General features: G+C 40.3%; 110 protein-coding genes, 1 riboswitch and 2 other annotated features (1 of these 113 running past the window's edge). Of the genes, 18 read left to right on the top strand and 92 right to left on the bottom strand.

Annotated features, from left to right (window positions below):
* The 8 genes from DVB69_RS09950 to DVB69_RS09915 form a co-directional block, all read right to left on the bottom strand.
* Positions 1-409, bottom strand: the beginning of a protein-coding gene (locus DVB69_RS09950; protein ID WP_116018961.1) for a G5 domain-containing protein. It extends 1,016 nt beyond the left edge of the window; 409 of the gene's 1,425 nt are visible here — the first part of the coding sequence; the start codon lies at positions 407-409; the stop codon falls past the left edge of the window.
* Between the two features lie 45 nt (positions 410-454).
* Positions 455-694 carry a hypothetical protein gene (locus DVB69_RS09945; protein WP_116018960.1) on the bottom strand — a complete coding sequence of 80 codons (240 nt, stop codon included), beginning with the start codon at positions 692-694 and terminating at the stop codon, positions 455-457.
* A 17-nt stretch (positions 695-711) separates the two neighbouring features.
* Positions 712-2,151, bottom strand: coding sequence for a hypothetical protein (locus DVB69_RS09940; RefSeq protein WP_116018959.1), 1,440 nt, complete (start codon positions 2,149-2,151; stop codon positions 712-714).
* Positions 2,144-2,569: a prepilin-type N-terminal cleavage/methylation domain-containing protein gene (locus DVB69_RS09935; RefSeq protein ID WP_116018958.1), complete on the bottom strand. Its 426-nt coding sequence runs from the start codon at positions 2,567-2,569 to the stop codon at positions 2,144-2,146. Before DVB69_RS09935 ends, DVB69_RS09940 begins: the two co-directional genes overlap by 8 nt.
* 19 nt (positions 2,570-2,588) lie before the next feature.
* Complete coding sequence (locus DVB69_RS09930) at positions 2,589-3,020, bottom strand: PulJ/GspJ family protein (RefSeq protein ID WP_116018957.1); 432 nt, start codon at positions 3,018-3,020, stop codon at positions 2,589-2,591.
* 136 nt (positions 3,021-3,156) lie between these two features.
* Entirely contained in the window at positions 3,157-4,881 is a 1,725-nt protein-coding gene (locus DVB69_RS09925) for a sensor domain-containing diguanylate cyclase (protein ID WP_116018956.1), read from the bottom strand.
* 25 nt (positions 4,882-4,906) lie between these two features.
* Complete coding sequence (locus tag DVB69_RS09920; RefSeq protein WP_158541074.1) at positions 4,907-6,610, bottom strand: sensor domain-containing diguanylate cyclase; 1,704 nt, start codon at positions 6,608-6,610, stop codon at positions 4,907-4,909.
* Between the two features lie 56 nt (positions 6,611-6,666).
* Positions 6,667-7,890 (bottom strand): bifunctional folylpolyglutamate synthase/dihydrofolate synthase, encoded by a 1,224-nt coding sequence (locus DVB69_RS09915; RefSeq protein WP_116018954.1) that lies wholly within the window; start codon positions 7,888-7,890, stop codon positions 6,667-6,669.
* Positions 7,891-7,979: 89 nt separating this feature from the next.
* Between DVB69_RS09915 and DVB69_RS09910 the strand changes: the two genes are divergently transcribed.
* Both DVB69_RS09910 and DVB69_RS09905 read left to right on the top strand, forming a co-directional pair.
* Complete coding sequence (locus tag DVB69_RS09910) at positions 7,980-8,846, top strand: ATP-grasp domain-containing protein (RefSeq protein WP_116018953.1); 867 nt, start codon at positions 7,980-7,982, stop codon at positions 8,844-8,846.
* Positions 8,843-9,643, top strand: a complete 801-nt coding sequence (locus tag DVB69_RS09905; protein ID WP_116018952.1) for an ATP-grasp domain-containing protein — start codon at positions 8,843-8,845, stop codon at positions 9,641-9,643. The genes DVB69_RS09910 and DVB69_RS09905 overlap by 4 nt, the downstream gene beginning before the upstream one ends.
* Positions 9,644-10,269: 626 nt before the next feature.
* On the opposite strand, the gene DVB69_RS09900 is transcribed toward DVB69_RS09905, so the two are convergent.
* The 31 genes from DVB69_RS09900 to DVB69_RS09745 form a co-directional block, all read right to left on the bottom strand.
* Complete coding sequence (locus DVB69_RS09900) at positions 10,270-12,918, bottom strand: valine--tRNA ligase (RefSeq protein WP_116018951.1); 2,649 nt, start codon at positions 12,916-12,918, stop codon at positions 10,270-10,272.
* A gap of 190 nt (positions 12,919-13,108) precedes the next feature.
* Positions 13,109-13,337: a binding site (T-box leader), on the bottom strand.
* 235 nt (positions 13,338-13,572) lie between these two features.
* Positions 13,573-14,184 carry a hypothetical protein gene (locus DVB69_RS09890; protein ID WP_116018949.1) on the bottom strand — a complete coding sequence of 204 codons (612 nt, stop codon included), beginning with the start codon at positions 14,182-14,184 and terminating at the stop codon, positions 13,573-13,575.
* Positions 14,185-14,302: 118 nt separating this feature from the next.
* A complete protein-coding gene (hemL, locus tag DVB69_RS09885) occupies positions 14,303-15,592 on the bottom strand; it encodes a glutamate-1-semialdehyde 2,1-aminomutase (protein WP_116018948.1) in 1,290 nt (429 codons plus the stop codon).
* Entirely contained in the window at positions 15,589-16,572 is a 984-nt protein-coding gene (hemB, locus tag DVB69_RS09880; protein ID WP_116018947.1) for a porphobilinogen synthase, read from the bottom strand. Before hemB ends, hemL begins: the two co-directional genes overlap by 4 nt.
* A gap of 3 nt (positions 16,573-16,575) precedes the next feature.
* A complete protein-coding gene (locus tag DVB69_RS09875) occupies positions 16,576-17,334 on the bottom strand; it encodes a uroporphyrinogen-III synthase (protein WP_116018946.1) in 759 nt (252 codons plus the stop codon).
* Positions 17,324-18,256 (bottom strand): hydroxymethylbilane synthase, encoded by a 933-nt coding sequence (gene hemC, locus DVB69_RS09870; RefSeq protein ID WP_116018945.1) that lies wholly within the window; start codon positions 18,254-18,256, stop codon positions 17,324-17,326. Before hemC ends, DVB69_RS09875 begins: the two co-directional genes overlap by 11 nt.
* A 59-nt stretch (positions 18,257-18,315) precedes the next feature.
* On the bottom strand, positions 18,316-19,146 hold the full coding sequence (locus DVB69_RS09865; RefSeq protein WP_116018944.1) for a cytochrome C assembly family protein: 831 nt from the start codon (positions 19,144-19,146) through the stop codon (positions 18,316-18,318).
* Positions 19,147-19,235: 89 nt separating this feature from the next.
* The gene (hemA, locus tag DVB69_RS09860; protein ID WP_116018943.1) at positions 19,236-20,600 is read right to left on the bottom strand and encodes a glutamyl-tRNA reductase; all 1,365 of its coding nucleotides are present in this window, start codon (positions 20,598-20,600) and stop codon (positions 19,236-19,238) included.
* Positions 20,601-20,861: 261 nt separating this feature from the next.
* On the bottom strand, positions 20,862-21,443 hold the full coding sequence (gene yihA / locus DVB69_RS09855) for a ribosome biogenesis GTP-binding protein YihA/YsxC (RefSeq protein ID WP_116018942.1): 582 nt from the start codon (positions 21,441-21,443) through the stop codon (positions 20,862-20,864).
* Positions 21,440-23,758: an endopeptidase La gene (gene lon, locus DVB69_RS09850; protein ID WP_116019262.1), complete on the bottom strand. Its 2,319-nt coding sequence runs from the start codon at positions 23,756-23,758 to the stop codon at positions 21,440-21,442. Before lon ends, yihA begins: the two co-directional genes overlap by 4 nt.
* 125 nt (positions 23,759-23,883) lie before the next feature.
* Entirely contained in the window at positions 23,884-25,149 is a 1,266-nt protein-coding gene (gene clpX, locus DVB69_RS09845; RefSeq protein WP_116018941.1) for an ATP-dependent protease ATP-binding subunit ClpX, read from the bottom strand.
* A 404-nt stretch (positions 25,150-25,553) separates the two neighbouring features.
* Positions 25,554-26,852: a trigger factor gene (gene tig, locus DVB69_RS09840; protein ID WP_116018940.1), complete on the bottom strand. Its 1,299-nt coding sequence runs from the start codon at positions 26,850-26,852 to the stop codon at positions 25,554-25,556.
* 103 nt (positions 26,853-26,955) lie between these two features.
* Positions 26,956-27,933, bottom strand: a complete 978-nt coding sequence (locus DVB69_RS09835; RefSeq protein WP_116018939.1) for a tetratricopeptide repeat protein — start codon at positions 27,931-27,933, stop codon at positions 26,956-26,958.
* A 75-nt stretch (positions 27,934-28,008) separates the two neighbouring features.
* Positions 28,009-28,545, bottom strand: coding sequence for a hypothetical protein (locus DVB69_RS09830; RefSeq protein ID WP_116018938.1), 537 nt, complete (start codon positions 28,543-28,545; stop codon positions 28,009-28,011).
* Between the two features lie 206 nt (positions 28,546-28,751).
* The gene (locus tag DVB69_RS09825; protein WP_116018937.1) at positions 28,752-29,207 is read right to left on the bottom strand and encodes a GNAT family N-acetyltransferase; all 456 of its coding nucleotides are present in this window, start codon (positions 29,205-29,207) and stop codon (positions 28,752-28,754) included.
* 134 nt (positions 29,208-29,341) lie between these two features.
* Positions 29,342-30,643 carry a globin-coupled sensor protein gene (locus DVB69_RS09820; RefSeq protein WP_233505365.1) on the bottom strand — a complete coding sequence of 434 codons (1,302 nt, stop codon included), beginning with the start codon at positions 30,641-30,643 and terminating at the stop codon, positions 29,342-29,344.
* A gap of 299 nt (positions 30,644-30,942) precedes the next feature.
* On the bottom strand, positions 30,943-31,659 hold the full coding sequence (locus DVB69_RS09815; protein ID WP_199562844.1) for a DUF421 domain-containing protein: 717 nt from the start codon (positions 31,657-31,659) through the stop codon (positions 30,943-30,945).
* A 67-nt stretch (positions 31,660-31,726) separates the two neighbouring features.
* A complete protein-coding gene (locus DVB69_RS09810; RefSeq protein ID WP_116018936.1) occupies positions 31,727-33,460 on the bottom strand; it encodes a sensor histidine kinase in 1,734 nt (577 codons plus the stop codon).
* Positions 33,457-34,227, bottom strand: a complete 771-nt coding sequence (locus tag DVB69_RS09805) for a response regulator transcription factor (RefSeq protein ID WP_116018935.1) — start codon at positions 34,225-34,227, stop codon at positions 33,457-33,459. The genes DVB69_RS09810 and DVB69_RS09805 overlap by 4 nt, the downstream gene beginning before the upstream one ends.
* Before the next feature lie 79 nt (positions 34,228-34,306).
* Complete coding sequence (gene msrAB / locus DVB69_RS09800; protein ID WP_199562843.1) at positions 34,307-35,437, bottom strand: bifunctional peptide-methionine (S)-S-oxide reductase MsrA/peptide-methionine (R)-S-oxide reductase MsrB; 1,131 nt, start codon at positions 35,435-35,437, stop codon at positions 34,307-34,309.
* Positions 35,438-35,453: 16 nt separating this feature from the next.
* Positions 35,454-35,951 carry a redoxin family protein gene (locus DVB69_RS09795; protein ID WP_116018933.1) on the bottom strand — a complete coding sequence of 166 codons (498 nt, stop codon included), beginning with the start codon at positions 35,949-35,951 and terminating at the stop codon, positions 35,454-35,456.
* Between the two features lie 13 nt (positions 35,952-35,964).
* Entirely contained in the window at positions 35,965-36,687 is a 723-nt protein-coding gene (locus tag DVB69_RS09790; protein ID WP_116018932.1) for a cytochrome c biogenesis CcdA family protein, read from the bottom strand.
* Between the two features lie 190 nt (positions 36,688-36,877).
* A complete protein-coding gene (locus DVB69_RS09785; RefSeq protein ID WP_116018931.1) occupies positions 36,878-37,564 on the bottom strand; it encodes a copper homeostasis protein CutC in 687 nt (228 codons plus the stop codon).
* A gap of 287 nt (positions 37,565-37,851) precedes the next feature.
* A complete protein-coding gene (locus DVB69_RS17570; RefSeq protein WP_116018930.1) occupies positions 37,852-38,037 on the bottom strand; it encodes a hypothetical protein in 186 nt (61 codons plus the stop codon).
* A gap of 67 nt (positions 38,038-38,104) precedes the next feature.
* Positions 38,105-38,311, bottom strand: coding sequence for a hypothetical protein (locus DVB69_RS09775; protein WP_116018929.1), 207 nt, complete (start codon positions 38,309-38,311; stop codon positions 38,105-38,107).
* Between the two features lie 338 nt (positions 38,312-38,649).
* The gene (locus tag DVB69_RS09770) at positions 38,650-39,135 is read right to left on the bottom strand and encodes a GNAT family N-acetyltransferase (protein ID WP_116018928.1); all 486 of its coding nucleotides are present in this window, start codon (positions 39,133-39,135) and stop codon (positions 38,650-38,652) included.
* Positions 39,136-39,197: 62 nt separating this feature from the next.
* A complete protein-coding gene (locus DVB69_RS09765; RefSeq protein WP_116018927.1) occupies positions 39,198-39,434 on the bottom strand; it encodes a hypothetical protein in 237 nt (78 codons plus the stop codon).
* 58 nt (positions 39,435-39,492) lie between these two features.
* The gene (locus DVB69_RS09760; RefSeq protein ID WP_147300773.1) at positions 39,493-39,705 is read right to left on the bottom strand and encodes a hypothetical protein; all 213 of its coding nucleotides are present in this window, start codon (positions 39,703-39,705) and stop codon (positions 39,493-39,495) included.
* 253 nt (positions 39,706-39,958) lie between these two features.
* A complete protein-coding gene (locus DVB69_RS09755) occupies positions 39,959-40,522 on the bottom strand; it encodes a hypothetical protein (protein ID WP_116018925.1) in 564 nt (187 codons plus the stop codon).
* Between the two features lie 61 nt (positions 40,523-40,583).
* Positions 40,584-40,886 (bottom strand): hypothetical protein, encoded by a 303-nt coding sequence (locus tag DVB69_RS09750; protein WP_116018924.1) that lies wholly within the window; start codon positions 40,884-40,886, stop codon positions 40,584-40,586.
* Positions 40,887-40,962: 76 nt separating this feature from the next.
* Positions 40,963-42,141 carry a MalY/PatB family protein gene (locus DVB69_RS09745; protein ID WP_116018923.1) on the bottom strand — a complete coding sequence of 393 codons (1,179 nt, stop codon included), beginning with the start codon at positions 42,139-42,141 and terminating at the stop codon, positions 40,963-40,965.
* Positions 42,142-42,354: 213 nt separating this feature from the next.
* On the opposite strand from DVB69_RS09745, the gene DVB69_RS09740 reads away from it, so the two are divergent.
* Positions 42,355-44,376 (top strand): penicillin-binding transpeptidase domain-containing protein, encoded by a 2,022-nt coding sequence (locus DVB69_RS09740; RefSeq protein ID WP_116018922.1) that lies wholly within the window; start codon positions 42,355-42,357, stop codon positions 44,374-44,376.
* 68 nt (positions 44,377-44,444) lie between these two features.
* On the opposite strand, the gene DVB69_RS09735 is transcribed toward DVB69_RS09740, so the two are convergent.
* The 3 genes from DVB69_RS09735 to DVB69_RS09725 form a co-directional block, all read right to left on the bottom strand.
* The gene (locus tag DVB69_RS09735; protein ID WP_116018921.1) at positions 44,445-45,740 is read right to left on the bottom strand and encodes an arsenic transporter; all 1,296 of its coding nucleotides are present in this window, start codon (positions 45,738-45,740) and stop codon (positions 44,445-44,447) included.
* Between the two features lie 15 nt (positions 45,741-45,755).
* Positions 45,756-46,103, bottom strand: coding sequence for an ArsR/SmtB family transcription factor (locus tag DVB69_RS09730; RefSeq protein WP_116018920.1), 348 nt, complete (start codon positions 46,101-46,103; stop codon positions 45,756-45,758).
* A gap of 242 nt (positions 46,104-46,345) precedes the next feature.
* A complete protein-coding gene (locus DVB69_RS09725) occupies positions 46,346-46,543 on the bottom strand; it encodes a PspC domain-containing protein (RefSeq protein WP_116018919.1) in 198 nt (65 codons plus the stop codon).
* Between the two features lie 439 nt (positions 46,544-46,982).
* On the opposite strand from DVB69_RS09725, the gene DVB69_RS09720 reads away from it, so the two are divergent.
* Entirely contained in the window at positions 46,983-47,207 is a 225-nt protein-coding gene (locus DVB69_RS09720; RefSeq protein WP_116018918.1) for a hypothetical protein, read from the top strand.
* A gap of 95 nt (positions 47,208-47,302) precedes the next feature.
* Positions 47,303-48,502 carry an iron-containing alcohol dehydrogenase gene (locus DVB69_RS09715; RefSeq protein WP_116018917.1) on the top strand — a complete coding sequence of 400 codons (1,200 nt, stop codon included), beginning with the start codon at positions 47,303-47,305 and terminating at the stop codon, positions 48,500-48,502.
* Positions 48,503-48,756: 254 nt separating this feature from the next.
* Here DVB69_RS09715 and DVB69_RS09710 read toward each other — a convergent pair whose 3' ends face one another.
* The 3 genes from DVB69_RS09710 to DVB69_RS09700 form a co-directional block, all read right to left on the bottom strand.
* On the bottom strand, positions 48,757-49,227 hold the full coding sequence (locus tag DVB69_RS09710) for a peptide-methionine (S)-S-oxide reductase (protein ID WP_116018916.1): 471 nt from the start codon (positions 49,225-49,227) through the stop codon (positions 48,757-48,759).
* Positions 49,228-49,767: 540 nt separating this feature from the next.
* Positions 49,768-51,414, bottom strand: coding sequence for a catalase (locus DVB69_RS09705; protein WP_116018915.1), 1,647 nt, complete (start codon positions 51,412-51,414; stop codon positions 49,768-49,770).
* 300 nt (positions 51,415-51,714) lie between these two features.
* Positions 51,715-54,864 carry an efflux RND transporter permease subunit gene (locus tag DVB69_RS09700; RefSeq protein ID WP_116018914.1) on the bottom strand — a complete coding sequence of 1,050 codons (3,150 nt, stop codon included), beginning with the start codon at positions 54,862-54,864 and terminating at the stop codon, positions 51,715-51,717.
* Between the two features lie 271 nt (positions 54,865-55,135).
* Between DVB69_RS09700 and DVB69_RS09695 the strand changes: the two genes are divergently transcribed.
* From DVB69_RS09695 to DVB69_RS09685, 3 genes are all read left to right on the top strand, one after another.
* Entirely contained in the window at positions 55,136-56,020 is an 885-nt protein-coding gene (locus tag DVB69_RS09695; protein WP_158541073.1) for a TetR/AcrR family transcriptional regulator, read from the top strand.
* Positions 56,021-56,402: 382 nt separating this feature from the next.
* Positions 56,403-58,064: a sodium:solute symporter family protein gene (locus DVB69_RS09690; RefSeq protein WP_116018912.1), complete on the top strand. Its 1,662-nt coding sequence runs from the start codon at positions 56,403-56,405 to the stop codon at positions 58,062-58,064.
* Between the two features lie 22 nt (positions 58,065-58,086).
* Entirely contained in the window at positions 58,087-58,965 is an 879-nt protein-coding gene (locus tag DVB69_RS09685; protein WP_116018911.1) for an alpha/beta fold hydrolase, read from the top strand.
* A 57-nt stretch (positions 58,966-59,022) separates the two neighbouring features.
* On the opposite strand, the gene DVB69_RS09680 is transcribed toward DVB69_RS09685, so the two are convergent.
* On the bottom strand, positions 59,023-60,018 hold the full coding sequence (locus tag DVB69_RS09680) for an LLM class flavin-dependent oxidoreductase (protein ID WP_116019259.1): 996 nt from the start codon (positions 60,016-60,018) through the stop codon (positions 59,023-59,025).
* A 343-nt stretch (positions 60,019-60,361) separates the two neighbouring features.
* Between DVB69_RS09680 and rpmJ the strand changes: the two genes are divergently transcribed.
* Together rpmJ and DVB69_RS09670 are read left to right on the top strand one after the other, a co-directional pair.
* Positions 60,362-60,475, top strand: a complete 114-nt coding sequence (gene rpmJ / locus DVB69_RS09675) for a 50S ribosomal protein L36 (RefSeq protein WP_116018910.1) — start codon at positions 60,362-60,364, stop codon at positions 60,473-60,475.
* Positions 60,476-60,627: 152 nt separating this feature from the next.
* Positions 60,628-61,071 (top strand): carboxymuconolactone decarboxylase family protein, encoded by a 444-nt coding sequence (locus DVB69_RS09670; protein ID WP_116018909.1) that lies wholly within the window; start codon positions 60,628-60,630, stop codon positions 61,069-61,071.
* A gap of 51 nt (positions 61,072-61,122) precedes the next feature.
* Here DVB69_RS09670 and DVB69_RS09665 read toward each other — a convergent pair whose 3' ends face one another.
* The 9 genes from DVB69_RS09665 to DVB69_RS09625 form a co-directional block, all read right to left on the bottom strand.
* Complete coding sequence (locus DVB69_RS09665; RefSeq protein ID WP_116018908.1) at positions 61,123-62,709, bottom strand: FAD-dependent oxidoreductase; 1,587 nt, start codon at positions 62,707-62,709, stop codon at positions 61,123-61,125.
* A gap of 191 nt (positions 62,710-62,900) precedes the next feature.
* A complete protein-coding gene (locus tag DVB69_RS09660; RefSeq protein ID WP_116018907.1) occupies positions 62,901-63,698 on the bottom strand; it encodes a hypothetical protein in 798 nt (265 codons plus the stop codon).
* Positions 63,699-63,848: 150 nt separating this feature from the next.
* Positions 63,849-64,532 (bottom strand): DUF3169 family protein, encoded by a 684-nt coding sequence (locus DVB69_RS09655; protein ID WP_116018906.1) that lies wholly within the window; start codon positions 64,530-64,532, stop codon positions 63,849-63,851.
* Positions 64,529-64,735, bottom strand: coding sequence for a helix-turn-helix transcriptional regulator (locus tag DVB69_RS09650; protein WP_116018905.1), 207 nt, complete (start codon positions 64,733-64,735; stop codon positions 64,529-64,531). The genes DVB69_RS09655 and DVB69_RS09650 overlap by 4 nt, the downstream gene beginning before the upstream one ends.
* Positions 64,736-64,943: 208 nt before the next feature.
* A complete protein-coding gene (locus DVB69_RS09645; RefSeq protein WP_147300772.1) occupies positions 64,944-65,594 on the bottom strand; it encodes a hypothetical protein in 651 nt (216 codons plus the stop codon).
* A gap of 8 nt (positions 65,595-65,602) precedes the next feature.
* Complete coding sequence (locus DVB69_RS09640; RefSeq protein WP_116018903.1) at positions 65,603-66,025, bottom strand: DUF1284 domain-containing protein; 423 nt, start codon at positions 66,023-66,025, stop codon at positions 65,603-65,605.
* Positions 66,026-66,055: 30 nt separating this feature from the next.
* A complete protein-coding gene (locus DVB69_RS09635; RefSeq protein WP_116018902.1) occupies positions 66,056-66,313 on the bottom strand; it encodes a GrpB family protein in 258 nt (85 codons plus the stop codon).
* A gap of 181 nt (positions 66,314-66,494) precedes the next feature.
* Positions 66,495-66,905 carry a DUF3021 domain-containing protein gene (locus DVB69_RS09630; RefSeq protein ID WP_116018901.1) on the bottom strand — a complete coding sequence of 137 codons (411 nt, stop codon included), beginning with the start codon at positions 66,903-66,905 and terminating at the stop codon, positions 66,495-66,497.
* On the bottom strand, positions 66,902-67,360 hold the full coding sequence (locus DVB69_RS09625) for a LytTR family DNA-binding domain-containing protein (protein ID WP_116018900.1): 459 nt from the start codon (positions 67,358-67,360) through the stop codon (positions 66,902-66,904). The genes DVB69_RS09630 and DVB69_RS09625 overlap by 4 nt, the downstream gene beginning before the upstream one ends.
* 315 nt (positions 67,361-67,675) lie before the next feature.
* Positions 67,676-67,853: riboswitch (Lysine riboswitch) on the top strand.
* 119 nt (positions 67,854-67,972) lie between these two features.
* Between DVB69_RS09625 and dapA the strand changes: the two genes are divergently transcribed.
* Positions 67,973-68,857: a 4-hydroxy-tetrahydrodipicolinate synthase gene (gene dapA, locus DVB69_RS09620; RefSeq protein ID WP_116019258.1), complete on the top strand. Its 885-nt coding sequence runs from the start codon at positions 67,973-67,975 to the stop codon at positions 68,855-68,857.
* Positions 68,858-68,921: 64 nt separating this feature from the next.
* Here the strand turns inward: dapA and DVB69_RS09615 are convergent, their stop codons facing one another.
* The 11 genes from DVB69_RS09615 to DVB69_RS09565 all read right to left on the bottom strand — a co-directional run bounded on the left by DVB69_RS09615 (position 68,922) and on the right by DVB69_RS09565 (position 80,447).
* Positions 68,922-70,016 carry a tartrate dehydrogenase gene (locus tag DVB69_RS09615; protein WP_116018899.1) on the bottom strand — a complete coding sequence of 365 codons (1,095 nt, stop codon included), beginning with the start codon at positions 70,014-70,016 and terminating at the stop codon, positions 68,922-68,924.
* Between the two features lie 39 nt (positions 70,017-70,055).
* On the bottom strand, positions 70,056-71,042 hold the full coding sequence (locus DVB69_RS09610; RefSeq protein WP_116018898.1) for an NAD(P)-dependent oxidoreductase: 987 nt from the start codon (positions 71,040-71,042) through the stop codon (positions 70,056-70,058).
* Positions 71,043-71,063: 21 nt separating this feature from the next.
* The gene (locus DVB69_RS09605; RefSeq protein WP_116018897.1) at positions 71,064-72,251 is read right to left on the bottom strand and encodes a thiolase family protein; all 1,188 of its coding nucleotides are present in this window, start codon (positions 72,249-72,251) and stop codon (positions 71,064-71,066) included.
* Positions 72,252-72,254: 3 nt separating this feature from the next.
* Complete coding sequence (locus tag DVB69_RS09600) at positions 72,255-73,415, bottom strand: acyl-CoA dehydrogenase family protein (RefSeq protein ID WP_116018896.1); 1,161 nt, start codon at positions 73,413-73,415, stop codon at positions 72,255-72,257.
* A 14-nt stretch (positions 73,416-73,429) separates the two neighbouring features.
* Entirely contained in the window at positions 73,430-74,230 is an 801-nt protein-coding gene (locus DVB69_RS09595) for an enoyl-CoA hydratase/isomerase family protein (protein ID WP_199562842.1), read from the bottom strand.
* On the bottom strand, positions 74,223-75,068 hold the full coding sequence (locus DVB69_RS09590) for a 3-hydroxyacyl-CoA dehydrogenase NAD-binding domain-containing protein (RefSeq protein WP_116018895.1): 846 nt from the start codon (positions 75,066-75,068) through the stop codon (positions 74,223-74,225). The genes DVB69_RS09595 and DVB69_RS09590 overlap by 8 nt, the downstream gene beginning before the upstream one ends.
* A 135-nt stretch (positions 75,069-75,203) precedes the next feature.
* Positions 75,204-75,854 (bottom strand): 3-oxoacid CoA-transferase subunit B, encoded by a 651-nt coding sequence (locus tag DVB69_RS09585; RefSeq protein ID WP_116018894.1) that lies wholly within the window; start codon positions 75,852-75,854, stop codon positions 75,204-75,206.
* The gene (locus tag DVB69_RS09580; RefSeq protein WP_116018893.1) at positions 75,841-76,527 is read right to left on the bottom strand and encodes a CoA transferase subunit A; all 687 of its coding nucleotides are present in this window, start codon (positions 76,525-76,527) and stop codon (positions 75,841-75,843) included. Before DVB69_RS09580 ends, DVB69_RS09585 begins: the two co-directional genes overlap by 14 nt.
* Before the next feature lie 213 nt (positions 76,528-76,740).
* Positions 76,741-78,219: a sodium/proline symporter gene (locus DVB69_RS09575; protein ID WP_116018892.1), complete on the bottom strand. Its 1,479-nt coding sequence runs from the start codon at positions 78,217-78,219 to the stop codon at positions 76,741-76,743.
* A 47-nt stretch (positions 78,220-78,266) separates the two neighbouring features.
* Positions 78,267-79,427 (bottom strand): NAD(P)/FAD-dependent oxidoreductase, encoded by a 1,161-nt coding sequence (locus tag DVB69_RS09570; protein WP_116018891.1) that lies wholly within the window; start codon positions 79,425-79,427, stop codon positions 78,267-78,269.
* A 42-nt stretch (positions 79,428-79,469) separates the two neighbouring features.
* Entirely contained in the window at positions 79,470-80,447 is a 978-nt protein-coding gene (locus DVB69_RS09565; protein WP_116018890.1) for an ornithine cyclodeaminase family protein, read from the bottom strand.
* A 165-nt stretch (positions 80,448-80,612) separates the two neighbouring features.
* On the opposite strand from DVB69_RS09565, the gene DVB69_RS09560 reads away from it, so the two are divergent.
* Positions 80,613-81,806 (top strand): sugar diacid recognition domain-containing protein, encoded by a 1,194-nt coding sequence (locus DVB69_RS09560; RefSeq protein WP_158541072.1) that lies wholly within the window; start codon positions 80,613-80,615, stop codon positions 81,804-81,806.
* A gap of 101 nt (positions 81,807-81,907) precedes the next feature.
* A complete protein-coding gene (locus DVB69_RS09555; RefSeq protein WP_116018888.1) occupies positions 81,908-83,731 on the top strand; it encodes a M3 family oligoendopeptidase in 1,824 nt (607 codons plus the stop codon).
* Between the two features lie 185 nt (positions 83,732-83,916).
* Here DVB69_RS09555 and DVB69_RS09550 read toward each other — a convergent pair whose 3' ends face one another.
* The 12 genes from DVB69_RS09550 to DVB69_RS09495 form a co-directional block, all read right to left on the bottom strand.
* A complete protein-coding gene (locus tag DVB69_RS09550) occupies positions 83,917-84,666 on the bottom strand; it encodes an amino acid ABC transporter ATP-binding protein (protein WP_116018887.1) in 750 nt (249 codons plus the stop codon).
* A gap of 36 nt (positions 84,667-84,702) precedes the next feature.
* Positions 84,703-85,359 carry an amino acid ABC transporter permease gene (locus DVB69_RS09545; RefSeq protein ID WP_116018886.1) on the bottom strand — a complete coding sequence of 219 codons (657 nt, stop codon included), beginning with the start codon at positions 85,357-85,359 and terminating at the stop codon, positions 84,703-84,705.
* 46 nt (positions 85,360-85,405) lie between these two features.
* Positions 85,406-86,554: a saccharopine dehydrogenase family protein gene (locus DVB69_RS09540; RefSeq protein WP_116018885.1), complete on the bottom strand. Its 1,149-nt coding sequence runs from the start codon at positions 86,552-86,554 to the stop codon at positions 85,406-85,408.
* Between the two features lie 87 nt (positions 86,555-86,641).
* Positions 86,642-87,451: a transporter substrate-binding domain-containing protein gene (locus tag DVB69_RS09535; RefSeq protein ID WP_116018884.1), complete on the bottom strand. Its 810-nt coding sequence runs from the start codon at positions 87,449-87,451 to the stop codon at positions 86,642-86,644.
* 242 nt (positions 87,452-87,693) lie between these two features.
* Positions 87,694-89,247 (bottom strand): aldehyde dehydrogenase family protein, encoded by a 1,554-nt coding sequence (locus DVB69_RS09530; protein ID WP_116018883.1) that lies wholly within the window; start codon positions 89,245-89,247, stop codon positions 87,694-87,696.
* A 32-nt stretch (positions 89,248-89,279) separates the two neighbouring features.
* The gene (locus DVB69_RS09525) at positions 89,280-90,440 is read right to left on the bottom strand and encodes an LL-diaminopimelate aminotransferase (RefSeq protein ID WP_116019256.1); all 1,161 of its coding nucleotides are present in this window, start codon (positions 90,438-90,440) and stop codon (positions 89,280-89,282) included.
* Between the two features lie 484 nt (positions 90,441-90,924).
* Positions 90,925-91,542 (bottom strand): NUDIX hydrolase, encoded by a 618-nt coding sequence (locus tag DVB69_RS09520; protein WP_116018882.1) that lies wholly within the window; start codon positions 91,540-91,542, stop codon positions 90,925-90,927.
* A 249-nt stretch (positions 91,543-91,791) separates the two neighbouring features.
* The gene (locus tag DVB69_RS09515; protein WP_116018881.1) at positions 91,792-92,250 is read right to left on the bottom strand and encodes a GNAT family N-acetyltransferase; all 459 of its coding nucleotides are present in this window, start codon (positions 92,248-92,250) and stop codon (positions 91,792-91,794) included.
* 175 nt (positions 92,251-92,425) lie between these two features.
* The gene (locus tag DVB69_RS09510) at positions 92,426-93,193 is read right to left on the bottom strand and encodes a class I SAM-dependent methyltransferase (protein ID WP_116018880.1); all 768 of its coding nucleotides are present in this window, start codon (positions 93,191-93,193) and stop codon (positions 92,426-92,428) included.
* 154 nt (positions 93,194-93,347) lie between these two features.
* Positions 93,348-94,610: an MFS transporter gene (locus tag DVB69_RS09505; protein WP_199562841.1), complete on the bottom strand. Its 1,263-nt coding sequence runs from the start codon at positions 94,608-94,610 to the stop codon at positions 93,348-93,350.
* 59 nt (positions 94,611-94,669) lie between these two features.
* Positions 94,670-94,925 (bottom strand) — a binding site (T-box leader).
* 461 nt (positions 94,926-95,386) lie between these two features.
* Entirely contained in the window at positions 95,387-95,875 is a 489-nt protein-coding gene (locus DVB69_RS09500; RefSeq protein ID WP_116018879.1) for a GNAT family N-acetyltransferase, read from the bottom strand.
* A 47-nt stretch (positions 95,876-95,922) separates the two neighbouring features.
* Positions 95,923-96,198: a hypothetical protein gene (locus DVB69_RS09495; protein ID WP_116018878.1), complete on the bottom strand. Its 276-nt coding sequence runs from the start codon at positions 96,196-96,198 to the stop codon at positions 95,923-95,925.
* A 255-nt stretch (positions 96,199-96,453) separates the two neighbouring features.
* Between DVB69_RS09495 and DVB69_RS09490 the strand changes: the two genes are divergently transcribed.
* A complete protein-coding gene (locus DVB69_RS09490) occupies positions 96,454-98,529 on the top strand; it encodes a S9 family peptidase (RefSeq protein WP_116018877.1) in 2,076 nt (691 codons plus the stop codon).
* 80 nt (positions 98,530-98,609) lie between these two features.
* Here DVB69_RS09490 and thrS read toward each other — a convergent pair whose 3' ends face one another.
* The 10 genes from thrS to DVB69_RS09435 form a co-directional block, all read right to left on the bottom strand.
* Positions 98,610-99,806: a threonine--tRNA ligase gene (gene thrS / locus DVB69_RS09485; RefSeq protein ID WP_116018876.1), complete on the bottom strand. Its 1,197-nt coding sequence runs from the start codon at positions 99,804-99,806 to the stop codon at positions 98,610-98,612.
* A 707-nt stretch (positions 99,807-100,513) separates the two neighbouring features.
* The gene (locus DVB69_RS09480) at positions 100,514-100,903 is read right to left on the bottom strand and encodes a YhfM domain-containing protein (protein ID WP_116018875.1); all 390 of its coding nucleotides are present in this window, start codon (positions 100,901-100,903) and stop codon (positions 100,514-100,516) included.
* Positions 100,904-101,008: 105 nt separating this feature from the next.
* Positions 101,009-101,824 carry an alpha/beta fold hydrolase gene (locus DVB69_RS09475; protein WP_116018874.1) on the bottom strand — a complete coding sequence of 272 codons (816 nt, stop codon included), beginning with the start codon at positions 101,822-101,824 and terminating at the stop codon, positions 101,009-101,011.
* A 657-nt stretch (positions 101,825-102,481) separates the two neighbouring features.
* Complete coding sequence (locus DVB69_RS09470) at positions 102,482-103,297, bottom strand: lipid II flippase Amj family protein (RefSeq protein WP_116018873.1); 816 nt, start codon at positions 103,295-103,297, stop codon at positions 102,482-102,484.
* Between the two features lie 109 nt (positions 103,298-103,406).
* Positions 103,407-103,640 carry a hypothetical protein gene (locus tag DVB69_RS09465; RefSeq protein WP_116018872.1) on the bottom strand — a complete coding sequence of 78 codons (234 nt, stop codon included), beginning with the start codon at positions 103,638-103,640 and terminating at the stop codon, positions 103,407-103,409.
* A gap of 103 nt (positions 103,641-103,743) precedes the next feature.
* A complete protein-coding gene (locus DVB69_RS17940) occupies positions 103,744-103,923 on the bottom strand; it encodes a DUF4083 domain-containing protein (protein ID WP_370452969.1) in 180 nt (59 codons plus the stop codon).
* 114 nt (positions 103,924-104,037) lie between these two features.
* A complete protein-coding gene (locus DVB69_RS09455; protein ID WP_116018870.1) occupies positions 104,038-104,262 on the bottom strand; it encodes a DUF3953 domain-containing protein in 225 nt (74 codons plus the stop codon).
* A gap of 124 nt (positions 104,263-104,386) precedes the next feature.
* Complete coding sequence (locus DVB69_RS09450; RefSeq protein WP_116018869.1) at positions 104,387-104,647, bottom strand: hypothetical protein; 261 nt, start codon at positions 104,645-104,647, stop codon at positions 104,387-104,389.
* A 228-nt stretch (positions 104,648-104,875) separates the two neighbouring features.
* Complete coding sequence (locus DVB69_RS09445) at positions 104,876-105,280, bottom strand: hypothetical protein (RefSeq protein ID WP_116018868.1); 405 nt, start codon at positions 105,278-105,280, stop codon at positions 104,876-104,878.
* Between the two features lie 767 nt (positions 105,281-106,047).
* Positions 106,048-107,589: a bifunctional metallophosphatase/5'-nucleotidase gene (locus tag DVB69_RS09435; protein ID WP_116018866.1), complete on the bottom strand. Its 1,542-nt coding sequence runs from the start codon at positions 107,587-107,589 to the stop codon at positions 106,048-106,050.
* Between the two features lie 130 nt (positions 107,590-107,719).
* On the opposite strand from DVB69_RS09435, the gene DVB69_RS09430 reads away from it, so the two are divergent.
* From DVB69_RS09430 to phnE (DVB69_RS09415), 4 genes are all read left to right on the top strand, one after another.
* Positions 107,720-108,775, top strand: a complete 1,056-nt coding sequence (locus DVB69_RS09430) for a phosphate/phosphite/phosphonate ABC transporter substrate-binding protein (RefSeq protein WP_116018865.1) — start codon at positions 107,720-107,722, stop codon at positions 108,773-108,775.
* A 63-nt stretch (positions 108,776-108,838) separates the two neighbouring features.
* Positions 108,839-109,600 (top strand): phosphonate ABC transporter ATP-binding protein, encoded by a 762-nt coding sequence (gene phnC / locus DVB69_RS09425; RefSeq protein ID WP_116018864.1) that lies wholly within the window; start codon positions 108,839-108,841, stop codon positions 109,598-109,600.
* A 2-nt stretch (positions 109,601-109,602) separates the two neighbouring features.
* Positions 109,603-110,406 (top strand): phosphonate ABC transporter, permease protein PhnE, encoded by an 804-nt coding sequence (gene phnE, locus DVB69_RS09420; RefSeq protein WP_116019254.1) that lies wholly within the window; start codon positions 109,603-109,605, stop codon positions 110,404-110,406.
* Positions 110,407-110,417: 11 nt separating this feature from the next.
* Positions 110,418-111,224 carry a phosphonate ABC transporter, permease protein PhnE gene (gene phnE / locus DVB69_RS09415; protein WP_116018863.1) on the top strand — a complete coding sequence of 269 codons (807 nt, stop codon included), beginning with the start codon at positions 110,418-110,420 and terminating at the stop codon, positions 111,222-111,224.
* 241 nt (positions 111,225-111,465) lie between these two features.
* On the opposite strand, the gene DVB69_RS09410 is transcribed toward phnE (DVB69_RS09415), so the two are convergent.
* The 4 genes from DVB69_RS09410 to DVB69_RS09395 all read right to left on the bottom strand — a co-directional run bounded on the left by DVB69_RS09410 (position 111,466) and on the right by DVB69_RS09395 (position 115,245).
* Positions 111,466-112,260 carry an SDR family NAD(P)-dependent oxidoreductase gene (locus tag DVB69_RS09410; RefSeq protein WP_116018862.1) on the bottom strand — a complete coding sequence of 265 codons (795 nt, stop codon included), beginning with the start codon at positions 112,258-112,260 and terminating at the stop codon, positions 111,466-111,468.
* 51 nt (positions 112,261-112,311) lie between these two features.
* The gene (locus DVB69_RS09405) at positions 112,312-113,325 is read right to left on the bottom strand and encodes an AraC family transcriptional regulator (RefSeq protein ID WP_116018861.1); all 1,014 of its coding nucleotides are present in this window, start codon (positions 113,323-113,325) and stop codon (positions 112,312-112,314) included.
* 666 nt (positions 113,326-113,991) lie between these two features.
* Positions 113,992-114,351, bottom strand: coding sequence for a class I SAM-dependent methyltransferase (locus DVB69_RS09400; protein ID WP_199562840.1), 360 nt, complete (start codon positions 114,349-114,351; stop codon positions 113,992-113,994).
* A gap of 105 nt (positions 114,352-114,456) precedes the next feature.
* Positions 114,457-115,245, bottom strand: a complete 789-nt coding sequence (locus DVB69_RS09395; RefSeq protein ID WP_483315847.1) for a DUF3885 domain-containing protein — start codon at positions 115,243-115,245, stop codon at positions 114,457-114,459.
* Between the last annotated feature and the right edge of the window lie 98 nt (positions 115,246-115,343).

Raw genomic sequence — 115,343 nt, 5'->3', positions numbered from 1 at the left:
CGGAATTACTGAAAGACAGCATCGGTAATTGTTGCTTCAGCACCGTCTGAAGTCCATCCTCTGAAACCGTTGCGATTAGGGAATTCTCCGCTTCAGATGTAGCTTGTTCGATGGTAGCGGAAGGATTGTAATGGACTAATTCAGGAGGTAATGGGATTGTCGCATCTTGATAGAGTAATTCTGCTTGCAACTTATCCTGCATTCCTAATAGATCGGATCTCAATTTAATGACTGCTTCTTTGTCTGTCTGTTTAGACAAGTTAAAAGGACCTGCATATGTATGTTCTCCAAATCGTTTACCAAAGAGTAGGTTATCCGCAGCAAACGTTCCTGCAGACGCGAGTCCAAAAAACAATAAAGAAGCGCCCAAGATGCTAATAAAATACGTTATAACCGTTCGATTCCCCATGTTCTGGACGCCTCCCTTTTAAATTTGTTGATAAGTAAAATCATATTATTTCGCTTCATAGCGCTTCGCAAGTAAAACTGCCATTGCAAAGGACATCGCTAGAATAACGAGCATCGCGTACCATAATGACATCGTCTTGGAAACTAGCATTGCTAGGAAAGCTGTAGATGTTCCGAGGAGGACAATCCAGTGAGCAATAGATGGCAAGCGACCTGATCCGGTAAGCCAAAATACGACCGCATAAGTTATCAATGCAATTATGAGTAGTAGTATATATGGTGTCATGTGGTACCCCCGTTAATTTATTGATACGAAACGTCGATAGATGGGGACGGCCATTTAATACCCGTCTCCGGAGTTGGTGCAGAGATAACTGAACATCTTTTATTAAATTCATCAAGTGAAAGTTGCTTGATTTGCAAACTTGGCGTCCCTCCTCCAAAGTATGCAAAAGCTCCGACATGATATATGTAGCTAGAAGAAGAAACACTCACTTTTTTATCTATTTGTAAAGAACCTGCTACACACACTTTAGAATTATCCTTGATTTTCATTTGATTCCCGCTCATGTGCAATGCACCACCTACAAAAAGCATAGAATCTTCTATTTCAACTTCCCCTCTAAGTGCCGCGCTACCTTTAACAATCATCTTTGAGTCTTCCAGCTCAAACTCTTTTGCAACATTAAGGGATCCACCTATTTCCACATAGGAATCTTCCACTTCCAAATCGTCTTTAGCGTTCAAAGATCCGCCAATTTTTAAAGTAGAATCTTCAATATCAATTTCATCGATTGCTTCCACATCATTTTTAATAAAAACTTGTGAATCTTCGATTTCAATTTTTTCTCCAACATATACGGATCCTTCAACAGCTAGAAAGGAATCTTCTACTTCAAGATCACCTTTTTCAATTCTCAAATTGCCTTTTACATATACTTTGGAGTCTTCGATTTCGAAGTCTTGGTCTTTTGTATACGTATAGCCATTAGGGAAATAGATAGTGGAGTCTTCGATTTCTTTTACTTTTTCATTTTGAATAAAACAATTTCCATCTTCTATTTTAGACTTATCAGGACAGGTGGTTGAAGAAGGATTACTTGGATAACTCCAATCCCCTATTCCTGTATTAGTATTACCACCATTATCAGCAGGATCAAATGAAGGAATCATAAAAGTTTGTTTAAATGCAAGAGTGTTTATTTGTGTAGTGGATAGATCTCTTCCGATTACATTGCCAATTACTAACACTGAAATTCCATTTCCCTGTATTCGAATGTCTATAGGTTTTTTTTCATTCAGTTCAAATATAAAAACACTTTTTTCAGCTGGCAAGCTTTTTGATGTTTCCGAAAACCTCTTATCAACTAGATATCCTTTTAACAATTCAGCAGAGTACTTCCTTGTTTTAAGATAATCTTCCGGCGTTGCGTTTCTAATTTTGCCTTTATTATCAATTAATAGTGATTGTAAATAAGTTTTTGCCTGTTCTTCAATAATTTTCACTTTGTTAAAGTATTCATTGCTATAAAGCGTTTTATAATAATCTACTCCGGCTTCAGCAGCTACCACCGTTAAGTGACTATTATCGACTACTTTCTCTTGTTTTGCATTACTAATGCTACCTCTTAGGAATACCGCTGCAAAAGTGGTGATGAACACTATCAGAAGCAAAACGATTAATAATGCATATCCACGTTCGTTTTTCGTATGCTGCATATGCTTCCAGCCTTTCTCACTCACTTTTATACCTTGTTATTTCTGTAGGCACTGTAACGGTTAACTTAGGATTCGTTAAGTCTGTCACTTCAAGATTGAACCGTGTATTGCCCTTTTTGGGTTGAATTTTTCTATTCATAAAAGGTCCGTACTTAAATTCATTTCCTAAAATCTCTTTAAAAGCTGGTTGATCCTCACAGTTAGTAATAGTGATTTCATGTTCTTCAATATTGAGGTTATAACATTCCCTAACGCGATGTTCTCGTTGAAGCTTAGTTATAACCGCATTCGCTTCTTGCTGTAATTGTAATTTTGTAGTTTCTACTGAATTATGTTTCATACTAATGCTCATTGTCGTCCAAATAATTCCTGTTACGAGAGAGATTAATACTAAAACAGCAAGTAATTCAACAAGAGTCATACCTGACTGATTGTCTTTCATAATTGAATGCCCCTTAAAGTTACTTCACTTGGATATATCCAAACGATTCGCTGATGATCCTATCATCTTTCATCAGCTTTACGTGCAACTTATGTAATCTGACAACGCCTGGTTTTAGTTCCGAGGTTATAGGTGGTCCTTCATCAGGAGTTTTTTTAATCTTTATTATCGCATTCGGTGCATTATCCGGTGTCTCTGTCCACCAATCTCCGTCACTCTTAAATCGTGCTTCAGATAAAACAGTTTCCTTCCATTTCATATCCTTATATTCCTCCAGCACAATCCGTGCCTCATTCATAGTCTCCAACTTCGTTTCAGTTCTATTATTAAAAAGAGTCATTTGAGGAAATATCGTCATAAATGCAACAAAAACAATGCCTAATATCACAAGTGATGCGAGAATTTCAACTAAAGTCAGTCCAGACTCATCAGTGGTTTTCCTTTTACTCACTAATTCTCACACCCCTTTTCGTTCCTTTTTCCTAACTCTAGCATAACGGAGTGAACCTTTGAGTTCAATAGGGTTGTAAACATAAATGTTACAAAAAAAGACTGCCATGGCAGCCTTTACGTCAAGTTATTTCCTTTTAGATTTTCAGCGGTTCCGACAGTTCTCCTTCATATACACCGACTCGATTTCTTCCTGCCTGCTTCCCTCCGATATAAAGAGCACGATCTGCATTTCTAAGCAAGCTACTATCTGATTGTGTATCTTCTGGTATTGAAGAAACCCCTAGGCTTACAGTCAACTTGATACCGATTGTCAAGTTTTCATCGGATAAGTCCGGCTTGATCATAAACGTGTACGCTTCGACCTCTTTACGAATTCGTTCAGCAAGAGAAACGGCTTCCTCTTTTGTGAAATCAGGAAGGAGTAAGACAAATTCTTCTCCACCGTAACGAGCCAGTGTCCGTCCATCTGTCTCGTACATTTTTAGAATTTGCGCGAATGTACATAAGATGTCATTCCCGCTCTGATGTCCATATGTATCATTAATAGATTTGAAATGATCGATGTCTAAAATGATGGCAGAAAGACTTGAAATCTCTTGTTCATGGAAGAGACTAAGTTCATCACTAAGTTTCTTTGTTAAATAACGGAAATTGTAAAGATTAGTGAGACCGCACTTTTCACTCTTTTCTATCGTCCGTTCATAGTGAAATGCTTTCAATATCGAGGTTTCAAAATACCCGGTCAGCAAATCAATCATTTTTTTATCTAATTCTTCAAAGAAATTTTTCCTGAAAGAAGTCATAAGCAAATAGCCTTCTAAGTTTCCTGCCCGAATAATAGGAGCGACCATAACACTTTGGACAGCTGTACTAAATTGAAGGTGTTCGAGCTTCTTAACTTCCTTGCTCGACCCATATATCTTAATTATATTTGGTGATAATGTGGGAATCGCTTCATTATTATAATTGAAAAACTGAGGTTCCTTTGAGACGATACCAGCTTCTGAACACGCTAACATTTCAAACTGAATACCCTTACGAATATCAAGTATATACGCTTGGTCATAATTTACAACACCACGAATCTTTTCCGTGAAAATTCTAATAACTTCGCCTGTACTAAGACTTTCAGTTAGTTCATGGCCAATTTCAACAGCTGAAGAAAGTTTCTTGTTAAATTCACCAGAAAATGCATACCTGCGAACAATTAAGAGGATGAGTAAAAAAGGTACACCCAGCAATAATACGGAGAGTTCACCTAGTTGGTATGTGAGCAAACTGTATGCGACAGCTAAAGGCAATACGACCATTGTCGTCGCAAAATCCCACAGCGCTACTTGTCGAAATTTCTCAGTTGATGATCTTTCCATTTTCATAATGCTATATAAAACCAAGCTGTTAATGACGGAATATGAGATGGCATACACGGTTGCCGCTAATAAGAAGCTCCATGGTCCCATTTCACCGATTCTTCCTCCCGCAAAATGAAAAGAAAACGCACTTAATACGGATACGATTGCAAACATAAGTGAATTCGTTGTGAACCTGTAAAACGCCGGCAAACTGGACTTTTGGATCACAAGTAAGATAAGGATAGCAAGCTGCATGAATATCATTTCGGCAAAAAGACCGTATTGAAAAAACACTACGAAAATTATCCATCTTTCCAATGAAATACTTATAGAAAATAGTTGGAAAGAAACGCTCGTCGCTATAATTAACATGATAAAATTGAACAAAATAAACCAAATGTCAATTTCTTTAAATGGAAACAAATTATATACTACAAACAGCGTAGTAGGCACCACTAATAGCCAGAGTAAAAAAGCTATCCACTGCTTACGTGGATTTATCAGCATTCTGCAACCTCCTTCCACCACAATCTTACTTCACATAGCCGCCAACTCGATTACGCCCAGCCTGCTTTGCTCCAATATAGAGGGCTCGATCTGCATTGCGCAATAGTGTCATGGCTTCATCTGTATCTTGCGGGGCAGCCGATACCCCTACACTCGAAGTTAATTCAACTTGTTTTTCATTAATTATACAAGCTAAATCATTCTCCACGCGCATCTTTGTTTGTTGAATTTCAATCCGTAATGCTTCCGCAAATTCAAGTGCTGCTTCCTTTGTATAATCCGGTAAAATGTAAACAAACTCTTCCCCACCGTATCTGGCAACGATCGAGCCCTCAGGACACTTGTTTTGTAATAGGTTAGCGAACTGTTGCAAGATTAGATTTCCACTTTCGTGTCCATATGTATCATTTACATCTTTAAAATGATCAATATCCAACATAACAACTGCAACATGTTTATGAATTCCGCGACTCAGGAAAGCCATCTCGCTTTCTAATCGCTGTTCTAGAAAGCGATAATTATAGAGCCCCGTCAATGCACATCGGTTACTTTCCTGTTCCGCATGTTCGATATAAACTGCTTTCTCAACCGCCACAATAAAATACGAACTCAGCAGATCCAGTACATTCAAATGGAAGTCTTTAAAAGCATCTTTCTTCTTACTTCCCAATAAAAGCACTCCGACAATTCCCTGATGTCGGATTAGCGGGATGCATAATAGACTTTCGATTTCTTCTGGAACAGGTGTAATCGTTTGTTGAATCCACTGCTCACGTCTTGAGTATAGAAAACTATGCTTGTCCGATAAAATTCTACCTGCGATTCCTTCACCTTTCGCTAAACGAACTTGAGGCACATTTACTTTTTTACCTTTCTCAAAAAAATGTGTAGGTTCCAACCACCCATCATAGTGATCGAACAAATATACATAGTCAGCTTCAAATAATGCTGCCGTTTTTGTCATGAATTCTTCAATTACCGATTCTTCAGTTGTCATCTTAGCGAGCTGCTGACCAATCTTCCCAGCAGATTGAATATAAGCATTTAAATCATCGGTTTGCCGATTCATCCTTAGTAAAAGTGTCATGAAGAAAAATGGAATTCCAACTAGCAGATAGCCGATGACTCCATAATGGAAAAGTATAAAATATAATGCCAGAGCGAGCGGTACAGCTATAATCATTCGGAAGTAATGTAACAACGTTTCTTTTACAGTATCGAGTCTCATCCTATTCGTGATGATCCCATATAGCTTAAAAATCCAATCATATCCTACTGAATAGACCAATTGATAGACCAATACACCAAAAACTAATGATCCGAAAGCCATTTCGCCGATTTCTGCTCCAGTCATGAAAAAAGCAATCGCAGAACATACAGATAGAACAAAATAGGCTAACGAATTATACAGTAAGCGGAAAAGAATATCCCCGGTTTTTAAACGTGCTAACACTCCTATTGCAATAATCATTTGTGTAATTATTAACTCAGTCGTTAAGCCGTATAGTAAAAACATCGGTAAGGTAAACCAAACAAAAAGTATGACCGGCTTTCTTTTGTATATGATTGGATAATAAATGCTTAGAAAACCTAGTAAAACTGAAAGTCCAACCCATAGCCAATTAACCTCAGGAATTGGCTGGGTAGAAAGAAGATAAACGATGCCGGTCGGCACAACAAGTATCCACAACAACGACAAGAGTAATAACGGCCGGCCATTCAACTTCATGCTCTTCATCCTTCCAATCAGCAGCTAAGCGTGCGGAATTTTCTATCTATTGTTACTTACAGTATATGAGACCTTAGACTATTTAGCAAGTATAAAGAACCTGAGACTATTTTCTTTCCGTCTAGGTCTTTAGATAGTATTATAGACACATTTTCTCGGTCTGTCACCTGTTTTTTTCCAAAATCACATTGATCGTAAACGAATTGGGCAGTCGCTGCGCCCGGCACATCAAAATCGATGAAGGTAAATGAATGCGCTACCGGTATTAATTCATTAAGGGTTTCTTTAATTTCTTTATTGGCCATCATTCCAATAACAAAATCTATTTTCTCTCCAGGGAATTGCTCTTGAACTGTACGTCTCAGCATGGCAGCTGCAGCTGGGTTATGTGCACCATCGAAAAACACACCAGGTGCGACTTCTTCGAACCGATAAGAGAGTTTTGCACAAGCAATTCCTGACTGGATCGCTTCTATTGGTAATTTTAGTTCTGCCATTATAAGTGCTTCTATAGCAACAGCAGCATTGATTGCTTGGTGGGGACCTTTCATCTTTCTAGGTGGTAATGTTATTTGCAAACTTCCACGGAACTGCTCAGGGTTTCCTTCTATCATCTGAAAGTCTTGTCCATAGATCAGTAGTGGACTGTCGACTTCTTTAGCCACTTTTTCTGTTACTTTTTTAGCTTCATATGGGATTTGACCACAAACAGCGGGAACTCCTTTTTTAAATATTCCCGTTTTATGCCACGCGATCTCTTCTATTGAGTCACCAAGGAATCCGACATGGTCTTTAGCAATCGAAGGAATTACGGAAACCGTTGGTGTTATCACATTCGTGCTGTCGAATCTTCCACCCATTCCACATTCAATGAGAACAACATCAGGTTTCAACCGATCAAACGTAACAAATGCCGCCGCCGTTAAAAGTTCGAAGTCCGTTAACATCCCGTCAATCCCGGAATCTTTTAGTGTTTGGAACGATGCTGTTAGTTCTTCTTCAGTTATGTTTTCTCCATTAATTCTGATTTGATCATGGATGTCGATCATCGCTGGAGAAGCAAAAACTCCTGTACTGATCCCAGCTTCGCGCAGGATAGATTCCATGAAACAAATCGTTGAACCCTTTCCGTTCGTGCCTGCGACATGGATTGCCTTCAAGTTTTGTTGTGGTGATCCAAGGAGTTCCATCGCTTTTTCAATCGCTGCCAGTCCTGGTTTAATTTCATCGTCACTCGTAATCTTTACCCGTTTCTTATACTCGTCCAATTTCGGTATCATACCTTTTCCCCACCTTATGCTAAACTTATTGTTAATAGCCTTTGAAAAGGCTTTTCTAAAGAGTATAGCACGAGAAAGAAGGGTTTGAATTGAAGAACTGCTGGATTATTTATAATGGAAGTTTAGTAAATGATAAATTCCGGGATCAGGCGGAACTCATCGAAGAAGCCGCAGTCCGGGCGGGAGTTTCTGCAACAATTTATAAAAATTACGAAGTATTGATGGATGTGACTGCAAAGATTGAATCACCCCTTGATTTCGTCGTATTTTTAGATAAAGATATTGTACTCGCTACCTATTTGAAATCCCTCGGTATCCCTGTATTTAATGATCCAGAAGTGATTGAGCGCTGTGACAATAAAACGAAACAAGCAATTGCACTCGCACATGATGGTGTGCCAATGCCTAGGACGATTGTTGCTCCGAAAGTGTATCCAAACTTTACAATTCGTGATAGTGGCTATTATGAACGTGTTTTACAGGAGCTTGGACTTCCAATGATCATCAAGGAAGCTCGTGGATCGTTTGGGATGAATGTCTATTTAATAGAGACAGAAGAACAATTTTATGAAAAAACGGAGTCTTTGCGTGGTATTGATTATTTATTCCAGGAGTTTATCTCTTCGAGTCGTGGCCGGGATATTCGTGTGAATGTTGTTGGTGGACAGGTTGTTGCTGCGATGTATCGACATTCTGAGACGGATTTCCGTGCAAATATTACGAATGGTGGAAAAGCTGAAACCATTGAGTTAACAACTGCGCAAATCGATATCGCATTACGTGCCGCGAAATCGGTAGGAGCTGATTTTGCTGGAGTGGACCTGTTGTTCGGGGAAAATGAAGAACCATTAGTTTGTGAAGTGAATGCAGCAGCACACATTCGGAATATTTATAATGTCACAGGGATTAATGTTGCCGATGCGATGATTGCGTACATTTTAGAGGTGATTGCATGAAAGGATATATCTATTATGAAGAGGAAGATGCGGTGCGTAATCAGTGGTTTATCGATGAGCTCATCAAAGAAGGTGCTAGTGGTCAACTGGATGTTGAACTGCTTACAAGTGATGCAGCACTTCCGGATGATGCAAAGTTCGTCTTTTATCGAGCCCGCGACTTTGAAAAAAGTCAACAATGGGAACAAGAAGGTATTGTTGTCGTCAATCGGAGTGAAGTAAATCGAGTCGCAAATGATAAGCTTCAAACGTTCCAGCTTGCTGCACTTTTAGGCATTCCTTCGATTCCCACTAGACATCTGGATTGTTCTAAGGATGTTCGTGAGTACCCTATTGTTATGAAAACTACAGATGGACATGGCGGAGCTGAAGTTCATTTATGTGCGACTGAAGCTGAAGTAAATCAATTGATTTCTCGTTATCCAAATCGCCAACTCGTGATGCAGCCATACATTGAGCATAATTCTTCTGATGTCCGACTCTATGTAATTGGGGAAGAAGTTGTGGGAGCAGTTAAGCGGACTGGCGTGGATTCATTTAAGGCGAATGTTGGTTTAGGCGGAACAGCTGAGCAGTTTGACGCCCCCTCTCCTTTACGGGAATTCGCAGTGAAAATTGCCAAGGCGCTAAAAGGTGACTATATCGGTGTGGATTTCATTCAGAATCCTGAAGGCGTCTGGTTGTTGAATGAAATTGAAGACCCTGTAGGTGCACGGTCTCTTTATGAGACAAGTGAATTGAATGTCGCGCGAGAAGTCATGGGACATCTCCATAAAAAACTTTTAAAATCCTTATAAGGTGCTGAGTTAGCACTTTGTAAGTTTTTTTGTTGTTTGGAAGCTTGTTCTCAGATAGTTTGTTGTCTTTGTCCATCACTCCAGGTTGTTTCTCTATCACAATGCTGTTTTTCTCCGACACTTAGCTAAATTTCAGGATATCGAGACACATTTTAAGTTCTTTAAGGGATTAATTGGTAGCGCTTCGCTTGTTTTTTAGAGATTTCGTTGTTGGGTGGATGATCTTCGGTATGAGTTATGATCATTTTCTCTGTTTTATGAGCACATTTCGAGATTTATGATCACTTTTCCAGATTTATGATCACTTTCCTGGCTTTATGATCACTTTTCCAGGTTTATGATCACTTTCCTGGATTTATGATCACTTTTCTAGATTTATGATCACTTTCCTCTGTTTATGATCACTTTCCTCTGTTTATGATCACTTTCCCAGGTTTATGATCACTTTCCTCTGTTTATGATCACTTTTCCAGGTTTATGATCATTCCCATATGTTTATGAGCACTTTCCCAAGCTTATGATCATTCTCCAAAGTTCACGAGCACATCTCCAGCTAGGATCAGTCCCAATGATTAAAACACCTTAACCAAATAAAAAAGGGCTTTCGTTAGAAAGCCCTTCCTCACTTAAATCTCTTTCAGTTCCTCGATACGACGCTGAACGGCAGCTTGTTTTTCGAGATAATCTTGTTCTTTTGCACGTTCTTCGTCAACGACTGACTGTGGTGCTTTGGAAACGAATCGTTCGTTGGACAATTTGCCTTGAACGCGTTTCACTTCGCCTGCCCACTTGTCGAGCTCTTTACCAAGACGTGCGATTTCTTCGTCAATGTTGAGCAAGCCTTCGAGTGGCATGAAGAGCTCTGCACCTGTAACGACTGCAGACATTGACTTGCCTGGCGCTTGAACATCTATGCCAATTTCAAGAGTCTCTGGGTTACAGAACTTCTCGATGTACTGGCTATTCGCTTTCAAGACAGCTGCTGTCGCTTCGTCTTTCGCAGCGATGAACAGTGGTACTTGGCGACTCATAGGTGTGTTCACTTCGGCACGTATTGTACGTACTGCTTTGATGACATCGGTCAATAACTTCATGTGTGTAGAACGTTCTACATTCGTTAAGCCCGCATCAGCGACAGGCCATGCAGCAACTGTAATGGACTCCCCTTCATGAGGCAAGTTCTGCCAAATCTCTTCCGTGATGAACGGCATGAGTGGGTGAAGCAATCGCATCGTATTGTCTAGCACATACGCAAGAACCGAACGTGTCATATGCTTCGCTTTCTCATCTTCCCCATACAATGGCAATTTCGCCATCTCGATGTACCAGTCACAGAAATCATCCCAGATGAAGTTATAAAGCGCTCGACCGACTTCACCGAACTCATAGCGATCTGACAACTTTGTCACGGAGTCAATTGTTTCGTTGAGACGCGTCAAAATCCAGTCATCTGCAACAGAACGTTCTCCTGACAAATCGATTTCTTCATATTTCAAGCCTTCCATGTTCATCAATGCGAATCGGGAAGCGTTCCAGATTTTATTGGCAAAGTTCCAGATTGCTTCAACTTTTTCAGTTGAGTAACGAAGATCTTGACCTGGTGATGAACCCGTTGCTAGGAAGTAGCGCAGTGCATCGGCACCATACTGGTCGATGACATCCATCGGATCCACCCCGTTACCGAGTGATTTCGACATTTTGCGGCCGTCTTCTGCACGAACCAATCCGTGAATCAATACATCTTTGAATGGACGCTGATCTGTAAACTCGATGCCTTGGAAAATCATGCGAGACACCCAGAAGAAGATAATGTCATACCCTGTAACAAGCGCATCTGTTGGATAGTAACGTTGGAACTCAGAGTCTTCCGTATCCGGCCACCCCATCGTCGAGAACGGCCATAGTGCAGATGAGAACCACGTATCGAGTACATCGTCTTCCTGATGCCAGTTTTCGATGTCTGTAGGTGCTTCTTCACCAACAAAAACTTCACCAGTTTCGTTATGATACCAAGCTGGAATACGATGTCCCCACCATAGTTGACGGGAAATACACCAGTCGTGAACGTTTTCCATCCATGTTAAATACGTTTTCTCGAAACGGTCCGGAACGAATGTCACTTTACCTTCGGCTTTTTGCAGTTCAATCGCCTTTTCAGCAAGAGGCTGCATTTTCACGAACCACTGTGTAGACAAATACGGTTCTACAACAGCACCGCTACGCTCAGAATGACCGACCGAGTGATTATGTTCCTCAATTTTGAAGAGCACGTCCATATCTTGTAGGTCTTTAACGATTGCTTGGCGGCATTCAAAACGGTCCATCCCTTCGTATTTACCGGCTAATTTGTTCATTGAACCGTCCTCATTCATTACAAGAACGCGTGGTAAGTCATGACGATTTCCGATTTCAAAGTCGTTCGGGTCATGTGCAGGTGTAATTTTAACCGCGCCACTTCCGAAGTCCATTTCTACGTAGTCATCTGCAACAATCGGAATTTCACGGCCAACAATTGGCAATTTCACAGTTTTGCCGATTAAGTGCTGATAGCGCGTGTCTTCAGGATGCACAGCAACAGCAGTATCCCCGAGCATCGTTTCTGGGCGAGTTGTCGCAATTTCGATACTTCCAGTTCCATCTGCAAGGGGGTATCGCATATGATAGAAAGCACCCGCTACATCTTTATGGATTACTTCGATATCGGACAATGCTGTTTTCGTGGCAGGGTCCCAGTTGATAATATATTCGCCGCGGTAAATTAAGTCTTTTTCATATAACTTGACGAACACTTCACGCACGGCACGTGAAAGTCCTTCATCTAACGTGAAACGCTCGCGTGAGTAATCCAGTCCTAGACCAAGCTTAGACCATTGCTCACGAATATGACCGGCATATTCATCTTTCCATTTCCATGTCTCTTCCAGGAATTTTTCGCGTCCTAGATCATAGCGTGTTTGCCCGTTAGCGCGTAGTTTCTCTTCCACTTTCGCTTGTGTCGCAATACCCGCGTGGTCCATTCCTGGTAACCACAATGCATCATACCCTTGCATTCGTTTCATACGAGTCAAGATATCTTGTAGCGTCGTATCCCAAGCATGGCCCAAGTGCAATCTACCTGTCACGTTCGGTGGTGGAATTACAATCGTATACGGCTCTTTCCCACTCTCAGGCTGAGCTTTAAAATACTCACCCTTCAACCACCATTCATAACGATCTCTCTCAATCGCTTGCGGATCATACTTAGTCGGCATCTCCAACTGCTCTTTTTCTGTCATAACAATTCCTCCTCACAATAATAAACACGCAACCAGATAACTTTTGTTTTACCATTCTCGTTGATTAGAGCAGGCGACGGATACTAAGGAAGGTTCAATCCTAGTTACAACCTAAATCCTATAATCCCGTATCCGCCTGCAGCGCAAATCAACTTGCATGTTTGATGAAACACAAAAAACCCCTTCGTCGTTAAAGGACGAAGGAGTTAGTTCGCGGTACCACCTTTATTCGCAACTGTGCAAAAAGCGCACGTTGCCTCAATGGAAATAACGGCTTCTAACCGGCTTTCGCTACTTGCCAAAAACGTTCACGAAAACTGCTGACGGGTGACTTTCAAACTGTCGACAATAGGTCCTTGCACCATCCGGACCCTCTCTACAATAGTCGACCGATCTACTCTCCCGCTAAACGCATCACTATCCTGTTTCCAATAGTTTACCGGATGTATAGCGTACCCGTCAAGCCCGCTGTGAAAGGATGGTGTTATGAGAAGAGGCTACAACCCTTATTTACTTCCGCCATGGCTTAGAAGATGCCGATTTTACGGTAAAGTAATCATTATTCCAATTTCCTGTTTTCAGCTCATCCGACTTTTAATCATTCCGACAACAGGAGACTTTTTACTTTTTTGCTTTCTTTGTGGAGGATGCTTCCTATTCCACAAAAACATCATTTAGTCGGAAGGACGTCACCGTGACATCATCTTCTAAATCGCTGATGAACGCGAGCATTTCATGATCTTCCGAATAGGCTAGGGTAGTTTCAACCTGGTTCACACTAGAACTATCCAAACCTGCAGTAACAGCTGCAGTCGTTGTTTGTGGCTCTGCCTGTTCACCGCCTACTGTAGTATTCTTAGCTACGGCTTCTACTTCAGCCAATTTAGCTTCAACCGTCCACATGACGGTAAGAGCCCCATCATCCGTTGCAGTTGCACTAGCATCGATCACAGTCGCTTTAAGTTGTCCGTCCTCATTCGTCGGTAGATCCACTAGCAGCGGTACGGCATACTCAAAATAACCGGATTTTTCTTGAACGTCCACATCATCGATTAAAATTGCATCTGAATCTAGAGCTGCTTCTTGACCTTCACCGTCAAATCCAACATTCGCAGCTACATGATAAATCCCGGAAAGTCGAACAGCATCTTCAGTCTGATGCTCTGTATATCCTGCGGTCACTTTCACTTCTTGTGCAGAAACTGCTTTCCCGTATTCTGCAGGAAACTGAAACGTCTCCGTTAATGTCCACTGTGTTGGCTCCATTGTTCTGCCGCCTCCTTTTATACGTTAGAGTATATGACGGACATACACGTAACAGAACAAACGTCCAAAGAAAAACAGCCTTTCCAAAGAGAGTACTCTTCGAAAGGCTGTTTGTGTTTTATTTTTTCAACTGACTAAATACCTTATGGAATGCATCTACTGTTTTCGAAATATGCTCTTCGGTATGGGCAGCAGAAAGGAACATTCCTTCAAACTGGGAAGGCGGTAGGAAGATGCCTTCTTCAGCCATCAACCGGTAGTATTCAGCAAATAACGCTAAATCGGAAGTCTTCGCAGTTTCGTAATCGATAACCTCTTCATTCGTGAAGAAGAAACCAATCATCGATCCGGCACGGTTCACTGTATGTGGAATTCCGTTCGCACTTGCTGCTTCGCGGAATCCTTTTTCAAGCTGATCTCCGAGTTTCATGAAGTGCTCATAAGAAGCCGAATTCAATCGTTTTAATGTCTCGATTCCAGCAGTCATGGCAAGCGGATTCCCTGACAAGGTTCCAGCCTGATAAACCGTTCCAGCAGGGGCAATATGCTCCATAATTTCACGTTTACCACCGTAAGCACCTACAGGAAGTCCACCACCGATTACTTTACCAAGGCACGTCAAGTCTGGTGTTATACCGAAATGACCTTGAGCACAATTGTAACCAACGCGGAAACCAGTCATGACTTCATCAAAGATGAGCATTGTACCGTTTTCTTCCGTCAACTTACGCAGTTCTTCTAGGAAACCTGGAAGCGGTGGCACAACGCCCATGTTTCCTGCAACTGGCTCCACAATTACCCCAGCGAGATCGTGGCCATACTCGTTAAATGCGACGCGTAAGCTTTCCAAGTCGTTATAAGGAACAGTGATCGTATTTTTCGCAACTCCTTCAGGAACTCCAGGGCTGTCTGGAAGACCAAGTGTCGCAACACCAGATCCTGCTTTAATAAGCAATGAATCCCCGTGTCCATGGTAACACCCTTCGAATTTCAAAATGAGATTACGCTTCGTATATCCACGCGCAAGACGTAGTACACTCATCGTCGCTTCCGTACCTGAAGACACCATGCGCACCATTTCAATTGACGGCACGCGGTCGATGACGATTTCAGCAAGTTCGTTTTCTAGCAATGTCGGTGCTCCAAAACTGGAACCTTTCACTGCTACTTCCTGAATCGCAGATACAACCCCCTCTTCAGCGTGACCTAAGATTAGCGGACCCCACGACAATACGTAATCGATGTACTCATTGCCATCGATATCTGTAATAATCGCTCCTTTACCACTTTCCATGAAAATCGGATCCATATTGACCGATTTGAACGCGCGGACAGGTGAGTTCACACCACCAGGCATAAGATCTACAGCTTTACGGAATGCTTGCTTGGATTTTGTATAGTCCCTCATTTTGCCCCCTCCAACCAACGAGCGGCATCTTTCGCGTGATACGTCATGATCAGATCGGCACCCGCACGTTTCATACTAGTCAACGTTTCGAGCACAATACGCTGTTCATCCACCCAGCCATTGAGTGCAGCAGCTTTGACCATCGCGTATTCTCCACTAACATTATAGGCAACCATAGGAAGCAATGTATTGTTTTTGACATCTCTTAAAATATCCAAGTATGACAACGCAGGTTTAACGATCAAGAAATCAGCACCTTCAGCGATATCCGACTCCGCTTCACGCAACGCTTCCATGCGGTTAGCAGGATCCATTTGATAGGCTTTCCGATCACCGAACTGAGGTGTAGAATCCGCAGCATCACGGAATGGACCATAATATGCAGATGCGTACTTCACAGCATAGGACATAATTGGAATCTCTTCGAAACCAGCTTCGTCCAAACCTTCGCGAATCGCAACGACGAAACCATCCATCATATTGGACGGTGCAATGATATCAGCACCAGCATTCGCTTGAGATACAGCGGTCTTCACAAGCAAGTCAAGAGAAGGATCATTCAGTACGCGTTCACCCTCGATTACACCACAATGTCCGTGATCCGTATATTCGCATAGACACGTATCCGCAACAACAATTAACTGTGGATGACGTTTTTTTGCCAATCGGATTGCTTCCTGAATAATTCCGTGGTCGTGATAAGCACCACTACCCACAGCATCTTTTTCAGTTACCACGCCAAAAAAGATGACAGAAGGAATTCCTAAGGCAACTACCTCATCGAGCTCTTCACTTAGTAAATCCATGGAATGCTGGTAGATACCAGGCATTGAAGGAATTTCGTTTTTTACATTCTCGCCTTCAATTACGAAAATCGGATAAATAAAGTCCGTTGCTTGCAGTTGTGTTTCACGAACCATTGCACGCATTCCAGCAGTGCTACGAAGCCGACGGTGCCGGCGGAAATTCAAGTTATTCATCAGTTAGTTCCTTCCTTTCGACTCGGCAAGTGTTCGCACGAGTTCAGGTAATGTATACGTTTCAGGCATCGCATGGACAGGTGCTCCTATTTCACGAAGCGCCCGCTCTGTAATATGCCCGATTGCACCAATTGTAAAGCCTGTCCACCCAATTTCAGGCGCAACACGTTCTGTAAAAACGGTGACCGCTGAAGGGCTTGCAAACAATATCGAAACTGAAGCTTTGTCTTTCACTAATTTTACAATTCGATCGGCTGAAGATATCTCAGGAAGTGTCTCGTAAACGGTCCACTCATCGACAGTTAACGAAAGCTCAGTTGAAATGAGCGTCCCTGCTAAATTGCCTTTGATGAATAATGCATGAAGTGAGTCCCCTTCAGGGTTAAACTGCTTAACGAAAACATCCGCACTGAATACTTCAGGAATAAAATCCACCTGGAAGCCGATTCGCTCAAGAGCTTGTGCAGTTCTATCTCCGACAGCTGCAACATTCAACGTAAAGTCTTCTGCATTCATTCCGTAACGCATCAGCTTTTGCTGAAACGCAGTCACCGCACTTTGGCTCGTGAAAATCAGCCAATCGTAGGCTTGCGCATTTACCAAACATTTATGTTCCTCAGCTGATACCCGCTCATCCGTCCGAATAAGTGGGTATGATACCGGAGTACCTCCAAGTTGCTTCACGAGCTCATAAGGTTCATCAGATTTTTTTGTGCTCGTAAAAATTACGGTTTCACCTTCTAATGGTAGCTTATTGACCATCCATCTCAGCCTTCACTCGTTGAATGACTTCTGCTGCTCCTTCTTTACGCATAACGTCTGAAACAATTTTGCCCACTTCAACAGGTGATTCAGCTTTTGCCGTATGACGATATACCTCTGAACCATCTGGCGCAGCGATGAAGCCTGTCAATTCAATCCCGTCAGCCTTCTGTTGAGCAAAGCCGCCAATAGGAACTTGACATGAGCCATCCATCTCACGTAGGAATGTACGCTCAGCCTCTACTTCTTTAAACGTTTGTTCATCATTCATTTTAGCGAGTTCTGCAAGGAGTTCTGCGTCGTCAGAACGACATTCAATAGACAATGCTCCTTGACCAACCGCAGGGATACAATCTTCCAAACTCATGTATTCCGTAACGATATCTTCACTCCAGCCCATTCGTTTAAGGCCGGAAGCAGCTAGGATTATCGCATCGTATTCACCATCTTGCATTTTCTTCAAACGTGTATCGATATTGCCGCGAATCCATTTAACTTCAAGATCTGGTCGAAGCAATAATAACTGTGAACTTCTACGCAAACTAGATGTACCCACTACTGCTCCTGCAGGGAGTTCAGTGAAAGAGATGTTGTTAGTTGAGATGAATGCATCCCGTGGATCGACGCGTTTTGGAATACAGCCAACGATGAGTCCTTCTGGTAAAACGGAAGGCATATCTTTCATGCTATGTACGGCAAAGTCGATTTCTTTGTCGAACAATGCTTGCTGAATTTCTTTTACAAATAGTCCTTTACCGCCGACTTTTGAGAGCTGGACATCTACAATGCGATCTCCTTTTGTTACGATTTCTTTCACTTCAAAGTCAAACGGAACACCCAGTGCTTTCATTTGATCGATAAACCAATTCGTTTGTGTTAACGCAAGCTTGCTTCTCCGTGAACCGACAATTATTTTTCTCAATATAATCTTCCTTCCCTAGTTGAATGAACTGTAATAAATAGATACATGACTTTACTACCTTATAGCCAAAAATGGAATTGCGATAGTTTACTGCCCAAAAAGAAATTAATAATGATCAAAACAAAAGCAAAAATAGTTGCCCATGCAAAATCGGTGGCTTTAATCTTCCCACTTCTGTTGAAGAACAGTAATGCGCTGTAAACGATAATTAACAAGAAAGAACCGATGATCTTAAAGTCAACTAACGTCCAATCGGATAGCGCCGTATACGCCCATTGGATGCCTAAAATCAAACTGACGAGAAGCACAGGTATTCCAATATAGATAGCCACTTTCATGCCCGTCATAGCATGTTGTAACGAGGGCAACCGATTGAATTGCGAAGTAAACTTCTTCTTCTTCAATAAGTTATAAACGAGTAAATACAGAATCGCGAATACAAATGCCATTGTAAAGGCTGCGTAAGAAAAAATCGCAAAGGTAATATGGATGAACAACAGTTCCGAGACGAGAGAATCCCCCACTCCTGAAGTATCCATTTGAACAGGCGCAAAAATATGAATGGTCATAAAACTAAACGCTATGATATTCAATATGAACCCTGCATAGCTAGATCGATATTTGAGTTGAATACCAAGGGACAACCCAATGAGAATCCAGGCAAAGAAATAGACCCCCTCATAAAGAGACAAGACGGGTATATGTTTCGTCATAATGATTGCTTGCACCAAGAAACAAGTTTGCAAAACAAAAACAATAACAGTCAGCCAAAATGCACTTCTTTGTGCACGTGTATCTCTGTTTAAAAAGTCTACAAAATAAAAAACAAGGCTAACGGCATAAAGAATAAGCATTCCTTCTTGTAGCCGCGCCATCGTCAAGTCAACCATAGGCTACCCTCTGCCTTTCTGTCAAAAAAGCCACTTCCGCATCGACCGTCTAGAGAAGCGGGATGGGAAATGACTTTGTTGGAGCACACTCAATATGTCAAATCAGGTTGTAACCCGGAATTTTTGGAAGCTCCGGCTCCCTGTTCCGCTTTTTGCTGCTGCATCTGAAGATTCTTTTCTTGTTCAACTTCTTCTTCAATACCAAAAATGGATTGGAATAACTCCAGTTTTTCTGATGATTTTGTGTCAGTAGCAAATTCCTTCGCTTGCAAAATAGGATCTTTTAACAACTGGTTAATAATCGATTTCGTATGCTTGCTTAACACTTTTTTCTCACGATCTGTAAGATCAGGCATTTTGTTCTCAATACTCGCCATAGTTTCCGCTTGAATACTGAGCGCTTTCTTCCGTAAAGCGGTAATCACTGGCACAACGCCAAGCGTTGCAATCCAATCTTTGAACATGATCACTTCGCTATGGATAATTGTGCGAATTTCTTCAGCAGCCTCTTTCCGTTGTGATAGGTTCGCTTCCACAATACCTTGCATATCGTCTATATCGTATAAGAACATATTCGGTAAATCACCGATACGCGGATCCATATCACGAGGTACAGCAATATCAACTAAGAACAGTGGACGACCTTTTCGTAAACGCTCCACAAATTGCATGAGTTCGTAGTCAATAACATACTCTTTTGAGCCCGTACTGCTAATTAAAATATCCACATCGAGTAATGTACATTGTAATTCCTTAAGCGATTTGGCGTAACCGTCAAACTTCATTGCCAATTCTTCCGCCTTAGAGAACGTACGATTGAGAACTGTGATTTTGCCAACACCACTGCCTTGCAGGTTTTTAATTGTCAGTTCACCCATTTCACCCGCACCTAAAATCGCAATGTGCTTGTGCTTTAACGAACCGAAAATCTTTTTCCCAAGCTCAACAGCTGCATACGAAACAGAGACTGCATTTTCGCCAATTGCCGTTTCAGAATGAGCTCGCTTAGCGACAGTGATGGCTTGTTTGAACAACTCATTAAAAATCGTACCTGTCGTACCAATTTCCTGAGCTTTTAAGAAGCTTGTTCTCACTTGCCCGAGGATTTGCGTTTCACCGAGAACCATCGAGTCGATTCCTGAAGCGACTGACATTAGGTGTTCAATCGCATCGTCCTCTTCTTTAATGATTAAGTGATTCGTAAACGATTCCAACGGAAGGTCGAACCATTCCGCTAAAAAGTTTTTCACATAATAACGTCCAGTATGGAGCTGATCCACGACAGCGTATATCTCTGTCCGATTACACGTTGAGACGATAATATTTTCTAAAATACTTTTAGTTGATTGAAGAGTTTCCATAGCGTGCGGCAGATCAGATTCGTTAAACGAAAGTTTTTCTCTGATCTCTACCGGCGCTGTCCTGTGATTGACCCCAATAGCGAGTATTTTCACTAGGTGCTCACACCTTTCGCGTCTATTTCCTGCTCATAAGTATAGCACAACCTGTAATGAGTGAATCCTTTATTTATGAACATCATATGAACGACACGGCTTTTGTGCCCCTCTTTATAATTATTATAATGTAAATCCATTCAAGATACCACTAGTATGTTTGAAGGCCAAACTTATTCCTTTACCCAATTCTAAAACAGCATAACAAGAAGCAGAGAGCAACACATCCTCTGCTTCTTGTTTCATGTATATGCGTGTTCTTTACATTCTACTTTCAATCTCAGCCCAGACGGCTTCCACACCAAGGCCCTTTTCAGACGAAAACACGAAGAGCGGGTCATCACCAAGCATATTCAATGTTTCACGTACAATTTTCTTATGTTTGTCCCATTTTCCTTTTGGAATCTTATCTGCTTTCGTTGCGATAACGATTGCCGGGATATTGTAATGGACAAAGAAATTGTACATGTTGATGTCATCCGCTGACGGCGCATGCCGAATATCAACAATTTGAATTACGGCACGAAGATGTTCGCGACCCGTCAAATACTGTTCGATCATCCCGCCCCATTTTTCTTTCTCCGTCTTCGATACACGTGCGTATCCATATCCAGGAACGTCAACAAAAAATAGTTGTTCTTCAATCTTATAGAAGTTCAAAGTCTGTGTTTTTCCTGGCCTTGAAGATGTTCTTGCAATATTTCTGCGTGCTAGCATTTTATTGATGAACGATGATTTTCCAACGTTCGAACGCCCAGCAAGCGCAAATTCAGGGAAGCCGTTGTCAGGATATTGTTCCGGTCTGACAGCACTCATCACCATTTCTACGTTATGCACTTTCATATTTCTCGTTCCTCCAATGCGATCGCCAATACTTCCTCAGCGTCGTCAACCAATTTAAATGATAACTCCTCACGAATCTCTATAGGGACGTCATCAATATCTCGTTCGTTTTCCTTAGGTAAAATAATAACACGTAATCCTGCACGATGGGCACTAAGAGTCTTTTCTTTCAATCCACCAATCGGCAACACACGTCCACGTAATGTAATTTCGCCTGTCATCCCGACTTCTCGACGGATCGGACGATTCGTCAATGCCGAAACGAGCGCAGTCGCAATTGTCACACCTGCTGAAGGTCCATCTTTTGGAACAGCCCCTTGAGGTACGTGAATGTGGATATCTTTCGATTCATAAAACGATGAATCGATCCCAAAACTTTCCGCTCTAGAACGGACGTAAGAAAGCGCTGTCTGAGCAGATTCCTTCATCACATCTCCAAGCTTTCCAGTCAATATCAGCTTGCCCTTCCCTGGAGAAAGAGATACCTCAATTTGAAGCGTATCACCACCGACTGCTGTGTACGCTAATCCAGTTGCTACGCCGATTTGGTTCGTTGTTTCAGCTTGTCCGTGACTAAACTTCTTCTTGCCCAGGAAGTTTTCAAGCGTCTTCGAACTGATTGTTACACTTTTCTTTTTACCGCCTGCAATTAACCGGGCAGATTTCCGACAAACTCGGGCAATCTCTCGCTCCAGTGAACGTACTCCCGCTTCCCTTGTATAATAACGAACGATATCCAGGATAGCAGGCTGCTGGAACTTGACCTGTGACTTCGTCAATCCATGCTCCTTTAATTGCTTTGGTATCAAGTGATTCGTAGCAATCGCCTTTTTTTCGAGCTCTGTATAGCCGGCAATTGATATGATTTCCATCCGATCCCTAAGAGGTCCAGGAATCGCACTTAAATCATTCGCCGTCGCAATGAACAACACATTGGATAAGTCATAAGGCTCTTCTATGTAATGATCACTAAATGTACTATTTTGCTCAGGATCTAAAACTTCCAGCATTGCTGAAGATGGGTCACCTCTGAAATCATTGGACATCTTGTCGATTTCATCGAGTAAAAATACAGGATTCACAGTTCCAGCTTTTTTCATCGCTTGAATGATACGACCAGGCATCGCCCCAACATAAGTTCTACGATGACCACGGATTTCTGATTCATCTCGAACACCACCAAGAGAAATACGTACAAATTTACGATCCAATGACTCTGCAATCGATTTAGCAAGTGATGTTTTCCCTACTCCAGGTGGGCCTTCTATACAAAGGATCGGACCTCGCAAAGACTTGGTCAGCTGACGTACAGACAAGAATTCAAGTATCCGCTCTTTAACAGAATCCAAGCCTTCGTGATCCCTATCTAAAATCTGTTCAGAACGATCTAGATCTAATTGGTCTTTCGAAGCATCTGACCAAGGTAATGAAACGAGCCAATCAATATAGGAACGAATAATTCCACTTTCTGCAGCAGCAGACGGGATTTTCTCATAACGGTCTAATTCTCGCTCTGCCGTTTGCATGACATCTGCAGGCATGCCTGATTCAGCAATCCTCTCACGTAACGCTTCAACTTCCAGTCCTTTTCCATCTTTGTCGCCAAGCTCTGTTTGAATGGCTTTCATCTGTTCGCGCAAGTAAAATTCTTTTTGAGTACGTTCCATCGCTTCACGAACGCGTTCATTAATCTTTTGTTCAAGCCCCATAACTTCCTGCTCGTTGTATAGTCTGCTAATCAACCACTCTAAACGATCATTAATATTGCGTATTTCTAGAATTTCTTGTTTCGCGCGAATCTTTAAAGGTAAATGAGAAGCGACTGTGTCTGCAAGTCTACCCGGTTCAGTAATCGCAGATACCGAATTATAAGCATCTTCAGTAACCCGCTTCGAGATTTTCGTATATTTTTTAAAGAGTGTGAGAAGTGTGCGCATGAGTGCTTCTGATTCTGGATCCACTTCTGTTGAATCTGGGAAGCCGCTTACTGTGACAACAGGATATAGATCGGCTTCTTCATAATCCGTCCATTCTGCCCGTTCAATTCCTTCTATTAGTACTCGATAGGTACCATTAGGCAATTGAGTCATCGATTTAACGAGAGCCAGCGTACCAAGATGATAAAGATCTTCCGGTTGAGGGTCTTCATCATTCAAATCCAGTTGAGTCGCTAAGAAAATTAAGTTGTTGTTTGCAATCGCATGTTCGATTGCGAAAACGGAACGTTCTCTGCCTACATCAATATGTAAAGTCATCGTCGGGTAAATTAAAATGCCTCTAAGCGGAAGAAGCGGTATATTATGTCGTAACACCATCGAACAAACACCTCCATCACTAATTTTAACCCAGTTACTATGTAATGAATACAATAAGAAAAATAAGGAAAAAAGCTGACCCATTCAGCACAAATGCGCCTCCTATAAGTCAGCTTCCTCCTATTTTATGCAGAATGTTTTTCTGAATCGAGTTTCATTTCAGTACCATCTTCAAGATAAAGAAGTGGAGAACCTTCACCTAATACAGAATCCTTGGTAATGATGCACTTTTTGACTTCTTCCAAAGAAGGAAGTTCGTACATCACATCAAGCATGATATTCTCGATTATGGAACGTAATCCACGAGCACCTGTCTTCCGCTCAATAGACTCCCGAGCGATTTCAAGAAGTGCTTCATCTTCAAATTCCAATTCAACATCATCCAAACCAAGCATTTTCTGATATTGTTTAACGATTGCATTTTTAGGAAGTGTCAAGATTTGGTAAAGCGTATCCTCGCTAAGTTGTTCGAGTGTCGCGATGACAGGCAAACGTCCGATAAATTCAGGAATCAAACCAAATTGCTGAAGATCTTCTGGAATCATTCGTGAAAGTAAAGACCGTTCTTCTTCTGCAGCATTTGGATCCGAACCGAATCCAATCACTTTTTGACCGACACGACGTTTAATGATTTCGTCAATACCGTCGAATGCTCCTCCGACGATGAACAAAACATTTGTTGTATCGATTTGGATGAATTCTTGATGAGGATGTTTACGTCCGCCTTGTGGAGGGACGCTCGCAACAGTACCTTCCAAGATTTTAAGCAGCGCTTGTTGCACACCTTCACCTGAAACGTCACGTGTAATGGATGCGTTCTCTGATTTACGTGCAACTTTATCGATCTCATCGATATAAATAATTCCTTTTTCAGCGCGTTCTACATCAAAATCTGCAGACTGGATTAGCTTAAGAAGAATATTCTCAACGTCTTCGCCTACGTACCCAGCTTCAGTTAATGAAGTCGCATCAGCAATTGCAAAAGGAACATCCAAAATACGTGCAAGCGTTTGCGCAAGAAGTGTTTTACCACTACCTGTTGGTCCAATGAGGACGATGTTGGATTTAGCGAGTTCTACATCATCGACTTTGCTGCCCGTGTTTACACGTTTGTAATGGTTATAGACCGCTACTGAAAGTGATTTCTTTGCGCGATCCTGTCCAATTATATACTCGTCAAGAATGGATTGGATTTCTTTAGGTTTTGGAACTTCTTTGAATTCGAAACCTTCTTCGAGTCCGACTTCTTCTTCTACGATTTCGGCACAAAGTTCAACACATTCGTCACATATATAAACCCCTTGCCCTGCAACAAGTTTGCGGACTTGGTCCTGCGTCTTGCCACAGAACGAACAGCTCAAATTGTCTTTTTCATCGTTAAATTTGAACAAATTGCTCACCCCTATTCAGTGAAATCTTACAAGATTCCAACTGGTTTATCAACTATTTCGTTCTTTTGATGTATGTACACGGGTTTTACCCCGCGCTTGGTGCATTGACAGATTTAAATTAGACAGTCATGATTTCCGCTTCAGGTGTACGCAGGCCTACAGGATGCAGGTCATGCAACCGTTGCGGTAGGGCGCCGCGATCTTAGGTTGTTTCCATGAAAGAATCCCTCTGGAGTCGCCACCTTGCGCTTCAATCATTAGCATATCCTTAGTTATAGAATTTATCACTGTTCTATACCTTAGTTATAGAATTTATCACTGTTCTATAGTTCGGCAACTTACACTATCCTCAATATACAAAAACAAGGCACGGGGTTCCGTGCCTTGCCCAGAGCGGCTTTGTATTACTCTGCAGCTGCTTCTGTGATTTTTGCGTTGTCTACTAGAAGTTGAACTGTTTTGTTAAAACGAAGGTCATTTTCGAGCATTTCAGTACCGCCAAGAGCAGTTTTGATTTGTTCGATGTCCATGTTGAATTGCTCAGACATTTTGTTAAGCTCTTCGTTGATTTCTTCTTCAGCAACTTCGATTTTCTCTTCTTCGCCGATTGCTTCAAGTGTAAGAGATACACGTACGCGGCTTACAGCGTCGTCGTGCATTTGCTTACGAAGTGATGCTTCGTCTTGGCCAGAGAACTGGTAGTACAAGTCAAGGTTCATACCTTGTGTTTGAAGACGTTGTCCGAACTCATCAACCATACGATTCGTTTCAGATTCAACCATTTCTTCAGGCACTTCGAATTCAGCGTTGCGAGAAGCTGCTTCTACGAGATCATCTCGAAGTGCTGTTTCTGATGCTGATTTCTTTTCAGTTTCAAGGTTTTCTTTCATTTTCTTACGAAGCTCGTCTACTGATTCAACGTCTTCATCCATTTCTTTAGCAAGTTCGTCGTTCAACTCAGGAACTTCTTTCGCTTTTACTTCGTTGATTTTCACTTTGAATACTGCTGGCTTACCTGCAAGCTCAGCTGCGTGGTATTCTTCTGGGAATGTCAATTCAACGTCTTTTTCTTCGCCAGTTTTCAAGCCGATAAGCTGCTCTTCAAATCCTGGAATGAAAGAACCTGATCCAATTGTTAGGTCATAGTTCTCAGCTTTTCCGCCTTCGAATGCTTCTCCTTCAGAGTAACCGTCAAAGTTGATATTAGCTGTGTCGCCATCTTCGATAGCGCCTTCTTCTTTAACGACCATCTCTGCCATTGACTCACGACGTGTTTGTAGTTCCATGTCGATTTCCTCGTCTGTAACTTTTGTCTCTTGGCGTGTTGCTTCAAGGCCTTTGTACTCGCCTAATTTCACTTCTGGCTTAAGGGGAACGATTGCTGTAAATATAACCGGCTCGCCTTTTTCAAGCTTTTCGATGTCGATTTCTGGTGATGCAATCGGCTCAAGGCCTTCTGCACGAACAGCTGCATCGTATGCTACTGGAAGAACGATATCGATTGCATCGTTGTAAAGTGCTTCTTCCCCATACATTTGGTTGAACATTTTACGTGGCATTTTCCCTTTACGGAATCCAGGTGCGTTCACTTGCTGAACGACCTTTTTGAATGCTTTGTCCATTCCTTCTTTGAAAGCCTCTGCTGAGACCTCAAACGTTAACTTCCCTTTGTTACCTTCTTGCTTTTCCCATTTAACTGACATTTCTACATACCTCCGAATCATAGTGACGAATATATTTTGAACCTTTTATACGCCATTGACAACCATCTCAGTATATCATAGTCTCTTTATCTTTCAAGAAATTTCATTCAACAGCTTCGCTATAGTCTTGATCGATCTCAAATATCAGCTTGTGTAAGGCTGTTTGAGGAAGCGGAGTTCCTTCAAATAGAAACTTAGAATAATTTTCATAAGCATTCGCGACGGCTTCTGCTGAAGCGCCCCAATCTAACGGATAACTGATTAAAGAGAATTTCTTAACGGCCTCTTCAATCATCAAGAGTCTTGAAGGATCTTTATCCAACGACCGTTGGAGCAGTGCACAAATTTCTTTAGTGACCGAATCTTCACCTGGTAGTGCTAGCTCTGCCGGAGTGACACTAAGTCCTCTACCAAACTTTCGGATTACAAGTGTTTTTTCGTATCCTGAGTTTTGCAATAAAACTAATGCAACAGTTCGTAATACAGGTGGAAGGTGATCGTAAACGGCAATTTCAGCGAGCAGCTTTTGAGAATCCTTGGCTCCATTACTTTCTAGTTGTGCGAGTATCTGTTGTTGTTGAAATAGGTCCATCTGTAAAAACGATTCAAATGAGACAGATTCTTTCGGTTGCGCGGCAAACTCGTCCGTAAACCGACTTAATAATCTTCCATTCAGTTCACGCAAATAAAGAAACTTCTGTGTCAATTCGCTTGGAATGACTTCTTCATCCAGAAGTGCTCCAATAGTGTCTTCCACTTCCTCATAATCCTGAAGTTGCATACAAATCGCAAGGTATAGCTCCATTGCTTCAAAGTATTCACTCATATCACTTTGTAACCACTGAGCGGCATAGGGCTTAGCTTTCTTAAATTCCTTTATTTCATACAATGCTACTGCAAGTATTCCCGGTATTTCTGGTAAGTTAGGAGCAATCTCAAGAAGCTGTTCCGAAATCAGGACAGCTTCTTCAAATTCCTCTGTCTCCATGGCAATTTCGGCTTGGTCTAGCAATCGCTCAACCGTTCCGGGAAAGACAATCATGTTGCCTTTTTTATGCAGTCTTTTCCGTTTGCGTTTCACGTCCGTCACCTGCTTTCAACTGATACTATAGCATAGCAAATCCCATGTAGGCATGTTAGACGGAAGAACGGGTGGTCATTCTTTTTTAGGTATCAATATTTTTTCTACCTCGACACCTTCGTGACTCAGTCGATTTTCAATAGGTGGTAGAAACTTCATAAACAACCGATTCATAGTGAGTGTTAACACTACGTCATCGTCAAACTTAAAATCGAACTCCGAATTCCCATCATCCGCATGTACTGACCTGAACACCGCTTCATCTACTTCACTCCAAGTATATGAATATGTTTGAAATGATAATAGCGGACGATATGTAATCCGGTCATCCGATAACATCGTATAATTCAGTGAAGCTATGTAAAAACTTGTGCACGCCAATATCATCAACCCGATGGTTATAACTATGGATTTTTTGTTCATATTCATGGCATATAGAACAAAAAAAGCGGCAATCAGGAAAATGAAGGCTACCGCATACACCATATACACGCCAAAAGACACAAATATGAACCAACTTCCCGCCTTGAAGTAGATGGTGTTTGCAATGAAATTAGGTAGTAAAAAGACCACAAACGGTGCTAGTAATAATATGGCAATCCCGATAACCATTGGGATATGTCTTCGTTCTGTATGAATGATTCCCCACTTCCTTGTCGCTTTATTTCCAATTAGGTTTTACTTTTTTACTCATCCAACCTAAAAACGATTTTCCAAAATCGCTGCAGTGCATGTCGTGCCACAACAAATTTCTCATCCTCTGCAAAAGTGCAAAGAGATGAGAAACTGAATGCCCCCCTACGCGCTAAGCAAATTCCTTATTGGTTGAACGCCATACGATGGGTGGTTTCAGAGGCTGAATCATCAAATTCAAAGCCATTATGACGATAAAACGCATCTGCTTTAGAGGACTCTGTTTTAACTGTCAGCTCATGGAACTCGTTTCTCGCATGTTCAACGATTTCTTTTAACAATAACGACCCTGCCCCATTTCTCCGCTGATCCGCTTCTACATAAAAACGCTGAAGTCTTCCAGTCTCCGCATCTCCACCAGGTACAGGGAACCGATTCACTCCACCGATTGCTACTACTTTCCCTTGCTCATTTTTTACACAATACAACGCTTCTCCTGGTCCGGAAAATGTATTGATCCCTTCTTTATAATCTTCAGCAAGGCGTGTTAAGAAACGATATCCTTCTTCTTCACTTTCAGAAATAAGTGATTCAATATTAAGTTTTGATAAGTCTTGAATTGGTTCCACTACATATGTCATCTCACTCGCTCCTCTATATATAAAATAGATACACGTTCTACTCTTTAGTCATTCCACACAACAAGTGAAAATTCCTTCTTTTTAGAATAATATTGAATGACTCGACTAGTTAGAAAGGAAGCCAACGATTCAGGTTATGCAAGTGCTGCTGCTTTATTCAACGACTCTGCGGATGATGCAACTTCTGTAGTTGATGTTTTAATCTCCTTGATACCAAGAATGACTTCATCCATTTGTTGTTGCACCGTTAAAACAAGAGATCCACTTCTTTCAATAGCGTTCACGACATCATGAAACGATACATTCGTTAACCCAGAGGCGGTTGCACCTTCACGCACAGCTTTGTTAACAGCATTCAAATTTTCAAGCACCTGTCCTTTGTAATGATTTGAATTTGAAATGAGTTTTTGAATTTCAGTGACTGAATGCTTTGTTTGCTCAGCAAGCTTTCGCACCTCTTGGGATACGACTGCAAACCCTTTACCATGCTCACCAGCACGTGACGCTTCGATTGCCGAGTTCAATGATAGCAAGTTCGTCTGGTCAGCAATCTTTTGAACAATCGAAATGACAGCTGCAATTTTGTCAGAGGCATCTCCTAATTGCTCGATACTCTCCATCATGCTTTTTGTATACGATTCTATCACTTCAATTTTCCCCGACAAATCCGTTAGGCGTTCTTGACCTTCTCGAACAGATGTTTTCGCAAATTCAGCTTGCTCATTGCTATCTGTCGTTGTCTCATTCACTTGTTGAATCGTCGTACTCAACATTTCAGCAGAAGCCTGCGTCTCTTCTGCCAAAGCCACCAATCCTTCACTTACTTCCATCATTGTATTTTTAAGATCTGATTTTCCACTTTGAAACTGTTCATTTAATTTCTTTTGAGTTTCTTCATCATATCCTTCTAACACAAGTTGCTGTTCGAAACTGATTATTTTGTTAATTGCAGCAAGCAATAGCTGGATTTCCTGCTTATTCTCTATCTCTCTGAAGACAATATCCAATACGGTATTTTGATGGTTTTGGAACGCACCCATATAGGTCGAGGGAGATAACCCAATAGAATAATGCGCTTTCGCGATACGGATTTGTTTATGGACGAACGCTTCATTAATTTCCCCATTGAACATTTCGATAATATGATTTTTTAACGTTTCTCTTAACCAATCTGTTGTCGTATGTCGCTCTATCATTTCTTTCAATTCTTTCACTTGCAAAATCGTACCGTAAAAGTTATCTACTAACTCTTCTCCATGTAATTGAATTATTGGCTGGATTGCTTTAAGCAATTTCAAATCCTGTTCAGTAAGATGTATCCTCTTTACTTTTTTTATGATTTCCTTATCATCTAATCGAATTTCAACTTCCATGGTTCTCGATAAATCAAACAACTTTAGCTCATTTTTAGCTTTAGTAGACTTTAAAAAAATCAATACGTTCTCCTCCAAATTACTCAGTGACAGATGCAAGCTGTACTAACCAAGTTCATGAAACAAGCTGACAGTCATGCGTTATTGACTAAGTGATAAAAGTACGGGTTCAATACAGCATCAAAAAGACCATTCAATTAACTGTTTTTTCCCATCCATAATCTTATTTCTCTATCCACAGAGTAAAACCCTTTATTTTATAGGTAAATTTACACAAATTTAACGAAAGTGAAATATAACCTATCTAAACAGCAAAATAGAGAGGATCCATCAACATAAATATGTTGAAGAGTCCTCTCTACTTAGTTATCTTTTGCTGTCCTCTCATCGATGTGCAAGTCACCATTGCCTTGTAGCTCCGCATAAAAGACTTGATCCACACGATTGATGCCTTTCTTTTTAAGCTGATCATATACCCATTGCTCTGTTAAGTTAAGCTCAACTAAATTTTCCAAAACGAGTTCACCATCAGAAATGATTTCTGTGGGAATGTATTTAGATTCCTTTGTAGAAGCTTTTACATCAGCTTTTGTTGCATTCTCTAGACCTGTCCTTTTCATGACACTCATACTCCCGTTAACTTCAAAAATGGCAAAGTACACATCTTTGATTGAGAAAATGCTTTGTTCACGTAGAAGCATGTTCAAGTCATTCAGTGTGAGTCGAGCTTTACGTAATGCCTCTTCTTCAATTTTACCTTCATGGATAATAATCATTGGCTTATCATCCAATATAACACGTGCTTTTTTCGATTTCATCGCAATATAGTTCATTAAAATTGTGAGGGCTGCCCACCAAATCATCGCGACTAACCCATCCATAAATGGCGTCTCCGATTCTGAAGCAATAGCTGCAGCAATCGATCCAATCGTGATTCCAGTCACATAATGGAAGAATGTCAGTTGGGATATTTGCTTTTTCCCCATGAAACGAGCCAATATGAGTAGCACAAAAAAAGCCACTGTAGTACGCAAGATCATTTCCCAAAAATCTAATTTAAAGAAATCCGTATGTTCCATAGTCCAATTGCACCTCCGTCTTAATGGAAGTATGGACTTGTTCTATAGAACCAATACTCTTTAATAATTATCTTAGGGAAGATGCAAGTTGAATTCGAACTGTAGTCCCTTTCGTTTCGGAAGAATAGACATGTACTCCATACTCTTCCCCATAGTAAAGTTTAATGCGCTCATCTACATTCCGTATTCCCACACCACCGAGTTTCGTTGTTTTCTTATCTTCTCTACCGTTTATGTCCTCTACGTTAAAACCATCTCCATTATCATGCACAGTAAGGAATAGATCCTCACCTTCAGAGGTCGCATAAATATCGATTACACCTTGAGTTGAGAGTCCACGGATCCCATGATAGAGAGCGTTTTCTACAATAGGTTGGACGATAAGTTTTGGGATTTCAATATCACGTAACGCGTCATCTAAATGGATGTCGTACTGCAACTTATCCCCATATCGCTCTTTTTGAATGAACAAATACCGTTCGACGTGTTCCAATTCTTTTTCGACCGTTGTCAACTCACTACCGCCACTTAGTGACAATCTGAAAAATGACGCCAGCGCTTTCGTCAGATCGATTACTTTTTCGTGGTCTCCGAACTCCGCCATCCATACGATCGTATCGAGCGTGTTATAAAGAAAGTGAGGGTTAATCTGACTATGCAACGCACTGATTTCAGATGTCCGGAGATGCTTTTCCTTTTCCTTAATCTCCGCCATTAGCTTATCGATTTTGTGTGTCATCGTATTGAAATGACGCGTCAGACTTTGCGCCTCATAACACCCTTTCGCATCGATGGGGATTTCTTTCAACCCCGTTTCAATGTCCTGCATCGCCTGTTCCAGTTTCTGAAATGGCGCCGTTATCCGTCCCGCAAATACATACACGCTTGTTGCTGCAACCAAGAGCAACGCGATGCCAACCCAAACAAAGATTTCAAACAGCTGTTGCTTGATGGCAAGAAGACTGTCCTGAGATGAGACGCTGACGAGTAACCAGTCTGCATTTTTCAACGAATGAGTATACGTCAATGTATTTTCTTTGGAATCATATCCCGCTTGGTCATCTACAATTGCTTGTAACTGGTGTTTTTTATCATCATTTTGGAAATAGGATGGGTCTTCATGATAGACGACTTCCTGGTTTTCGTTGAGGATGAAAGAGAATCCATCTTTTCCAAGATCCAAGTTCGCTAAATAGTCTTCAATCACTTCATAATCAAGGTCTATGAGTAACACCCCTCGATTCCCCCCCGATTCATCCGTGATTTCCCGACTGATCGATATGACCCAGGTGTCTTTATCCATCGTGAAATCTTGCATGCGCGCAGAAGTTAAAAATGCTTGGCCCCCATTCATAATAGCCGCTCGATACCATGTTTCCTGCATCATATTCGTTGATTTACTCATCGTCAAACCAGATTCGTTGGACAAAATCTGGCCGTCCTTACTTACAATGATGATCGATTTGATGAATTCATCAGAAGCAAGTGTTGTATCGATCGTTTTCAGCAGATCATTTTTGACAGCGTGTGCACGTACAGAATCCGATAAATAACTGACGAGTTGAGGATTTTCTGCGAGTAAGCTTGACACCGCGTTCAGACGATCGATATACAAATCGAGATACATGCCGCTTTGATTTACAGAGGATTTTGTACTTTTTGCAGACTCACTCAATAAAATGGAAGAAATACTTGCGTAAAGGATGCCCGCCATAAGCAACAATGTCAATCCGCTTGCTAATATATAATGAAAGGCAATTTGTACACGTAGTTTTTTGTAGGTATTCGCTCGATTCTTCATTCTCTAGACTTCTCCTTAAACTGATTGGGAGACAAAGAGAAGCGCTTCTTAAACGCCGCGCTAAAATAATTCGGGTCTTCAAATCCGACGGAAGCCGCGATTTCATACATTTTCATCTCTGTGCTTAACAGAAGCAACTTTGCCCGATCGAGTCGAACTGTGATCATATACTGTTGGAACGTTGTGCCAAATAATTGCTTAAACAACGTACTGACATAGGATGGACTTAAGGCAAGCGTCGATGCGAGTGTCGCAAGAGAAAACTCAATATTATCGATATTGGCTGTAATTTCCTGTTGGATTTTATATTTATAGCTTGTTGTTTCATCTCCGCTATCCGTTGACTGAATGAGCCCATCCACCAGTTTCGTCACTTCTTGTTGACGATGAGCTTCTTGCGCTTTGCCAATTAGCTTTTGCAAAAGTTCTTGAATGTCTTTTTTAGAAACGGGCTTCAGTACATAATCGTCGACGCCTGCTTTGAGCGCTGCCACTGCATAATCGAAATAATCGTATCCCGTAATCATCGCAATTTTCACATCTGGCTTCAACGCTTTTGCAGCCGACGCGAAATCCAGTCCATTCATTTTCGGCATGTTGATGTCTGCGAGAATAAGATCTGGTAAATGTGTTTTGAACAGTTCCAGCGCTTCCTCTCCATTCGTCGCCTCCAGAACTTCAGTTATGGACAAAGCATCGAAATCGACAAAAGATCGAATGCCACGGATCAAAATGGGTTCATCGTCCACTACAAGTAACGTATACATAGGCGTCTCCTTTCACATGTAAAGAATAAAAAAGAAAGGCAGCATCAGCTACCTTTCGCAGTGTTATTTCCAGTGTACCTTACTTCACAAGGCTTGTCAGATAGCCGTAGCCTGCGTCTTCCATTTCGTCAAGTGGCACAAAATCGATTGCAGCACTATTGATGCAATAGCGTAGTCCACCCTTATCTTTAGGCCCATCATCAAACACATGACCGAGGTGACTATCGCCTGCACGACTTCTCACTTCAATCCGTACCATGTTGAAACTCTTATCTTTATGCTCGGTTACCACTTCAGGAATAATTGGTTGGGTGAAACTCGGCCAACCGCATTGTGAATCGTACTTATCTTTTGACGAAAACAACGGTTCTCCCGTCGCAACGTCAATATAGATCCCATCTTCGAATGAATCCCAGTATTTGTTCGAAAACGCAGCTTCCGTATTGCTACCTTGCGTCACTTCGTATTGCGCTTCCGTCAACTTTGCTTTCAACTCTTTATCACTAGGCTTTGGATATTTTGCGGGATCGATCAACGAGGGAATCTCTTGATCCTCTAACGAATCAAATTCCACGTGGCAATATCCATTTGGATTCTTCTCCAAGTAATCCTGGTGATACTCTTCTGCTAATGTGTAACTTGTTAAAGGCTCGACTTCCGTAACAATTTTATCGTCATAACGCTCTTGCTGTTTGCTGACAACTTTCTCAATCACGGCTTTTTCTGCTGGATCTGTATAGAACACACCAGAGCGGTATTGTGAACCACGATCATTGCCTTGCTTGTTTAAAGAAGTTGGGTCAATAATTGTAAAGAAATGATCCAGAATCGTTTTCAAATCCGTACGCTCCGGATCGTATTTCACGTGAACCGTTTCTGCATGACCTGTTTCCCCACTAACTACGTCTTCATATGTTGGATTCTCAGTTGTACCGTTCGCATATCCGGAAGTGACGTCAGAAACACCATAGACACGCTCCATATAGGCTTCGACACCCCAGAAACAACCTCCTGCAAGGTAAATCTCTTTCAAGTTGTCTTCATCGAAAGTCAATCCATCGTTCGGATTCGCAGGATATTTCGAAGAGGCTGTTGCCGTCAAGGAACCTGACGTCTTGCCAGTTTTGTCAGTAGAAGCAGTACCGTTGGAACAAGCCCCAAGAATCAGTGCAAGTCCAAGGAGTCCAATAAGGTATTTTAATTTCATCATCTGTCTCCCCTTCCCGTTAGTTTAGTTGGTCCATCATGTCTTTAATCTGATCATTCGATAGCTGACCCGCCTGCGTTTTAACAAGTTCTCCTTTTTTGTTAATGAATGCAGATGTTGGATAGCCGCGTACTTCGAACTCTTTCACAAGGTCCCCGCCTTCATCCATTAGAACGGGCAAGTCTTGAATGTTTTCAACGCCTTTAACCCATTTCACAAACGCATCTTTTTTCTTTTCGTTGTTGTATCCAGGCGCAACGACAGTCACTACTTCAAAATCTGTATCTTCAGCAGCGAGCGCGTTCACCTCTTCGAGTCCTGCGAGACAGATCGGACACCACGACGCCCAAAATTTCACATAGACGTTTTTCCCTTCGTAATCCGACAAATTGACAGTGTTTCCATCCAAGTCTTCAAGTTGGAACACCGAATCCTCTGCAGCTCCGGGTTTTGATCCCGAAGAGCATGCACCTAGAACGGTGACAACAGCAAGTAAAACAAGTAGCTTTTTCAGCATGTCAATTCCTCCTTCATTGTGGAATGAGTGTTGTAAAGAAATTCAAATTGTTCGTCATGAGGAACAGTCCCATTACGACAATGATGATTCCACCAACGACTTTGATTTTCCCTAGGTGTCGATTGAGCTTTTTCATGCGTTGTAGTAGGAAGTCTGAGAAAATTGAAAGGATGAGAAACGGAATTAGCATACCAAGTGCATAAATGAGCATAAGAAATGCACCATGTGCTGCTTGCCCTTCATTCGCAGATAGTCCGAGTACCGCCCCTAAAATCGGTCCGATACAAGGGGTCCAGCCGAAGCTGAATGTAAATCCAAGTAGATACGTGCCGAGAAAGTCACGTTTCCCACTTCGCTTCAAGCTCACTTTGTTTTCGCGTTCCAAGAATGGAATATGGAACAGCCCGATTTGATGAAGTCCTAGTAACACGACGACAATTCCGCAAATAGTAATAAAAGTCGTTGTGTTGATGAGCGCACCTAAAGCGCCTGCACCAAATCCAAGAAGTACAAAGCTTGTTGATAAACCGAGTACAAAAATTATCGTTTTAACAATCAAACGTGGATGGATACTGAATTTCCCTAGTGTAATAAGCCTGTTAGTGCGTGTGGACGTTGGGTCTCCTGAAGAAAGGATGGAAACGTATACGGGTAACAATGGCAAAATACATGGTGAAAAGAAGGACAGAATCCCTGCCGCAAAAATACTGCTGAGTAATACTTGTTCACCAATCATAATTAGGGTCCCTCCCATCGTATTGTGTAGTTCAATTCTAACGCTGTGGTGTAAGAAACCCTATAGACTGATATTTGGAGTTTCTTAGAAATGATACGGTGAACTATAAAAAGACTGTTCCAAAAGATAGAATCATCTTTCGGGACAGTCTTTTTATGTATGAGTTTGTGGTAACCCAAGAGAAGATAGTTCATCCACTAATGATAGATTTGATGTGTGTTATCACTTCTGGATTGATTGGGTATTGAAAACTTTGGTGCTCCCGAACTGCGGAACCAAAATGGACTTCTGCAATACCTGTTGCTTCAACAAACTCTGCTAAACCATTAGGCGACATTCCATTCCCCGCTAGAATTGTTACTGAAGTATTTTTAGTCTTTTCCACTAGTGACCTGATTTTCTCTTTCGATTGGGGAGCTGGTGCTTGACCACCTGATGTTAAGATTCGTTGAATTTGAGGGAAGTCCCCTATCATATCGACCGCTTCCAGCTGGTCTTCTATTTCATCGAATGCGCGATGGAATGTGACATTCAAGTGCCCTGCCGCATCTAACAATCGCTTCAAATTGACAATATCGACCCGTTTAGTTTCATCCAGTATACCGACGACAATTCCTGCAGCTTTGGTCTGTTGAATGTGTTGGATATCCGAAAGCATCACTTGGATATCTTCCTCAGAATAGGTGAAAGTTCTGCTATGCGGACGAACAATAACGTGGACTGGAATCGAAACTCCCTCAACAACAGCTTCAATCAAGCCTAAACTCGGAGTCAATCCACCTTCAGTTAGTGCTGAACACAACTCCAGTCGGTCTGCCCCTGCTCGTTCAGTTGCCTGTGCATCTCGTAGGCTGGTTGCGATAATTTCAAGTTTCATTGTCCAATTCCTCCTTGCAAAGTCAAAAAGTAACCGATTCTCCCCTGAGATAGAGGAACAGAACGAGAGGTTACTTGTTGAGTTAACAGTATACGTGTTGCTACTATAAGGTCAAATCAAAAAAATATTTACTTATGTCAGACTCATGATTCAGGTTGAACAGCTTTCAATTTCTTATATTCACGGTATAGCTCGATCACACTAATCCCCAAAACGAACCAAAGAGCAGGGTCAGATAATCTATGTAATATTCAATTAAATTAACATGCTTCAGTCTTCCACCTCAGTCACCCCAATATATCATTGTTCTTTTCTTTAGTTTTCCATCCTTTAAAGAGAAGAATTGCCCAAAGAATGATGAATGTTAAACTTAAAGTTTTTACTATCCATGATTCAAATCCAAGTGTCATTGCACATGCAAAATAGATAATCCAGGTTATAATCACTGCTACTGCTAAATACCGACCTTTCATATGCATTTCACACCTACTTTGATTGATTAGAAATTTCAATTCAAAATAATGGATATTCCGTTTTTGATCATTTTCTAATAACCTCAATAATTTTGTCACTAGTTAGAACAGCAAGTACCCCTGATAGGATTAGAACAAGCAAAGTTCCTATCAACACTCCTATATCCCCTGTAATTTCTCCCAGGTGTAAACGATTCCAAATGAAACCGAATAGTGAAAAATATAAAAAGAACAGCGGAACAATCAAAATGTACTTAACTAAAGTTTTTTGCATCTATTTCCCTCTTTCTTTTCCTTTTTCACTCTGTATGACAAGGAAAGTTCTCCATCCGAAGAACGCATCTGATTAGGGTACGACTTAGTAAATACGACTTAAATATCACTTTATTTTATTTTTTTGTCCTTTTCTCATCAACAATAATCCAGCTATACTAAACTAACCAAAAAATAATGGGTATAACAAAAGCAAACGTTAGATGTGGCTGTGGCTGTGGGAGAGTGAAAAGCAAAATGAGTCCAAGAATTATAAACGGAGGTAGCAGGATGAAATATTCCCTTTGTGCATAACACAGTTTCCCTCCCTTTCAATTTCCACAGTACCTATCTAATCACTTATAGCGTCAAAACCATTCGAACAGATTGCATCATATGGCCATCGAAGTCTTCCTCAAACTGTTTAATCGTCTTGAACCCTTTTGCATCGTAAAACGACTTTCCGATCAAATTCTCTTTTTCAACAGTTATGAAAATCTTTTCAACGTTTTTTAGTTGATCGATACCTTCTCGTAACAAAGCTGAACCAATCCCACTTCCTTGATGTTCTGGATGAAGATAAATGGCAGCTAATTCTGATTCGCCCGCCTCATTCACTCTAGAAAAATTCGCAAAGCCTAGAACGATTCCATCCAGTTCCCCAATAAGCATCAATGAATGGTCTAAGCGGCGCGACATCATCTCATCGCTGTAGGCACCAAATAGAAAGCGTTCTTGAACATCGTGGGGGATGATGCCTTCATACGTTGCATTCCAACTGATTTTCGCTACTTTTTGAACTTGTTGCATATCTTTTCGCTGCATATTTCGAATTGTAAATTGCATGCTATCCACTCCTGTTTTTAAAATACTTAAACCAGTTTCCGTGTCCAACAACTAGCCCAAATCTACTCCAATCCATCACTACGTTCACTTAAATACTGCTCATAAGCTCGTTGAACTTTATCTTTTTTAGGTGAGGTAGCGAAGATCTTTTTATGGATGTCATTCAGTAAATACAGTCCCCAGAATATACAACCTACAACAATTCCAAACGCTAGTATTCCTCCTCCTAGTGGTCCCGCGATCATAAGTAGAAGCAATCCTAGAATCGTTGCCACTGCAATAAAACCGAATAGCACCATGTTCATTCTCCTTAGTTTTCAAATGGTTTTGAGTACATTTTAATAACACCAATTACATTCAAATTAGTACGAACGTTACAAACAATAGAAGCCAAATAAGTGCAAATGCAATTTCCAGCAAAATAACTTTTTTGTTCGCTTTGTTCAGATAACTAACTACTGCATCCATTAGAGACATGACTGTTGCAAGTGCAAAGACCCACATATAATAGAAGAAATCAAAGTGATTGAAGATTGCCATCAGTAAAAAGAATACCATTCCTATGATCATGAAAATCCTAATGAATTTCAAAGTTTTAGAGCTGGATTTATGATCATTCCTTTGAAAAAACGCATTCACTTTTATCAACTCCCATGATTAGGTCAATCTATGTTTACTATTTGTATCCCTATGCGTTCTATTTATATCAAGATGCACAAGCGATACAATCTGTTTTGTTAACTGGGAGGGCCATATATCCTCATGAAATCTCCAGTACATTCGTTCAAAACGACGGCGGCTTGCTGTCTATTGTATTCCAGCATTACTTCCCATTTACGGTTGTTCGTCGAGCCATTCCAAACTCCATTGATTCAGTTAAAGGAAACCAAAATCCCATCACGTTGATTGCTTTGATTGATTTATCGTTCAGCGTGAGTTCACCTCTGGAGAAAACGTAATACCAGTGAAATGAGTAGCCTTGTATGGAGTACTCGTTAGTTTGTAATTTCATAGTATCTTCACGCACTACTTTTTTCACTTTCACACATTCAGATCCTACACACTCGATTCCATAAGCACCTTTTACATAGTCATCAAATTCAGCAGATGAGAATGGGACACGGTAGACACTGACTACAATTCCCGTTACTAAAATCAGAACTACTTTTTTTATAATCAATAACTTTGTATTTAAAACAAGTCCGATTGCACAAATCAGCGTTACCCACAGCGCTGACTGTTCATGAAAAATTTTAAAGAAGAAAAAGGAATTGATGAGAACAAATAATAAATATCTGGATAAAAGATCCGCTTTCATTTTTTTCGCAATCACAAAATAGGATGCAATGAGTACAACTATGAGAAATGTTAATTGAAGAAGCACCAATAATTACACGTCCTTTAAAAGGTTAACAATTCTTTTTCAATGAAATACAATTAGGAACACATCAAATAATCCCTAAAACAATTAACCATCCGAACACAGTTAAAAGAACTAATCTTTTTTTCATCAAAGTTTCAGCAACGTGGTCAAGATTTCTTAAATATTTACGTATTCCAAAACCTATTCCCCAAGCGCTAACAATAAGAAAACCTATATTTAGGACGAACAACATATTGGGAAAAGAATCTTTCATACTACTAGAAATCAAACCGCTCAAGCCAATATACAAAATTAAAATTATTGCAAACGTATAGCTGCACAGGATCCATCTCGTTGTTACCTTTTTGCTCATCTTTTCATACCCCACAAAAAAGAACCTCTTTAGACAATTCTATCCAAAGAGGTTCTGTTTAGCAATTCTATTATTTAATTATTCTCGATTTTCATTCGGACAAAGAATTCACTGCATCTTTGATTTGTTTTGCCGCTTTTTCAACGATGGATCTAGAGCATGCAAGGTTCATCCGTACGAATCCTTCTCCACCTGGACCGAATGCTTTCCCCTGATTCAACGCAACGTGTGCCTTTGATAAAAAGAATGTTTCAAGTTCTTCTGAAGTCATTTCGAGCTCTGTACAGTCAATCCATGCAAGGTATGTCGCTTCTAAAGGTAAAACTTTCAATACAGGAATGTTTTCAGCAAAAAAGTCTGTTACAAATTTTAAGTTCCCTTGAACGTAATCCATCACTTCATCCAGCCATTGGCTGCCATGAGTGTACGCAGCTTCTGTTGCAACAGGTCCAAACGAATTCGGCATGCCAATAGAATTTCTATTCGTTTCCGCAGTGAACTTTTCACGTAGCTCTTCATTCGGAATGATGATATTGGATGTTTGCAAACCTGCAAGATTGAACGTTTTACTTGGTGCCGTGCACGTAATACTGTTTTGTGCGAACTGCTCTGAAAGTGAAGCGAACGGAACGTGACTTCCCTTTTTGAATACGAGATCAGAATGGATTTCATCCGAAATGACGAGGATTCCATGTTCCATACATATCTCTCCAAGACGTTGTAAGTCTTCTGTTTTCCAAACGAATCCACCTGGGTTATGCGGATTACAAAGCATAAATAGCTTCACAGATTCATCGATTTTCGATATAAGATCTTCAAAATCCATTTCATACGTTCCATTGTTGTTGACGAGTGGATTAAAAACGACTTCGCGGTCATTGGTTTCCGTCACTTTCATGAACGGATAATAGACAGGTGGTTGAACGATGACTTTATCCCCTGGTTTCGTAAAGGCTTGAACCGCTAAGCTCAACGCTGTCACGACACCTGGACTGTGACAAATCCATTCTTTTTCAATCGTCCAGTTATGACGTGTTTTCATCCAATCAATGATGGACTGGTAATAGCTCTCTTCCCTGATCGTGTAGCCAAAAACGCCATGTGCAGCCTTATCAGCGATGGCTTGTGACACTTCATCAGGTACTTTGAAATCCATGTCAGCAACCCAAAGTGGCAACAAGTCTTTCTCCCCAAACAACGCTTCTGCTCCGTCCCATTTTACACTCGACGATTTCATGCGATCGATTACTGTATCAAAATTGTATTTCATGTGGCTTTCTCCTCTCTATTTCTTCAAGTCTGAATCTATCTACGCTATTATCCTATCGCTAACTAAAGGATGTGTACAAAAATCAGCTTACTCCTGCTGTTATAGATCTAACAGTGTAATTTGTTATTTAATTTTTGGGTAAGGTCTAGTACGATGGATATAATGAGTAAATAGACAAAGCGACTAATGCAGATAGATTGAGGAGGTCATTTTTTGAAAAAACTGGTGTGTGCTATTTCAATTTTGGTTGTTTCAATTCTTCTTACAGGATGCAAAGAGAAAGAAACTCCTGCAGATCGAGTACAAGCTTACGTCACGAATTGGAATGAAAGTGAATTTAAAAAGATGTACAGTAATTTTTTGAATACAGATACGAAGAAAATGTTCGATGCTGATGAATTTGTGGATCGCCAAGAGAAATTGGCAAAGGATTTAGGTATCAAAAACCTGAAAGTCACGTACACAAAACCTAAGGAAGAAACAGAATGGAAAGAAGAAGAACCCGCGATCTTCCCAATCCAAATAACAATGGATACAATAGCGGGTCCAATTGAATTTGAAAAAGATCTTACATGGAACTACGAGACCCATGACGATACCGACAACTGGTTTGCTGATTGGGATCCTTCATTCATTCTCCCTAATTTGACGGAAAAAGATAAGATTCAAATCTCCACAATGCCATCAAAGCGCGGGAAAATATTCGACCGCAATGGAAATCCACTTGCCGTGAATGGGACGGGATATGAAGCGGGTATCGTTCCAGGCAAGTTTACAGACGAAACGAAAAAGAGCGAGCTGGCTAAACTTCTTAACACTTCTGTCGATTTCATCGATAAGCAGCTCAACCAAAGTTGGGTACAACCTGACTATTTCGTACCAATAGCTCCTGTTTCAAAAAATAACCAAGCGTTGCTGGATAAACTCATTTCAATCCCCGGAATCACCTATCAAGCGACTGAAATGCGCGAATATCCTTATGGAGAATCTGCAGCCCACTTAACAGGATATATCGGGAAGATGACTGCTGAATTACTGGAAAAGCATAAAGAAGACGGTTATAAGGAAACAGATTTAATCGGTCGACAAGGACTCGAACGTGTTTTAGAGGAACGTTTGCGAGGTAAAGACGGTATTGGAATCTATATTAAAGGTCCGGAGACAGGCGCTACACTTCAAAAGGTCATTGAAACTGAAGCTGTAAACGGAGAAAATATTACGTTGACCATCGATGCAGAGCTACAGAAAAAGATTTTCACTTCCATGAAGGGTGAACCAGGTGCAAGTGCAGCGGTGGATCCACAAACGGGTGAAACACTAGCTCTCGTCAGCTCCCCTAGTTTCGATCCTGCAGAATTCATGTTGGGTGTTAGCGGAGACCGTTACAAAAAGCTATCAGAAGACCCACTGAAACCTCTTTTCAACCGGTTTGCAGCGGCTTACGCGCCAGGGTCATCGTTAAAACCCATAACTGCAGCAATCGGATTGGAGAAAGGAACTTTAAAGCCGGATCAGGGGCTATCCATTACAGGGCAAACGTGGCAAAAGGATTCATCTTGGGGTGCATATCGCGTTTCACGGCTCCATCCGGAAGCACCGAACCCTCTTAACTTGAAATATGCGCTCATCTATTCCGATAATATTTACTTTGCGCAACAAGCACTGGCCATTGGAAAGAAAGACTTCATTGCCGGTTTAACTAATTTCGGTTTTGGAGAAGAGATTCCATTTATGCTCAACATTTCTCCTTCTCAAATTTCGAATGATGGAACGATTTCTTCAGAAGGTCAACTTGCAGATACTTCATTCGGACAAGGTCAAACGTTAGTGAATATTTTACATCTGGCAACGATCTACGAACCGATTCTAACGAATGGCATTATGTATAAGCCTACATTACTGCTGGATGATAAAACCCAGCAAGTGTGGAAAGAAGGAATTTTAAGCAAAGATACCGCAGATATTTTAAAAAATGATCTACGAAGTGTCGTAGTAGATGGTTTTGCCCAAGCCGTCAATATTCCGGACATCCCTATATCAGGGAAAACGGGAACTGCAGAACTGAAGACTTCAGCAGAAGGCCGAGGACAAGAAAACGGCTTCTTTGTAAGTTACAATACGAACAATCCGGCATTTATCCTCGCAATGATGATTGAAAACGTAGAAGACAATGGCGGAAGTGGATATGTCGCTGAATTCGCGTCAGAAGTGTATAAAGCGAATCACAAAAAATAATAGCAATGAAAAGGCGGGGCTGTTCTGAAATGTCATTAGATGACGTTTCGGAACAGTCCCGCACTTTTTCAACTAACGAGCAGCCAGAAATATAACCCTAGAAGCGTTATGAATAGTGTTGGAATCGTTAACACAATTCCGACTTTCATATACGTTCCCCAACTGATCTTGACACCTTTTTGAGACAGAACATGCAGCCAGAGCAACGTTGCCAAGGAACCAATCGGTGTGATTTTCGGACCTAAATCGGAGCCGATTATATTGGCATAGATCAGCGCTTCTCGGATTGGTCCTGTCGCACTCGTCTCTGATATTGCTAATGCATCGATCATAACTGTTGGCATGTTATTCATAACCGATGATAGGATCGCGGCGATGAAGCCCATGGATAGTGTTGCGACAAAAAGTCCCTGATTTGCAGCTAGTTGAATTACTTCTGCGAGGAGATTTGTCAATCCAACATTTTTTAATCCGTAGACGACGACATACATGCCGACTGAAAAGAATACGATTGCCCATGGGGCTCCTTTAACTACTTGAATAGTCTTTACGGCAGCGCTTCTCCTTGCCATTAAGAGGAAGAAAACAGCTACAATTCCCGCTATAATTGAAACTGGAATTTGTATGAATTCACTTGCGAAATACCCAATGAGCAAGATCGCAAGGACGAACCATGACAATCGAAACATCGTATGATCTTTTATTGCATCAGCCGGTCTTTTCAGCTGTGACACATCGTATTTTCCAGGAATGCTCTTCCTGAAAAACAGAAAAAGAACGGCGATACTTGCGACAAGCGCGAACAGGTTCGGCACAATCATTCTGGAGGCATATTCAACAAATCCAATCCCGAAAAAGTCAGCAGAAACAATATTGACCAAGTTGCTGACAACGAGAGGTAGAGATGTTGTATCTGCGATGAAACCACTCGCAATAATGAATGGGAAAATCATTTTTTCACTGAAGTTTAGATTCCTTACCATCGCAAGAACAATCGGCGTCAAAATGAGAGCTGCGCCATCATTTGCAAACAACGCAGCAACCATTGCGCCGAGGACACTGACGTAGATGAAAAGTCTGACACCGCTTCCTTTTGCAAATCGAGCCATGTGCAAGGCAGCCCATTCGAAGAATCCGATTTCATCTAAAATCAGTGAAATGATGATGATTGCGATAAAAGCAAGCGTTGCATTCCATACAATCCCGGTCACATCCGCTACGTCCCCAAAATCCACTACCCCGAAAAATAGCGCTAAAACTGCACCGCCACATGCAGACCAGCCGATTGATAGATTTTTAGGCTGCCAAATGACAAAAACCAAAGTCAATACGAAAATAATGATAGCAATAATAGTTGAAGCCAAAACAACTTTCCCTCCCTATGTACAGGAAATACGCAATCCTTGCGCTTCCAATTCCGTAACAAGTCCGTCCTGATCAGGTAACTGGTCTAGAACCGTCGTTACGAATGAATAATCCGGTCGATCTTTTCTAAGTGAATAAAAAACCCACTGTCCCCTTCGTTCTTCTTGCACTAATTCCGCATCCTTCAATTTACGAACGTGTTGACTGATAGCAGGCTGACTCATCTTGAATATGGCCACGAATTCACAAACGCAACAATCATGAGATTGAAGTAATTTCAGCATCATTAATCTTGTCGGATCTCCTAGTAGCTTCAAGATTTGAGAAGCTCTAGCTATATCCAGTAACTGATGATCATCCATTGAATGTCCCCTCCTCAAAATTAATATTACCATATAAGCATATCCTTATATATAAAATAAAGAATTCACCACCAACAATAGGAGGATGAATTCTAGATCAACATATTTTTTTCATTAAGTATAGCGAACTGCTTTGTCATCCAACCGGTGAATTCAATTACCACATTGCCTCCCTTTTCCATCATAGTTAAAGCCTCTCTGCCATTACCATGATAGATAACGAGTAATCTTTAGTCTTCAATCTAATACTTAGATGATAATCGCCGCGGACTGTCAGGCAACATATTAGCCAATAAAATATAAACTAGTAAAGACGCAGGCGTAACAATAAAAATCAGTCTAACGAGAAATGAAGAAATGCCAAAGAATTCTGCGATGCCGCCACAAACGCCTTGTAAAGAAGAATCCGTTGATGATTTCCTTAAATGTCTAGTAGTCAACTTCTCACCTCAATTCATCCATTTTTTATACACACTATTAATCTTTCCTCTAGTTTACACAATATTCTCTATTTAATCGAGCAGAATCATATTGCTGGGCACAATGAATCCATCCGCTTTAATGACTCGTTGAAGAAAAAAGGCAGTGCCATGAAGAAAGTTCAAAACAGATAGTCATTAGTTCTTTATGCTTCAAAATAATCGCTATTACAAGTAATATCCGAAAAAGTTCTTCTCCCGGCGCTTTGTAAATATTTTGTTATCATTTTCACGTCAGGAGTTCTAGGGGCCATCAGTTAGAGAATTCTTCATGCGAAGGAACGAGAAAATTTAATGTATTTCGATTTTTATAATTGTTATTACTGTTAAATTCTAGTATACTTAAAATAAATATTCGTTAAGGAATTTAATAAATCACCTTTCACCAGGAGGTCCTTGTATGAAAAATGGAAAAGAACATGGGTGGTTCTATTGGACTCTGTCCTATCACAAAAAGTTCGTTCGGTCAGTTTGGATGATTCCTATTGTCCTTATCCTTATTATCATTCTTCTAAATGTACCTGACCTTTCATTACTCTTCAAAGCAACTGCTAGTTGGTTGTTGACTGCGACATTAGCGCTTCAGCTCATTTATAACTACTTCAGATGGAAATATGAAACGTGAGGTTTTGGCCAAAGCTGGAAACAAAATAGCTTTGGTTATTTTTATGCGTTTCCCTTCTTTATATAAAAAAATGGCCTACGGAAAGGAGTTCACTTATGAACAATCTCTATTGCAGATCGGTTCAATTCGCTTACAAAACGGTTGCGCAGTTCCTTCCATGGCGACAACCTCTCTTATTAGAAGGTGAAAACAGTTTACACCAATTGCCATCATTGTTAACACAACATTCCATTCAACAGGTGTTAATCGTCTCAGACGAAGGTATTTCAAAACTCGGTTTAATGGATGGGTTGTTGGATGGGTTGACAAGACAAAGGATTCAGTACGCGGTATTCGATAAGACCGTTCCGAATCCAACAATTGACAACATTGAAGACGCGCTAAAACTCTTCCATACTTCAGGGTGTCAAGGGATCATTGCCTTTGGCGGAGGCTCCCCCATGGATTGTGCAAAAGGAGTCGCAGCCAGAGTTGCCCGACCTGAAAAGACGTTACCTCAAATGAAAGGTCAATTGAAGGTAAGAAAATCCATTCCACCTCTCTTTGCAATCCCAACGACTGCTGGAACTGGAAGTGAAACGACGATTGTCTCAGTTGTCTCTAACAGCGAAACTCATGAAAAGTATGCTATTAATGATCCTGTTCTAACCCCGCATTTTGCGATTATGGATCCACTGTTAACTGTTAATCTCCCAAAACACATTACGTCCACTACTGGAATGGATGCACTCACACATGCAGTGGAAGCATATATCGGGAGGAGCAACACGCCACAAACAAAGCAGTGGAGTCGTGAAGCAACGAAGTTAATTTTCGAGAATCTTTACGAGGCTTACGAGAATGGAAAAAACATCAAAGCTCGCGCCAATATGCAACGTGCTTCGTTTCTAGCAGGAAGAGCATTCACTCGTGCGTACGTCGGCTATATACACGCCATCGCACACACACTTGGGGGATTCTATAATGTTCCCCACGGACTTGCAAATGCAGTCATTATGCCGCACGTGCTTGAGTATTACGGAGACGCGGTACATAAACCGCTTGCTGAGCTGGCAGATATAGCAGGTATCACGGGTCCCAGTGATTCTGAAGAAGTAAAATGTAAGAAATTCATTGAAGCCGTTAGGCAAATGAATAAACAGATGGACATCCCTGAAACAATTAGCGGAATTCAAACAACAGACATTCCTTTAATGGTAGATCGTGCATATAAAGAAGCGAATCCGCTCTACCCAGTTCCTCGGATTTTGAACAAAAAAGACTTAAACACTCTCTATATTTTGATTAAAGGTTAACTTTTTAATAAGATAAAATTTGCTCCAGTGTACATTTTTGAATACAGTAATTAGAATATGTAAAAGGAAATGGCATTGATTTGTAGAGATAAAAAAGCCTGATCCCTATGTATCTTGAACTAGGAATTAGGCTTATGATTTTTATTTTAACATTTTTACCAAACATACTCGATTGTGAAAACTCTATACTTATGTATTAACGTCAATATACTCTTTCCATATTGTCCATTACTTTTAATCTTTCAAGCGTGCTTTTACTTGTACCTACTTAATAGTTCTTGTGAGATATGACAATAATCATTTGGACATCTATCTAACCTGTCTTGATGTTCTTCTGCACTTTTCACATAGTTTGTAAGCGGTAAAACTTCAACCACTATGCGGTCATAATCATCTCTTTCACTTAGAAATGCTTTTGCTTCTTCAAGGTGTTCAGGGTCCTTACTATATACACCTGTTCTGTATTTCTCACCAACGTCCTCACCCTGTTTATTCAAACTGTATGGATCAATGATTTCAAATAAATGGTCCATTAATTGTCTGATCGTTACAACTGAGGGATCAAATTCTGTTTTTACACATTCAGCGTAGCCGTCATAATCACCGTCAAGTGAATGACTAGTTCCATTAGCTCTACCTGCTTCAGTAAATTCAACGCCGGGTAACGTCTTTATAAAAGCTTGTACCCCCCATAAACATCCACCTGCAATATAGACTACTTCCACATTGTCTCTCTCCTTTGTATAAAAGGATCCGAAATCCCCCAAAATAAATAGATGGTTAAATACTGTAATTCCCAAGTCAATTATACATTAAAATTATGACAAAGTTTCTTATTCGACATCAATCGCAAATTTTATTCAATCTATCATTATTTAGATGATAAGAAGAAAGACTATCTCCATATGCTTCATTTTGTGTTTTAACCTTAGTATTTTCTTAATACCTACCTATTAGTTTAAGTCCAATTGCTGAAGATAGAACAATTGATATAAAAACCATCATTCTCCATTCAATTTTTGATTCACCGAAAAATGTCGTACCAATGAATGCACCACCGACTAATCCAATACAATCCAAATTAAAAGAATCGGCGATCATCTTCATTTCTTGAATTTGTTTGTCTATCCTAACTAGAATTTTAGAACCCTAAAGCTTGACTCTCCATTAATACTTTTTAAAATTCTGATTCTTTCGCATAAACACCATACAATAAGTAAACCTCACGCATTCATTGAATGTGTGAGGTTCCTTAGTTTTAGTTATTAATAAGGATCTGCTTCGTGCCCTTTTTCTACTGAATCTTTAACCGCCTCTTTTGACTCAGGAGTCCCTTGTCCAAATTTTGTCTTCCCTGAATCACGCCCCGGAATGTTGGCTTCAGCATTTGTTTCTTTCATTTCTTTCGCTTTTTTCTCAATGCCTTCTTTGACGAGACGGCCATAATCTTCATCTGCTTGGGTGAAGTGTTCAATCATAGCTTCTTGAATACGGGAATCACATGCCGAAAGTGCTTCTGAAAGATTGTTAATCAATTCTTTTCGCTCCCAATCATCGAACTGACGGAACGTTGCACCCGCTTGACCATAATTATTCGGACGGTCGATTGGCGCACTCATGGCTGCTGCGTTAAACATTGGTCGATGTGGCGGTCGAGATTCGTCATGGACTTCCTCAAATCCGCCAAGCATGGAAGGTTCATAATTGATATGAGGATTTTCACCGGACTCACGGGAATCGCGAATATCCATCTGTCCCCGTTGCTGATTGGTGCGGACAGCTGCTTTAGGTGCATTGACAGGTAGCTGCAAATAATTGGTACCCACTCTATGACGTTGCGTATCCGAATAGGAGAACGTACGACCTTGTAGCATCTTGTCATCGGAGAAGTCCATACCATCCACAAGCACTCCCGTTCCGAAGGCAGCTTGCTCAATGTCCATATGGAAATCCTCCGGGTTACGATCCAATACCATACGCCCCACCGGCAACCACGGAAACTGCTCTTCCGGCCAGAGCTTCGTATCGTCGAGCGGATCAAAATCCAGTTCAGGATGATATCCGTCTTCCATAATCTGCACAAATAATTCCCATTCCGGATAATCTCCACGCTCTATTGCTTCATACAAATCCTGTGTAGCATGCCCTACATTCTTCCCTTGAACACAATCTGCATCATCCTGTGTGAGATTTCGGATGCCTTGTTTAGGCTCCCAATGATATTTCACAATCACAGCATCCCCTTTTTCATTCACCCACTTATACGTATTCACACCTGACCCTTGCATGTGACGATAGGTCGCCGGGATGCCCCATGGTGAGAATACAAAGGTAATCATGTGGATAGATTCAGGAGTACGAGATACAAAGTCAAACATCCGTTGAGGATGCGGAACATTCGAGACAGGGTCAGCTTTGAAAGCATGAATCATGTCCGGAAACTTCATGGCATCACGGATAAAAAAGATTTTCAAATTATTACCGACCAAATCCCAGTTACCGTCTTCAGTATACATTTTCACCGCAAACCCTCTTGGATCTCGTGCAGTTTCAGGAGAGTCTTTTGCCCCTGCCACAGTAGAAAAACGAGCCAATACGGGCGTTCTTTTTCCTTCACCTGAAAAAACTTTGGCACGGGTATACTTCTCCACAGGCTCATCTCCCGCCTTGCCATAAGTTTCAAAATATCCAAATGCACCAGAGCCTCTCGCATGAACGACACGTTCCGGAATTTCTTCACGATCAAAATGAGAAATCTTTTCTATAAAATGATAATTCTCAAGTGTTGCAGGACCACGGTCTCCAATCGTCCGGATGTTCTGATTATCTTTCACTGGATGCCCTTGGCGCGTAGTAAGAGTTTCCCGCTTTATCTCTTTTTCATTCTGCTTGTTCTTATCCTTTTTCAACAGAACTCCTCCTCAACTGATGTTTTCAGTATATGACAAATGATCTTCTTCCTAATTTAGTACCAGTTCATATAGTGACAGCCTAGCCATAAAAAGTTCAAAGGAAACCCTTTTTTTGGACTTGGCTTTGCTAATTAAAATTCAAAATGTATCTGGTGCAATCTCATTACGAAAATGTTTATATTTTCAAAAGGGGCGATTATACTTCAAAAAGCACAAAAAGGTAACTGGCCCCTAGGGACCAGTTACCTTTTGTAGATAATGATTGTTATTGTTTAAACCAAAATATTTATATCCAAAAAGTTATTTCTTCACTTTTCTCTTACGTGGTTTCATGAACGTCTCATAAACAATCGGAACAATAACAAGTGTCAATAGTGTAGAACTAATCAGACCACCTATAACCGTTACACCGAGGCCTTTAGAAATCAGTCCGCCACCGCCACCTTCCACACCAAGTGCCAATGGAATAAGCGCACCAATCGTAGCAAGTGCCGTCATTAAGATTGGACGTAGACGAGTAGATCCCGCTTCCAAAAGGGCTTCACGTGTTGAAAGTCCTTCCTTCTCTTGATGAATCACGCGGTCAATCAAAACAATCGCGTTCGTTACAACAATACCAATCAACATCAATGCACCAATCATAGCAGATACATTTATTGGCTCCCCGGAAATCCAAAGCGCCACTAAACTACCGATAATTGTGAATGGTAGTGAGAACAAAATAGCGAGTGGAGCTAAGGCACCGCCAAATGTCACAACAAGTACAAAGTAAACAATCGCTACTGCTGCTAGCATAGCAAGCCCTAATTGGGAGAATGACTCATTGATCTGTTCAGTGACACCGCCGAAGTCCACTTTCACTCCGCTTGGTAAATCAAGATTGCTGATTTTCTTTTCTACTGAACTTGAAATGGCTGCGACATCTTTACTTGTCACATCAGCCGTAAGGGAGGCATACATTTTGCCATCTCTTCGCTGGATTGTGTCTGGCGTTTTACCTTCTTCGACATCCATTACATCTCCAAGTTTTACAGGAATGCCTAATGGTGATTGAATGACTTTGTTCTTCAACTCATCGATATTCTTATATTGATCTTCCTTCACATCGATATACACATTTAACTCTTTTCCATCTTGTTTTACCGTAGTTATTGCAGGCGCTTCACCAGGAGTCATGAGATTCATGCCAACTTGTGCTGCGGTTAATCCTAAGCTGCTCAATTTTTCCTGATTTGCGACAAGTTTGTATTGGTCATATGCTTCTGTAAGGCTAGACTCAACTTTTTCCAAATTCTTGTTGCCTTCTAGAATAGGCAAGATTTGGTCAGTTGCTTTCTCGATATCTTCCTTGTTATCCCCATAGACATATAATTGTAAGCCACTGCCGCCCATGCCGCCAAAGTCCATACTTTTCCATTGACCTTTGGCTGTGTCTTCATTTAGCGTGTCAATGACTTTAGTTGTTTCATCACCGAAGTTTTTAAAGTCTTTATCGTATTCAATGAAGAACAGCGCAGAATTACTTCCACCCATTCCCATCATGGCATCCATAGGGCTACCGCCACCTAACGAATACTGATACGTCGTAACTCCTTCATGTTTACTTAAATAGTTCTCTGCATCCATAGTGATTTTTTCTACATCTTCTCTTGTTTGGCCCGCTTCCGGACTATAAGTAGCCATGATCATTTTTTCTTCTTCATCAGGCAAGAAGCTAACGCCTATCAAAGGAACCAAGAAGAAACTAAGAACAAGTACGACTACAGATCCCCCGAAGGTAATCAGCTTATGATTCAATGTCCATTCCAGAACATGAATATATGCGTTTGCTAGCTTTCCTGGTTTTTCTTTTTCTGCTTTAACTTCTTTTGTTCCAACTAGACTCAATTGCTTTTTATACAACGAATGAGCAAGCATTGGAACAATGGTCACAGCCACAACTAATGATGCTGCGAGTGCAAATGCTACCGCTAATGCAAACGGTAAGAACATCTGTCCAACCATTCCACCAACTAACCCTATTGGCAAGAATACTGCGATTGTCACGATTGTAGATGAGAAGATTGGGATAAACATCTGACGAGTCGCTTCGCGTATTAACTCTTTTCCACGTAATTGTTCTCCTGGTAGTGCCATACGTCTATAGATATTTTCCATAACGACGATTGAGTCATCGATTACACGACCAATCGCAACCGTCAAGGCACCTAGTGTCAACAGGTTTAAAGTGATATCCATTTGATGCAATAGGAATATGGCCATCAATAGAGACAATGGAATTGAAATGATGGAAATCAGGGTAGTTTTAATACTTCTCAAGAACAATAAGATGATCAATACAGCAAATATGATCCCGAACAATGCTTTACTAAGCATCGTACTTACTGCACTTTCGATGGGTTCCCCTTGGTCCAACGTAGTAATGACTTTTAAATCCAAGTCTTTTTCAAAAGTAGAAATTTTATCTTTCACATCGTTGACAACTTCAACAGTATTGCCGTCAGCTGCTTTTACAATTTGAATTCCGATGGAGTCTTCCCCGTTCGTTCTAGAAATCGATTCAGCCTCACTTACCACTTTGATATCGGCTAAATCTCCTAATTGAACAGAAGGAATTTCTGCAGGAGCTTGTGCTTGTGGATTTCCTTGTTGTGTTTGTGCACCTGGATTCCCCTGTTGCGCTTGACCCATTTGACCCGCTTGAGCAGGCATGGCAGGAATCTTCAATTTTTTCAAATCGTCCACACTAGCAATGTTCCCATCAATGACCAGGTTCTTTACTTTGCCATCAAAATTAGTCAAACCTAATGGGAATGTAATATCTGATCCTTGAATGATTTGCTGAATTGTATCCTGTGATAATCCGTATTTCTTTAACTGTTCATCATCAAAATCAATTGTGACTTTTTTCAATTGCTGACCAGTAATTTGGACATCTGCTACACCTTCGATACCTTCTAATTCAGGTAGAACATCTTTTTCCACTACGGTCGTCATTTCCTCCGCAGTCCGTTTGTTATCACTTACACTCAACGTGAGAACTGGGAGTGCATCGAAACTTAGTCGTGATACTTGTGGTTCTTTTACACTTTCAGGCAACGAAAGCGTCGACAAAGCTTCTTTTATTTCTTCGGTAGCCTTATCCATATCTGTGTTGAAATCAAATTGAACTTGAATAGATGATGCATTAGCTAAAGAAGAGGAGCTAACCAGTTCTACACCATTTAAGTTTTGAATCCGTTGCTCGATTGGAACTGTTACTTTTTCAGCTACCTCATCCGGAGCTGCTCCTGGATAGGTAGTCAGAACCGTTACGTTCGGTAAAGTAATAGTTGGCATTGTTTCCTGTTTCATATTGAAACCGGAATACAACCCGGCAACTACAACCATAATTGTCAGTATCCACACTGCAAACTTATTGTTCAGCGCGAAATTAGTGATTTTCTTCAACTCATACACTCCCCGTGTTGATAATTCTCTACTTCATTGACCATGCAGTCATGATGTTTTATACTATAAATGACCAATCAGTCAAACGCAAGAATTATTGCGTACTATTCTCACTGATTTTTCACATAAACCATTATTTCACGTTGCATGACTATACGGTCAGAAGAAACAACAATTACAGCTACTTCTCACCCTTATGTTGACAATATGTGACTGCTTGGTAAACTGAATGGTAATACATAAAAATATGCACGTTGAAAAGGTGAGACTAATGAAGGCGCGAAAACAAAAAGAAATCATTGAGTCGGCCATCAAATTATTTGCTGAAAATGGTTTCACAAATACATCCATTCAAGAGATAGTGAATGATTGCGGGATATCTAAAGGTGCATTTTACAATTACTTCCCTTCCAAAGAGGCGCTGCACATCGCCATTTTCGAATATTATTTCGAACAGATGAGAGCAAGAACACTCGAAATAGATGCTGAACAGCTACCTCCCCGTGAAAAACTCGTAAAACTGTTAAACGTCCCATTTGAACAACTGGCCCAACAAAAAGACTTTTTCATGGTTTATATGCGGGAACAAAGTTTTACGATTAACAAAGAACTTCGTGAAGTTATGGGGAAAACTCAATTTGAAATGTTGACTTGGTACGAAAAGAACTTAAAAAAAGTATACGGAGATAAAGTAAATGGCTACACAGGCGATATTATTATGCTAATTGAAGGAATTAGAAGCAGTTACCTAGCAGCGATACTGATTCAAAATTCACAGATAGATGCGACGCTTGTTCCAACTTTCATCATGAATCGCATTGAAGATATGGTGTCCTCTTTTGAAAATGGTGAAGAACCCATTATGAAAAATAACTTGCTGGATCTTTTCACAAACCAATCATGCAGTTCCTTAAATCATCATGAAAAAGCATCCTCCTTATTAGCAGATATGAAAGAACAGCTTGAAGTTATGAATTTTAGTGATGCTCAAAAGGAAGGACTTACAGGGGTTTTAGCTTTTCTAAACAGCGAACTTCAGAAACCTTCTATAGAAAAATATGCATTTCAAGGAATGTTAGCCAATTTAAAAACAGTTAAAGAGTTCGATATCTATCGAGAGAAACTTGCAAGTCTATTAGCTATTGAGCTCTTATGAATTCCTTATCTGTCCCGCTACTGAAATGTGCTTTGAATGACACACATCAACTATATGTAACGCTGAAGAGCCTTTGACTTTCCATACCGGGAAGGTCAAAGGCTTTTAACTTTCTAGAGATATTCCCCCTACGCATCTTGTCAATTCGATCTCGATTCTATGTGATTTGCCCTTCTATATTACATAATCTATCCTTTTCTACTCCAAATCAGATTAAAACTTTTAAAAGAATGTAAGGGGTTCCATTACTCTTAAACAGGGTTTCGATGCAAGTCACCGTAAATTATGTTTCATATCTTTTCAGAATACTATTGATATATCGTATACACGATGATATTATTTAGAATATTAAATTTTGCAGATTGAATTGGAGGGAAACATCATGGAATGGCATACGTATTATTTAATCCCTATTATCTATTTGATCGGCATGATAGTGATTGGCGTTATGGTTTCTGGCAAACAAGAATCTCGAGCAGATTTCTATGTAGCCGACAACAAAATGAATTCTGCCGTATTATTCAGTACAGTTCTCGCTACAGTAGTCGGTGCGAACACGTACATGGGCTTTAGTGGAATGGTTTATACGGGAGGCTTCTCCTTGATTTGGATGTTAGTTGCTGCAAGTACATCCTACTTTGTTTTATTTTTCATCTCAGGTAGAATCCGTAAGATTGCAGAGCATTACGATGTGTTCACCCTTCCTGACTTGATGGCGGAACGATATAACCGTCCAGTTGCTACATTGACGACGATTTGCTCGCTTATCGCATTAATAGGAAGTGCGGGTGGTAGTATACTCGGAATCGGCATGATCCTGAATACTATCCTAGGTATTAATCCTATTGTGGCGATTGTCGTTACAGCCGCTATTACGATTACTTACACGACATTTGGAGGTCTGATGGGCGTTGCTCTTACAGACTGGGCCCAAACAATTATTATGCTGATTGGATTGATATTAGTAATCCTATTCGGTTTCCATGCAATGGATCCTGGTAGTTCTGTCTTTAGTGCATCACTCAATGGTGGTGAGTTACTAAAAGGTGTACTTGGAACTGAGTTCATGAGTACAACCGAGACTGTTACGTTTATGTTGGTTATCGGATGGGTGATTACATTCATGCCACTTAACACAGTCAGTCAAACACAAATTCAACGGATCTATTCAGCAAAAAGCGTTAAATCCATTCAACGAATCAGTTTATTGATTGCTTTGTTCATGGGGGTTTCCATGGCATTTGGTCTTACGTTAATCGGTGGAATCGGAAAATCACTATTGCCCGATCTTGCAAATCCAGAAACAATCTTACCTGTACTTTCGATGGAAATTATTAATCCTTGGGTAGGTATGATTATCGTTACTGGAATTCTCGGAGCATGCATGTCAACAATCGATTCGAATTTGCTCGGTGCTGGTATCCATGTCACAAGAGATTTGTACGAGCATCGTCTAAAGAAAAAAGGCTTACCTATTGACGATAAAAAAACCATCCGACTTACAAGATGGACACTCGTTATTATTGGTGCTTTCTCAACAGTTGCAGCGATTTTAACACCCTCCATCATGGGATTATTATTGTTCACACTGAAGATATTCGCTGGGGCGACATTCGTTCCAATTATGCTAGGACTCTTCTGGCCAAGAGCAAATTCCTATGGGGCAATGGCTGGAATTATAGGAGGTGGAGTTACTACAGTCCTTTGCAACATCATACAAACTAGCATAGATCCCGTAATTCTTGGTCTGATTGTCTCCTTAGTAGGTACACTTCTATTTAGCCTGTTCTTCAAAGAAGAAGGAGACAAGGGACAAAAATTCGTATTCAAAACGGTTACTAAAAAAGATTATGGAATCTTTGCAGGAAGCGTCGTCATCTATGCTGCATTTATGATTTCTATCAACTTCATCAACATGTGGCCTTTCTTAATCGCTTGTTCTCTTATCGGTCTATGCGTAGGAGTCGTTGCACTCTTTGCATTCGTCATGCCGAAAAAGAAGGCAAAAGTCACTGCCACAGAGCTCGAAAACCAATCAAACTAACGTCAATGGAGGCTTTCAAATTATGTATGCACATATTAACGGAACAAAAATCTTTTACGATGTAGATGGACAAGGTATTGAAATCGATGGTGACCGCCTTAAAGAAAAACCGGTCGTATTCGTCATTCACGGTGGTCCAGGAGGCTGCCATATTACGTTCAAACCTTATTTAGATGAATTGACAAAAACGGCTCAACTCGTTTATGTCGACCAACGTGGCTGTGGTTTCTCAGAAAAGGACGATCCGGATAACTACACATTGACGCAAAATGTGGAAGATGTCGAAGCACTTCGACAACACCTCGGCCTTGAAAAGATCTGGATTTTAGGCCATTCATACGGCGGAATCGTTGCGATGAGTTATGCGGTAAAATACGAAAAGAATGTAGCGGGACTAATTTTAGCAGCTACCTCCCCTTCATACAGTTTTTTAGAGAAAGCGAAGAAACATGTAGAACAACACGGAAATGCTGAACAAATTGCTATGGCAGACTTGTTGTGGGACGGTAAATTTGAATCGATTGAACAACTTCAAGAATACGACAAAGTTATGGGTCCGTTATATTCAAAAGTTGTCGCCAACTCGGATTCAAATACTCAACCACTTGTGAAACGGCCACCACTTGAGCGCAATGTGGAGGCTGCTAACAAAGGATTCGCAGAATTCCTTCGTACGTACGACGTTCGAGAAGAGTTAAAGGAACTGAATGTCCCTGCTATAATACTTGCGGGCTATCATGATTGGATCACTGCTCGCTCTGAGAGTGAAGAGATTCATGAATTAATCGACAAGAGTGAACTTCATATTTTAAAGGACAGCAGCCACAGTCTTTTTGCAGATGAAAACGAACTGACCAACCAGCTTATGTCGGAATTCCTTGTTCGACATAGCAATCAGTAAACTATATAGAAAAAGCCTTTGACTTTCCTAGTATTGGAAAGTCAAAGGCTTTTTAAGTTAATTCATCATTTCCGCAATAATTTCAAACGAACGCAAGCGATCTTCCTGATAAAATACAGGAGAACTGATGATGAACTCATTCGCTTTTGTCTGATTCAAGAATGCTTCCAGTTTACGTTTTACCGTTTCAGGACTACCTACAATGGTCGCAGGAGAATCGAGCATATTGGCAGCTGACACTTTCTCACTTGGTGACCACACAGCATCCGGATCATCCAAAGGTGGCTTGAATTGTGTCGGCATCCCCCGGTGTAAACTTAAGAACTGTTGCTGGAAGGATGTTGCAAGCCATAACGCTTTCTCATCTGTATCAGCAGCAACAATACTGACACCTAACATTGCATACGGGTCTTGCAGATGTCTAGAGGGCTTGAAATTTTGATGGTACAGTTGTAACGCTTGCATCACATAAGCTGGCGCAAAATGGCTGGCGAACGAAAACGGCAATCCTTGTTGTGCAGCAAGCTGTGCACTAAAGCCTGATGAACCAAGTAACCAAATCGGTATGTCTTGCCCTTCTCCCGGAAACGCACGAACACGGGCATTCGGTTGTGGCTCGAAATACGAACGTAGTTCTTCTACTTGTTGTGGGAAGTCCTCCCCACTACTGTGCAATGTACGACGTAATGCATATGCCGTTGCCTGGTCACTACCGGGTGCACGGCCTAAACCAAGGTCAATCCGTCCTGGATAAATTGCATCGAGCGTACCGAACTGTTCCGCAATGACAAGCGGTGCGTGGTTTGGCAACATGACACCACCAGACCCAATACGCATCCGTTCTGTTGCACCCGCAATATGGCCGATTAAAACAGATGTTGCTGAACTTCCGACACCTGGCATATTATGATGCTCTGCCAACCAATAACGATTAAATCCTAACTGTTCTGCGTGTTGAGCTAATTCTACACTGTTTTTAAATGTTTCAGTAGGACTTCCGCCTTCATTGATGGGTGCAAGATCCAATACGGATAATGGAATTCCATTGAACATTTTTGCTGTTGAAGTCAATTTCACTCACTCCTTATCGCTTGTTTAATGTACTCGGTCGCACAAGCTTACTATTAGTAACCTATGGTTAAAATTACTATAGTCAAGATTGGAAATCAACTTTATTGTTCGAAATGGGATGAAGTAATTTTGTAAACCGCGCCATACGTCATATTTCTTCACGTGATACAATAAATAATTTTCACAATGGGTTAAGTTGCCAGCGATTTTAAAGGAATCCATGGATATATTACTACATATAAAGAGAAAATCATAAGTTCATGAACCTTTCACGTGTAGTTTGAAAATCCACACAAATAACCAAGTTAAAAAGGAGTTGTATAAAATGAAAGTACGCCCCTCTGTTAAACCCATTTGTGAAAAATGTAAAGTGATTCGAAGACGTGGTAAAGTAATGGTCATCTGCGAAAATCAGAAACATAAGCAAAGACAAGGATAAACCATCAGATAGCTCACCCTAGTTTTACAATACCTACCCAATCGAGGTAAAGGGTGGGTATTATATTTCTAGAAGCCTTGGTGCATTTCTGACCGTGTATCTGCCCTTTAGAGGTATAATACATTTATCCAAGATAAAAGGGGTTTTACGTTATGGAACAAAGAGTTTCTCATTTTGATCATGCACCAGAAGGTATGGGAGTTATGTTGAAGATGGAGGAGTACACAAAAACGACAGCAATCGAACAAAGCCTGCAGGAGTTAATCAAAATCCGCGCCTCCCAGATTAATGGGTGTGCATACTGTTTAAATATGCATACTGCTGATGCGAGAAAAGACGGTGAAACTGAGCAGCGAATATATTGTATCGGAGCATGGAGTGATTGTGACTTTTACACAGATTCGGAAAAGATTGCATTAGAGTTAACCGAGCACGTGACTTTAATCCCAACAAAACGTGTGCCCGATGAACTTTACAACCGTGTCCGTCTGCATTTCAACGAAAAACAATACGTCGACCTAATCCTTATCATTAACCAAATCAATAATTGGAACAGGATTTCCATAGCAATGGGGAATCATGCAACTGAAAAATAAGCCTTCAAATCGAGCATTTTTTAATGCTCGATTTTTTGTAATTCCCTTCAGTTAATATCCTGAATCCTCCGAAGTAAGATTATCAATCATTTTATAGTCATATTTCTGTAACGGTTTTTCAGCCGGCCCCTCGATCACTTCTCCGGTATATGAAAATCGAGAGCCATGGCACGGACAGTCCCAAGACCGTTCACCGTTATTCCATGACACTTCACACCCAATATGCGTACACGTCGTATCGACGATATGAACATTACCTTCGTCATCTTTAAACGCGCCTTTTCGATGACCATCCAACGTAATGACAGCGCCTTCCCCATTAGATAAGGTTTCAGGTGTTTTCTCTGGTCTATCTAGCTTTCCTTTAATGAGCTGCCCCACTACATTAGCATTTTCAACAACAAGGTTTTTCACACTTGGAATAACATTGAAACGCGCTGGGGTGTATAGCTCTTCATAGGGATTCTCTTTGCCAAGAACCATGTCCCTGAATAGCAGAGCAGCGGCGGTTCCATTCGACATTCCCCATTTTCGGAATCCTGTCGCTATCAGCACATTAGGATTTCCAGCTGTTAACTCACCGATATATGGCAAGTTATCCAATGACACTAAGTCTTGTGCCGACCAACGATATCTCACTTCTTCCAGTTCGAATACATCTTCCCCAAACGTCTCCAAAGCCTTATAATGATCCATCGTTTCAATTCCTTGACCTGTTTTATGGTCTTCTCCGACAATGAGGACCAACTCTTCATCGTTTGCGTTTACGGAGCGTAAGGAACGCGTAGGCTTATCCGCACTAATAAAAATTCCACCAGGGAATCTCTCTTTGGTCTTGACTGCCAAGGCGTAGGAACGACTTGCATATAGTCTAGTTGAGTAAAGACCTGTTCCCTCATAAAATGGGAAATGCGTACAAATGAGAACGTGCTTAGCGGTTATTCGGGAGTCCTCCGTAGTTAGAACGGACGGCATATCACCGGTTTCTATATTTACCGCTGTTGTTTGTTCAAAAATCTGGCCACCTTTTTCCTTGATGAGCTCAATGAGATGGACAAGATACTTTGTTGGATGAAATTGTGCTTGATTTTTCATTACTAGTGCATTTTGGATTTCTATTTCAAACGGAATCGTATCAACCAATTCCCCATCGATTCCAAGAATTTTATAAGCCTCTGCTTCTTTTTCTACCTTCTTCGCACATTTCTCCGTGGTAGCGTAAATGTAAGAATCTTGGGGACTAAACTCACATTCGATTGAATGTTCATCCACTGTCTTCTTTATAAAGTTGAGTGCTTCTGAATTCGCTTGATAATACAATCCCGCCTTATCTCTTCCCATACTATGGATGAATTCAGCATATATCAAATCATGTTGAGCAGTTATCTTTGCAGTAGTGTGTGCCGTGGTTCCATTCAGGACTTCGTCAGAGTCGATAACAGCGACTTTCAATCCTTCATTAGCCAACAGATAAGCTGAAGTGATTCCCGTAATACCTGCCCCAACAATCACTACATCCACGTCAATATCCCGTTCCAATTTAGGAAACTTAGGAAATTCTATATTTGTGCGCCAATAAGATAACGGTTCCTTAGGTAGTTTTTCATTATTAAGAGTCAAAATTAGTCCTCCATTCATTTCCTTACTTTTACGAAGGATTCCCTACCTGCCATCTGCTTATACGCTTCAAAAGTATGCAATCAAACTGAACAAAGTATCCATGTAAACGTCTTGTTTTCTCTATTTTTAGAGAGAAGTGGGCAAAATCTTGTTGTCCTGTTACAGACGGACCGGCTGAGGGAATATTGAAAGGTGAAAGGTTCCATTACTTAATTCCCCGGGCAATATAAGTCATCAACGGAGACCGTGTATTCCTGATAGATGTCTTTAAAAAGAGCCTCACACATGAGCTGACGCAAGACTCCTCTGAAATACCCTGGCATACTACGAATGTTTTTTGCTTTGGTTGCCATAACTGTAATATGAGTGGCTTGATAGGATAAATCCTCAAATAGTTCTTCTTTTCCTTTATGGATATCAAATTTAAGCATTTTTCCTGATAGGGATTTATGAATTCCACAGAATTCTCTGGCTTTCGATACATCCCCGCTAAATGATAGTAACGATTTCATTTTCCCAAATAGTGTTGTGGATAACTTTTCTGCCGCAGGCTGAGACGTCTTTATAAGATCTTTAAGACTTTTAGATTTATAAAGAGAAGGTTCCTTTTCGGATTGCTTCTTAGAAACCCCGCTCACATCAGCTTCTTTCAAGCTAGTTCCACTGCCCATTCTCCCCTGCTCATTTACAGGCAAAATAACATAAATGTTAGCACCAAGGCCGCTCATAACTAGACGAACAAATTGGATTCGTTCAATAATTTGTAGATTTTCCAACTTACAAATCGCTCGTCTTACAGTGGAATTCGACTTCCCCAATTTCTTTTCAATTGTTTCATGCTTTAAATGCGCAGCTAAATATTTTACGGAGTAGCATCGGATTATTTCAAGAATTGCTCGATCTGTCTTATTCAACTGGTTCCAGTGCGTGTCTAAATGTTGCCGTGCTGAGAAGTCCATAGCTTCTTTTGAGGTAAATTTCGCATATTGAGATAAGTAGTGTGTCATTTTAAAATCCCCCTTTTCCTCTATATAGAGTCGGGGGATCAAAAAGTAGACAGGGGTTTGTAAGTATTGAAAAAGTTACGAGTTAGTTGATATGCTGCGAACGGCATCTTTGTGGCTGATTACTAAAATAGTTTTGTTTACATCACCACGTTACGATTTATTGCGAATCAATAAAAAGTATTGAGCATTTGCTGCAACAAGAACGGCACCAATGAGTACAATGGCGAATAATTGCGATACATCTGTGACGATTGAATATACGATGAGCACGAGCAACGCAAGTATAAGCGTGCCATTTAGCGTATTGAAAGAACGGTAGAGCCCCTCCAACATTACATGACGCTCTCCTTCATCAGAAGCCGCTAGCAACTTTTTCGCATAATCCTTTTCACTAACCGAAGGCAAGTTACGATCTGGATAAAATCTATTGATCATACTTGAAACACCAATGGACAGAGCAAATGCAATCGTTGCTGAAACCGTTGAAACCAGCTCCAGCCAAGTAGGTTGGTTGGTAATGAGAGCAATTGCTGTCGATACAATTCCAATCACAATCGTGGCTATAACAACTAAATTTGTATCACTGAACTTTTTGTATAGCCATATGTCCAGTTCATCTTCTTCATCTTTTGAAACGTTCTCAATCGCCTTTCTCCGCATTTGTAGAATGCTAAAACCTATATAGAGTAGTAAAATCACTGTGAGACAAGCTAAGGCCACATTCACTTGAAACGCAATTGTTAGAAAGTTAAAGTCTATCTGATAGGTCAGCGTTGCATACATGACGACAAACCCCACCAACGCACCAACTAAAACCAAGACGACCGTTCTCATTCAATCTCCTCCTCTTCGAATAGAAAAACACATTCAATCGCTTCATTAAAAATCCTCGCAATTCGTACGGCAATTAGTAATGAAGGGATAAATTCTTCCCGCTCAATTAAACTGATTGTTTGCCTCGACACTTTTGCCCTTTTTGCGAGCTCAGTCTGATTCAGCCCATTTCGGGCACGCAATTCCTTCAAACGTGTTCTCACTGATCTCACCTCTTACCAAGGAGTGTAACGTATGCATTTCATTTTGACAAGTATATTTGTCAAAATGACTAGATTACATTTCAAATATTAAAAAAGAACCCGTCATATAAGACGAGTTCGGTTGAGGGTTAGTAGGATTGATGAATCTCCAGCTTCCCTACGTAGTGAGGATATATTTAGTTTTGGACAATACCGTGGTGTAGTCCATCTAACGAACTGAGGTCATATAGGTATTATAGATATTGGTGCAACTGTTCACGCACTCTACATATAATTTCCTAATTCTCGAGGTGGTACAAAGCTTTAGATAACTTTCATCCTCAATAATCTGTATTATCGGTTGCATTTCGATATAATAACTGGGATCTTGATCTCTTTTGTTTAAAAGTACTTTATATTTTTCTAAAATTACAAGGTAAAAATCGTCAATTAATCTAACGTCACATTTCATTTTTTCTTGTTTGTAGAAGCGTTGAATTTGACTAGCAAAAAACTTGCTCTCTTTAAAGAAGGATGAACTAACAGGTGAATAATAAAGATCTTCTCCCTTAAATCTTCTTTTATTAATATGTAGTTTGTGCCAGCTGTTCACTTCTGAATAATTAGACCCCAGAGCTTTATGAACATTAGAAATTATTTTGTCTTTTTGATGAGTAACATACTCAAAAATAGAAGCATTGGTTTCATGATCGGATATAGGAGTTATAGAGCACCAACAAATGTAGTTATTATCTAATTTTCCAATAATACAAACTTGCTCTTCAGGACTCAAATAGAGGACAAAAGAAATTTCGTGTTGCTTCACGTCATAATTCGACATGACTTCATTATTATGTTGAATCAGATTCAGTTCATTCATTTCCATCCTCATTTCTGTTCCACTTCCATTAACCCCTTTGCTTCAATCACACGCTCGACGCCTTGTTCACAAAAACCATAAGAGCGCCATGAACAGGTTTCACAGACGACTTCAATATCCGATGCTTTCACGTGTATACGGATCCGACGTTCTATTTCCCGCCAAGGCAGCACATCACTAAATTTAAGACCAAGACGTTTCACGATTTCCTTATCGCGGATGTAAATCCCTTTGTCTTCGCAATGATATGGCTGATCTTCTGGAAACTTCCGGCATAAGTGATCAGGTCCTTTAATTATCTGGATCATGGTGTCAGGTTTTTCGCGCAAAATTGTATGGATTTTTGTCATATTGGCTACGTATTCTTCTGAATAACCCATTCCTCGATATCCGAGTAAACAAAAAATATGATGGCCTCTTAATTTGATCATTAGATACTTCCCCTTAGTTGCTTATTTGTATCACTCATTACAAATCCAACTGGCATTAACCATCGTCAGTTGGATTTTTTTCTGATCAATTCTGCATTCAACTTTCAGGATATCCCGGACGACAGGCATCATATCGAGAATTGGTTTCGCTTGTAATCCTGGAACAGAAGTACTGCCAATGTGATGAATGTCTACGATTTCTTCACCAAATATCTGTCGGATTCTTTGGGCTTCCTCTTGGAACAACTGAGCCCATTTAGGGTCATGTTTTGCTACTACGACTACCATGATTTGTCCTCCTTTTTAGGGTTAAAAAGTTTGACTTACTAAGTACCTATTCTAAGAATACCCCAGATCTTAGAAAACTAAGTATTAAAATAAACGAAAAGAGAGGTAACCTTCTCTCTTTTCGTTTACACAAACTGAATGATCTTATGCTTCAGATTTAATAAGCTAATCGTTTCCCCATTTAAAGCCCATCCAACTCTTCAGACATTTTCCTCGCTTCATTTTTAAAGTAGAAGTAAAAACTAACCCAAATCACTGCATAGACTCCTAAAAACATTAGGACGAAAGTTAAAAAACTTAAGGGGGTAAAACTGAACCATTGCAAGCCGAATGCAGTAAAGAAGTATAGAATAATCACTGTAATAAAGTGATAACTAGTTTGTCGTAATAGTGACCAATTTTCATTTTCAAAATAGAGGGGGGTTACACTAAAAAACCAAGCACAAAACATAGTTCCCACAGCGCTTTTCATAAATGCCACAGCATCGATAGTTTCTAAGCCGTTTGCTAAAATTATTGATGCTGTGAGAATCACTGCTAGAAAGCCGCCGAAGAAAATACCAATTGTACTTCGAAATAGAAATGTTTTCATTCGTTGTCCCTCCTTTTCATTTTTAGAGCATGTTTAATACCATTTACGAATGTTCTAGAAACGTATTCTTTTGTTCCTGACTTAAAATAGACTGCAAGTGTCCCGTTAAATGACGCTTCAAACTTGCTCAATTCATAAAGATTCGCAATAACAGATTTTGATAGTCGGATGAATTGGTTAGATGGTAAAAAGGATTCTAGTTCATATAGTTTTTCTTTCACTAAAAACGAACCGTTCTGAGTCACTGCAGTCACCCCCTCAGGTGTGGAGTGAAAATAATGGATATCCGAAGGCTTCATAATATGTTGCATGTCTCCATCTTTCCCAACAACGAAATCGAGCTCTTGCCTATTTAGAAAATCCAATACTCCTTGTACTTCTGGATCTAATTCTTTGCAATCAATTGTGACGGTTGTTTCAATTATAGATGAATCGATATTCAAGGAGACCTTCATCGTAAAACTCCCTTTCGCTAATAGTGAGGTTCTTAATACAATTTGCTTCTATCCTCTCTTCCCTGCCACCCCATTCGTAATGTCTTTGTATGATCAGTATACGAGAGAATGTGTGAAACAACTTCTCATTTCAAGTAAGCGGTCTGTTTCTAGCAGTCAAGCGTCTGTTTTCATACGTGAGTAGAGAGTTTCATCTCCTTAAGAAGGATTTGCATAACGCCTAATAAATTAAGAATTTCTATCTCTAGTTGCATTTTTATTCGCTAAAGGGTATGCTACTTGTAATTAAACATTCACTTATTTCGTAACCTTCGAAATGAGGATAGAGGCGCAAAGACCATTAGTACACATTCTGAGGATGATGAGATCCGTTGAAGATTGTGGAGAGGGGAATTTGCCGAAGTGGAGAGATGCTCATTATCTCAAAGCTGGTTCTGGGCTGAACAAGTTCAGGACTGTCATATAGGAAACTATATGGAGGGCTATCTGATGCAAGGAATAATTTATTATTTCTAAGCAGCAGCGTTCTCTACGCTGCTGCTTTTTGCGTCTCAGGAGACACTGCCTTCCACCTCTATGTTTTGTAATAAAACAAAAGGAGATGGAGAACAGATGAATTTTGGACAACTAATTACTGCTATGGTAACACCGTTTGATGAGCAAGGGGAAATTGACTTCATTGCCACACGAAACTTAATCAATCATTTACTGGAAAGCGGTTCTGATGGCCTCGTTGTTGCAGGTACCACAGGGGAATCCCCTACATTGACGTTTGAAGAAAAGGTAAATTTGTTTGAATTTACGGTACAAGTCGTTGCTGGAAGAGTCCCCGTCATCGCAGGAACAGGATCGAACAATACGAGAGAATCCGTTCAGTTGACGCAAAAAGCTGAAGCGGCAGGTGTCGATGGGATCATGTTAGTCGTTCCTTATTACAACAAACCTTCTCAAGAAGGGATGTACCAGCATTTTAGCGTCATTGCGGAATCCACATCCCTGCCAATCATGCTCTATAATATACCGGGCCGCAGTTCAGTCAATATGAGCCCGGAAACAATCATCCGACTTGCTGACATTCCAAATATCGTTGCTGTTAAAGAAGCAAGCGGCAACTTAGATGCCATGTCAGACATCATTGAGAATACCCCATCTAACTTTGCACTTTACAGTGGCGATGATGGGTTGACACTCCCTGTACTCTCTATTGGAGGTGCTGGCGTTGTGTCCGTCTCTGCCCACATTATCGGCTCTGAGATGAAAACAATGATCGGTCACTTTAACAGCGGTCGCATTCGTGAAGCCGCAACTATGCACCGCCGTATGCTGCCAATTATGAAGGAACTATTCGCGGCACCGAATCCTTCGCCTGTCAAAGCTGCGTTGAACTTGGAAGGTGTCTCAGTCGGCGGGGTTCGATTACCGATGCTGCCGTTGACGGATCCACAGTTGAATTCATTGAATCGCATTCTTCACCAACAAGAAACGATACTTCTTTAGGTTTATATTTTTAATATAAAAAGCAGCCCATTCCAATCATAATCGCTGGAATGGGCTACTTTTATTATTCTTGAGTAAAGCTAACTTCACTAACCCTTGCTGATAGCAATTCAACAAACCGAATCCCTAGTTGTGAAGTGGAAGATTTCCCTCCTAAATCTGAAGTGAGGGATTCTTGTTCAGTTAGAATATCTTTAATTGTAGACAGAATCGCTTCGCCCCACCTTTCTTCTCCAAAGAAGTCCATCATTTGACTAACCGACCAGATGGCAGCAATCGGATTCGCAATACCTTTTCCGGAAATATCAGGAGCTGAACCGTGAACAGGTTCAAACATAGAAGGATAGGTACGTTCTGGATTAATGTTCGCACCAGTCGCTAAGCCCATGCCACCAGTGATCGCTGCCCCTATATCGGTCAAAATATCACCAAAAAGATTCGATGTGACAACCACTTCAAAACGCTCCGGCTCCGTCACAAAGTAAAGACTTGCGGCATCCACAAGATAGGAATACGTTTGAACGTCAGGATATTCCTTTCCGACTTCATCAAACACCTCATCCCAGAACACCATGGAATAGTTCAATGCATTCGCTTTACTAACGCTCGTCAATGTCCGATTTGACATTCTTGCTTCTTCATATGCGTACCGAATGATCCGTTCCGTCCCTTTCCGAGAAAAAACGCCCGTTTGCAAGACGACTTCTTCAGGTTTTCCTTTGAATAGTCGGTCTCCTGCCCCTGCATATTCGCCTTCACTGTTTTCACGAATCACAAGAAAGTCGATTTCCTTAGCTGTTTTGTCTTTCAATGGCGTTAGTGTTGGATTCAAAAGCGTAATCGGTCTAAGATTCACGTATTGATCAAACTCTTTCCGAATCCTGAGTAATAGATCCCATAAAGATATATGATCAGGCACACCCGGATACCCTACAGCGCCCAAATAAATCGCGTCGAATCCTTTAAGTTGCTCGATACCATCATCCGCCATCATCTTACCGTGTTCCAAGTAATACTCACATCCCCAAGGAAACTCTGTGAACGCAAAAGAAAGTGTTGGATCTAATTTCTCAATCGCTTTTAATACTTTTACACCTTCCGAAACGACCTCCGGACCAATCCCATCTCCTGGTATAAGCGCAATTTTAAATGTTTTCATCATATCCTCCTATGCTTTACGTCGGTGAATCATCCATTTTTATTTTAACAGTTTTCCAGCGTTTGCGACCACAGATAATTCTTCACCGTTAATCGCCTTTATTAAGTTCTCTGCTATCACAATAGACGTCTTTTTTGCGGCTTCAATACTGATTCCGCCAATATGTGGAGTCATCGTGATTTCATTCATCTCAAAAAAAGGATGATTTTCAGATGGCGGTTCAACTGCAAATACATCTACTCCAGCTCTTCTGAAAGTTTTATTTTTAAGTGCTGCAACCATATGTGCTTCTTTGATGACACCACCTCGAGATGTATTGATGAGAACGGCAGAAGGTTTCATAAGAACAAAGAACTTCTCATCAATCAGTTCTCTCGTTTGTTCGGTCAAAGGTATGTGAAGACTTATTGCATCGCTCGTTTTGAAAACCTCTTCCATTGAAGTAGTCACTTCAACCCTTAAAGAATCAGCGAGCTCTTGCCTTTGTGAAGAAATCGTTCGTACGTATGCGATTACTTTCATTCCAAAACCATTCTTCGCTATGTTCGCCACTTTTTGAGCAATCGATCCGAACCCAATAAGCCCAAGCGTTTTACCTTCTAATTCTGTTGTATACCTTCCATTTCTGAAAGAGAAGTTTCCTTTTTGCATTTCCGTATGAAAAATACTAATATCTTTCATAACAGATAGCAGTAGCGCTATAGCGTGTTCTGCTGTCGCTGTGCTATTCATTTTAGGTGCGTGCAACACTTTGATTCCTTTTGATGTCGCATACTCCACGTCTATATTGTCGAGTCCGATTCCTGCGCCTGATATCGCAGTTACGTGTTCACAGTGATTTAAAAGTTCTGGTGTGATTTTTGCAGGTGCTCTCAAGATGATTCCATCTACGGTGTTTTGTTGTAAGTACTTAATAATTTCTATTTCGTCAAACTCATCGAATTGCTTCACGTCTGCAAGTTCTCTCAACTTTTCCTCGCCGTCAGGATGATACATCGGAAGTATTTGAATGACATGCAAAGACATTAGCCAACACCTTTCATCAAGTCATTGTAGGTTTTCGACAATCGTTGTAATCCCTTGCCCACCGCCGATACAAAGAGTCACCAACCCATATTTTGAACCTCGACGTTCCATTTCATAAAGTAATTTTGTCATAAGCACTGCACCAGTCGCACCAATCGGGTGTCCGAGTGCAATAGCGCCACCATTTACATTCACCTTTTCAATGTCCATTCCTGTTCCTTTAATGACAGATATCGCTTGAGCCGCAAATGCTTCGTTGAGTTCAATCAAGTCAATATCCTCAATCGAAAGACCACATTGCTTCAATGCGTTCTGTGTCGAAATGACCGGGCCAATCCCCATCACCTCAGGAGATACGCCACTTACTGCTTGTGCAATGATTTTCGCCTTTGGTATTACCCCATACTCATTCAAACTATCCTCTGACATCATCAGCAAGACGGATGCACCATCATTTCTTCCACTCGCATTTCCTGCAGTAACTGTCCCATTGTCTTTGAAAACCGCACGCAGTTTTGATAGTTGTTCTTTCGTGGTTTTACGTGGATGTTCGTCCCTATCAAATTGAAAACTCCCTTTTTTTGATTTAACTTCAAAAGACACGATCTCGTCCTTGAAACGACCTTCCTGAATCGCTTGTTCAGCTAGAAGTTGACTTCTCATTGCGAATTCATCTTGCTCTTCTCGTGAAATAGAGTACTGATCAGCTAGATTTTCTGCCGTTATTCCCATTGTCAATGCCCCATACGTTTCGGCGGGCTGTGAACACGGCTGACTTTCTGTATTCGGATCCAAAATCATCCCATTCCCCGCTCCGAAACCATATCGTGCATGTCGAATGTAATAGGGAGCTGTACTCATGCTCTCTGCACCACCTGCAATCACTACATTCGATAACCCTAATCGGATTTGTTGGTCCGCATTATTGATAGCTTGTAAGCCTGACCCACATTGACGATGAACGGTGTATCCCGGAACAGTAACTGGAAGTCCAGCTCTTAGCGCAGCAAGACGAGCTAAATTCGATGTGTCTGCACTTTGTTTTGCTTGACCTAAAATGACCTCATCCACTTCGATGTTTTTGTTCGTTCTTTCCATCAAATCCCGAATCACTTTTTCAGCTAGATGATCGACTGTAACATCTTTAAGCGAACCACCCATTCTGCCAATTGCAGTTCTTACCGCTTCAACAATATAAGAATTCCGCAACTCCTACAGCCCCTTATTCGCATAATCACGTTTCAGTTCACTGGCAATAATATTTCTTTGAATTTCAGAAGTACCTTCATAGATTTTTGTAATCCTGGCATCCCGATAATAGCGTTCAATTGGATAGTCTTTCATATATCCAATGCCTCCGTGAATTTGTAACGCTAAATCTGCAACCTTGTTATACACTTCCGAAGCAAACAGCTTAGCAATCGCAGCTTCTTTTACTACACGCTTATTCTGATCAGTCATCCAAGCAACACGATACGTCATGGAGCGAAGAACTTCGATTTGCATACTGATTTCAGCAAGCATATGCTGGACTGCTTGGATGTCGACAATTTTTTGGCCAAATTGTTCTCTCTCATGAGCGTATTCAAGAGAGTGTTCCAGCAATCTTACGCATGAACCTAAATTTCTTGCGGCTAAGCCTGCACGACCATTCGCGAGGATCTTCAAGGCATTAATATATCCTGATCCTACCTCACCTAAGACGTTTTCCTCTGGGACTTCCATATTGTCGAAAAACAGTTCAGCAGAATGCGAACCTCTCAAGCCCATTTTCTGTTCCACCGCTCCAAGGATGAAACCTGGCGTGTCCTTTTCAACGATGAACGAAGTGATTCCACGTGCCCCTTTGGAACTATCTGTTACCGCCATGACAGTAAAAACATGTCCATCTACCGCATTTGTAATATAATGCTTTGACCCGTTTATGACATATTTATCGCCTTTTTTAACAGCGGTCGTTTTCAAATTGGCTGCATTCGACCCCGCGCTTGGCTCCGTCAATCCAAATGCACCGATCCATTCACCCGAAGCCATCTTCGGCAGGAACTTCTTCTTCTGCTCGTCGTTACCTAGATCCACGATTCCAACAGTTCCAATTCCTGTGTGAGCACCAATTAACGTTGTAAACCCATTATGCGTTTTCCCAAGTTCTTCATAGATCGCACACTTACCGACCATATCCAGTCCAAGCCCACCATATTCTTCAGGAATACCGAGACTGAAGAGGCCCAACTCTTTGGACAGATCGACAATCCTTTTCGGAATACGATCACTTTGTTCAATTTCCATTGCGACCGGTTCAACTTGTTCTCGAACGAACTTTCGAACCGTCGCTCTTAAAAACTCTATGTCTTCTGTGAAATTGAAATCCATAACCAATTCTCCCCTTATCGATTAATGAAGTTCGCAGTTCTTTTTTCCAGAAATGCTAGTGTGCCTTCTTTTTTGTCTTCTGTAGTAAAGGCGACTGCCTGGGATAGTTTCTCAATCCACATCGCTGTTCCAGAATCAATATCGAACCCCTTATGAACCGCTGCTTTTACAAGTTGTACAGCGATCGGACCTTTTTTAAAGACGTTGGAAGCCACTTCCCTCACCGTTTCACCGAGACCCTCTTCTTCAGCAAAATAGGTCACTAAGCCAATCCGCTCCGCTTCTTCACCATCAATTATTTTCCCGGTCAAAATCATATCAAGTGCACGTCCTTTTCCAATGATTCTTGAAAGGCGTTGCGTACCTCCCGCCCCTGGAATAATCCCCAAGTTCAGTTCGGGTAATCCGAATTTTGCTTGTTTCGTTGCAACACGAATATCACAAGCGAGCGCCAATTCACATCCACCACCTAAAGCAAATCCAGTGATAGCTGCGATAGTCACTTTCGAACAGTTTTCAATTTTTGTATACAACCCTTGCATTCCTGGCACAAGCGCTTCAAGAGCCTCTCGATTGTGGAGTTGCTTTATATCCGCTCCAGCAGCAAACGATTTACCGCCTGCACCTTGAACGACAACTACTCGTACTTCCTTATCCAGTTCAGCAAGCGAAAAGGCGGAATCGATTTCCAATAACGTTTTCGCGTCTAGTGCATTTCTCGTCTCCGGGCGATTCAGTGTGAGCCACATGATGCCAGCTTCTTTTTTTACAAGAATGTTCGTAAAACTAGCTATACCGATTCCTCCCTCACGCATACTCGTAAAATCCTTTTCCACTTTTCTTCCCAAGACGACCCGCTTTTACATAGTTCACAAGAAGAGGGCAGGGCCGATATTTCTCGCCTAGCGTTGCATACAAATACTCCATGTTTCGAAGCCTTGTATCCAACCCGACCAAATCAGCAAGTTCCAATGGGCCCATCGGATGATTCAGACCTAGCTTCATCGCCTTATCAATATCTTCAGCCGAAGCTACCCCTTCCATCAGCAAATTCATGGCTTCATTGCCAATTAAGCAGTTCATTCTAGAGGTTACGAAACCTGGAAACTCATTGACTTCAATAGCCTCTTTTCCTAGTGACTCGGCAATACCTTTAACAAATCCAACGGTTTCATCTGACGTTTCAAGACCTTTTACCACTTCTATCAACTTCATCTTATGAACTGGGTTAAAGAAATGCATCGCCAAAACTTGGCTGGGTCGTGATGTTTGTGCACCGATTTCAGTCGGACTCATTGTTGATGTGTTTGTGGCAAGGACCGTTTCACGTTTACAAATACGATCTAGCTTTTGAAACACTTCAATTTTCAACTCGATTTTTTCGAGAACCGCTTCGATGACAAGATCTGCATCTTTTGCTGCAATTTCGAGATCCGCTTCATAGACCAAATTCAGTTTTGCACTTTTGTAAGTCTCTTCTTTTAGAAAGCCACCACGAAAACTAGCGTCCAGTAACTCTTCGATATCCTTTTTCGCTCTCGCGAGTATTTCACCATTCAAATCATTTAAAACCACTTTAAATCCCGACACTGCAGACGTATAAGCAATTCCCTTTCCCATCACTCCAGAACCGACGACTGTGATTTGCTTCAATACTGAGCCTCCTCGTTAATTACTACTAACAGATTTATAGTTGTTGTTGTGTTTTAATTGGATAAAGGGCTAACCCTTCTAGCACTATGCTTGTCTAATAAACCTTCAACCTGCCCTACAAACAACATCTTCCCATTAAAAGTCCGTTCCCTCTGAATTGTATTCAAACTCAGCTCCAGTTATTTCTTTTAATTCTTCTACACTTATATCAGACAAGATTTCCACGAGTTTCATCGTCCCTTCCTCAAACTTAAAAACGGCATGTTCGGTAACGACGAGATCCGCTTTGCGTATTCCACTCGACGGAAATGTCAGTTCCTTCACAAGTTTGGGATCCCCGTTTTTGGATGAATGTAGCGTCGCGACAATGATTTCTTTTGCTCCTGCAACTAGATCCATCGCTCCCCCAACACCTAGTATGGTTTGCCCTGGTACAGCCCAATTCGCGAGTTCACCTGTCTGATCGACTTGCAATACCCCAAGGACCGCAACATCGATATGTCCGCCTCTGATCATGGCAAATGAATTTGAACTATCAAATAGTGAAGCGCCGATTTCCATTGTGATGGGAGCTTTACTTGCACTGATCAAGTCCATATTCACTTCGGCAGCAGGTGGAGTGGGCCCCATTCCAAGCAAGCCATTTTCCGACTGCAACACAAGTTTTTTCTCTCCTAAATAATCTGGAATGAGCGTAGGTATGCCTACACCCAAATTGACAAATTGACCTTGTTTCAACTCTTGGACAATCCGTTTCGCAATTTTAATGCGTTCAAACTGATTCAACGAAAACACCTGCCTTTTTCACGTAATTACTTTTTACGATGTAGTCTACATAAACGTGAGGGGTTACAATTTCCGAAGGTAGCAGGACTCCGTTCTCAACGATTTCATCCACTTCCGCAATGACGATTGTACCGGCAGTTGCCATAACCGGATTGAAGTTTCTGCCTGTATGGTCGTACACTAAGTTTCCTAAGTGATCTGCTATGTGTGCCTTAATTAGCGAAACATCACCTTTTATCGCTTTTTCCAATATGAATCGTTCCCCATCAATGACTTTCTCTTCTTTTCCTTCAGCTAATTTAGTGCCCACCGCTGTCTTAGTATAGAAACCGCCGATTCCTGCACCTCCACACCTGACCGCTTCTGCTAACGTTCCTTGCGGGATCAATTCAATTTCTAATTCACCATCCACCCATGCTTGGACGGCATCACGATTTGTCGTGAAGTACGATCCGATCGCTTTGATTAATTTGTTTTCTTGCAAAAGAATCCCCAAGCCCTTACCAGGCTCTCCTAAGTTATTACTGACAATCGTCAGGTTTTTTAACGAGGAGGCGGCTATGCCATCTATTAACGTCAACGGAGTTCCAGACATCCCAAAACCACCGACAAGCAGTTTGTCCCCATCTTTTATAAATTTCACAAACTCACTTTGCTTCAACAATTTTCCCAAGGTTGATCTCCTTTCCATCATGTTCTCGCGTTTTGCTATTTATTTAAATCGAGCGTACTTCTTCCACATTCCATGTATATTCAAAAGGCTTGCTTGTAATTCATTCTAATTCTGAAGTGACATAGTGAATGTTTCAGCTATTTACATAGAAAAGACACAAACCATAAAGTCTGCGCCTTTCATTCATCCAGATAACTCTTATCGTCGTCTTACTTAAATAGGTGTAGATTCTGATGTTTCTACAGAAGATGAATCCTGCTCTTCTTCTTTTTTATCTGGGAACAGTAAGCTGAAGACAATGCCGAATGCCGCTGCGATGAAGAATGTTGTGAAACGAGATGTCGCAATCGCATCCAGTGGTGTAGAAATCCAAATAACGGTACTCACAAACCCCGAGACAATTGTCGCGATAACGCCAATGCCTGAATACCGTTTCCAGAAGAACGTTAACATGACTGCTGGCGACAGCGTACACCCGACCCCCGCCCATGCCCAACTGACTACGAGAAAAACTAGAGACTTCGAGGTTAAGGCAATCACTAAGCCCACAATTCCTGCACCAACAATCGTTAGACGGGAGATCGCGACCAATTTCTTTTCAGACAGCTTCAAATTCATGGCGCGTTGTATGATGTCTTCACTAACTGAACTTGTAATGACCAATAACTGTGAATCTGCAGTAGAAATGATGGCCGCTAGTATACCTGCCAGTAGAATACCTGCAATCCAAGGCGGCATTAAGTCAAGAATCATAAAAGGTAGAATCATCTCAACGTCTGCAAATACTTGACCTTGATATAATGTGAGTGCCGTAATTCCGATCATGAACGCTCCGCTGTATGCTAAGATCGTCCAAGTGATTGCGACAAAACTTCCTTGTTTTGCTTCCTTCTCACTTCTCAGAGCCATAAATCGTGCACTTAATTGTGGTTGGCCACCAAGGAAACCGAAGAACCAGGCAAAGTTGTTAAAGAGCAATAATCCCAATGAAAACCCGATGGCTCCACCTGTCCACGAATCCATCGATGGCCCCGCCGCCATAAGAGCCTGACTAATAGACAAATCAGCAGCTGAAATTTGGACTAACGCTACAATCGGTAATACAACCAATGTAATCAGCATCATGATAGACTGGATCATGTCTGTCCAAACGACGGTTACGAAGCCCCCTACATAGGCAAGGATTACGACAACAATAATGCTTAAAATGGCTCCGACCTTTGTCGGGATATTAAAGACGGCCAACAATGTTTTTCCGGCACCTGCAATTTGTGCTCCAAAATAGAACATCATAAAACTAAATATAAGAATAGTAGAAAGCCAAAGAATAATTTTTCCATGTTTACCAAAACGATGTGCTAGATAACTTGGAAGGGTCAACGTACCGGTTTTTTCTGCTTCTTTCATAAATCGTTTTGCCAAGAACAGCCATGAGAAGATAATGCCTGAAGCAATCCCAACTGCTACCCAAACGCCTGATAATCCTGTAGCAAATACAAAACCGGTATATCCTAATAAGAGCCATGCCGACTCCCCAGTAGCACGTTCTGAAAATGCTAATGCCCAGCCCGGCAATTGCTTCCCACCTAAAAGGAAATCTGCGTGGCTTTTAGACCTTCGACTAACGAGATATCCAACAACCAGCATGATCATGAGATACAATACGAATTCGACCATAACAATCGTATGCATTTAACCCATCTCCTTTGGTTTTCTTAGTATTTTTCATACATACCTAGTTACACAATCGCATCTTCTAAAACTAAATCATTTTCTGCAAATCGTTCTACTCGTAATGGTGTTAGATCGAGTGTTTCGTACTTCCCTTTACAGATCAGCTCAGCCAGCCCAAGTCCCACGCCAGGTGCTTGCTGCATGCCATGTCCGCTGAATCCTAGCGCAACAAAGTATCCTTTCATCAGTGGATGCTCACCGATAATGGCATTCTGATCGACGGTATTATGGTCGTACATACCAGCCCACCCCGATTCCAATTTGAGACTGTCAAAGTTAGGGATCCGGTGCGCTAGGATTGGCCACAAATGATCGAACGAAGAGCGCTTCCATTTAAAATCGATACCTGGTTTTACATGATCCGAAAATCCTGCGACTACTCGATCCATCTCGTGCCGGAAATAGACACCAGTCGGATCGATTGTAAGCGGTAACATTTTCTCCAATCTCTTTGTAGAGTCAAAGACATACATTTGGCGTTTCAATGGGACGACTGGTAACGGCAATCCCATCTGTTCACTTAATGCAGCCCCCCACGCACCTGCACAATTGATAACAATTGGTGATGTGTAAATGGTTCCGTCCATTAATTGAACACCTTTCACTCGTCCACTTTCTGTCAGTATTGCAGAAACTTCAGCAGTCATATAGTCGACACCTAAATATTGAGCATTTTTTCGATACGCTTGCATAACCGAATACGGATCCAGATAACCATCTTCTTTACAAAATAATCCTCCTGCTAAGTCATTTGTTTCAAGCTCCGGAATGATGTTTAGTAACTCGCTAGTTGAAAGGATTTCAGAAGGCACACCGAGTGCGTTTTGCAACTTAAGCTGTTTCTCATAAGCAGATAGCATTCGTTCAGTCGCTAAAAATAAGTAGCCCCGTTGTTTGAAATCAATCTCGGCTTTTTCCTCGCCAATCGCCATGTCATCTGCAAAGTTCTTATAGACATCCAAGCTGAACCGGCTTAACTGGATATTGATAGACGTTGAATATAATTGCCGAAATCCACCAGCGCTCCTCGAAGTGGACGAATATTCATATGTGGGATCTTTTTCAAAGACGGTGATATCTCCCTCGAACCCATTCTTACGCAATGAATAAGCTGTACTCGATCCCATGACTCCACCACCGACGATGATAATATCCGCTTTTTTCATAGCCTGTACTCCCCCTAAAATAGTAGTCCTTCTTACGCTATTTCATGTAAGGTCAACAGTCACTCCAACCTTGTGTTGACAAGCTTTATCGTAAAAGTATTTTGCAATGACAATGTCTGCAATGGCTAATCCGACTGATTTAAAGATGGTCACTTCCTGGTCGGTTTCTCTTCCAGATAAGTTCCCACTTATAATTTGTCCTAGTTCACCGTGAATAGCATCGTAGGAATACATTCCTGCTTCGATTGGCACAACTAGATCTCCCGCCTCTTCCAATGCCGCCTCTTTGGATTCCACAACTACTTTAGCGGCATCGCAAATGGCGGATGTCGGCAACTCTTGCATAGTTGGTTTGAAAGAACCAACTCCATTTACATGAACACCCGGTCGTAAAGGTTCCGTAAATACAGGTTGCATAGAGGTTGTAGCGGTGACAAGAATATCTGCCTCTTTAACAACTTCATTCGGATCATGGCAAATGATGACTTTCTTATTGAACTTTTTTGAGACAAACTCGGAAAATGCAAGTGCCTTCTTTTCAGTTCGATTGTGAACATAAATGGTTTCAATTTCTCTCACTGCTAAAATTGCTTCACACAGTCCCTTGGCTTGTTCGCCTGTACCAATAATCCCCAGTGTTTTAGAATCTTCACGTGCTAAATACTTTGTCGCAACACCTGATAAGGCTCCAGTCCGGAGTTGCGTTAAATAAGACCCTTCTAATAACGCAAGTGGCTCTCCCGTTGTCATATCTGAAAGCAAAACCACTCCGTTAATGACCTTTTTGCTAATGTTTATATTCGAAGGAACAACGTTCACATATTTTAGCCCCATCGCTTGTAAATTTTCTGCTACTGACGGCATCACGACACCAGAGTTTTCAGTGCCAAACGGTAAAATCGTTCGAATAGGTGTATCGGTAGCTGACGATGAAAATTCCTCCAGGGCAACCTCGATGCATTGTAAAATTTCTTTCATGTCCACTAGTTCCATTTGGCTTTTAGCACTCAAAACTAATATTTGAAATCCCTCCCTACTCTATAATTTATTCTGTCTTACACTATACTTTCATATGGTGTAAGTAATACATGGAAATTGCACAACAATCTAGTAGGAATAAAACCAAATTCAAGCTACCAGAGCTTTAATGCTTTGAAAACTCAACCGCAGAAAGGGATGAATGAATTGCAGAACATTGGGCACTATGCACAATCAATTGTTGAACAATTTTCTTCTATATTTAATATCCCGATTAGTATTACGGATAAGGATGGGCTAGTGATTGGTAGCACAGACAATAATCGAATTGGCTCCCATCACATTGTGACTACAGAAGTAACACGCTCAGGAAAGATGATGTTTTTCACCAAGGAACAAACTGTCAATCTCGTGAACGTCTTACCAGGAATTGCTGCACCTTTGAGGTTTCAACAAGAAACAGTTGGTGTACTTGGTCTTATTGGAGACCCTGCTGTAGTCGAGCGTTATGTACAATTTGTCCAATCCCATATAGAAATGCTTCTGATGGAAAACTTCCGTTCAAAGACAGTCTCCTCTCAAATGGAAACCATGCGAGATTTCTTTAAACGGCTTTCTAGTTATAGAGAGAAAGATGATTTCAGTAACATTCAAAGCTATTGTGACCTGCACGGATTTACTTTAGGGATACCAAGACGCACTATTTTATTGGATCTGCAATCTTCAGATGAACAAGCTACGTCTTATCAGCAAACAGAAACTTTCAACCAAGTAGAACAAGAGCTATATGTATACTTGAAGAGTTTATTCATTAAAAATGATCAAGATATTGTTGTTCCTTTGTCTACCGGTCAATGGCTTATTTTGAGTGTTGACTATGATGATAGAACTACGATGTTGAAAAAATTGGAGTTCACTTCGAACAAGTTACGGAACTTTTTAGAGAGCCGTGATCGTGGCAATGCGTTCATGTTTTCATACAGTGATCCTTCGTCATCTATTGAGAGAGTGTTACAAGCCTATGAACCATGCAGAAAAGCTTTGGAGATTGCCAAACGGTATCACGTACAACAATCCATCGTTGCGATAGATGATTGGGACTTACTATCCTATGGGTTAGAAGAGCTCACACTACCCGCTCACTGCACACTAGACAATTACATCCAAAAATTACTGAGTCATGTGAATGGCCCTGTCCTCATTGACAGTTTTCTCGTCTATTGTGATGAGAAAATGAACATGAGCCAGGCTGCAAGGAAACTGTTTATTCATCGCAATACACTTATATATAGATTGCAACAACTTCAAGAGCTATTGAGCATTAACTTGAATTCTTTTAAACAATGTACTCTTTTATATTTCGCATTAAAGCAGCGTCAATATTGCAACCAAACAACATAGAAATCGAGGAATTTGTCAGTATGAAACCAACTCAGTTAACAAAACTTTCTAAATCTATGAATAACGTTTAGAATAGAGAACTATAAGGAGAGTGACTTAACATGAAATATAATGATACGTGGGATTTAGAGAGTATATTTAAAGGTGGAACAAATTCAAAAGAAGTACAAACTAAAATTACATCTGTAAAAGAGGATATTGTCCGTTATGCAGATCAGTTAAACGCATGGGACAGCGATCCAGCTACCGATGCCATTACTTTACAAGACTTATTAAAAAAACAAGACGTAATTGGTAAAGGTTTAGGACAGGTTGATACATTCATCAATATGTGGCATGACGCATTTATGGATGATGACCACGCAACTGTTGTCAAAGGTCAAGTGATGGAACTAATCAGTGAAATCCAGCAACTATCTACGATTTTCACTAAAAAACTCGTCGCACTCTCAGATGATCATTGGAGCAAACTTCTGCAAGAGGATGGCTTAAAAGAAATTAGTTTCTCACTAGATGAGATACGTGATCAAGGCAAACGACTATTGTCTGAAGATGAAGAGAAGCTGATCGCTAAATTAGATAAAGACGGTATCGCTGCATGGAGCAATCTATATAATACAGTAGGTTCCATTATGACTATTCCCTTTACAGATAAGGACGGCAAAGCGATCGACTTATCAGTTGGGCAAGCAATGAACAAGATGTACGCTGATCCTGATGCAGAAGTACGTGCAGAGCTATTTGGAAACTGGGAAAAAACATGGTCTAAGAATGGTACGATTTTTGCAGACATCCTTAACCATTTAGCGGGCTATCGCTTAACATTACAAGATGCACACGGAAGAGAAGGTCATTTAGAAGAACCACTTGAATACAATCGTATGACGGAGGAAACTCTTGCCGCAATGTGGTCAGCAGTTGACGCACAAAAACAAACGTTTCTTGATTACTTAGCACAAAAGGCGAATTTGTTGGAGATGGATAAGCTGGGCTGGCAAGACGTGGATGCACCCGTTGCATTAGGGGAAACAAAGCCAACACGGTTCACCTATGATGAGGCATGTGATTTTATAATAGAGCATTTCAATTCATTTGGTCCTAAACTGACTGATTTCACCAAACATGCGCTTGAAAACCGCTGGGTGGAAGCGGAAGACCGTGCAAACAAACGACCAGGTGGTTATTGTACAAGCATACCTGAATTTGAAGAGTCCCGTATATTCATGACATTCACAGGTTCACCAAGTGATACGAGTACATTAGCACATGAATTAGGGCATGCTTTTCATAGTCACGTAATGAAAGATTTACCAAAACTAAACCGTGGTTATGCTATGAACGTAGCAGAAACAGCTAGTACGTTTGCTGAAACAATTATTGCCGATGCAACTGTAAAAAATGCTACATCTGATGAAGAAAAAGTCTCCCTTTTAGCCAATAAACTAGAAGGTGCAACCGCGATGTTCCTAAATATTCGTGCTCGCTTCTTATTTGAAGACAGCTTTTACACGGAACGTGCAAAAGGAATTGTATCAGAAAAGCGCTTGAATGAATTAATGGTGGCAGCACAAAAAGAAGCATTTGGGGATCAGCTTTCTTCTTATCATCCACATTTCTGGGCGGCCAAGTTACACTTCTTTATTGATAGTGTACCGTTCTATAATTTCCCGTATACGTTTGGTTACTTATTTAGCCTTGGGATCTATGCGGAATACTTGAAACAACCTGAAGGATTTGAAGAGAAGTATATTGCCTTACTAAAAGATACAGGATCAATGAAAGTAGAAGACCTAGCGAAGAAACATCTTGATGTAGATGTAACGAAGGAAGATTTCTGGGCAGCTGGGATTGAGCTCGTTGGAAAAGATGTTGAAGAATTTGTTGAATTGACGAGCAAATTACAACAGCCTAATCTACAGAAGTGAAAATTCAAAAGGGACTTACCTCATTTTGTTTAGTGAGGTAAGTCCCTTTTTATATGGATAGATTCTAAAGCAATGAGGGGGGATACTGGAGAAATCGACTCCTTAACTCCACAAAATAAGAATCCATGTTAATGAGGCTTTTTTCCAGATGGATTCTTTCTATTGGCTACAAGAATAACAATTTTTCACTCCGCCATCGTAAGAAATCTTCTAGTCCGTTCTTCCTTTGGATGATCAAATACATCTTTTGGGTTCCCTTGTTCCACAATGACACCGCCATCCATAAAAATCACTCGATCTGCCACGTCTCTTGCAAAATTCATTTCATGTGTCACGATGACCATAGTCATCCCCTCTTCCGCCAACTCTTTAATTACCTGTAGCACTTCTCTGACTAGTTCAGGGTCCAAAGCGGACGTGGGTTCATCATAGAGCATGACAGTTGGATTTAAAGATAACGCCCTAGCAATCGCTACTCGTTGCTGTTGCCCTCCTGATAATTGGGAAGGATAATGATCACAACGATCTCCAAGACCTACTTTGACAAGAAGGGATTCAGCTAATTCCCTTGCTTCACCTGGTTTAACGCCATAAATCGTCAAGGGACCTTCCATCACGTTTTCAATCGCGGTCTTATTCGGAAAAAGGTTAAATGACTGAAAAACAAAACCCGTTTTCTTCCGTAACTCTCTAATTTCTTTCTTGCGTTTTCGATCCAGTTTTCCACCTGTATGAAGTTCATGGGGGCCGATTCTAATCATGCCTTCGTTCGGCTCTTCTAAATAGGTTAGACAACGGAGAAAAGTCGATTTCCCTGACCCGCTTGGTCCCATTATGACGACGACTTCACTTTTGTTCACAGTCAAGTCCACCCCATCAAGCACCGGATTGTCTCCAAAAGCTTTTTTAAGATTTTTCACTTCAATGACGTTCAAGATACTCGCCTCCTAAACCTGGTTCTCCTACCGACACTATCGAACTAGATGCTTTGATGAGCGCTTTTCGAATTTATCCAGCAATGTTGTAAAGAACATAATTAGGATCCAATAAATGGCTGCGGCTATTAAATAGATCGTTAATGGCTCAAATGTTTTTGCAATGATCAAACTAGACATTTGCAGAAGTTCTGTAACAGTTATGACGGAGACTAGTGATGTATCTTTCACTAGAACGATAAAGGAATTCGATAATGTTGGAATGGCGATCCGAAGACTTTGAGGGAGAATGATTCTCCTCATAGCTTGCCCATACGTCATCCCCATAGAAATAGCTGCTTCCATCTGTCCCCTGTCAACAGCGAGGATCGATGCACGGAATGATTCAGAAAGGTAGGCACCCGCGTTTAAACTTAATGCCATAATCCCTGAAGAAATTGGATCTAAGGAAATACCGATTTGCGGCAACCCGTAGTAGATGACAAATATTTGTACAAGAAGTGGGGTTCCTCGGATTACGGATATATAGATACTGGCGACTTCATATAAAATCTTGACCTTTAGAATTCGGATAAGAGCTGTGGAAAAACCGATCACTAGTGCAAAAAGTACGGATATACCACTTAAGAAAAGCGTCATAATTGTTGCTTTTAATAGGGAGGGCAATGAGTCGATTATTATCGTGACTTCCACTACTTCACTTCCTTCCAGGCTTTCTTACGAATCAAACTAAACTATCTTAAACGTAATCCTTAAATTCAATGTGGATTCCCATTTCTTTTAGCTCTTCAATAAAGGGATCAAACCTCTCGTTAATAATGATCGTTTCTATGGGAACCACGCCCGTTTCTAGTATCTTTTTCTCTGCAATCCACTTTGCCACTAATGAAGCAGGAAGTGCAGTTGTTTTTGCCATGGAAGATATATTACGTTCATGGTCGTATACATCAACCATTTCCCATGTATAGTTTTTAGACTTTCCATCTTTCCTACCGTTTACCTCTACCCGCACAACCGTTACATCTTCATTTGAACTGCCTACCATTTTTGGCTGAAGGATCTTCTCTGATATTTTGACAGGAGTCGTTATAACCCCCTCCACTTCAATGGGCTTATTATCTAGGAAGCCTAACTCTCCTAACACCTTCATCTTCTCCCAGTGTCCTGGATAGCGAACTGTTTTTTCTGTTAAGTTTCCCACTTTTCCTTTTAACGTAAATGCAGTGCTATGCGCATCTGTTATGACGGCTTCACAGTCCCCAACCGGATTAGGGAATGTCAATGATTCAAGTTCTGAAAGCGGCGGTAGTTGTACAATTTCGCCATTTTTTATTGCAAAAGCAGGTTTCGTATAAAGACCTAAGACACTTTCCAATCGAAATACGACTTGATACCATAGTGGCGGAACTGGCCATCTAGGAATCCCGCCGCATATCAAGACCGCTTCATCGGCTTCATCAAGCAATTCGATTCCTTGTGCTGCAAGAAAGTTCGTTATTCCTGGTGCAACACCGCACCCTGGTATAATCGTCACTCCAGCCTCTTGTGCTTGAGTATGTAATTCTAGTTTTTCTTGGAACATCGATCCAACCAAATCTACTAAATGGCATTGTGATGCGATTGCAGCCTTTACAGCGGTCAAGCTTAAGGAATGAGGGAGACTCCCAACTGCTACATCCGCACCTTGAAGTACTTTTATGAAGTCATCTTCTGTTGACAACGATGCCATCTTTCCCGACACTTTGGGATTATCCGCAATTTCTAGACATTTATCGATACTTTCCTGACTGACATCGACTGCAGTAACCGATTCGATCGATTCGAATTTCGCTATTTCACTTACGATGGTTGTGCCGATCATCCCTGTTCCTAAAACGACTACTCTCATATAATTTGTTCACCTCTGTCAATTTTTTATGAAAGAAAAATACTAGAGTAACCGACAAATCCAGCGTCTGGTTACTCTAGGGAAACATCACTTGTCTAAAGGATCTGTGCCAAACCACTTTTTATAAATTTCTTTATAGGTTCCATCGTCTTTCATTTCTTTTAGTGCACTATTTACTTTTTCTACAAAGACCTCATTTCCTTTATTGACTGCCATCCCGATTTCGTCTTTATTTAAGATTTCACTAGTAACTTTAATCGGTAATTTGTTCTCTTTGATGTTATAGTTCATGAGCAACTGATCATTGATGATGACATCCAATCGTTTGTTCGTTAAATCCTGAATGTAATCGCTTACAGCTTTATACAACTTTACATCTGCGCCTTCAACACTGTTTGCAACTTCTTCAAAAGTTGTTCCACCTCCGACGCCTACTTTCTTCCCTTTAATATCAGCAAGTTCAGTAATATCATCTGTTTCTTCGCGTGTTACTAAAACCGAACCTGTCACCACATATGGATCTGTGAAGTCCACACTCTTTTTCCTTTCCTCGGTAACCGTCATCTGACCGATAATGATATCGAACTTGTCTGCTTTCAGCCCACCTATTAACCCATCCCACTTTGTCGCGATGAATTCTGCTTCAACACCCAACCTTTTAGCAATTTCGTTTGAGATATCTACATCAAAGCCTTGAAACTCGTCTTTGTCATTTAGAAAGTTAAACGGGGGATATGTCCCTTCAAAGGCTACTTTCATGACTTTTGAATCGGTGATTCGATCGGCGACATCTGTTTTAGCCGCTTCGTCTGCTTTGTCTTTACTTTTCCCCCCGCATCCCACAAGTAAAGCTGCTAATACTAGGGATAACATCGAAAATATTAATACCTTTTTCATAATTATTCCTCCAGTTTCATATTTATGAACGCTTACAAATTAAATAATATCCTCTCCAGCTTCCATCTTGAGCGTATCGATTGTTTGTCCTACGCCACTGAGATACAAGTTAGTTAACTATATGTCCAAGCCTTGTAAAAGATTCATAAACTTATCGGTTGAAAATGTTTTAGAATTGAAAAACCACCAGCACTACTGACGATTATTCAACGTCACTAGTGCTGGCGGCTAATTTTCACTGATTAATAGTTATCAATTTGTGCTCTTTGCAGTTTCCCGCTGTAATCCACATAAACTGATTTCCATTCTGTATACACATCAAGTGCAGCTACCCCTGAATCTCTATGACCGTTTCCGGTCCCTTTTGTCCCACCGAAAGGCAGATGGATTTCTGCTCCAGTCGTACCCGCATTTATATATACAATTCCCGTATCCAGATCTCTCATCGCTTGGAATGCCAAATTGACATTAGAAGTGAAGATCGAGCTCGACAATCCGAACTTCACACTATTGTTCACTTCAATTGCTTCCTCCAGGCTCTTTACTGGGATAATGGAGACTACTGGCCCAAAGATTTCCTCTTGGGCAATTCGCATATCAACGGTTGCATCGGTTAAAATGGTCGGTGCATAGAAATTCCCAGTAACGAGTCCGCTATCTGTTACCATACTCCCCCCAGTAAGAAGTGTAGCTCCTTCTGCAAGACCGATTTTCACGTACTCATGGATTTCACCTAAAGAGGAACGATTAATCACCGGACCTACTTTTACCGCTTCGTCTGCCCCATCACCAAGGGTTAATTCACCAATTCGGTCAACAAGCTTGTTCTCAAGGTTCTCTTTTACATCCTGATGAACGATAATTCGGCTTGTCGCTGTGCATCGCTGGCCGCTTGTACCAAATGCCCCCCACAAAATGCCGTCAACCGCAAGATCGAGATCGGCATCTTCCAATACAATGACAGCATTTTTACCGCCCATTTCTAGAGAAGTCCGTTTCAATAGTTCTCCAGCACGTGCATTGATCGCACTTCCAACTTCATTTGAGCCTGTGAAGGAGATCAGGTCGATACCTGGGTGCTCTACCATTGCATTTCCTACTTCTCTTCCAGATCCATTCACTAAATTCAGCAGACCTTTTGGCAATCCTGCCTCTTCAAAAATTTTGGCAAATTCGTATGCGATAATCGGTGTTTCAGTCGCAGGTTTCCAAACAACGGCATTCCCTGAAACAAGGGCCGGAAACGACTTCCAAGAAGCAATCGCAATCGGGAAATTCCAAGGTGTAATCAGTCCTGCAACGCCGATTGGAACGCGTACACTCATCGCAAATTTGTTGCGCAGCTCTGAAGGAACCGTATCGCCAAAGAGACGACGGCCTTCTCCAGCCATGTAATAAGCCATATCGATTGCTTCTTGAACTTCGCCACGAGCTTCGTCGATTACTTTGCCCATTTCACTTGTTAAAATTTGTGACAATTCTTCTTTCCGCTCTTTCAAAAGCGTTGCAATTGTATATAAGTACTCTGCACGCTCAGGTGCTGGAACGAGACGCCATTCTTTTTGAGCTTTTTTAGCAGCTTGAACGGCACGATCCACGTCTTCATCAGTAGACTGCGTGACTTCCCCCAGCAGTTTTCCGTTAGCTGGATTTAGCACGTCCACAAATTTACCCGAAGAGGATTCGCACCACTCACCGTCGATGTAGTTCACAAATTTTTTCGTGTCATTGCCTCCGTTAAGTATAGTCAATTTTTTATTTGGATGAACCACTTGAATTCCTTTGCGATTTATCATATTATTGCCCCCTTCAACATTTTTCGTATCTGCTAAATGCTTTCCTTGATTCGATGAATGGCTTCGAATAATCTTTCATTTGGAACCGATAATGAGATGCGGAAATAGCCCTCTCCACTTGGTCCAAAGGCGTTGCCAGGTGTAATGATTACCCCTGTTTTCTCTAAAACATGCGTGACAAACTCCGTGGAAGTAAAACCTTCTGGAACCGGTGCCCAAACGAAAAAACTTCCTTTAGTAGGCTTTACATGTATGCCGATAGAAGAGAGACCATCCAACACAATAGCCATTCTTTCTTCGTAAATGCGGTTATGTGTTTTGACACAGCTTTGGTCGCTATCTAAAGCAAATGCGGCAGCTTTCTGGATTGGCGTGAATTGTCCTGTATCTGTATTACTCTTTAGAACCGATAACGCTTTAATGATTTCTTTATTGCCGACGACATATCCAATTCTCCACCCCGTCATATTATAGGTTTTCGAAAGCGAACCGAACTCAACCGAACTGTCTTTAGAACCCTCGACCTGCAGAATACTTGGCGCGGTATAGTTCGAATACGTCACCATGTTGTAAGCAGAATCATGGGCAATCGGAATGGCATGTTCTTTCGAAAACGCGACTGCCTTTTGGAAGAATTCAATGTCAACAGTAGCCGAAGTCGGATTTCCTGGATAATTTAAAAACATTAGTTTGGAACGGTTAATGACTTCTTGTGGAATTGATCGAAAATCCGGTTCGAAATTATTCTCTTTCAGCAAAGGCATGTCATAGTACTTTCCGTTTGCTAGCAAAGTTGCCATTCTGTAAACAGGATAACTCGGGTCCGGTATCAATACCGTATCCCCTGGATCGATCAGTGCAGGTATCAAATGAGCAATTCCTTCTTTAGAACCGATAAGGGCCAGAACTTCTGTCTCAGGATCAAGATCTACGCCATAGTGCCTCAGGTAGAACTCGGCGATAGCTTGTCGATATTCAAGACATCCTATGAAACTGGGATACTTGAAATTAGCAGGGTTCTGCATCTCCTCCACTAGCTTCTCGACAATATGCTGAGGTGTTGGCAAATCAGGATCCCCAATTCCCAAATCGATTACATCCACTCCCGCTTCAATCATCGCAGCTTTCTTCTTATTGATTTCCGCAAACAAATACGGAGGGATTTGTCCCAAACGATTCGATTGATAGTTCAAAGAACCACCTGCCTTATCTTTAATCACACCACTCTATGCCTCCATATAAAATCTATGATGTTGTATTTACAAATATGCCTAAACATATCCTTTCGTTTGCTTTACAGGATGAGATTTTCAGATTATCAAAAAAGTTAAAAACCAAATACTTGTCGATTTCAAAATGATAATTGAAAGTGAAATGAAAAACGGTTGGCCAGTTGCTGAGTATTCTTGTGAGACGTAAAAAAAATAATGCCTTCTTATGAAGGTAAATCGTTTATACGAGATATTACAGAGGTTAAAGAAGATACATTTTCTGGATTTCATATGATTCCAGGGGAATTTGAGAATTAGGGCGTGTCATAATTCTTTTTGTGTCTTTAAATAGCAAAAGCCCCATCTGCCTATTTGGCGGATGTGGACTTTTGAGAAATATTGATATAAAAATGTCATCGTGTACAAGCTATCATGTTTGCTTCTAACATAGTCATCCGTCAAAATATTAGTCAAAAGAAACTGGTTCATCGAAGTTATGTAAGTGTTTGAAAGCGATATTGATCTGGGATTCTGTATTTCTTGCGATTGATAAAGTCGGCAACCTATCTTCAGAGAAAAATTCTACCGCACTTGTTTCAATTCCTGTTTCCGGCTTACCTCCGATGATTTCACATTGAATAAAAAGTTTATATACGTAATATGCTGAAGGTGGATGAGGATGCACTTTTTTATCAAATACGCCAATTAATTTAATTGCCTTCACGTCAAATCCCGACTCTTCCTTCACTTCCTTTATAGCAACCTCGCTAGGTGTCAATCCGATGTCTCCCCACCCACCTGGCAAGGCCCATTCACCGTCCGCTTCCTCTTGGACCATCAAAATCTGGTCATCCATAAAAACCACTGCTCTAATGTCTACCTTGGGTGTGGCATAACCTGTTTCGTTAGCGAACAGCTCTTTTATAAGTGTTGCATCTATCTCTGTTTGCTGTGCCATCATCTCCACACTAATGTCCGTGATCATTTCAAATCGTTCTATGTCGTATTTGTCTTTTGAATAGGTCAAGCCGGCTTGTGCAATTGCTTGAAGCTGCTTTGCCCAATCGAGCCATTTTGGATCCATTGACCATATACACCCTTTCAGAAATCGAATTCTTAAGTATTCTTTATGAAGTGACTCCAAACTGTGAGTTAGGCCCATCAAGGCATTTTTTCACTTGGTCTATTGAATAACATTTGTCATGAACAGTAAACGACATGACTTCGCCTTTGCTTGCAGCACCCTTACTTGAGCGACTTTTGAATAACCTTTAAGCTAGATAAGCGAGCTTAAAAGATTCATTGATGTCTACTAAATTAATCATCCCAAGAATTAAGGGAAATATTCCATAGGTTCATTACAATGGACATATCCATTTTTTTTATAATAATTTACGGAATCTTCACTTGGCCATACGATTACAAATTCAAAATCATTATCTTTTACCCACGTATTTACTGAACTTAATAAGTGACTTCCAATCCCTTTGTTTCTGTATTCTGGCACAGTATAAACATTGGTCATAAATGCAAATGGATGTGTAGTCCTTCCTGGACGAGGCACCTTTTGTATTAGCTCCACGTAAATGTGTGAAACAATCTTTTCATTTTCTTCCGCAATCCAAACAAACCATTGGCGACTGTTAAGAGCGTTCTCAAAAAACGACTGGAATTCTTTTCTGAAAACTTCATACGATTCTTCTTTCTTAGTTTCGTCAAACTCAACGGTAAAATCCCATCGCATTTTGATCAACTGCTCAACGTCTTCAGTACTAGCAAGTCTAATATCCATATAATCCTCCTAGTTCTTCGAATGAATATCTATTAGTTCTTGTACAGCTTCATAAGGGAATCCTTTCTTCTGATGTGAAGGATGTCACTCAAAACCAATTTCAGGTTTTTTGCTCGATTTGCTAAGATTGTTGAGCACCACCCTTCCAACGAAAAAATGAGAATCACTATATTCGCTATCTCTTTCTACAGACATAGATCATTTCATAGCTATCATTTGTTACAGGACTTTCATTCCAATCGTTATACACGTTGACTATTTCAAAACCATTTAAAAACAACGTTCTTTCCATTTCTTTTGGAAATACATATCTTAAACTTATGTTTGTTCTCTTTTCGTTGAGAAGTTTTCCATCCATGTTTTTGTATCGTCTAATAGTCGTGTTGTGTTGAACTTGATGTAAAGAATCATAATTACTTAGCGTGTATACATCCACTCTACTTAGTGTTTCAGGATCCGTATAGGATTTCCAATACTCTTCAGTAACTGGTGACAATAATTCCTCAACATTCGGAAATCTTGTTCCAAAAATGAAAAATCCGCCAATTTCTAAATGGTTATTCACAGATGATAGTAATTCATCTTGAGCATCGTTTGTTAAGAAATGTTGAAATGAATTACCTACTGAATATATCAAGTTGCTTTTAATAGGGAGATTCAGATGTGTGCAGTCTTGCTCCACCCAATCTATTTTCAAATCAAGAATCGATGATTTTTTCTTTGCCTCTTGTAACATTCCTGTATGTATATCTACTCCAATAACTTTATATCCATTTTGCGCTAAAGGAATCGTTACTCTGCCCGTACCACAAGCTAAGTCAATAATAGTACCTCTCGTTTTCGATGCCCAATTTAATAAGAACGGTAATTCTGATTGATAGTTCTCGTTTTCTTTATCATATAAAATTGGATCATCATATTCCTCAAAATTGTATACAGTCATTAATTGTCTCCCTTTCAATAGCACATTTTGTTTTCTGAAATATTTACGTATTCTTCTATTACCTTCTACATACCGATTTAATAAACCTCTTAGCTATATTGAAATTAGTTGTTAATACATATCCATAAATCACACTAATTCATCGGACCTCTAATTATTGGTGAATCCTTTTTTCAAATTCTTTCAATGAGCTGGAGTATAAGTGAGATTTGGAAGGTTGTATGTTATAGACAAATAAGACGGCAGCAACTACAGCCATAATCCAAGAACCTGTAACGACAACAACTCTGATAGAAACCATTTCTGCAGCCAGCCCAAAAATAACGGTTAGAAGGATGACAAGGAATGCTTCAATAACCCCATAAATACTTCCGATTCTTCCCATCACTCGTACAGGTATATTGTTTTGGTAAAACGTATAAAAACCTGTATTTGCAAAGGCAGAAGCAAAAGATAAAACGAAACAACCAACAATGGCTATAAAAAAAGTAGTAGAGGATGAGAATACGATATATCCCACCGCAGTCAACAGTGATCCTACCCCAATCAGCCATGAAGTAGAGACCTTTTCGACAGTAAATGTATTCGTTATTGAACCTATTAATAAGCCAGCACCCGCACTGCTTACGAGAAGTCCGTATTCCCCTTCTGATAAGGAAAGCACTTGGGTTGCAAATGCAGCTTCCAAAGAATCTGTAGCTGTCATCAATACAATCATGACACTAAACAAAAAATAAATAAGCATGGTATATGAATAGTTACGAGTAAACTGTATGACCAGTTTCCAATCGTCTTTCAACAGACCAACTGTCAATTTCTTAACTTCACTTTCCGAAAATTCTTCATCAGCTTCAACATTCGGCATCGCCATTGTAATGAATGCTGATAGAAGTAATGCAATGGCATTCAAGTAAATAGCCATATTGGGAGTCCCAATCGTAAACATGATTCCTGCAATCGCGGGTCCAGTTATAAAAGCTCCCGAATCGAGCAAACTTCGTAATGCGTTAAAACGTTTTCTTTGTTCCATTGGAATTAGCTTTGTAATATAAGTCATTGATGTTGGGTGATACATGGAGCTCGCCATCGTGATAACGAATACCATTAAATAAATAAGTAAAAGAGATGAAAAGAGAGGCAATATGACAATTAGGAACGCCTGAAGAAAACTAAGAATAATCATGAGTTTTTTCTTATTTCTACGATCAATAAGACTGCCAGACCAACTATTCGTAAGCAGGGTAGACAAAGCTCTTATGATATACAATCCTGAGACCGCCATTGCTGATCCAGTTAAGTGAAGAACAATCAGATTTAAAGCGATGAAATAGATCCAACTTCCAACGCTTGAAATCCCAATACTGAACAGCAGAATGGAAGGATACCGCCAACCGCCAATAAACTTTTTCACACTCATTGTGATCATCCTCTCATTAAATTAGACCAACAAAAAAATCCCACCTCCAAGACATGTGTCTTGGAGGCGAGATTGTATAATCGCGGTGCCACCCCAGTTTATTAATATGTCACCATATTAATCTTATCAAGTACAACACTAAAAACATGCATATACTTTAGCTCAATAACAGGAGCTCCTGTCACCTTATCCCCTATTTAAGGTTCCGAGGTGCTGCTCAGAGGTTTGCTTCAATAATTATCTCTTACTCCTTTTCAGCTACCGGAGCTCTCTAAAAAGAAAACAATTATTTACTCTTCTCTTCTCCGCATTTAATTTATTGAATAGTAACACTAAAAACTCTTTACGTAAAGAGCACTCATTCTTAGAATTAATAGATTTTATGCAATGAGATATCTACTCCATGCTTGCGCACCAATCTTACATTTTTAAGTAATCATTCATGATTGATTTTAGCCTACAAATTGTATCGCTTGTGACATGCTTTTAACCACCAAGTGAGTGACAATACCTTTACCACTTCATGTCTTTTGGAATACATGTACTTTTTAAAAATACAAATATCCAAATTCCCCCCTCGTTTCAGAGTATACGTACAACTCAAATACCTGATAGAATGCCTGCATCCTTTTAAAAATACAGTTTCACTCCCTTAATCATATTACCCTCGTAAAAGTGACTAGATACCTTTAACAATCTGTCCCTAAGGCAATAGTGTGCGTACCAGCCATTTCACTATTAGTACAGTTTGCGGAAAAAAAACTTAAAAAATCATTTTATACCGAAAATGTTTGGACAAGGCATGGCTCATCGTCGATAAGTTCATGTCGTTCAACAATTTTAATATTTAATTGTTGATATACCTTTTTCCAAAATAACACTGCAGGTTTATTATCTAAAAGCTCAATTACAAAATACTTTCCGGGTTTTTCATTAAATAAGTTTTCTAAAACCTGCAGACCAAACCCTTTCCTTCTGAATTTATTAAGTATAAAAATATCATTTACTCCAAAATCCTTTTCCTTTTTTAAAAATGGACGTTCTATCAGTAGAAGAAAGCCAATTATTTCATCATTATATTTTAAGAAAAAGGGAGAAAACCCTTCAACATTCCAGAACAACTCTAAATCATCGAAGTGAAAAGAACCATCTTTCTCTAAAGAAAGGTTTTCCGTGTAGCTTGAGAGATCATGGAGATATAGTGAATACAGATTCCTTAAAATATGAATATTCGTTTTTTTCACTGGCTGTAAAGTAACAGTCAAATCAATTCTCCTCTTTATAATATCTAAATTCAATCGTTCAAATTTCTTTAGATTAAAAGCTTATGCCAGTTATGTTCTGGTTCGTGTATTTCTAAAGCATTTCGAAGCCATTTTTTCTGTTTTTCATCAAGGGTATCCTTTACGGTTATAAAGTCTTGATGATCTTTTTCCCGTGTGTTTTTTGCCTCGCCTCTATTAATCCATTTAACTAATAGTTCTTTCTCTTTAAAAGAAAATGTTGCATTAGTTCCCGAGTAAAGAGCTGACAAGTACATGATAAACACGAGCCCTTCAATTTTTTCTATTATTGGTGGGTTAATCATTCCTCATCCCCCTTCCATTTGGATTATAACCTACATTTTTCTAATTTTCATGTATTCAACAGAGAATTTAGTTTTATTAGTTCCCTCTACTCTTTTATCTTAAAATGTAACCGTGCACTTATTAGTTATCCTCACTGCTGGAAAGAGAAACTGCAAAAGCAAGACCATCCATTAATCAGAGCCTTCTTACAAAAGAGGGTTTTCTTAGTGTATAGCGAAACTACTACGTATATGGAAGGAAGGAGATTTTAATTCATGAAACTACCTATTGCTAAACGTATCCCACATCCCCATAAATTGCATGGCGATGTGCGCGAAGACGACTATTATTGGCTGAATGACCGCAATAATCCTGAAGTCATTGAGTATGTAGAGGACGAGAACCGTTATTACAAAGAAATCATGGAGCCTCTCAAAGAACAAACCGAAGAGATTTATCAACGTATGGTGGACCGTGTACCTGAATCAGAAGTCGATGTTCCCGTACAACATGGACCTTACTTCTACTACTCCCGTTTGGATAAAACGAAACAATACCCAATCTACCAACGCAAAAAGGCTACTAGCCGTGAATTGCTTTCTGAAGCACCCGAAGAAGTAGTGCTCGACCTGAACGAACTAGCTAAGGAGAGTGACTATTTAAGTGTGACAGCACTTAAATGGACTAACGATCATCGTCTTCTTGCTTATTTGGAAAATCGAGATGGGACAGATCGCTATACCATATTTGTGAAAGACCTGGAAACAGGTGAACTTCTACCCGACCTGATTCAGGACGTCTTCATCTACGGTAGTGTGGAATGGAGCCGATGCGGTGAGCATATTTTCTACATTACCGTCGATGACAATGAGCGTCCTAGCCGTCTCATGCGCCATCGTTTAGGCAGTGACTCCAATCAGGATGAACTGCTCTATGAAGAAAAAGACGAGACGTTTACCCTCTATATGAACAAAGCTCAAAGCGGTAAATACATTTTTGTTCATTCAAATTCGAAAACGACGAGTGAGATCCGTCTGATTGATGCAGATTCTCCACTCTCACCTTTGCAACTAGTCGATGCGCGACAAGATGGGATTGAATACGACGTCGAACACTGGGGTGAGGACTTGCTAATTCTATCGAACGAAGAAGCACAAAACTTCCAGCTGCTCCGATGTCCTTTAAAAGATCTACATGCACGTGAAAATGTCGCAGACTATGAAGAGAATCGTTATCTTCAAGCACTGTATCCTTTCCAGGACAAACTACTTGTCGCCGGTCGTGAAAACGGACTGACTCAAATCTGGGAATTGAAAAACGGTCAGTTGGAACAGATTCAATGGGAAGAACCACTGTACTCCGTTTCAGTAAAATCCAACCAAAGTTACGATGCTTCTGAAGTGCTACTCAGCTTCGAATCCATGACTACACCTGAAACGACGTTTGGGCTAAATCTCGTTAATGGAGTAAAAAAGTGTCTCCAAGTGGCTCCTGTTAGTGGGGAATATGATTCTTCGAACTTCCGTCAAAAACAACTATGGGCAACTGCGGAAGATGGAGTCAAAGTTCCATTAAACCTACTATATAAAGAAGGAGCACTCGACAATGGTCCCGCTCCGGTCATCCTGTATGCGTATGGATCCTACGGTGCTAACAGTGACCCGCGTTTCAGTCCATATCGGATTCCTGCATTAGAAAGAGGAGTCGTATTGGCCACAGCACAAGTGCGAGGTGGCTCTGAAATGGGGAAACATTGGTATGAGGACGGAAAAATGCAAAACAAGCGCAACACATTCACTGATTTTATTGCAGCTGCAAAGTTTCTGATTGAAGAAGGTTACACAACTTCGGAAAAGTTAGCAGCACGCGGTGGGAGTGCGGGAGGATTGCTAGCTGGTGCTGTCGCGAATATGGCAGGTGATCTGTTTAAAGTCATTGTCCCTGAAGTGCCGTTCGTCGATGTTGTCACAACAATGCTTGACACAACCATTCCCCTCACTACACTGGAATGGGACGAATGGGGAGATCCGCGGGAATCGGAAGCGTATTTCTATATGAAATCCTACAGTCCGTATGACAATGTAGAAGCGAAAGACTATCCTCATCTGTATGTAACAACTGGTTTAAACGATCCACGCGTCGGCTATTGGGAACCCGCCAAATGGGTCGCACGCTTAAGAGAACTGAAAACAGACGATCATATTATTGTGATGAAAACGAATATGGGCGCCGGTCATTTCGGGGAGTCAGGACGTTTCAATCAGTTGAAGGAAGCAGCGGCGTTATATGCGTTTGTGTTGGATAAAATCGGAATAGATGCTGAGATAAAAGTTCAGGATGCCGTTCAATAAGTCTGTAATATATGGGAGGAGAAAGCATCTAGCTATTCTCCTCTCTTTTTATATTTGTAGTCATTAGGAAGTAGTAAGGTTTATTCGCCTTCCAACAGATTCAACGCTGCCTCAACCAATAGTTGCCCAAGATCGCCTTCTTTCCGTTTACGTACAGACACCCCTTGATTCTCCACTTCTTTATCCCCGACAATCCAAGCAAACGGTATTTTGGCTTTCGCAGCATCCCTTACTCTATATCCGAATTTTTCCGAACGGTCATCCACTTCCGCACGATAGCCTTTTTCATTAAGCTTACGTTTTACTTCAAAAGCGTAATCGAGATGAACATCCGCAATTGGTAAAATTCGAATCTGTTCAGGTGCCAACCATAATGGAAATGCGCCTTCGTAATGCTCAATTAAGATCGCAAGGAATCTTTCCATGGAACCAAATACAGCACGATGAATAATAATCGGATGATGCAAGGAATTATCCTCACCTACATACTGACAATTGAACTTTTGAGGCATTTGAAAATCCAATTGAACCGTGCCGCACTGCCAGCTTCTGCCGAGTGAGTCGAGTATATGGAAGTCGATTTTGGGTCCGTAAAATGCGCCGTCACCTTCGTTGAGTGTGTAAGGCATCCCCCGTTCCTTTAGTACATTTTCGAGTGATTGTTCCGCCTCATCCCACAGCTCCACCGAACCCATGAAATTTTCTGGTCTTGTTGACAGTTCAACCTCATAACGAAATCCAAACTTGGAATACATGTCGTGAATGAGATCCAAAACACGATCGATTTCGGGTTCAATTTGGTCTTCCCGAACAAATAGATGGGCATCGTCTTGTGTGAAAGCCCGCACTCTCAATAGTCCATTCAAAGATCCCGAAAGCTCATGACGATGAACCAATCCTAACTCGGCATATCTGATAGGCAACTCTCGATAACTACGCCGCTTATGATTGTATATCAACATAGCTCCTGGACAGTTCATCGGTTTAAGCGCATATTTCTGATTGTCGACTTCCGAAAAATACATATTGTCCTGGTAATGATCCCAGTGTCCTGAAGTCTCCCATAATTCTTGTTTCATCATGATCGGAGTCTTAATCTCTTCGTACCCCGCCTTACGGTGTTCCTTTCTCCAATAGTCTTCCAAAGCATTGCGCAGTATCATTCCGTTCGGCAAATAGAATGGCATTCCTGGAGCTTCCTCCGATGCCATGAATAATTCCAGTTCTTGACCGAGTTTACGATGATTTCTTATTTCTTCCTCTGATTGAATGGACATGTTTAAACGCCTCCTGAATTTTTGTATATAAAAAACCGCACTCCTCCCTGGAAAGGGACGAATGCGGTCGTGGTACCACCCTGATTTTGCAGATGCCAAAAAGCAGCTTCTGCACTTCATTGCGATAACGGTTTCCCGAACATAGTTTCATGTAACTACATGGTTCTCTATGTCAGCTTAAAGGCGGTAAATTATCTCTCGTGTCTTCAGGACTTTCAGCCGATGGTCCTGTTCTCTGGTAAGAACTCAAGAATAATTCGTATCCTTGTCATAGCTTTCAGTATTCAACTAAAAAAAACCGCACTCCTCCCCTGTAAAAGGGACGAATGCGGTCGTGGTGCCACCCAAGTTTCCGCATGCCAAAAAATGCAGGCATGCGCTTAAGTCGATAACGGTTTCCCGAACATGATTTCATGCACGAATGCAATTCCTCACGTTAGCCAGAAAGGTGGTAAATCACTTGATTCCGCTCAAGGCTTCCAGCCAATGACCTTGTTTTCTGGTAGCGAAAATGTGGAGTGATTCATGTCCTTCTCGTTGCAAATATATGGATAAGAACCTTTGTTTATGGATTATAGAGAGAGTTTTTGGATAAGTCAAGAAAGAATTTGAATTTTAATTTCAGAAGTGATCGTATTTGGAGTTACAAGTACGACGAAGCATAATGTAACCAATGTTTCGCCCCCTAATAGGGCATACGAATGCCTTTATCCATTATTTACGATTCCATAAACTTCTTTAACTGAATTTGTCGTTAATGTGTAAATCGTGTGCGTATCTTTCGTGCTCATTATTGTTCCAGAATCACTGGTAATCCACAGCAAATACGATTCTTCACCGATGCTAAATTTATAATCTGGATTTGTCATATTGACAATACCAGGCTCTTGCTTTGAATCATTTACGGCTTTTGAGAAAACTTCTCTATCCTCTACCCCATTTAAATCTAGAGAAATCACCTTAGTTGTAGCAAGGGTTTCAGATTTTATTTCAGTTGTTTTTTCAATTTGTGCATCCTCTGATTTATTAACCTGTCTTTGCGAGCAACCAGCTAATGTTAATCCAATTGCGACCATTAAAATAAATATTTTTTTCACAAATCCCACCCTTTTTACAACATTAGACTGTCATCTTCAATTTAAGTTACAACTTTCAGGAAATTTCTTGTTAATGGCCCAATTGCAGAAAGTATATATTTCCTGCTATAACTTCCGGTTGATCCATTCGTTTATTTTACAGGCAATTGTTTCTGGTGCATCCCGATATATATCGTGGCTTGTGTTCGGAATTGCATACACTTCAACTTGTGGAATTTTTCTAACTAAATATTCAATTGCTGTTCTACGGTCATCCTCTACTTCTATGGGAAGCGTGCTGCGCATTAACAGCACTGGGGACAGTACCTTCGGGAAAATAGTTGCTGTCTGTTGCTGATAAGTTCCTTTAATCACAGCTTTGGCTGTAAAAGGAGAGATAGCCAGTCGGATTTCACCGTCAATTTCAGTAACTTGCGCTAAACGTCCAGCTTCAATCTCCTTTGACCATCGTGGAGAATCCCCTTTCTCAGATTTAAGGAACTCCTCCCACGAAGCATATCGAACTTGTTCAGTGAATGTATCCACATTTTTAAGTTGTTGTGCCAGTGAATCACCGTCTGAGTCTTGTTGAAAATACCCCCCGTCTAATAAGATTAGTCCTTTGACCATTTCAGGGGAATGCCCAGCCACATAAAGTGCGAGGTGTGCACCCCATGAATGTCCGACAAGAAAAATTTCAGTTAACCCTAGTGCCTTAATCGATTTGCTCAATCTTTGTGCCAAATTTTCCGGACTATAGTCTTCCTCATTTGGCAACGGAGCTTTTCCTCCATGTCCTGGTAAATCAAAAGAAACAACATGGTAATCATTCAATATAAGTTGTGCCAATTCTCCGAAGCTCAGTCCTGCTGAGCCCATACCGTGTAAAAACACCAAAGTCGGTTTGTTTCTGTTGCCCCACTCATAGTAGCCGGATTCCATGAATTCATCCCCTTTATTAGGCCCGTAAAAAGCACTATAACTGTTCCTTTATTACACCCGTTAACCGAACAACCAGCTATAAAGAACAAATAGCACAGCTACTATCAACCTAATTTCTTTGTATAATATTATTCAGTTCGACGATTATGTATTTTATTTGTCCTTTGTTTCAAATCGTCAAAAGAGTATTCATCACTACTAAAATTCCCACTAGAAGACGTCACCTACATAAAATTAATCGAGTACTTATCTAAACACTTGATCCCTTACTATTGCATTTCCAAAAGCACACCTTAGGGGTAATAACAATACTACTATCCTCATTATGAGACTACTGGCTTTTTTCTGTTTCCTTATCCAAAAAAGTGATTAACTAATCTAATTTCCGTTCCATTCTCTTATTGCTTTGAATTTTCTTCTGTTGATTACTCAGTAATAAACTAAACATCAACGCAAGAAAACAAACGAATGAGATTCCTAACAACACTTGCATATTCATCCATCTCCTTTTAGTTACGAGCGAAAGAGCTATAGTTTTACAGAATTCTTCCTAGCAAACTAATCAAATTTCACGACAATATCTGTCCAAGAAATTAGCCCTTTTACTGAAAAGGGCAAAATCCTTGTTAAAGAATTGCACCCGTTTGTATAAGGTTTTCAAACTATAAATTGTGTAAACCATGCAATGTATTTTGCTCCAGGTATAAAGAATAATTGTGCTAACAACGTGCCCAATAACCTAGACGTAACCATCATCAATGAAATATTTTTGAGTGTTTGATAATTCCCCCGTTTATTCACTACATCGTCAGCCACTACAGAGACCTTGGGATCCACGAAAATAACTAACAGTATGGTTGCCATACCATTGATTAAACCTGACGCCATGATTGCTGTTGATGCATGCTCTGGAGTCAGTAGTGCTGCATATAAAGCAGATAACACGCCAATAGTATATATTGCCGTTATTATCATATTTATTAAGAATAACCTTACCGGTATATCTTTGATCTTGGTATCTTTCAGATATGAAAATTTAGGTAAACTGAAATGAGTAATACCCCGTTTTATATATTGCAAAGAAAATAGTCTTTTAAATAATGATGGAACAGAACCCTTTTCTTCCGACAAATGAATGATAGCTCTTGAAAATAGGGCTACAAAGGTTGGCAGTAAAAGCATTCCAAAAACGGTTCCAACTGTCGAAGCTCCTATAAGAAAACGAAATTGTGTTTCTACAAACTCTTGTGCATTATGACTTGGAGCATTATCTATTAGGCTTCCAGTAAAAGGTTGCTGCATCATATTTGCCAATCTTGAAAACATCACCATGATATTAAAAAGGGATAAGGCTGAAGCGATCATTCTTACTCGTGCGCCAGATAGTCTTACAGCATAGGCCAGTGTTTCAATAGAATGAATGATAAAAATAAATATTGCTATATATATTAATTTCTCAGTAACAAAATCCAACGCAACCACCTTCTTTTTTGATAATTTATTTATATCGTTGTACATTGCCCTTTTACTAAAAAGGAGCAGATCCTTATTTCAGGATTGTCTCCTTTTTCCATAAAGCAATTCAGTCTTTCTTCTCTTTTTTAAACTTAACAAAATACATAACTACAACCGCAATGATTGAAATTATTATGGAATATCGTGCGAGATTAAAGAAGAAGTCTGGATATGAGGTTCCCTCAATCGAACTCATTCCATTTAAATCCGTCGTGTATTTTTCTCTAGGTATAACTACAAATAGCAATAAGAAAGAAATAGTAAATGAATATATTCCTGTTTTCAATAAAAACTTTTCCATCGTAAATCACCTACTAACTTAATTAAGTATCAATCAATTCGACTCAATTTAATCTCAATTCATCTTCAACACATGCCTCAGATGACGAGCTATAAGCGCTCTATTAGTTAGGTCTATCTCGTTCTAATAGTTCAATTATTTTATCCAGTTTCTGCTCTGTTTTAGCATTGTTTGCAGCTCTATTATTTTGACTAATTAACATTCTTCTAAAAAACAATACTAGTGATACGAAAAATAATACTATCAATGAAATTGTAATTACTGAAAACATAATATCACCCATGTTCATACTATTCAAAGTCACTCACCTCTTCCAATTATGTTTATCAAAATCTAATTAAATAGCCTTATTCTTGCATAATAATACCGATACATTACGTATATCGTCCCTTCTATTTTAAAAAGTGTAGATAGCGACAAATAATATAAAAGCAGACCCAAGGATAGTAACCACTGCATTTGTTGTCCGTTTTACTTTTAGTTCCCTAACCCCCAAGCCCATTAGTAACACGCCTAAGAAGAAAAGCATATGTGGCATAAACTCGAAATTTTCAGTTATTAAAGCATAACACCCGAATGCAATAACAATAACTGATAACATAACTCCTACTATTTTAAGCATTTCACTTCCTCCAAATCCCTAAATAAGTTTTGTTTATCCATATAATTTTGAACTATTTTTAATATAATAGCCTAGATTGATGCATAGGTCTAATCCGTGTTTTGCCCCCGACTGCGTCAATGCATTATGGTGTATTCCAAAATAAATACATGACTCCGAAGAACAATAAATAAATGGTTGCGATTAATGGAAAAGCGTAGAGTGATACTCTTCCAAATTTATCATTTCTGCTGAACAAGGATAAAACGAATGAGAGTGCTAAAAGGATATATCCGAATGCCATTGTAATGAGAAAATTACCTGTAAAAATAAAAACACAAATAAAAACGAGACCTACAATCAAACTAATAAAGGAAAGCATTCCTAAACCACGTTTACTTTTCAAGAATGTGACCTCCTAAATTCGACATATGTAATACACCAAAGTGGTCCGTTTAATGCACAACTCTTCTTTAATAACTGGAATGATTTTCAAAACCTATAATTGCGATGGAGCTGCGGTGTGCAACTCCGACCATAAATAATTGAGTACTTCATGACACCAAAACATTGGTCAGACACATGGACTTAGCCAGACGTGTATCGTCCCCTACACCAGATCCCCATGAATTCATCAAGGTGCAAAACCATAGAAAATCAGCGTAAAGATAAAAAAGGAAACAAAGCTGATTGCAAGGAGGAACATCAGCCACAATAGATAGACAGCAATTCGTACTCTATTATTTTGAATTATTCGCTTCGCTACTTTAAACGTTACATAGGCGACGACAACAAACACCGGGATAATGAAGAAATATGAAAACAGGCCTACCCAGTCACCCAAGGCTCGAAATCCCTCATCAGGAACCGGTCCTCGATACAGATGATACTCCTCCGTAATTTTAGAGATTCCGGTTAAAAGCAGGGCGGATATCAAAGTAAAGTAAAGAATCAGTAAAACCCTGACAATCCGCTTTTCTTTCAAAAGTAGTAGGTACATGGAAATTAAAAAAAGAATTAAAATAATCACTTTAAACATAGATTGACCTCCTACTTTATAAATTCAATAAAACGATAATGAAATTCTGACAGCGTCATTCGCTCAACTGTCCCTTATGTAGATCGGAGGCAATTCCTGTGGAACGTATTATTTCATACAAACAACATAGAAAATGCTCACCATGAAATAATATTTAGCTACAATTGATAAAGGGTCCGTTAACACAATCAATATATTATTACTCCGTATAATAAATCGCCACAAGAAGGAACTAATCTGGAGTTTTTTTAATTTCAGACCTCATGATCCTCCTTCTTTTTATCACCAAAATATTTCCAAAGGTGGTATGTAGACCAGAACAAAACTGAACTTGCAAGTATTGTTATTGGTGCAACAAAAGGTCTTTCAAGAATATAGTCAGGGGTGAAAAATGCAAACAATATTAAAAAAATACTAGCTGGTATTAATAGGATCCAATAACGTTTGTCTTTAAATGTGCTAAAACTCCACATACAAATCTCTCCCCGGTCACGCATGTTTATGTGATGATTCCACGCGTTAATTGAATACCATGATTAATTACTTTCACTTGTATTATACCAGAATTGTCCATTTATAAGTATTAAAGAATCTTTGTATCATATGTACCCTCTCCACCTAAATAGCCCCCATCTTACAAAACAGTTGGGGGCTTTACAATTGTGATGATCTCCAATATTTATTCCATAGGCACCCAAAATCAGATAGTTTCCAGGAAATTCAAAAAAGAACAATGTCCCTTTCATAAAAGAGGCATGTGTTTCCTCTCATTCATATAAAATCTTCATATTCTGCATCGGTTTTGCTGAAACGGTTCCATGCTTCACAAAATAATCCGCTATCAGTTCCGTCATATCCACCTGAATGTCTTTTACAACAGGACAATCCCTGAAGTACTCAAAATTCCCCGCGCCGGTAGACCTATAATTATTCATGACAACTTCATATGTATCATCAAGTTGCAACGGCTTTCCATTATAAAGTACTTCAACAACACGCCTCCCTACCTCATTCCGCAGATCAATCGTATAATCGATACCACTCCAGAGATCGTAATTGAAAGGTTGTTCTTTCGGTATTAGAAAATCATCCGATACTATAGGAACGCCCTTATCCAATGTAAAATAGGACGCCGATTGCTCAAGTGCTTGTATAATATATGTCCCCTTTACTTGTAGCACCTTTAACGTATTCGGGAAGATATAATTCGTTACGATATCCCGCATTGTTACATTCGGATTAAACCCGAGACATACATCATTAAAGATTGCCATACATGAAATAGACGTGCCTGCTACTTCATTTTGAACACGGTTAATAAATTCGACATATGGATGCCCTTCTAATCTTGCAATAAAAGGACTACTAATGAGTAGATCCCCTTCTATTTTTCCGATGTTTTTGTCTAACCACTTCTCCGTTTCCTCGTGAATCGGCACTATCAACTCTTTTATAGCTCCGTTTAACGGGACATCATCCATATAGACAAGGGATGGCTCCGCTTTTTCCAACTTTCCACTATCATTTATGGTTAACTCAATTTTGCCCAGACAAACACCTTTCGTTCCTGGCTGTACGACAGCTTTACCAAATAGATGCTGGGCAATTTCACGATGTTGATGACCTGTAATGACAACATCCACACCATCAATTTCTTTACAAATTTGATAACCAACGTTCTCACGTGTAGATTCGAGGACTTCCCCCGTTTCCAGGTCACACTCGAATCCACCATGATAAGCAATGATCATAACGTCTACCTGATGATTATCATGTAGCCATTCGACTTCTCTTTTCGCGGCTTCAAAGGCATCCTCGAAAATTAGTCCTTCTATGTTAGGCTCCGCTTCCCAAATCGGGACGAATTGTGTTGTGACACCAACAATAGCAATGTTGACACCATCGATTTCTTTCAAAATATAAGGCTTTGTAAAGTACGCTCCATCTTTACGTTTGATGTTTGCTGCAAGCCATGGATAATCAGATTCTTCCACCACTTTATTTAATACAGGCAATCCGAAGTTGAATTCATGGTTGCCGAATACCGCAAGATCGTAGTGAAGTGCATTCGCTAAACCAATCACTGAATTATCTTTTCCATCCGTAAAGCTTTGCTCATAATATGTTAGCGGGCTTCCTTGGATAAAATCTCCATTTTCAATTAATAATACCGAATTATTGTCTCGTTCTTCTCCAATGACGGTTGCCAGTTTTCCTAACCCTAGCGGCAACTCCGACTCACCTGAAAAGTCCGTCGGCATGATATATCCATGTACATCGCTCGTCACTAAAACAGAAATTCTTTTCATTGAGCACCTCAATATTCATAGTTTTAAAATTCATAGTTTACTCAAATATATAAATTTACACAATCTTTACTTTCCGATTTTATCAAAGTATCTTATAATGGTCTAGTATTCCAAATTTAGGAGGTAGATTATGAAGAAGATAGTTATGTTGATGCTCGTACTCGTAATGGGCATTGCTCTAGCTGCATGCGGATCTGATGACAAGAAATCTGGTAGTGGTAGTGGTAGTGATGATGATGATAAGAAAATCGACAAACTTTCTATTGCTTTCGTTCCATCTCGTGATCCGGAAGAAATTATTACTGCAACTGAGCCACTTAAAGAACTTTTGAAATCACAGCTACACGATCAAGGCTATGATGTAAACGAAGTCGAGATTACAGTGGGGACAAACTATGAAGCTGTCGGTGAAGCATTATCCGCAGGTACAACTGACATCGGTTTAATTCCTGGTGGTACATATGTACTCTATGATGATGGTGCTGAAGTCATTTTGACAGCAACTCGTGCCGGTTTAAGCCTTGATTCCGATGATCCAGCCGAGTGGAATAAAAACAAACCAACAGAAAAGTCGGATACACAAGCGAACTCTTACCGCGCACTTCTCATTGCTGGCCCATCCGAAAAAGGTAGAGCACTTGCTGATAAAGTGAATAACGGAGAGAAATTAGCTTTCGAAGATTTAGACAATGTTAGTTGGAACGTGATGTCATCATCTTCTCCAGCAGGTTATATTTATCCGGCTCTATGGTTAGATGAGCATTTCGGAAAAACGATTACCGATTTGTCTAAAGTTGTTCAGGCTGATTCATATGGAAGTGCATTTGCCCGTCTAGCTGCAGATCAAACAGACGTACTCGTAACGTATGCTGATGCACGGATCGATTTTGAAGAAAATTGGACATCTGAGTTCGATCGGAAAAATAGTATTTGGGATGAAACCGATGTAATCGGCGTAATGCCTGCGATTTACAACGATACTGTTAGTGTAAGCAAAAACTCAGACATCATGAATGATGACTTGAAAACTGCACTCCAAAAAGCATTTATCAATATCGGGAATTCTGAAGAAGGCAAAGAAGTCATTGCCATCTATAGCCATGACGGCTATCAAAATGCAAAAGACTCGGACTATGACAATGAACGAAAAGCACAAGAGCTAGTCCAAGAACTTAGTTCAAACTAAATAAAAAACAAAAATAAGGGACACCTTGGTGTTCCTTTTTTTAGCAAAGGTTGTAGATTCCACATGATAAAATTCCAAAACGTAGAAAAGAAATACGACAATGGCTTTATAGCATTAAATAATATAAATCTAACGATTGAACAAGGCGAATTTGTAGCAGTTATCGGGTTATCGGGAGCAGGAAAATCCACTCTATTGCGCTGTGTGAACCGAATGCATGATATTTCGAGCGGTTCCCTATTCGTTAACAATGTTGATGTATCAAAACTGAAGGGCAAACAAATTCGTAAATTGCGCAGAGGAATCGGCATGATTTTCCAATCCTTTAACCTCGTTAATCGTATATCCTCATTTAAAAATGTCCTTGTTTCATTTGTACCTGATATGCCGCTATGGCGGAAGATTCTTGGTGTATATACAAAGCAGCAAAAGATTGGTGCATTGGAAGCACTTGATAGGGTAAATATTTTGGATAAAGCTTTCATCCGTGTCGATCAGCTTTCCGGTGGACAGCAGCAACGTGTTGCGTTAGCCCGTACACTTGCTCAAAATCCAAGTATCATCTTAGCAGATGAGCCCGTTGCTTCCCTCGATCCGATAACAGCAAAACAAGTCATGACAGACTTTCAACGGATCAACAAGGAACTGAATATGACTATTGTCATTAATATCCACCATGTCGATTTGGCGTTAGAGTATGCGACTCGAGTCGTCGGCATCCGAAGTGGTGAAATTGTCTACGATGGTCCGGCAACTGAAGTAACCAACGAAATTTTGGATCACATCTATAATGGGAAGCTTGAAGAGGAGCTGAAGGGCAATTGAACATCTTAAAAGCTAAGTCCATTACATTGCCAAATGGAAAAACAGTTCCGGTAAAGCGCTCAAAGACTCCATTGATCATTGTAGTCCTTCTCATTTGCTGCTATTATTCTGTCCAGATTACAGGGTTTAACTTGCAGGTGTTAACCAAGCGCATAGGGCAGTTTTGGGTCATTCTAGTTGACATGGTCCCGCCCAACTGGGATTACATAAGCAAACTTTGGAAACCACTATTCGACACCATTAAAATGTCACTGCTAGGCTCAATACTAGGTGCTGTGTTTGCATTGCCACTCGCCTATTTTGCATCTTCCAACATGAGTAAAAATAAGACTGTAGTCGTTGCAACCAAATTTATATTGAGTTTATTACGCACACTCCCTACTTTGGTAGCTGCGTTGATTGCAACATTTATATTTGGTATTGGAACAACTGCAGGTACTATCGCAATTTTCATCTTTACTATTGCTTATATCGGAAAGCTGTTATATGAGCAGATAGAGAATGCGGATTTAAAGGCATTTGAAGCGATGCAGTCTATGGGTCACTCCACCGTTTCAGCATTCCGATATGCAATTATTCCTCAGATACTGCCGAACTATCTATCAAACGCTATCTTTTGTTTCGAGGGAAATGTGAGGTATGCTGCCATTCTAGGATATGTTGGCGCTGGCGGTATCGGTTTAATGCTCAATGAAAGCCTTGGATGGCGTAATTACGCTAATGTCGGAATGATTTTGCTGTTGCTCGCTGCCACAGTATTTATAATCGAAACGATTAGTGAATATATAAGAAAGAAATTATTATAAAGGTGGTCACAATGGATATTATTGAAAAGCATTTATTGAAAGAGCCTAAACGCACTGTGCAAAATGTGATCACCGCTGTTATTGTAATCGTCTTTCTCGTGTGGTCTTTGACTGCCATCGATTTATCCAACTTTACAAGTAACGGTTTGGCAATCGCACAAAATATTTTGCATGGGATTGTAACACCGAACACAGAATTACTTTTCACCTTTAACAAAACCGGTGTTCCCTATCTCCTGTTAGAAACAATGGCAATCGCCTTCTTAGGAACAATTATCGGAACGATCCTGGCTATCCCACTCGCTTTCTTGTCAGCATCTAATATCGTCCCGAAACCGGTTGCTTTTATCATTCGTCTATTTTTAATTTTCGTCCGAACCATCCCTGCAATTGTATACGGGTTAATGTTTATTCGTGTAACAGGACCTGGGCCGTTTGCGGGTGTTATGACGATGGCATTGGTCTCCATTGGTATGCTTTCCAAACTTTTCGTGGATATCATTGAAGATTTGGAAGTAAACATACTCGAATCCCTAGAATCCATCGGATGTACACCTTTCGAAAAGATCCGTTACGGTATCATCCCGCAATTATTCGCCATGTTTATATCAGTCGCTATTTATAGATTTGATATGAATTTACGAGATGCAGCCATCCTCGGATTAGTAGGCGCAGGCGGTATCGGAGCCCCACTAATATTTGCGATGAATGCTTACAAATGGTCCGAAGTAGGTTCAATACTAATCGGCTTGATGGTCTTAATATTATTCGTGGAGTTTTTATCCAATAAAATCCGCAATACAATTGTTCGTGGCTAATTTATTTTAACCTGTAAATTAAGCAAAAAAAGGGAGAACGATGTCTCAAAAGACTCGTTCTCCTTTTTGTTTTTTTGATTTGTGTGAGGTCGAGGTACCTATCACTAATAATAGGCGTAGGTATAAATTGAAAGGTACCTGTGTGTGAAACAGACATGTATTTTAAACAAACACGAAAGTTTCTTACATAGGAACCTTTTTCTTTTCTTTTCTTTTCTCTAATTCTCTAAATAGAAAATTATTAAAAAATAGTCGGTACCATTCCCCCGTCCATACGGATTGGGGACCCTTTAAATGCGGACGCATAAGGACTACATACAAATGTAGCGAGTCTACCTATTTCAATTGGCTTAATAAATCGCTGTATTTCAGATTGGGGTAGATTTTTAGTCATAAAGTCTTTCTCTTTTTCCGAAAAAGTCATATCTTCATTGGTGTAAATCCCCTCTATTATTTGCTGTACATTTTCAGACAACGTTGGTCCTGGCATGATTGTATTGACAGTAACTTCTTTTCCTACTGTTAATTTAGATAAGCTTTTTGACAAGGATAATAGCATGGACTTTGTCATACAATACTGAGGCATTTGTCCCGATGGCATAATTGCTTCTTCACTCGCGATAAAGATGATGCGGCCATAATCACTATTCATCATTTTAGGTAAATAAAATTTAGATAATCCATTTGCAGCGAGAACATTAGTACGAAAGTATTTAATCCATACTTCATCGTCAACGTCCTCATATTGCATAATTCCATAAATACCCATATTGTTAACTAAAATATCAATATCGGGGTACTTTTCGAATAAATTCTCTCTTTGTTGAACATCCACAATATCAGCTGTAGCATTTTGAGGAGACGTAGCAGGAAAATCGAATTTAATTTCATTTACAATTTGTTCTACCTCTTCATAATTCCGTCCATTAATTAGAACATTAACACCTTCTTTAGCAAGTTCAATAGCAATTGCTTTACCTATACCTTTCGTCGACCCTGTAACTAATGCTGTTTTATTGTTTAATCCCATATCCATTCTATATTTCCCCTTTTTATCCATTTTCGAACACTCACTTATAAGATGAAATTAATTGATTGAGCTAGTACCTAATTGTTCCATACGCCAGTTTGAAGGAGTATCACCTTCCCAAAGGTGGAAAGCGCGATAGAACGAGTTTTGGTCTTCGTATCCAATCAGAAATGCCACTTCTTTAATATCAAGCGAGGAATCTCTCAAGTACTCTCGTGCCTGATCATGTCGTGTTTGAGTCAACAGACTCTTGAAACTTGTCCCTTCTTCTGAAAGACGGCGCTGCAAAGTACGATTGCCCATGCCGATTTCTCTAGCAATAGTCTGAATGTCTGGGCGACCTCCTGCTAGGCTTTGTTTTATGATCCACTTGACCATCTCTGTAATTGAGCGGTTATGTTGTTGCTCACCTATCGATTGATCCAGTACGGGAGTCAGAATCTCCAATAACTCTGCATTATACGAAACAAAAAACCGATCCAAATCTCTTCTATATAGCGTCAAGCGATTGCGATCCGAACCTATCTGAACAGGGCATCCAAAGTAATTTTCAAGTGTCTGCACATCGCCCACTGGGTGTGATAATTCGACGGAATACGCCTTTAACGATTGATCTGTGCCACGACGCCCTAGCTCCAAGAGAAACGCCATCGTAATACCCACTAGTATCGGCGGACCTGGTTGTTGGGTATGCGACCATTCCAGTTCGATTTCACAGTGCTCGCCTTCCTCAATAATTCGTAATTTTTCAGGAGGACACAGTTGTTTGTACCGGGCCATTCTGTTTAAAGCATCGCGGTAGTCCCGAGCGTGGTAGGCCGTTAATACTGACGGTGGATAATGTGTTGTTTCAAAGGCGGTCGCCAGCTTAACGATTCCTTTGGAAGTGTCATCCATGAGATCCGAATACGCCTGCCATATTGCGAAGTACTGTGCAGTAGTAACAACTGATTCAGTAATAATTGTGAGCGGTAGTCCTGCTTTTCGAACCACGTCCCGAGCTGAAATTCCTAATTGACGTAGCCCATCCCAAAATCCTAACGGCATTTTAATACGACTATTAATCGTCATACCTACCGCCTCCTTTAGCTATCTATACAAGCATTTATTAAGAGTGTGTCTTGCCGGGATAGTTATAATAGTAACTCCCCATTGTCATTCTGTAACTAGCAGAGGACGACACTCACATTGCTAATCACGCCAAATATGTGATTAGTAACAGGTACCCTTGCTGCGATAAATAGAGTACACTAATACAAAAACCCTCTTCACTCTCTTACGATTTTCAGGTTATTGATAAAAACCTGAATTAACCGACACTTACAATTAGGGTGGTAAAACTTCAAAGTTAGGAAGTTATGCCACCTTAATTACGTTGAAAAATACCAATAAAAGAAACGGTCCTACTTCTTCAACTGGCCCCCCTATTAAGGAACAATAGAAGTTAGACAGTATTCATTTTGAATTTACAGTACTCTTTTGCTTCTTTTTACTAAAGCAATTGTGAAAGTAACTACACCGATTAACAAGCATACTGATGAAGTGATAATGGCAACCAGCAATAAATACACCTCCATCAATAAAATAGAATGGCCAATTCTGGGACAACTTTCATTCAGTTAAAGCCTCTGTTACTCGGTACTTTTATAAGAACCTTAACTTTTAATTTGCATTAAACTCGTCCATAAAAAATCCTCACCGAATAAATCATCTGATTGTGCAGGCTTTTTCATCTTTCTAAAATTCAAAATCAAATAAGGACACGCAATGAAAATCAAGATTTACTCCTTCTTCATCCGCCCTTTCTTTTGCCCATTCAATCGCTTTATCGGAAAGATCTAATGCACTCACATTACTCCCTTGCTTAGCCATATAAATAGAATTTCTCCCAGGTCCAGCCCCTAGTTCCAGAACCCGTTTAAGCGAAAGCCCCTTACTAAAATATTCAACTAAATTCTCATCAGGTCCTTTTACTTTGAAGAAAGGAATATTTTTTGTTCTGTCTGCATAAAAGTCCTCCCAAAATTGTTTAGGTTCTCGAAGTTCATCATCTAACATTTCCAATAAGTCTTCGTAATTTAAAATACTTCCCCCCACAAATACCCCTCCAATTCAGCTTATCTTTCCATTTTTTATCTTGCACTATTATTGTGCTTCTCTTATGCATGAATAGCCCTCTTTAGTTGAAAACGCTTTTTTTAACTAAAAAGCTTTTCTCACAGACCACCCCATATACTCGCCTTCATACTTCTTTGAATATAAAGACATAAGCTCAGTTTGATAATCAATAACTGCCAAAGCTTCTGTTTTTGTCACTTTTAAATTTGTACACTCGCAATTTTTAATATCCACAAAAACATTAAATCCTGTTTCAGATATTTCATTTATACACTCTTCTGTCCTGTCATTCGGTATGACAAGAGAATGAGTGATGTGACATGTATTGTCCTGAAATAAATCAATTTTAGTTTCTTCTACTTTTATCTCGTTGGCTCTAACCCTCTCTTCTTTCTCCTCTGGATTTTCAAAATAATTATATAAACCTTCTTCAAAAGCATTGTCTATTTCAATACGGTTATAGTCTAAAATCCACTTTCTAAAATTATGGTATACGGGTGCAAGAGTACCTTTATTTAAGCCGAAAACGTCACATCCACGATCGTCATACATATGAAATACTACGTCATTTTCTGTGCTAATAAAGTATACAGATTCGCCAATAGAAGGATCTCTTCCTTGCTCATAATTCCCTATGCCTTTCAGTATTTCTCTGTAGCTAATCGACTTTAATCCCGAGTAGACAAATTTCACTTTGAATTCATTTTTCATTTCCATTGTTTTACCTGTTAATTCGTCATAATCCTCATCTATATCGTACAAAATTTCCTCTTCAATATTTTGTTTACTTAATAAATCACCAAGATACTCTGGCGTGTTATTTCCAAACATATTATCTTCAGTCCGGTGTTTGTCAAGATAGTTGTCGCATATGTATATTCTCGTAGATTACTTATTTAATCGTAATTTCTTTTAGTTTTTCTTGTTCGTTCTGTTTCATTGGATTTAAAGCGACTGATTCATGAGGTGAC

The organism is Sporosarcina sp. BI001-red (assembly GCF_003384035.1).
Classification (GTDB): domain Bacteria; phylum Bacillota; class Bacilli; order Bacillales_A; family Planococcaceae; genus Sporosarcina.
Note: the sequence above shows the minus strand (reverse complement) of the source record. Positions and strands in the feature narration are given on the sequence as shown.

Bases quoted from the DNA above. Each gene is read 5' to 3' on its own strand.
- DVB69_RS09945 (WP_116018960.1), bottom strand. From the start codon at position 694: ATGACACCATATATACTACTACTCATAATTGCATTGATAACTTATGCG.
- DVB69_RS09935 (WP_116018958.1), bottom strand. From the start codon at position 2,569: ATGAAAGACAATCAGTCAGGTATGACTCTTGTTGAATTACTTGCTGTT.
- DVB69_RS09925 (WP_116018956.1), bottom strand. From the start codon at position 4,881: ATGCTGATAAATCCACGTAAGCAGTGGATAGCTTTTTTACTCTGGCTA.
- DVB69_RS09920 (WP_158541074.1), bottom strand. From the start codon at position 6,610: ATGAAGTTGAATGGCCGGCCGTTATTACTCTTGTCGTTGTTGTGGATA.
- DVB69_RS09915 (WP_116018954.1), bottom strand. From the start codon at position 7,890: ATGATACCGAAATTGGACGAGTATAAGAAACGGGTAAAGATTACGAGT.
- DVB69_RS09905 (WP_116018952.1), top strand. From the start codon at position 8,843: ATGAAAGGATATATCTATTATGAAGAGGAAGATGCGGTGCGTAATCAG.
- DVB69_RS09900 (WP_116018951.1), bottom strand. From the start codon at position 12,918: ATGACAGAAAAAGAGCAGTTGGAGATGCCGACTAAGTATGATCCGCAA.
- DVB69_RS09890 (WP_116018949.1), bottom strand. From the start codon at position 14,184: ATGGAGCCAACACAGTGGACATTAACGGAGACGTTTCAGTTTCCTGCA.
- hemL (WP_116018948.1), bottom strand. From the start codon at position 15,592: ATGAGGGACTATACAAAATCCAAGCAAGCATTCCGTAAAGCTGTAGAT.
- hemB (WP_116018947.1), bottom strand. From the start codon at position 16,572: ATGAATAACTTGAATTTCCGCCGGCACCGTCGGCTTCGTAGCACTGCT.
- DVB69_RS09875 (WP_116018946.1), bottom strand. From the start codon at position 17,334: ATGGTCAATAAGCTACCATTAGAAGGTGAAACCGTAATTTTTACGAGC.
- DVB69_RS09865 (WP_116018944.1), bottom strand. From the start codon at position 19,146: ATGGTTGACTTGACGATGGCGCGGCTACAAGAAGGAATGCTTATTCTT.
- yihA (WP_116018942.1), bottom strand. From the start codon at position 21,443: ATGAAAGTGCATAACGTAGAAATGGTGATGAGTGCTGTCAGACCGGAA.
- lon (WP_116019262.1), bottom strand. From the start codon at position 23,758: ATGGTGTTACGACATAATATACCGCTTCTTCCGCTTAGAGGCATTTTA.
- tig (WP_116018940.1), bottom strand. From the start codon at position 26,852: ATGTCAGTTAAATGGGAAAAGCAAGAAGGTAACAAAGGGAAGTTAACG.
- DVB69_RS09830 (WP_116018938.1), bottom strand. From the start codon at position 28,545: ATGGTTATCGGGATTGCCATATTATTACTAGCACCGTTTGTGGTCTTT.
- DVB69_RS09825 (WP_116018937.1), bottom strand. From the start codon at position 29,207: ATGACATATGTAGTGGAACCAATTCAAGACTTATCAAAACTTAATATT.
- DVB69_RS09815 (WP_199562844.1), bottom strand. From the start codon at position 31,659: ATGGAACATACGGATTTCTTTAAATTAGATTTTTGGGAAATGATCTTG.
- DVB69_RS09810 (WP_116018936.1), bottom strand. From the start codon at position 33,460: ATGAAGAATCGAGCGAATACCTACAAAAAACTACGTGTACAAATTGCC.
- DVB69_RS09805 (WP_116018935.1), bottom strand. From the start codon at position 34,227: ATGTATACGTTACTTGTAGTGGACGATGAACCCATTTTGATCCGTGGC.
- msrAB (WP_199562843.1), bottom strand. From the start codon at position 35,437: ATGATGAAATTAAAATACCTTATTGGACTCCTTGGACTTGCACTGATT.
- DVB69_RS09795 (WP_116018933.1), bottom strand. From the start codon at position 35,951: ATGCTGAAAAAGCTACTTGTTTTACTTGCTGTTGTCACCGTTCTAGGT.
- DVB69_RS09790 (WP_116018932.1), bottom strand. From the start codon at position 36,687: ATGATTGGTGAACAAGTATTACTCAGCAGTATTTTTGCGGCAGGGATT.
- DVB69_RS09785 (WP_116018931.1), bottom strand. From the start codon at position 37,564: ATGAAACTTGAAATTATCGCAACCAGCCTACGAGATGCACAGGCAACT.
- DVB69_RS17570 (WP_116018930.1), bottom strand. From the start codon at position 38,037: ATGAAAGGTCGGTATTTAGCAGTAGCAGTGATTATAACCTGGATTATC.
- DVB69_RS09775 (WP_116018929.1), bottom strand. From the start codon at position 38,311: ATGCAAAAAACTTTAGTTAAGTACATTTTGATTGTTCCGCTGTTCTTT.
- DVB69_RS09770 (WP_116018928.1), bottom strand. From the start codon at position 39,135: ATGCAATTTACAATTCGAAATATGCAGCGAAAAGATATGCAACAAGTT.
- DVB69_RS09765 (WP_116018927.1), bottom strand. From the start codon at position 39,434: ATGGTGCTATTCGGTTTTATTGCAGTGGCAACGATTCTAGGATTGCTT.
- DVB69_RS09760 (WP_147300773.1), bottom strand. From the start codon at position 39,705: ATGATCATAGGAATGGTATTCTTTTTACTGATGGCAATCTTCAATCAC.
- DVB69_RS09745 (WP_116018923.1), bottom strand. From the start codon at position 42,141: ATGAAATACAATTTTGATACAGTAATCGATCGCATGAAATCGTCGAGT.
- DVB69_RS09730 (WP_116018920.1), bottom strand. From the start codon at position 46,103: ATGGATGATCATCAGTTACTGGATATAGCTAGAGCTTCTCAAATCTTG.
- DVB69_RS09720 (WP_116018918.1), top strand. From the start codon at position 46,983: ATGAAAAATGGAAAAGAACATGGGTGGTTCTATTGGACTCTGTCCTAT.
- DVB69_RS09715 (WP_116018917.1), top strand. From the start codon at position 47,303: ATGAACAATCTCTATTGCAGATCGGTTCAATTCGCTTACAAAACGGTT.
- DVB69_RS09695 (WP_158541073.1), top strand. From the start codon at position 55,136: ATGAAGGCGCGAAAACAAAAAGAAATCATTGAGTCGGCCATCAAATTA.
- DVB69_RS09690 (WP_116018912.1), top strand. From the start codon at position 56,403: ATGGAATGGCATACGTATTATTTAATCCCTATTATCTATTTGATCGGC.
- DVB69_RS09685 (WP_116018911.1), top strand. From the start codon at position 58,087: ATGTATGCACATATTAACGGAACAAAAATCTTTTACGATGTAGATGGA.
- DVB69_RS09680 (WP_116019259.1), bottom strand. From the start codon at position 60,018: ATGTTCAATGGAATTCCATTATCCGTATTGGATCTTGCACCCATCAAT.
- rpmJ (WP_116018910.1), top strand. From the start codon at position 60,362: ATGAAAGTACGCCCCTCTGTTAAACCCATTTGTGAAAAATGTAAAGTG.
- DVB69_RS09670 (WP_116018909.1), top strand. From the start codon at position 60,628: ATGGAACAAAGAGTTTCTCATTTTGATCATGCACCAGAAGGTATGGGA.
- DVB69_RS09665 (WP_116018908.1), bottom strand. From the start codon at position 62,709: ATGAATGGAGGACTAATTTTGACTCTTAATAATGAAAAACTACCTAAG.
- DVB69_RS09660 (WP_116018907.1), bottom strand. From the start codon at position 63,698: ATGACACACTACTTATCTCAATATGCGAAATTTACCTCAAAAGAAGCT.
- DVB69_RS09655 (WP_116018906.1), bottom strand. From the start codon at position 64,532: ATGAGAACGGTCGTCTTGGTTTTAGTTGGTGCGTTGGTGGGGTTTGTC.
- DVB69_RS09645 (WP_147300772.1), bottom strand. From the start codon at position 65,594: ATGAATGAACTGAATCTGATTCAACATAATAATGAAGTCATGTCGAAT.
- DVB69_RS09640 (WP_116018903.1), bottom strand. From the start codon at position 66,025: ATGATCAAATTAAGAGGCCATCATATTTTTTGTTTACTCGGATATCGA.
- DVB69_RS09635 (WP_116018902.1), bottom strand. From the start codon at position 66,313: ATGGTAGTCGTAGTAGCAAAACATGACCCTAAATGGGCTCAGTTGTTC.
- DVB69_RS09630 (WP_116018901.1), bottom strand. From the start codon at position 66,905: ATGAAAACATTTCTATTTCGAAGTACAATTGGTATTTTCTTCGGCGGC.
- DVB69_RS09625 (WP_116018900.1), bottom strand. From the start codon at position 67,360: ATGAAGGTCTCCTTGAATATCGATTCATCTATAATTGAAACAACCGTC.
- dapA (WP_116019258.1), top strand. From the start codon at position 67,973: ATGAATTTTGGACAACTAATTACTGCTATGGTAACACCGTTTGATGAG.
- DVB69_RS09615 (WP_116018899.1), bottom strand. From the start codon at position 70,016: ATGAAAACATTTAAAATTGCGCTTATACCAGGAGATGGGATTGGTCCG.
- DVB69_RS09610 (WP_116018898.1), bottom strand. From the start codon at position 71,042: ATGTCTTTGCATGTCATTCAAATACTTCCGATGTATCATCCTGACGGC.
- DVB69_RS09600 (WP_116018896.1), bottom strand. From the start codon at position 73,415: ATGGATTTCAATTTCACAGAAGACATAGAGTTTTTAAGAGCGACGGTT.
- DVB69_RS09595 (WP_199562842.1), bottom strand. From the start codon at position 74,230: ATGCGTGAGGGAGGAATCGGTATAGCTAGTTTTACGAACATTCTTGTA.
- DVB69_RS09575 (WP_116018892.1), bottom strand. From the start codon at position 78,219: ATGCATACGATTGTTATGGTCGAATTCGTATTGTATCTCATGATCATG.
- DVB69_RS09570 (WP_116018891.1), bottom strand. From the start codon at position 79,427: ATGAAAAAAGCGGATATTATCATCGTCGGTGGTGGAGTCATGGGATCG.
- DVB69_RS09555 (WP_116018888.1), top strand. From the start codon at position 81,908: ATGAAATATAATGATACGTGGGATTTAGAGAGTATATTTAAAGGTGGA.
- DVB69_RS09540 (WP_116018885.1), bottom strand. From the start codon at position 86,554: ATGAGAGTAGTCGTTTTAGGAACAGGGATGATCGGCACAACCATCGTA.
- DVB69_RS09535 (WP_116018884.1), bottom strand. From the start codon at position 87,451: ATGAAAAAGGTATTAATATTTTCGATGTTATCCCTAGTATTAGCAGCT.
- DVB69_RS09530 (WP_116018883.1), bottom strand. From the start codon at position 89,247: ATGATAAATCGCAAAGGAATTCAAGTGGTTCATCCAAATAAAAAATTG.
- DVB69_RS09520 (WP_116018882.1), bottom strand. From the start codon at position 91,542: ATGGATCCAAAATGGCTCGATTGGGCAAAGCAGCTTCAAGCAATTGCA.
- DVB69_RS09515 (WP_116018881.1), bottom strand. From the start codon at position 92,250: ATGGATATTAGACTTGCTAGTACTGAAGACGTTGAGCAGTTGATCAAA.
- DVB69_RS09510 (WP_116018880.1), bottom strand. From the start codon at position 93,193: ATGACTGTATACAATTTTGAGGAATATGATGATCCAATTTTATATGAT.
- DVB69_RS09505 (WP_199562841.1), bottom strand. From the start codon at position 94,610: ATGAGTGTGAAAAAGTTTATTGGCGGTTGGCGGTATCCTTCCATTCTG.
- DVB69_RS09495 (WP_116018878.1), bottom strand. From the start codon at position 96,198: ATGATTAACCCACCAATAATAGAAAAAATTGAAGGGCTCGTGTTTATC.
- DVB69_RS09490 (WP_116018877.1), top strand. From the start codon at position 96,454: ATGAAACTACCTATTGCTAAACGTATCCCACATCCCCATAAATTGCAT.
- thrS (WP_116018876.1), bottom strand. From the start codon at position 99,806: ATGTCCATTCAATCAGAGGAAGAAATAAGAAATCATCGTAAACTCGGT.
- DVB69_RS09475 (WP_116018874.1), bottom strand. From the start codon at position 101,824: ATGGAATCCGGCTACTATGAGTGGGGCAACAGAAACAAACCGACTTTG.
- DVB69_RS09465 (WP_116018872.1), bottom strand. From the start codon at position 103,640: ATGGAAAAGTTTTTATTGAAAACAGGAATATATTCATTTACTATTTCT.
- DVB69_RS17940 (WP_370452969.1), bottom strand. From the start codon at position 103,923: ATGGGTGATATTATGTTTTCAGTAATTACAATTTCATTGATAGTATTA.
- DVB69_RS09455 (WP_116018870.1), bottom strand. From the start codon at position 104,262: ATGCTTAAAATAGTAGGAGTTATGTTATCAGTTATTGTTATTGCATTC.
- DVB69_RS09445 (WP_116018868.1), bottom strand. From the start codon at position 105,280: ATGTTTAAAGTGATTATTTTAATTCTTTTTTTAATTTCCATGTACCTA.
- DVB69_RS09435 (WP_116018866.1), bottom strand. From the start codon at position 107,589: ATGAAAAGAATTTCTGTTTTAGTGACGAGCGATGTACATGGATATATC.
- DVB69_RS09430 (WP_116018865.1), top strand. From the start codon at position 107,720: ATGAAGAAGATAGTTATGTTGATGCTCGTACTCGTAATGGGCATTGCT.
- phnC (WP_116018864.1), top strand. From the start codon at position 108,839: ATGATAAAATTCCAAAACGTAGAAAAGAAATACGACAATGGCTTTATA.
- phnE (WP_116018863.1), top strand. From the start codon at position 110,418: ATGGATATTATTGAAAAGCATTTATTGAAAGAGCCTAAACGCACTGTG.
- DVB69_RS09410 (WP_116018862.1), bottom strand. From the start codon at position 112,260: ATGGATATGGGATTAAACAATAAAACAGCATTAGTTACAGGGTCGACG.
- DVB69_RS09405 (WP_116018861.1), bottom strand. From the start codon at position 113,325: ATGACGATTAATAGTCGTATTAAAATGCCGTTAGGATTTTGGGATGGG.